This window comes from Nonomuraea harbinensis, assembly GCF_019396385.1.
Taxonomy (GTDB): domain Bacteria; phylum Actinomycetota; class Actinomycetes; order Streptosporangiales; family Streptosporangiaceae; genus Nonomuraea; species Nonomuraea ferruginea.
This window is the reverse complement of the sequence record NZ_JAHKRN010000030.1, coordinates 9735-107659: the sequence shown is the minus strand read 5'-3', so window position 1 is coordinate 107659 and position 97925 is coordinate 9735. Positions and strand designations below refer to the sequence as shown.

The 97925-nt window shown below is 71.0% G+C and carries 104 protein-coding genes, 2 tRNA genes, 1 rRNA gene and 1 riboswitch; of the genes, 54 read left to right on the top strand and 53 right to left on the bottom strand.

All coding sequences use genetic code 11. The features are described 5' to 3' along the window. From KME79_RS27920 to KME79_RS27890, 7 genes are all read right to left on the bottom strand, one after another. A 16S ribosomal RNA gene (locus KME79_RS27920) occupies positions 1-90 on the bottom strand; the annotation flags it as partial. Between the two features lie 431 nt (positions 91-521). Beyond that, positions 522-3095 carry a valine--tRNA ligase gene (locus KME79_RS27915; RefSeq protein ID WP_219547115.1) on the bottom strand — a complete coding sequence of 858 codons (2574 nt, stop codon included), beginning with the start codon at positions 3093-3095 and terminating at the stop codon, positions 522-524. A gap of 70 nt (positions 3096-3165) precedes the next feature. After that, positions 3166-4449 (bottom strand): ATP-dependent Clp protease ATP-binding subunit ClpX, encoded by a 1284-nt coding sequence (gene clpX, locus KME79_RS27910; protein ID WP_148029965.1) that lies wholly within the window; start codon positions 4447-4449, stop codon positions 3166-3168. 176 nt (positions 4450-4625) lie between these two features. Then, complete coding sequence (locus KME79_RS27905; protein ID WP_148029964.1) at positions 4626-5249, bottom strand: ATP-dependent Clp protease proteolytic subunit; 624 nt, start codon at positions 5247-5249, stop codon at positions 4626-4628. Positions 5250-5258: 9 nt separating this feature from the next. Further along, positions 5259-5891 carry a ClpP family protease gene (locus KME79_RS27900; RefSeq protein WP_148029963.1) on the bottom strand — a complete coding sequence of 211 codons (633 nt, stop codon included), beginning with the start codon at positions 5889-5891 and terminating at the stop codon, positions 5259-5261. 183 nt (positions 5892-6074) lie between these two features. Continuing rightward, positions 6075-7457, bottom strand: a complete 1383-nt coding sequence (tig, locus tag KME79_RS27895; protein WP_219547110.1) for a trigger factor — start codon at positions 7455-7457, stop codon at positions 6075-6077. Positions 7458-7606: 149 nt separating this feature from the next. Then, positions 7607-8473, bottom strand: a complete 867-nt coding sequence (locus KME79_RS27890; protein WP_148029961.1) for a Sco1979 family transcriptional regulator — start codon at positions 8471-8473, stop codon at positions 7607-7609. A 233-nt stretch (positions 8474-8706) separates the two neighbouring features. Here KME79_RS27890 and KME79_RS27885 point away from each other — a divergent pair, with 233 nt between their 5' ends. Further along, a complete protein-coding gene (locus tag KME79_RS27885) occupies positions 8707-9183 on the top strand; it encodes an ATP-binding protein (protein ID WP_219547103.1) in 477 nt (158 codons plus the stop codon). 10 nt (positions 9184-9193) lie between these two features. Here KME79_RS27885 and KME79_RS27880 read toward each other — a convergent pair whose 3' ends face one another. The 3 genes from KME79_RS27880 to KME79_RS27870 form a co-directional block, all read right to left on the bottom strand. Then, a complete protein-coding gene (locus tag KME79_RS27880; RefSeq protein ID WP_187281012.1) occupies positions 9194-9346 on the bottom strand; it encodes a hypothetical protein in 153 nt (50 codons plus the stop codon). A gap of 1482 nt (positions 9347-10828) precedes the next feature. Further along, the gene (locus KME79_RS27875; RefSeq protein ID WP_219547101.1) at positions 10829-11497 is read right to left on the bottom strand and encodes an HAD family hydrolase; all 669 of its coding nucleotides are present in this window, start codon (positions 11495-11497) and stop codon (positions 10829-10831) included. After that, complete coding sequence (locus KME79_RS27870) at positions 11494-12336, bottom strand: GntR family transcriptional regulator (protein ID WP_219547136.1); 843 nt, start codon at positions 12334-12336, stop codon at positions 11494-11496. The genes KME79_RS27875 and KME79_RS27870 overlap by 4 nt, the downstream gene beginning before the upstream one ends. Before the next feature lie 138 nt (positions 12337-12474). On the opposite strand from KME79_RS27870, the gene KME79_RS27865 reads away from it, so the two are divergent. The 8 genes from KME79_RS27865 to KME79_RS27830 all read left to right on the top strand — a co-directional run bounded on the left by KME79_RS27865 (position 12475) and on the right by KME79_RS27830 (position 18732). Next, on the top strand, positions 12475-12804 hold the full coding sequence (locus KME79_RS27865; protein WP_219547099.1) for an SCO3933 family regulatory protein: 330 nt from the start codon (positions 12475-12477) through the stop codon (positions 12802-12804). A gap of 93 nt (positions 12805-12897) precedes the next feature. Continuing rightward, a complete protein-coding gene (locus KME79_RS27860; RefSeq protein ID WP_219547097.1) occupies positions 12898-14268 on the top strand; it encodes an FtsK/SpoIIIE domain-containing protein in 1371 nt (456 codons plus the stop codon). Between the two features lie 83 nt (positions 14269-14351). Continuing rightward, on the top strand, positions 14352-15014 hold the full coding sequence (locus KME79_RS27855; RefSeq protein WP_219547095.1) for a DUF2637 domain-containing protein: 663 nt from the start codon (positions 14352-14354) through the stop codon (positions 15012-15014). Continuing rightward, a complete protein-coding gene (locus KME79_RS27850; RefSeq protein WP_219547094.1) occupies positions 15011-15427 on the top strand; it encodes a hypothetical protein in 417 nt (138 codons plus the stop codon). Before KME79_RS27855 ends, KME79_RS27850 begins: the two co-directional genes overlap by 4 nt. Then, positions 15424-15588: a hypothetical protein gene (locus KME79_RS27845; protein WP_219547092.1), complete on the top strand. Its 165-nt coding sequence runs from the start codon at positions 15424-15426 to the stop codon at positions 15586-15588. Before KME79_RS27850 ends, KME79_RS27845 begins: the two co-directional genes overlap by 4 nt. 450 nt (positions 15589-16038) lie before the next feature. Continuing rightward, positions 16039-17403 carry a replication initiator gene (locus tag KME79_RS27840; protein WP_308249074.1) on the top strand — a complete coding sequence of 455 codons (1365 nt, stop codon included), beginning with the start codon at positions 16039-16041 and terminating at the stop codon, positions 17401-17403. Beyond that, a complete protein-coding gene (locus KME79_RS27835; RefSeq protein WP_219547091.1) occupies positions 17393-17578 on the top strand; it encodes a helix-turn-helix domain-containing protein in 186 nt (61 codons plus the stop codon). Before KME79_RS27840 ends, KME79_RS27835 begins: the two co-directional genes overlap by 11 nt. Continuing rightward, positions 17575-18732, top strand: a complete 1158-nt coding sequence (locus KME79_RS27830; protein ID WP_219547089.1) for a tyrosine-type recombinase/integrase — start codon at positions 17575-17577, stop codon at positions 18730-18732. Before KME79_RS27835 ends, KME79_RS27830 begins: the two co-directional genes overlap by 4 nt. A 67-nt stretch (positions 18733-18799) precedes the next feature. Here KME79_RS27830 and KME79_RS27825 read toward each other — a convergent pair. Further along, positions 18800-18873 (bottom strand) — tRNA-Pro (locus KME79_RS27825). Between the two features lie 90 nt (positions 18874-18963). Between KME79_RS27825 and KME79_RS27820 the strand changes: the two genes are divergently transcribed. From KME79_RS27820 to KME79_RS27800, 5 genes are all read left to right on the top strand, one after another. Beyond that, positions 18964-19037, top strand: a tRNA-Gly gene (locus KME79_RS27820). A gap of 103 nt (positions 19038-19140) precedes the next feature. After that, entirely contained in the window at positions 19141-19296 is a 156-nt protein-coding gene (locus tag KME79_RS27815) for a hypothetical protein (RefSeq protein ID WP_219547087.1), read from the top strand. A 76-nt stretch (positions 19297-19372) separates the two neighbouring features. Next, positions 19373-20005 carry a nucleoside/nucleotide kinase family protein gene (locus KME79_RS27810; RefSeq protein ID WP_148029957.1) on the top strand — a complete coding sequence of 211 codons (633 nt, stop codon included), beginning with the start codon at positions 19373-19375 and terminating at the stop codon, positions 20003-20005. Positions 20006-20014: 9 nt separating this feature from the next. Continuing rightward, positions 20015-20905 (top strand): LLM class flavin-dependent oxidoreductase, encoded by an 891-nt coding sequence (locus KME79_RS27805; RefSeq protein ID WP_219547085.1) that lies wholly within the window; start codon positions 20015-20017, stop codon positions 20903-20905. Between the two features lie 41 nt (positions 20906-20946). Beyond that, on the top strand, positions 20947-22257 hold the full coding sequence (locus KME79_RS27800) for a TrpB-like pyridoxal phosphate-dependent enzyme (protein ID WP_219547083.1): 1311 nt from the start codon (positions 20947-20949) through the stop codon (positions 22255-22257). A 39-nt stretch (positions 22258-22296) separates the two neighbouring features. On the opposite strand, the gene KME79_RS47505 is transcribed toward KME79_RS27800, so the two are convergent. Beyond that, a complete protein-coding gene (locus KME79_RS47505; RefSeq protein WP_371252575.1) occupies positions 22297-22374 on the bottom strand; it encodes a 50S ribosomal protein bL37 in 78 nt (25 codons plus the stop codon). Positions 22375-22516: 142 nt separating this feature from the next. Here KME79_RS47505 and KME79_RS27795 point away from each other — a divergent pair, with 142 nt between their 5' ends. The 3 genes from KME79_RS27795 to KME79_RS27785 all read left to right on the top strand — a co-directional run bounded on the left by KME79_RS27795 (position 22517) and on the right by KME79_RS27785 (position 25553). After that, positions 22517-23296: a DeoR/GlpR family DNA-binding transcription regulator gene (locus tag KME79_RS27795; RefSeq protein ID WP_148029954.1), complete on the top strand. Its 780-nt coding sequence runs from the start codon at positions 22517-22519 to the stop codon at positions 23294-23296. Further along, complete coding sequence (gene galT, locus KME79_RS27790) at positions 23293-24375, top strand: galactose-1-phosphate uridylyltransferase (protein ID WP_219547081.1); 1083 nt, start codon at positions 23293-23295, stop codon at positions 24373-24375. Before KME79_RS27795 ends, galT begins: the two co-directional genes overlap by 4 nt. Positions 24376-24445: 70 nt before the next feature. Then, a riboswitch (cyclic di-AMP (ydaO/yuaA leader) is annotated at positions 24446-24585 on the top strand. A gap of 5 nt (positions 24586-24590) precedes the next feature. After that, positions 24591-25553 carry a coiled-coil domain-containing protein gene (locus KME79_RS27785; protein ID WP_219547079.1) on the top strand — a complete coding sequence of 321 codons (963 nt, stop codon included), beginning with the start codon at positions 24591-24593 and terminating at the stop codon, positions 25551-25553. 17 nt (positions 25554-25570) lie between these two features. Here KME79_RS27785 and KME79_RS27780 read toward each other — a convergent pair whose 3' ends face one another. The 5 genes from KME79_RS27780 to KME79_RS27760 all read right to left on the bottom strand — a co-directional run bounded on the left by KME79_RS27780 (position 25571) and on the right by KME79_RS27760 (position 29691). Then, complete coding sequence (locus KME79_RS27780) at positions 25571-26215, bottom strand: response regulator transcription factor (RefSeq protein ID WP_219547077.1); 645 nt, start codon at positions 26213-26215, stop codon at positions 25571-25573. After that, a complete protein-coding gene (locus KME79_RS27775; protein ID WP_219547075.1) occupies positions 26212-27468 on the bottom strand; it encodes a sensor histidine kinase in 1257 nt (418 codons plus the stop codon). Before KME79_RS27775 ends, KME79_RS27780 begins: the two co-directional genes overlap by 4 nt. Before the next feature lie 36 nt (positions 27469-27504). Continuing rightward, positions 27505-28278 carry an ABC transporter permease gene (locus tag KME79_RS27770; protein ID WP_219547073.1) on the bottom strand — a complete coding sequence of 258 codons (774 nt, stop codon included), beginning with the start codon at positions 28276-28278 and terminating at the stop codon, positions 27505-27507. Positions 28279-28298: 20 nt separating this feature from the next. Continuing rightward, complete coding sequence (locus tag KME79_RS27765; RefSeq protein ID WP_219547071.1) at positions 28299-29213, bottom strand: ABC transporter ATP-binding protein; 915 nt, start codon at positions 29211-29213, stop codon at positions 28299-28301. Between the two features lie 154 nt (positions 29214-29367). Next, positions 29368-29691 carry a hypothetical protein gene (locus tag KME79_RS27760; RefSeq protein WP_219547069.1) on the bottom strand — a complete coding sequence of 108 codons (324 nt, stop codon included), beginning with the start codon at positions 29689-29691 and terminating at the stop codon, positions 29368-29370. A gap of 115 nt (positions 29692-29806) precedes the next feature. On the opposite strand from KME79_RS27760, the gene KME79_RS27755 reads away from it, so the two are divergent. Together KME79_RS27755 and KME79_RS27750 are read left to right on the top strand one after the other, a co-directional pair. Then, a complete protein-coding gene (locus KME79_RS27755) occupies positions 29807-30460 on the top strand; it encodes a response regulator transcription factor (RefSeq protein WP_148029947.1) in 654 nt (217 codons plus the stop codon). Further along, the gene (locus tag KME79_RS27750; protein ID WP_219547067.1) at positions 30457-31554 is read left to right on the top strand and encodes a sensor histidine kinase; all 1098 of its coding nucleotides are present in this window, start codon (positions 30457-30459) and stop codon (positions 31552-31554) included. The genes KME79_RS27755 and KME79_RS27750 overlap by 4 nt, the downstream gene beginning before the upstream one ends. Before the next feature lie 9 nt (positions 31555-31563). Here the strand turns inward: KME79_RS27750 and KME79_RS27745 are convergent, their stop codons facing one another. The 3 genes from KME79_RS27745 to KME79_RS27735 form a co-directional block, all read right to left on the bottom strand. Then, positions 31564-31917 carry an MmcQ/YjbR family DNA-binding protein gene (locus KME79_RS27745; RefSeq protein ID WP_219547065.1) on the bottom strand — a complete coding sequence of 118 codons (354 nt, stop codon included), beginning with the start codon at positions 31915-31917 and terminating at the stop codon, positions 31564-31566. 5 nt (positions 31918-31922) lie between these two features. Further along, on the bottom strand, positions 31923-33227 hold the full coding sequence (locus KME79_RS27740) for a M50 family metallopeptidase (protein ID WP_219547063.1): 1305 nt from the start codon (positions 33225-33227) through the stop codon (positions 31923-31925). A gap of 97 nt (positions 33228-33324) precedes the next feature. Further along, positions 33325-34437 carry a PP2C family protein-serine/threonine phosphatase gene (locus tag KME79_RS27735; protein WP_148029943.1) on the bottom strand — a complete coding sequence of 371 codons (1113 nt, stop codon included), beginning with the start codon at positions 34435-34437 and terminating at the stop codon, positions 33325-33327. A 117-nt stretch (positions 34438-34554) separates the two neighbouring features. Between KME79_RS27735 and KME79_RS27730 the strand changes: the two genes are divergently transcribed. Together KME79_RS27730 and KME79_RS27725 are read left to right on the top strand one after the other, a co-directional pair. Beyond that, complete coding sequence (locus KME79_RS27730; protein WP_219547061.1) at positions 34555-35784, top strand: GNAT family N-acetyltransferase; 1230 nt, start codon at positions 34555-34557, stop codon at positions 35782-35784. A gap of 14 nt (positions 35785-35798) precedes the next feature. Then, on the top strand, positions 35799-35945 hold the full coding sequence (locus KME79_RS27725) for a hypothetical protein (RefSeq protein WP_187281010.1): 147 nt from the start codon (positions 35799-35801) through the stop codon (positions 35943-35945). On the opposite strand, the gene KME79_RS27720 is transcribed toward KME79_RS27725, so the two are convergent. After that, entirely contained in the window at positions 35942-36412 is a 471-nt protein-coding gene (locus tag KME79_RS27720; RefSeq protein WP_148029941.1) for a ribose-5-phosphate isomerase, read from the bottom strand. The genes KME79_RS27725 and KME79_RS27720 overlap by 4 nt on opposite strands. Positions 36413-36517: 105 nt before the next feature. Here KME79_RS27720 and def point away from each other — a divergent pair, with 105 nt between their 5' ends. Further along, on the top strand, positions 36518-37003 hold the full coding sequence (def, locus tag KME79_RS27715; protein WP_219547059.1) for a peptide deformylase: 486 nt from the start codon (positions 36518-36520) through the stop codon (positions 37001-37003). A gap of 9 nt (positions 37004-37012) precedes the next feature. Beyond that, positions 37013-37741, top strand: coding sequence for an SDR family oxidoreductase (locus KME79_RS27710; protein ID WP_246640528.1), 729 nt, complete (start codon positions 37013-37015; stop codon positions 37739-37741). Between the two features lie 3 nt (positions 37742-37744). Here KME79_RS27710 and KME79_RS27705 read toward each other — a convergent pair whose 3' ends face one another. Beyond that, complete coding sequence (locus KME79_RS27705) at positions 37745-39148, bottom strand: aldehyde dehydrogenase family protein (protein WP_219547056.1); 1404 nt, start codon at positions 39146-39148, stop codon at positions 37745-37747. A 107-nt stretch (positions 39149-39255) separates the two neighbouring features. Beyond that, positions 39256-39876, bottom strand: coding sequence for a mycothiol-dependent nitroreductase Rv2466c family protein (locus KME79_RS27700; protein WP_219547055.1), 621 nt, complete (start codon positions 39874-39876; stop codon positions 39256-39258). Positions 39877-39957: 81 nt separating this feature from the next. On the opposite strand from KME79_RS27700, the gene pepN reads away from it, so the two are divergent. The 5 genes from pepN (at position 39958) to KME79_RS27675 (ending at position 47613) form a co-directional block, all read left to right on the top strand. Then, positions 39958-42486, top strand: coding sequence for an aminopeptidase N (gene pepN / locus KME79_RS27695; protein ID WP_219547053.1), 2529 nt, complete (start codon positions 39958-39960; stop codon positions 42484-42486). A gap of 251 nt (positions 42487-42737) precedes the next feature. Then, positions 42738-43961, top strand: a complete 1224-nt coding sequence (locus KME79_RS27690; protein ID WP_219547051.1) for an ROK family transcriptional regulator — start codon at positions 42738-42740, stop codon at positions 43959-43961. A 213-nt stretch (positions 43962-44174) separates the two neighbouring features. Continuing rightward, positions 44175-45329, top strand: coding sequence for a TIM-barrel domain-containing protein (locus KME79_RS27685; RefSeq protein WP_219547049.1), 1155 nt, complete (start codon positions 44175-44177; stop codon positions 45327-45329). 54 nt (positions 45330-45383) lie between these two features. Then, a complete protein-coding gene (locus tag KME79_RS27680) occupies positions 45384-46676 on the top strand; it encodes a serine/threonine-protein kinase (RefSeq protein WP_219547047.1) in 1293 nt (430 codons plus the stop codon). Positions 46677-46749: 73 nt separating this feature from the next. Then, positions 46750-47613: a hypothetical protein gene (locus KME79_RS27675; protein ID WP_148029929.1), complete on the top strand. Its 864-nt coding sequence runs from the start codon at positions 46750-46752 to the stop codon at positions 47611-47613. Here the strand turns inward: KME79_RS27675 and rarD are convergent. Further along, positions 47507-48469 carry an EamA family transporter RarD gene (gene rarD / locus KME79_RS27670; RefSeq protein WP_219547044.1) on the bottom strand — a complete coding sequence of 321 codons (963 nt, stop codon included), beginning with the start codon at positions 48467-48469 and terminating at the stop codon, positions 47507-47509. The two genes, KME79_RS27675 and rarD, sit on opposite strands and share 107 nt — an antisense overlap. Before the next feature lie 69 nt (positions 48470-48538). On the opposite strand from rarD, the gene KME79_RS27665 reads away from it, so the two are divergent. After that, the gene (locus tag KME79_RS27665; RefSeq protein WP_219547042.1) at positions 48539-49486 is read left to right on the top strand and encodes a hypothetical protein; all 948 of its coding nucleotides are present in this window, start codon (positions 48539-48541) and stop codon (positions 49484-49486) included. Here the strand turns inward: KME79_RS27665 and KME79_RS27660 are convergent. Both KME79_RS27660 and KME79_RS27655 read right to left on the bottom strand, forming a co-directional pair. Continuing rightward, the gene (locus tag KME79_RS27660; protein WP_187281009.1) at positions 49483-49845 is read right to left on the bottom strand and encodes a DUF5130 family protein; all 363 of its coding nucleotides are present in this window, start codon (positions 49843-49845) and stop codon (positions 49483-49485) included. The genes KME79_RS27665 and KME79_RS27660 overlap by 4 nt on opposite strands. 5 nt (positions 49846-49850) lie before the next feature. Continuing rightward, a complete protein-coding gene (locus KME79_RS27655) occupies positions 49851-50141 on the bottom strand; it encodes a hypothetical protein (protein ID WP_219547040.1) in 291 nt (96 codons plus the stop codon). Between the two features lie 257 nt (positions 50142-50398). Between KME79_RS27655 and KME79_RS27650 the strand changes: the two genes are divergently transcribed. The 5 genes from KME79_RS27650 to KME79_RS45355 all read left to right on the top strand — a co-directional run bounded on the left by KME79_RS27650 (position 50399) and on the right by KME79_RS45355 (position 53800). Next, entirely contained in the window at positions 50399-51220 is an 822-nt protein-coding gene (locus KME79_RS27650; RefSeq protein ID WP_148029924.1) for a nuclease-related domain-containing protein, read from the top strand. 187 nt (positions 51221-51407) lie between these two features. After that, complete coding sequence (locus KME79_RS27645; protein WP_219547038.1) at positions 51408-52376, top strand: TIGR03885 family FMN-dependent LLM class oxidoreductase; 969 nt, start codon at positions 51408-51410, stop codon at positions 52374-52376. Continuing rightward, positions 52373-53533 (top strand): glycoside hydrolase family 15 protein, encoded by a 1161-nt coding sequence (locus KME79_RS45365; protein WP_308249073.1) that lies wholly within the window; start codon positions 52373-52375, stop codon positions 53531-53533. The genes KME79_RS27645 and KME79_RS45365 overlap by 4 nt, the downstream gene beginning before the upstream one ends. Then, a complete protein-coding gene (locus KME79_RS45360) occupies positions 53442-53708 on the top strand; it encodes a hypothetical protein (protein WP_308249076.1) in 267 nt (88 codons plus the stop codon). The genes KME79_RS45365 and KME79_RS45360 overlap by 92 nt, the downstream gene beginning before the upstream one ends. After that, positions 53648-53800: a hypothetical protein gene (locus KME79_RS45355; RefSeq protein WP_246640527.1), complete on the top strand. Its 153-nt coding sequence runs from the start codon at positions 53648-53650 to the stop codon at positions 53798-53800. Before KME79_RS45360 ends, KME79_RS45355 begins: the two co-directional genes overlap by 61 nt. Here the strand turns inward: KME79_RS45355 and KME79_RS27635 are convergent. Next, positions 53779-54468: a TetR/AcrR family transcriptional regulator gene (locus KME79_RS27635; protein ID WP_148029921.1), complete on the bottom strand. Its 690-nt coding sequence runs from the start codon at positions 54466-54468 to the stop codon at positions 53779-53781. The genes KME79_RS45355 and KME79_RS27635 overlap by 22 nt on opposite strands. A 61-nt stretch (positions 54469-54529) precedes the next feature. On the opposite strand from KME79_RS27635, the gene KME79_RS27630 reads away from it, so the two are divergent. From KME79_RS27630 to KME79_RS27610, 5 genes are all read left to right on the top strand, one after another. Further along, positions 54530-55339 carry a thioesterase family protein gene (locus tag KME79_RS27630; protein WP_219547036.1) on the top strand — a complete coding sequence of 270 codons (810 nt, stop codon included), beginning with the start codon at positions 54530-54532 and terminating at the stop codon, positions 55337-55339. A gap of 85 nt (positions 55340-55424) precedes the next feature. Next, positions 55425-57263 carry a dihydroxy-acid dehydratase gene (gene ilvD / locus KME79_RS27625; protein ID WP_219547034.1) on the top strand — a complete coding sequence of 613 codons (1839 nt, stop codon included), beginning with the start codon at positions 55425-55427 and terminating at the stop codon, positions 57261-57263. Between the two features lie 79 nt (positions 57264-57342). Further along, positions 57343-57837: a helix-turn-helix transcriptional regulator gene (locus tag KME79_RS27620; RefSeq protein WP_148029918.1), complete on the top strand. Its 495-nt coding sequence runs from the start codon at positions 57343-57345 to the stop codon at positions 57835-57837. Between the two features lie 260 nt (positions 57838-58097). Beyond that, entirely contained in the window at positions 58098-58676 is a 579-nt protein-coding gene (locus KME79_RS27615) for a glycosyltransferase family 2 protein (protein WP_219547032.1), read from the top strand. Positions 58677-58815: 139 nt separating this feature from the next. Beyond that, entirely contained in the window at positions 58816-60078 is a 1263-nt protein-coding gene (locus KME79_RS27610; protein WP_308249072.1) for a polysaccharide deacetylase family protein, read from the top strand. On the opposite strand, the gene KME79_RS27605 is transcribed toward KME79_RS27610, so the two are convergent. Together KME79_RS27605 and KME79_RS27600 are read right to left on the bottom strand one after the other, a co-directional pair. Then, complete coding sequence (locus KME79_RS27605; protein WP_148029916.1) at positions 60075-60281, bottom strand: FmdB family zinc ribbon protein; 207 nt, start codon at positions 60279-60281, stop codon at positions 60075-60077. The genes KME79_RS27610 and KME79_RS27605 overlap by 4 nt on opposite strands. A 143-nt stretch (positions 60282-60424) precedes the next feature. Next, positions 60425-60931: an HNH endonuclease gene (locus KME79_RS27600; protein WP_148034362.1), complete on the bottom strand. Its 507-nt coding sequence runs from the start codon at positions 60929-60931 to the stop codon at positions 60425-60427. A 294-nt stretch (positions 60932-61225) separates the two neighbouring features. Between KME79_RS27600 and KME79_RS27595 the strand changes: the two genes are divergently transcribed. Genes KME79_RS27595 through KME79_RS27580 form a run of 4 tightly spaced genes read left to right on the top strand, consistent with a single transcriptional unit; the run spans position 61226 to position 64626 of the window. Then, on the top strand, positions 61226-63289 hold the full coding sequence (locus KME79_RS27595) for a prolyl oligopeptidase family serine peptidase (RefSeq protein WP_219547028.1): 2064 nt from the start codon (positions 61226-61228) through the stop codon (positions 63287-63289). Between the two features lie 8 nt (positions 63290-63297). After that, positions 63298-64098, top strand: a complete 801-nt coding sequence (locus KME79_RS27590; RefSeq protein WP_219547026.1) for a helix-turn-helix domain-containing protein — start codon at positions 63298-63300, stop codon at positions 64096-64098. Continuing rightward, positions 64095-64439: a VOC family protein gene (locus tag KME79_RS27585; protein ID WP_219547024.1), complete on the top strand. Its 345-nt coding sequence runs from the start codon at positions 64095-64097 to the stop codon at positions 64437-64439. The genes KME79_RS27590 and KME79_RS27585 overlap by 4 nt, the downstream gene beginning before the upstream one ends. A gap of 25 nt (positions 64440-64464) precedes the next feature. Beyond that, positions 64465-64626 (top strand): hypothetical protein, encoded by a 162-nt coding sequence (locus KME79_RS27580; protein WP_219547022.1) that lies wholly within the window; start codon positions 64465-64467, stop codon positions 64624-64626. A gap of 478 nt (positions 64627-65104) precedes the next feature. Here KME79_RS27580 and KME79_RS27575 read toward each other — a convergent pair whose 3' ends face one another. From KME79_RS27575 to purU, 9 genes are all read right to left on the bottom strand, one after another. Beyond that, on the bottom strand, positions 65105-65905 hold the full coding sequence (locus KME79_RS27575) for a polyphosphate polymerase domain-containing protein (protein WP_219547020.1): 801 nt from the start codon (positions 65903-65905) through the stop codon (positions 65105-65107). Next, complete coding sequence (locus tag KME79_RS27570; protein WP_219547127.1) at positions 65902-66447, bottom strand: DUF4956 domain-containing protein; 546 nt, start codon at positions 66445-66447, stop codon at positions 65902-65904. The genes KME79_RS27575 and KME79_RS27570 overlap by 4 nt, the downstream gene beginning before the upstream one ends. A gap of 154 nt (positions 66448-66601) precedes the next feature. After that, on the bottom strand, positions 66602-67183 hold the full coding sequence (locus KME79_RS27565; protein ID WP_308249071.1) for a class F sortase: 582 nt from the start codon (positions 67181-67183) through the stop codon (positions 66602-66604). A 2-nt stretch (positions 67184-67185) separates the two neighbouring features. Next, a complete protein-coding gene (locus KME79_RS27560; protein ID WP_219547016.1) occupies positions 67186-67713 on the bottom strand; it encodes a hypothetical protein in 528 nt (175 codons plus the stop codon). Between the two features lie 95 nt (positions 67714-67808). Further along, positions 67809-68483, bottom strand: a complete 675-nt coding sequence (locus KME79_RS27555) for a response regulator transcription factor (protein WP_219547014.1) — start codon at positions 68481-68483, stop codon at positions 67809-67811. Continuing rightward, a complete protein-coding gene (locus KME79_RS27550; protein ID WP_219547011.1) occupies positions 68480-69862 on the bottom strand; it encodes a sensor histidine kinase in 1383 nt (460 codons plus the stop codon). The genes KME79_RS27555 and KME79_RS27550 overlap by 4 nt, the downstream gene beginning before the upstream one ends. A 12-nt stretch (positions 69863-69874) precedes the next feature. Then, positions 69875-70246, bottom strand: coding sequence for a hypothetical protein (locus tag KME79_RS27545; RefSeq protein WP_219547009.1), 372 nt, complete (start codon positions 70244-70246; stop codon positions 69875-69877). A 70-nt stretch (positions 70247-70316) separates the two neighbouring features. Further along, on the bottom strand, positions 70317-71180 hold the full coding sequence (locus KME79_RS27540) for an SDR family oxidoreductase (protein ID WP_219547007.1): 864 nt from the start codon (positions 71178-71180) through the stop codon (positions 70317-70319). A 41-nt stretch (positions 71181-71221) separates the two neighbouring features. After that, positions 71222-72073, bottom strand: a complete 852-nt coding sequence (gene purU / locus KME79_RS27535) for a formyltetrahydrofolate deformylase (RefSeq protein WP_148029906.1) — start codon at positions 72071-72073, stop codon at positions 71222-71224. A 133-nt stretch (positions 72074-72206) separates the two neighbouring features. Between purU and KME79_RS27530 the strand changes: the two genes are divergently transcribed. Continuing rightward, on the top strand, positions 72207-73151 hold the full coding sequence (locus tag KME79_RS27530) for an inorganic phosphate transporter (RefSeq protein WP_219547005.1): 945 nt from the start codon (positions 72207-72209) through the stop codon (positions 73149-73151). Continuing rightward, the gene (locus KME79_RS27525) at positions 73148-73798 is read left to right on the top strand and encodes a DUF47 domain-containing protein (protein WP_261808368.1); all 651 of its coding nucleotides are present in this window, start codon (positions 73148-73150) and stop codon (positions 73796-73798) included. Before KME79_RS27530 ends, KME79_RS27525 begins: the two co-directional genes overlap by 4 nt. Before the next feature lie 61 nt (positions 73799-73859). Here the strand turns inward: KME79_RS27525 and KME79_RS27520 are convergent, their stop codons facing one another. Next, positions 73860-74744 carry a TIGR03620 family F420-dependent LLM class oxidoreductase gene (locus KME79_RS27520; protein WP_148029904.1) on the bottom strand — a complete coding sequence of 295 codons (885 nt, stop codon included), beginning with the start codon at positions 74742-74744 and terminating at the stop codon, positions 73860-73862. Positions 74745-74778: 34 nt separating this feature from the next. On the opposite strand from KME79_RS27520, the gene KME79_RS27515 reads away from it, so the two are divergent. Continuing rightward, positions 74779-75132, top strand: coding sequence for an ArsR/SmtB family transcription factor (locus tag KME79_RS27515; protein ID WP_148029903.1), 354 nt, complete (start codon positions 74779-74781; stop codon positions 75130-75132). Further along, positions 75129-75593: an NUDIX hydrolase gene (locus KME79_RS27510; RefSeq protein WP_219547003.1), complete on the top strand. Its 465-nt coding sequence runs from the start codon at positions 75129-75131 to the stop codon at positions 75591-75593. The genes KME79_RS27515 and KME79_RS27510 overlap by 4 nt, the downstream gene beginning before the upstream one ends. Here KME79_RS27510 and KME79_RS27505 read toward each other — a convergent pair. Then, a complete protein-coding gene (locus KME79_RS27505; RefSeq protein WP_148029901.1) occupies positions 75581-76357 on the bottom strand; it encodes a hypothetical protein in 777 nt (258 codons plus the stop codon). The genes KME79_RS27510 and KME79_RS27505 overlap by 13 nt on opposite strands. 49 nt (positions 76358-76406) lie before the next feature. Continuing rightward, positions 76407-77036, bottom strand: coding sequence for a TetR/AcrR family transcriptional regulator (locus KME79_RS27500; RefSeq protein ID WP_246640526.1), 630 nt, complete (start codon positions 77034-77036; stop codon positions 76407-76409). A gap of 89 nt (positions 77037-77125) precedes the next feature. On the opposite strand from KME79_RS27500, the gene KME79_RS27495 reads away from it, so the two are divergent. After that, entirely contained in the window at positions 77126-78058 is a 933-nt protein-coding gene (locus tag KME79_RS27495; protein WP_219547001.1) for a zinc-binding dehydrogenase, read from the top strand. A gap of 68 nt (positions 78059-78126) precedes the next feature. Here KME79_RS27495 and KME79_RS27490 read toward each other — a convergent pair whose 3' ends face one another. The 4 genes from KME79_RS27490 to KME79_RS27475 form a co-directional block, all read right to left on the bottom strand. Further along, on the bottom strand, positions 78127-79833 hold the full coding sequence (locus tag KME79_RS27490) for a tetratricopeptide repeat protein (protein ID WP_308249070.1): 1707 nt from the start codon (positions 79831-79833) through the stop codon (positions 78127-78129). Positions 79834-80026: 193 nt separating this feature from the next. Continuing rightward, positions 80027-81250 (bottom strand): DMT family transporter, encoded by a 1224-nt coding sequence (locus KME79_RS27485; protein ID WP_219546999.1) that lies wholly within the window; start codon positions 81248-81250, stop codon positions 80027-80029. 233 nt (positions 81251-81483) lie between these two features. Further along, positions 81484-82008 carry a GNAT family N-acetyltransferase gene (locus KME79_RS27480; protein ID WP_219546997.1) on the bottom strand — a complete coding sequence of 175 codons (525 nt, stop codon included), beginning with the start codon at positions 82006-82008 and terminating at the stop codon, positions 81484-81486. Then, complete coding sequence (locus KME79_RS27475) at positions 82005-83549, bottom strand: NsdA family TPR-like regulatory protein (protein WP_246640525.1); 1545 nt, start codon at positions 83547-83549, stop codon at positions 82005-82007. The genes KME79_RS27480 and KME79_RS27475 overlap by 4 nt, the downstream gene beginning before the upstream one ends. A 306-nt stretch (positions 83550-83855) precedes the next feature. Between KME79_RS27475 and KME79_RS27470 the strand changes: the two genes are divergently transcribed. From KME79_RS27470 to KME79_RS27455, 4 genes are all read left to right on the top strand, one after another. Then, positions 83856-84134, top strand: coding sequence for a hypothetical protein (locus KME79_RS27470; protein ID WP_148029896.1), 279 nt, complete (start codon positions 83856-83858; stop codon positions 84132-84134). A 406-nt stretch (positions 84135-84540) separates the two neighbouring features. Further along, positions 84541-85518, top strand: a complete 978-nt coding sequence (locus KME79_RS27465) for a mechanosensitive ion channel family protein (protein WP_219546993.1) — start codon at positions 84541-84543, stop codon at positions 85516-85518. A 15-nt stretch (positions 85519-85533) separates the two neighbouring features. Then, positions 85534-85914 carry a globin gene (locus KME79_RS27460; RefSeq protein WP_148029894.1) on the top strand — a complete coding sequence of 127 codons (381 nt, stop codon included), beginning with the start codon at positions 85534-85536 and terminating at the stop codon, positions 85912-85914. 5 nt (positions 85915-85919) lie between these two features. Further along, a complete protein-coding gene (locus KME79_RS27455; protein ID WP_246640524.1) occupies positions 85920-87440 on the top strand; it encodes a glycoside hydrolase family 13 protein in 1521 nt (506 codons plus the stop codon). On the opposite strand, the gene KME79_RS27450 is transcribed toward KME79_RS27455, so the two are convergent. Further along, positions 87433-88614, bottom strand: coding sequence for an MFS transporter (locus KME79_RS27450; RefSeq protein WP_219546991.1), 1182 nt, complete (start codon positions 88612-88614; stop codon positions 87433-87435). The two genes, KME79_RS27455 and KME79_RS27450, sit on opposite strands and share 8 nt — an antisense overlap. Further along, positions 88611-89027 carry an acyl-CoA thioesterase gene (locus tag KME79_RS27445; protein WP_261808363.1) on the bottom strand — a complete coding sequence of 139 codons (417 nt, stop codon included), beginning with the start codon at positions 89025-89027 and terminating at the stop codon, positions 88611-88613. The genes KME79_RS27450 and KME79_RS27445 overlap by 4 nt, the downstream gene beginning before the upstream one ends. Positions 89028-89136: 109 nt before the next feature. Between KME79_RS27445 and KME79_RS27440 the strand changes: the two genes are divergently transcribed. Next, positions 89137-90042, top strand: coding sequence for an SDR family oxidoreductase (locus tag KME79_RS27440; protein WP_148029891.1), 906 nt, complete (start codon positions 89137-89139; stop codon positions 90040-90042). On the opposite strand, the gene KME79_RS27435 is transcribed toward KME79_RS27440, so the two are convergent. Then, positions 90029-90631 (bottom strand): TetR/AcrR family transcriptional regulator, encoded by a 603-nt coding sequence (locus KME79_RS27435; RefSeq protein ID WP_148029890.1) that lies wholly within the window; start codon positions 90629-90631, stop codon positions 90029-90031. The two genes, KME79_RS27440 and KME79_RS27435, sit on opposite strands and share 14 nt — an antisense overlap. Before the next feature lie 104 nt (positions 90632-90735). Between KME79_RS27435 and KME79_RS27430 the strand changes: the two genes are divergently transcribed. Further along, the gene (locus KME79_RS27430) at positions 90736-91890 is read left to right on the top strand and encodes an acyl-CoA dehydrogenase family protein (protein WP_219546989.1); all 1155 of its coding nucleotides are present in this window, start codon (positions 90736-90738) and stop codon (positions 91888-91890) included. 42 nt (positions 91891-91932) lie between these two features. Here the strand turns inward: KME79_RS27430 and KME79_RS27425 are convergent, their stop codons facing one another. From KME79_RS27425 to KME79_RS27405, 5 genes are all read right to left on the bottom strand, one after another. After that, a complete protein-coding gene (locus KME79_RS27425) occupies positions 91933-93063 on the bottom strand; it encodes a thiolase C-terminal domain-containing protein (protein ID WP_219546982.1) in 1131 nt (376 codons plus the stop codon). Further along, positions 93060-93461: a Zn-ribbon domain-containing OB-fold protein gene (locus tag KME79_RS27420; protein ID WP_219546981.1), complete on the bottom strand. Its 402-nt coding sequence runs from the start codon at positions 93459-93461 to the stop codon at positions 93060-93062. The genes KME79_RS27425 and KME79_RS27420 overlap by 4 nt, the downstream gene beginning before the upstream one ends. A gap of 56 nt (positions 93462-93517) precedes the next feature. Then, positions 93518-94027 (bottom strand): VOC family protein, encoded by a 510-nt coding sequence (locus tag KME79_RS27415; RefSeq protein ID WP_219546979.1) that lies wholly within the window; start codon positions 94025-94027, stop codon positions 93518-93520. 120 nt (positions 94028-94147) lie between these two features. Further along, positions 94148-95812, bottom strand: coding sequence for an energy-dependent translational throttle protein EttA (gene ettA, locus KME79_RS27410; protein WP_219546977.1), 1665 nt, complete (start codon positions 95810-95812; stop codon positions 94148-94150). An 86-nt stretch (positions 95813-95898) separates the two neighbouring features. Continuing rightward, positions 95899-97092, bottom strand: a complete 1194-nt coding sequence (locus tag KME79_RS27405) for a GGDEF domain-containing protein (protein ID WP_246640523.1) — start codon at positions 97090-97092, stop codon at positions 95899-95901. Positions 97093-97925 lie beyond the last annotated feature (833 nt).

Genomic DNA, 97925 nt, shown 5'->3' with positions numbered 1-97925 from the left:
CGAGTACCCCGAAGGGCCTTTCCGCTCGACTTGCATGTGTTAAGCACGCCGCCAGCGTTCGTCCTGAGCCAGGATCAAACTCTCCATAAAATGAATTTGAATCCCAACCAAAAAGGAATCCGTCACAGAAATACATGACGGGGTTGTGCATCATGCACTGGCTTTTAACACACTGTTGAGTTCTCAAGAAACGGACGCGTACACCCCGGCAAGACCCGACCAGCGGCCCCCGCCGAAGAGGCGTTCATTCGTTTCGCCTTCCGAAGTTTACCAGATCCGGACGATTTTCGCAAACCGCCTGATTCCGGGATCTTCCGGACGCCCCTTCCGAGGCAACCCTTCTAACTTACCTGAACTTTCAGCCTCTGTCCAATGACGCGCATTGAACCAGACCGGAAGCCCCGGGCCATCAGTTGGGTTGTCGGGGCGAGCTCCGCCCCACACAGAAAACTCTAGCAGCCCCTGCGGGGTCGGAAGGCCTGTTCTCGGTAACGAATAGGCCTTCCCCCCGTCCGTATGGCTCAAACCCCCAGAGCGGCGAGCTGCCCTTCGAGGCGCGCGATGTCGGCCTCGGCCTGGTCGGCACGCGCCCGGACCTTTGCCACGACCTCGTCGGGCGCCTTGGCCATGAACTGCTCGTTGCCCAGCTTGGCGGCCGCCTGAGCAGCCTCCTTGCGCGCGACCGCGAGGTCCTTCTCCAGACGCTTGCGCTCGGCCGCCACGTCGATGGCGCCGGCGGTGTCGATCTCCACGGTCACGCCGCCCACCGTCAGCCGGGCCGTCGCCGAGAACGTCTCGGCCGGCTCGGTGAGGCGGAGCAGCGAGCGGATCGCCGCCTCCTGCCGCTCCACGGCGCTGCCCGCCAGCCCCAGCCTGGCGGCCACCTTCTGGCCGGGCTTGAGACCCTGGTCGGAGCGGAACCTGCGGACCTCCGTGACGACCTCCTGGAGGGCGGCGACCTCCGCCTCCGCCCGCGGATCGGCGTAGCGGGGGTCGGCCTGGGGCCAGGGGGCGACGACGATGGACTCGGCGCCGGTCAAGGCCCGCCACAGCTCCTCGGAGACGAACGGCACCAGCGGATGGAGCAGCCGCAGCAGCGCGTCGAGCACCTGGCCCAGCACCAGCCGGGTGTGGTCGAGGCCCTCACCGAGCTGGATCTTGGCCAGCTCCAGGTACCAGTCGCAGACCTCGTCCCAGGCGAAGTGGTAGAGCAGCTCGGAGGCCTTGGCGAACTCGTAGTCCTCCAGGGCGGCGTCGGCCGCCGTGATGACGCTCTGCAGCCGGGAGAGGATCCACCGATCCGCCGCGGTGAGCTCGGCGTCGTCGAGCGGGCCCACGGCCGCGCCGTTCATCAGCGCGAAGCGGGTCGCGTTCCAGATCTTGTTGCAGAAGTTGCGCGAGCCGGCCGCCCATTCCTCGCTGATCGCCACGTCGGCGCCGGGGTTGGCGCCGCGCAGGAGCGTGAAGCGGGTGGCGTCGGCGCCGAAGCGCTCGATCCAGTCGAGCGGGTCGACGACGTTGCCGAACGACTTCGACATCTTCTTGCCGTACTGGTCGCGGACCATGCCGTGCAGGGCGACGACGCGGAACGGCGGCTCGCCGTCCATCGCGTACAGGCCGAACATCATCATCCGGGCGACCCAGAAGAACAGGATGTCGTAGCCCGTCACCAGGACGGAGGTCGGGTAGAAGCGCTCCAGCTCGGGGGTGCGCTCGGGCCAGCCCAGGGTGGAGAACGGCCACAGCCCGGAGGAGAACCAGGTGTCGAGGACGTCAGGGTCCTGGATGTAGCCCTCGGGCGGCGTCTCGTCGGGGCCGACGCAGACGACCTCGCCGTTGGGGCCGTACCAGACCGGGATGCGGTGTCCCCACCAGAGCTGGCGGGAGATGCACCAGTCGTGCATGTCGTCGACCCAGTCGAAGTAGCGCTTGGCCATCTCCGGCGGGTGGATGCTGGTGCGGCCGTCACGCACCGCGTCGCCGGCCCCCTTGGCCAGCGGGCCCACGTTGACGAACCACTGCAGCGACAGCCTCGGCTCGACCACGGTCTTGCAGCGCGAGCAGTGGCCGACCGAGTGGACGTACGGGCGCTTCTCCTCGACGATGCGGCCCTCGGCGCGCAGCGCGGCGACCACGGCCGGGCGCGCCTCGAACCGGTCGAGGCCCTCGAACGGGCCGTGGGCGGTGATGACGCCGCGCTCGTCCATGACGGTCATGGACGGCAGCGAGTGGCGGCGGCCGATCTCGAAGTCGTTGGGGTCGTGGGCGGGGGTCACCTTGACCGCGCCGGTGCCGAACTCGGGGTCGACGTGCTCGTCGGCCACGACGGGGATGCGGCGGCCGGTCAGCGGCAGCTCGACGGTCGTGCCGACGAGGTGCGCGTAGCGCTCGTCGGACGGGTGGACGGCCACGGCGGTGTCGCCGAGCATCGTCTCGGCCCGGGTGGTGGCCACCACGATCTCGTCGGAGTAGCGGATCGAGACCAGCTCGCCGTCGTCCTCGCTGTGCTCCACCTCGATGTCGGACAGCGCCGTCAGGCAGCGCGGGCACCAGTTGATGATGCGCTCGGCGCGGTAGACCAGCCCGTCGTCGTACAGCTTCTTGAACATGGTGAGGACGGCCCGCGACAGGCCCTCGTCCATGGTGAAGCGCTCGCGCGACCAGTCGACGCCGTCGCCGAGCTTGCGCATCTGGCCGAGGATCTTGCCGCCGGACTCTTCCTTCCACTCCCAGACCCGCTCGACGAACGCCTCGCGGCCCAGGTCGTGGCGCGACATGCCCTGCTTGGCGAGCTCACGCTCGACGACGTTCTGGGTGGCGATGCCGGCGTGGTCCATGCCGGGCAGCCAGAGCGTCTCGTGGCCGCGCATCCGGGCGCGGCGGGTCAGCGCGTCCTGGACCGAGTGGTCGAGTGCGTGGCCGATGTGGAGCGAGCCGGTGACATTGGGCGGCGGCAGGACGATGCTGTAAGGCGTGCGCGAGCTGCCCGGGTCGGCGTGGAAGTAGCCTTCGGTTACCCACCGCTCGTAGCTGCGGGTCTCGACGTCGGCCGGGGTGTACTGGGTGGGCAGCTCTGGCGTTGTCACGGTGACCAATTCTAGGGAGACGGGAAAGGGAAACGCCCCATGGAGGGTGTCCACGGGGCGCTGGCCTTGCCTGGGAGGCTCAGGCCGACTTCTCTCGTGGAGTGCGTTGCTGCTTGGCGGCGAGCTGGTCGCGGGGTACGAGGGTCGGGATCGCGTGTTCGAGCACGGACTCGCGGGTGATGACGACCCGGGCCACGTCCTGCCTGGAGGGCACCTCGTACATGACGGACTGGAGCACCTCCTCCAGGATCGCGCGCAGCCCGCGGGCGCCGGTGCCGCGCAGGATGGCCTGGTCGGCGATGGCCTCCAGGGCGCCGTCGGTGAACTCCAGCTCCACCCCGTCGAGTTCGAGCAGCTTGCGGTACTGCTTGACCAGCGCGTTGCGCGGCTCGGTGAGGATCTGGATGAGGGCCTCGCGGTCGAGGTTGTGGACCGAGGTGATGACCGGCAGGCGCCCGACGAACTCGGGGATCATGCCGAACTTCAGCAGGTCCTCGGGCATCACGTCGGCGAAGATGTCGGCCGTGTCGGCCTCTTCCTTCGACCGGATGATGGCGTTGAAGCCGATGCCCTTCTGGCCGACCCGCGACTCGATGATCTTTTCCAGGCCCGCGAACGCGCCACCGCAGATGAACAGCACGTTGGTGGTGTCGATCTGGATGAACTCCTGGTGCGGGTGCTTGCGGCCGCCCTGCGGCGGCACCGATGCCGTCGTGCCTTCGAGGATCTTCAGCAGCGCCTGCTGCACGCCCTCGCCGGAGACGTCACGCGTTATCGACGGGTTTTCGCTCTTGCGGGCGATCTTGTCGACCTCGTCGATGTAGATGATGCCGGTCTCGGCCTTCTTGACGTCGTAGTCGGCGGCCTGGATGAGCTTCAGAAGGATGTTCTCGACATCCTCGCCGACGTAGCCGGCCTCGGTGAGGGCCGTCGCGTCGGCGATGGCGAAGGGCACGTTGAGCATCTTCGCCAGGGTCTGCGCGAGCAGCGTCTTGCCCGAGCCTGTCGGTCCGAGCAGCAAGATGTTGCTCTTGGCCAGCTCAAGGCCGTCGTCTCTGCCCCGGTCGCCGGACTGCACCCGCTTGTAGTGGTTGTAGACCGCCACCGAGAGCGCCTTCTTCGCCTTGTCCTGACCGATGACGTAGGCGTCGAGGAACTCGTAGATCTCCCTCGGCTTGGGCAGGTTGTCCCACTTGAGCTCGGAGGACTCGGAGAGCTCCTCCTCGATGATCTCGTTGCAGAGATCGATGCACTCATCGCAGATGTAGACGCCTGGACCGGCGATGAGCTTCTTGACTTGCTTCTGGCTCTTTCCACAGAACGAGCACTTCAGCAGGTCTCCCCCGTCGCCGATGCGTGCCACCCCAGATACTCCTTTGCGTGGGACCGCCCTGCTCTCCGCGATCCGTATCCTCCGGACCCGGTCCGAACCGCTCAGGTTTCGACGTTACCGTCTTCTGGGCCCTCAGTGAGCCCCCTAGCGGCGAGTCGCACCGGAACGTGCCCTCTTGGGCAGCGCTCCGGTGCCTCACGTCTCGTCTAGGAAGCTACGGGCTGAGCTCGCTTCTTCCTTGACGGGATTATGTCATCGATCAGACCATACGCCTTCGCCTCATCGGCGTTGAGAATTTTGTCGCGTTCGATGTCCTTTCGGACCTCGGCGGCGGACCGTCCGGCATGCCGCGCCACGATCTCCTCGAGGAGCGAGCGCATGCGGAGGATCTCCCTGGCCTGGATCTCGATGTCGCTGCCCTGGCCGCCGCCCTCGGTGGACGGCTGGTGGATCAGCATCCGGGCGTTGGGCAGCGCGAACCGCTTGCCCGGCGTGCCGCCGGCCAGCAGCACAGCCGCGGCGGAGGCGGCCTGGCCGAGGCAGACGGTCTGGATTTCCGGCCGGACGAACTGCATCGTGTCGTAGATCGCCGTCATGGCGGTGAAGGACCCGCCGGGCGAGTTGATGTAGATGCTGATGTCACGGTCGGGATCGAGCGACTCCAGCGTCAGCAGCTGGGCCATGACGTCGTTGGCCGACGCGTCGTCGATCTGCACTCCGAGGAAGATGATGCGGTCCTCGAAGAGCTTGTTGTACGGGTTCATCTCCTTCACGCCGTAGGACGTGCGTTCGACGAAGGAGGGGAGAACGTAACGGCTCTGGATGTTCACTTGCTCCCCCTAGGAGACGGGGCCCTGCGAGGGCACCTGCCGAGCGCTGCGCACGACGTGGTCGATGAAGCCGTAGTCCTTGGCCTCGTCGGCCGTGAACCAGCGGTCGCGATCGGAGTCGCGCTCGATGACCTCGAGCGGCTGCCCGGTGTGGGCGGCGATCCGCTCGGCCAGCATCTTCTTCACGTAGAGCATCTGCTCGGCCTGGATGGCGATGTCGGCGGCCGTGCCGCCGATGCCGCCGGACGGCTGGTGCATCATGACCCGCGCGTGCGGCAGCGAGTAGCGCTTGCCCCTGGCGCCCGCCGACAGCAGGAACTGCCCCATCGAGGCGGCCATGCCCATGACGACCGTGGAGACGTCGTTGGGCACGTATTCCATCATGTCGTAGATCGCCATGCCGGCGCTGACCGAGCCGCCCGGCGAGTTGATGTAGAGAGTGATGTCGCGCTCCGGATCGTCAGCGGCCAGGAGCAGCAGCTCGGCGCAGATCCGGTTGGCGATCTCGTCGTTGACCTCCTGACCGAGCACGATGATGCGCTCGCGCAGCAGGCGCTGGTAAAGCTGATCCTCAAGCCGGAAGGCCGAGCCGTTTTCACGGCCTCGCGACTCAGGCTGGAAGAAGGTCGGCGGGCTGCTCACAGCTTCACCTTCCGATGCGTCGTAATCGATGGGCTTTGCTTGTGACCCTAACGCGCGCCGCCCACAGGTCATGCCCGGTCCACGGGGTGTTCGCTGACGGCGCATGCCGCCGGGAACGCACGAAGCCTCCGGCCCGCCCGCGACGTCGGGCCGGCCGGAGGCTCCGGACGGGCGTGTGCGTGGCTACGCCTCGGCCTTCTGCTCCTCGGACTCCTCAGCCGGCTCCTCGGAGGCCTCTTCGCCGTTGATCTCGGTGTAGATGGCCTTGAGGTCGACCTCGCCGCCCTCGCTGTCGACGACTTTGGCGGCATCGCCGAGCACGGCCTTGGCCTTGTCGCGGACGATCTCGACCATGGCCAGCGTCAGCTGGTCGTTGTCGGCGAGGTGCTGGGCCAGCTGGTTGGGCTGGACGCCCATCTCCATGGCGCGGCGGACCACGAAGTTGGTCAGCTCCTGCTCGGAGACGCCGAGCTCCTCCGCCTTGACGATCTTGTCGAGCACGAAGCCGACCTTGATGGCGCGGGCCGAGGCGGTCTCGAACTCGGCGAAGCGCTCCTCCTCGGTCGTCTGGTAGAGCCGGAAGTAGGCGTCGCGGCTCAGGCCGCTCTCGGCGATCTGGTGCTCGAGGTTGTGCTTGCGGGCGTCGATCTCGGCCTTGAGCGCGCTCTCGGGGATCGGGACGTCGATCTTCTCCAGGAGCGTGTCGAGCGCCTTGTCGCGGGCCTGCACCACCTGGTCGATGAGCTTGGTGCGGCGGACCTGCTCGCGGATGCTGCCCTTGAGCTCGTCGAGCGTGTCGAACTCGCTGGCGAGCTGCGCGAACTCGTCGTCGAGCTCCGGAAGCACCTTCTCCTTGACCGACTTGACGTTGATGATGACGTCGGCCTCCTGGCCGGCGTTCTCACCGCCGACGAGCTCGGTGCGGAAGCTCTTCTCCTCGTCGGCGGACATGCCCACGAGGGCGTCGTCGAGGCCCTGGAGCACGGAACCGGCGCCCACCTCGTAGGAGACCTCGCTGGCCTGCTGCTCCTCGATGTTCTCGCCGTCGATCTCGGCCCGCAGGTCCATGACGACGTAGTCGCCGACGGCGGCCGGGCGCTCGACGCCGGTCAGCGTGGCGAAACGCTGGCGGAGCGCGTCGAGCTGCTCGTCGACGTCGGAGTCGGCGACCTCGGCGGAGTCGACGGTGATCTCGACGCCCTGGTAGTCGGGGACGTCGAAGTGGGGACGGATGTCGACCTCGGCGGTGAACTCGATCTGCTCACCGTCCTCGATCTTCGTGACCTCGATGTCCGGCTGGCTGACCGGGAACACGTCGACCTCGTCGACGGCCTGGCCGTAGAGCTTGGGCACCGCTTCGTTGAGGGTCTCCTCCAGGACGACCGCCCGGCCGAAGCGCTGCTCGATGATGCGCGCCGGGACCTTGCCAGGGCGGAACCCGGGGACCCGCACCTGCTGCGCGACCTTCTTGTACGCCGCATCCATGCTCGGGCGCAGCTCGTCGAACGGCACCTCGACAGTGAGCTTCACCCGGGTCGGGCTGAGCTCCTCGACAGCGGTCTTCACGGGGTGGTCTCCTTGATCAAGCTTCGAGTGTTCGCAGGCGCGTCCATTCGGTACGGCTCGCGCGCCGCGCCCACGTAATCGGTGCTGGGCATGCTCCGCAACGGCGGCATCCAAGCGCCACGGTCAGTCTAGGGCAGACCCAGCAGCTCTCAGAACTCATCCGCGATGGCGCGCAGCAGCTCCACAGTCTCGTCAGGCGTGGTGCTGACGGCGCACAACCGTTCCATGACCTCGGTGTAACGATCGACGTCCTCACGCTTGTCCAGGTAGAGGGCGCCGGCGAGCTGCTCGACGTAGATGACGTCGGGCAGGTCGTTGTCCGGGAAGCGCAAGATGGCGAACGCGCCGCCCTCCGCGCTGTGACCGCCGAAGCTGAACGGCATGACCTGAATCGTGATGCTCGGCTGGCGCATCAGATCGATCAGATGCTCGATCTGGGCGCGCATGACCTCGGCGCCGCCGATGGGCCGGCGCAGCGCCGCCTCGTCGATGACCGCCCAGAACACCGGGCCGTCGGGCTTGTCGAACAGCCGCTGACGTTCCAGCCGGAGGTCGACGCGCCGGGAGATCTCGTCGGGGCTGAGCCCGGCGGAACCGGCGGTGACGACCGCGCGCGCGTACTCCTTGGTCTGGAGCAGGCCGGGGACGAACTGGACCTCGTACGTCCTGATCCGGGCGGCCGCCTCTTCGAGGCCGACGTACGCCTGGAACCAGGTGGGGAGGATGTCGTTGAAGCGGTGCCACCAGCCCGGCTCGTTGGCCGTGGCCACCAGGTCGAGCACGGCGCCGCGCGCCTGGTCGTCGGTCACCCCGTACAGCGTCAGCAGGTCGGCGACGTCGCGCTCCTTGAAGCCGACCCGGCCGAGCTCCATGCGGCTGATCTTGGATTCGGAGCCTCTGATGAGGTGCCCCGCCTCCTCGCGGGTGACGCCCTTGCTCTCCCTGAGCTTGCGGAGTTGGGAGCCCAGAAGGATGCGCAGCGCCGTAGGGCCGGAACCCGGCTGGTTCTGCGTCACTTTGCCTCCTATCAAGGTCCGCACCACACAGTGACACCACATCGCCGGGTATGACAAGGTCTCAGCTCGGTGTCCGATTCGGATATGTTCCGGTGCATCGACCATGCTGCTGCACCTTGCGAATGCACGTGCATTCGGGTCTTGCAGCGACGCCCGGTCGTGACCCATGATGGCTTAGTGCATTTTGGGCCAAACATGCACTAAGCCGATGGCAACTGGGAGGTAACGGCGGGATGGTGGAGGATCCTCTGGCCACTGCCGACTGCCTCCAGATCACCCGTGAGGTGGGGTTCGACCAGTTGCTCACGTCGGCCAAGCCGTACACCACCGCGTGCCCCCTCCCGTTCCAGGCCGACTCGGTCAAGACGGCCAGAGACGTCACCCGCTCCACCCTCGCCCGCTGGGGCCTGTCCGAGCTGGGCGACGACGCCGCCCTCGTGGTCTCCGAGCTTGTCACGAACGCCGTCAGGTACGGCATGTACGCGCACGGCAGCCACGAGATCACCCTGCTGCTGATGAGGGTGGCGCCGCACGTGCTGCTGGCGGTCGCCGACCCCAGCGACGACGTGCCGCGGCGCAAGGAGCCCGACTTCATCTCGGAGAACGGCCGCGGGCTCTACATCGTGGAGACGTACAGCCAGTGCTGGGGCTGGGACCCGCTGAGCCGCGGCGGCAAGGCCGTCTGGGCGCTCTTCCACGCCGGCCCCTGACAGACCGGCCCTAGGAGCCACGGCGGTCCAGGAAGAACCACGCGCCCAGGCAGAGCAGCGCCATCACGCAGAGGAACGCCACCAGCCCTCGCCCTTCCACGACGAAGGCGGTCACCACGAACACCGCGGCCGCGCCGGCGGCCAAGGAGGAAGTGCGTATCACAGGGGCATTGTGCCGCACCGGGCGAACCACGCGACTCCGGACCGGCCTCTCAGGCCACGGCGGACGAGCCCACCGCCCGATCTCCTACGACCCGGGCCAGGCGTCCTGGCACGGGGTCGTCCGAGAACCTGTGACGGCCGGCTCCCCGGTCGCTCCCGGTCTCGGGAAGCGCCTTTTCACGCTGGTCGGGGCGACAGGATTTGAACCTGCGACTTCTTGCTCCCAAAGCCACTTGATCGCGGCCTGGAAAGGGTCTACAACGAGGTTCGACCTGCGGAAACAGTCAGACAAGGTCCGTGAACGTCCGCGCTCGTACGCCTCGATCGTCACCCAGTTGGTCACCCACACCTCAGCGCTTGAGCGGGTCGGCTCATCCCTACCCGCAGCCTGCCGACCAGGTCTCGACGCTCCCGGCCTCGATGACACGTTGAGCAGCCCTCTCATCCGGTGGCAAGGACCGACGAAGTCGGTCCGCGGCAGCCGATCGCCCCAGCCGACTACGGCGAGTGCCGAAGTGAGCGATCGTCACGGCCCTACCTACTTGCCCACCTCGACAAGACACTTTCGGTAGTTGCAGGTATCTCACCGAGTTGATCCCCACCGCCCGGATACCTACCACTGAGGCTTACCTTCTGGCCATATTGATATATCTGCGATCTCGCGAAACTGCGCCGCCGTCCCGCTATTTCACCTAGTCAAGATAAGGACTAGTTGGGCTTCTGACCTGTGTGACTAAGTACCTGCAAAAGCTAAGTGCCTGTACAAAGGAGGCTTAGTACATGTACACTAGGCGATTTTTGTGATGGGCGCGATCGCCCCTGAATGAGTTCGGCGTGCTTTAAGGTCGGGGTGTCCGCCCGCCCAGGGAAGCCGGCTCTTCCACTGTCAGCATCCCCTGGGGCGGGCGGCATGCAACCACAGCTGAGAACAGGAGGCTGCTTTGCCCACACTACCTGCCCCTAGTAGTCCTGCATGGATCGTGGCGATACTTGCCGCGCTAGCGTTCGCGCTGACGCTCGCTGGAGCTACCGCGTCGGACGTAACTCAGATCGTCACGGCAATTGTCGCAGTTTGTATCGCGCGCTCCACACCTGGGCAGCCCGGGATCACTTAGCGGCGCAGCATGGTTGTGTGCCCTGTCCTAGCTTGATTGACTTCGGGCAGGGCGCACGACATGTGAGGGACGCGCTAAGCACCGTTAGCCGCGTTACCCTGACCCGCCCTGGAGCAGAGGTATGCGTAGCAGGCATCACCTCAGTGCATGTTCACAGCTCTCGTCGCCATCCCAGCAGCGTTGCGGTTCAGCCTCGCACTGCATAACTACGTCCGTTGTGGCGGCGGGGTGGCCCGGGCGGGACCGGCCCGGAGAGGCCGCACGCCCGCCCGGACCGCCCGGCCGCCCGCCGCCCATCGGGCGGCGGCTTGATGAGGTAGGGAAGGTATGAATCATGGACCACCCTGTCATCTACCGATAGGGCCTCGTTAGCGCTGGTCGGCCAGTTCGGCCATGTTGTCGGTCACTGCGTCGGCTCCGGCCTGCGTGAGGCTCTCGGCCTTTCCTGGGTCGTTGGCGTAGGCGATGCTGCGGGTTCCTGCGTTGTGTGCGGCGTGCATGTCGAAGCCGGAGTCTCCGATCAGTACGGCTTGCGCGGGCTCGACTCCCAGTGCCTTGCATGCCCGCAGCGTCGATTGCGGATGCGGTTTCATCTGTTCCGGTTCTCCGATGGGGCGCCCGGAAACCGCGGTGACCCACTCCCCCAAGTCCGCCAGGGCAAGGAACGTCTCGATCGCGGGCTCGGAGTTGTTACTCACGATGGCGACCGGCTTGCCGGCCACTGCGCATGCTGCGAGGAACTCGCGAACGCCCGGCGTGATCTCAGCACAGGTCGCGGCCTCTACCTCGTTGGCCATGAGCGCGGTCTCCACCTTGTCGACCAGTTCGGGGGCGATGTCGGCGGTGCGGCGCAGTACCTTGAGCGGGTCGTCCAGCGCTTCGACGTCCTTCGGCAGTCGTACCCCCTCCCTGATGAGCAGTTCCTTGAGCCGGGAGGCGACCACGGACGCGGGTAGCCCGGCGAAGATGCTGCACACGGGGCCGTCGAAGTCGAGCAGCACGGCATCAGCTTCGCGCAGGACTTGGGCGGGGGTCATAGGTCGACCTCGCGGCTGATGGTGGTCCACATGCTGTCGAACCAGCGGCGGGTCTCGGTGACGTACTGCGAGGCCATCGATGCGGGGTCTTCGGTGATCTCGTAGTGGAAGAGCAGGGCGTCCTTGCCCATCACGTCGTACAGCTCGTGGGGTTCGCCCTTGATGCGGACGGTGTGCTTGACGACGGGGTAGAAGCCGAAGAACACGCGCTCGCGGTTGATCACGTAGAACTTGAACGCGGGCGCGGTCTGGTGGGCGCGTACGTGGACGGTGGCGGTTTTGACGAGGCCGAGGTCGGCGAGTTCGTGGACGGCGTCGGCGATGGCCTGGGTGCTGCGCTGCTGGATGCGCAGGGCGCGGGTGCGGATCACCGGATCGTCGCTGAGGTCTTCGGCCCGGCAGGGCAGGGACATGGGGTGTTCCATGTCGGGGACCAGGATGCGGATGCTGATGGTCTCGGGTGTGAGCCGTCCTAGGCGGATCTTGTCGAGCGGTTCTTGAAGCATCCCGTTGAGGGTTTCGCCGGAGAAGCCGGCGAAGTCGATGGAGACGTTCGGCTCCTCGAAGGCTCGTTCGATGTGCGGGCGGAGTTCGACGGGCCGTTCGGTGCGTTCGCGTACGAACACGCCGCTGCCTTGGCGGGAAACGACCAGGCCCTCGTCGCGGAGCAGGCGGATGGCCTGCTGGATGGTCATGCGCGCCACGCCGTACGTCTTGGCCAGGTCGTGGCCTGAGGGGAGCTTCTCCCCCGGCTCGAACTTCTTGGTCAGGATCGCGGCGCGCAAGGCGTTGGCGACCTGCTGGTACGGCGGGCGGGGGTCGTCGGGATCGAGACTCATCACGCAAATCAGCCTAGTTCTTCTAGGTTGCCTAGTCCAGTTCCTCGCACATGCTTGACATGGCTAGCCATGCTGGGCAACATGAACTCGTCAGCAGAGATGCCTAGCCAAGTTAGGCAACTTTCAGAGGAGTTCACCATGCGCAACATCCCCGTCGACATCACCAGCCTGGCCTTCATCGTCGCCGGTGAGCCCGAGCCCAAGATCGTGGATCGCGCCACCGGCGAGGTGAAGCGCGACGCCGAAGGGCGGGAGCTGTACACGATCCCGCTGCTGCCCAAGCCGAACGACGACCGGCGCAACCCGGTGATCGTGGTGACGTTCCCGAGCGTGACGTTCCCGCAGATCCCCGAGGGCGTACAGGTTCGGCCGGTCGGCCTGGCGGCGTTCTTCTGGTCGATGAACGGCCGGTCCGGTCTCGGCTTTCGCGCCGAGACCATCACGGTGGCCACACCGAAAGCGGCTTAGCCGCACCTGCGCCCCTGGAGCGGGCGCATCGCCTGGCAGCTAACCGCCCGCTCCAGGGCCTTCCTCTCACAGTATGAAAGGAACGTTCCAAGTATGTCCGACTGGCTGATCCCGCTGGCCATCACGGTGGCCTCGGTCTGCACGGTCCTGCTGGTGTGGCGCAGGCTGCACCCCGCCTCGTTCTGGCTCGTCGTCGGCTACCCGCTCAAGACCCTGCACGTCTACGTCACCTGGGGCAACGTCGCCCTCGGCTGCGCGCTCACCCGCAAGCGGCGCCGCTGGCGCTACACCCTGGACGGCCTGCCGGTCGTCGGCCACGCCACCATCTCACTCGCTCAACGGCGGAAGGTCCGCCGCGTGCAGATCGACAAGCCGCCCCGGCTGGGTATCGTCCGCCCGTGCCGTCTCGGCTTCCGCGTCAACGTCAAGCTCATGGACGGCCAGACCCCAGACGACTACAGCGCCCGGCTGTCCAACCTCGCGCACGCCTGGCGCGTGCACTCCGTCCGGCTCATCTCCTCCCGGCCCGGCCGCGTCACGCTGCTGGCCACCCGAGGCGATCCCCTGTCCGAGGTCCGTATCCCGGTCCTGTCCGAAGGATTGCTGCGGGTGCGGGTCGGCCTGCTGGAGACCGGCGCGCCGTGGGTGGTCGACTTCCGTACGGTGCCGCACTGGCTCAACACCGGAGCCACCCAATCGGGCAAGTCCACCCTGCTCAACGCCCTGATCACCGGCCTGTCCGCGCAGCCCGTCGCGCTGGTCGGCTTCGACCTCAAGGGCGGGGTCGAGCTGACCGCCTACGGGCCGCGCCTGTCGGCCATCGCCACCGAACGCACCGAATGCGTCGGCCTGCTCAACGACCTGATCTGCCTGGTCAAAACCCGCATGGCCCTATGCCGGGCGAACAGGACCCGCAACATCTGGAAACTGCCCGAGGACCTGCGCCCGACCCCGGTCGTGGTCCTGGTCGACGAGGTGGCCGAACTGTTCCTGATGGCCCACAAGGGCGAGAAGGACGAGATCACCTCCACCGCCACCGCGCTCCTGCGGCTGGCCCAGCTCGGCCGCGCGTTCGGCCTCTACCTGTTCGTCTGCGGTCAGCGGGTCGGCTCCGACCTCGGCCCCGGCGTCACCGCCCTGCGTTCCCAACTGTCCGGACGCGTCTGCCACCGCGTCAACGACCCCGAAACCGCCACCATGACCCTGGGCGACACCGACCCGGCCGCCCTCGACGCGGCCCGGCAGATCCCGGCGAACATGCCCGGCACCGCCGTCGTCGTCGCCGATGACGGCCGCTGGTACCGCGCCCGCTCGGTCTACGTCAGCGAAGAAGTCGCCGAGGCCGCCGCCCACGCCCACGCCGAACTCACGCCCGCCTGGGCCGACCTGCTCACCGGCACCGACACCGTGACCGTCACGGACGCCGACCTCGAAGCCCTGGCCCGCGAAGGCGAACCCACCTAACCCGTCCGCCACGGCCCCGGCCTGAGCCCATCACGCCAAGTCCCTACCCCACCCATGCCCGAAACCGAAGGGAGGTGCCTGCCATGAGCCGCATCCGCTCACGCCTGCTCGACACCGGCCCCGTGATCGTCCTGGCGGTGATCGCCGCTGTCGGCTCCTTCACCCACATCAGCGACCTGGCCGCCCGGCACGGGCAACGCGGCTGGCAGTCCTGGGCGGTCGCCGTGTGCATCGACCTGATGTGCGTGATGGCCGCCCGCGAACTCCAACGCGACAAGCGCACCGGCCGCCACCGAGGCCGCCTCATCTCGTGGCCCGCGCTCGTGCTGACCGGCGGCATTGTGCTCACCCTGGCCGCCAACCTGGCCACCGCACACCCGAGCGTGTGGGGCTGGATCACCGCCGCCACCCCAGCCGTGGCCTTCCTCGTCGCGGTCTCCATGCTGGAGCGCCGCGCCGCCCACCGGCCACCTGAGCCCGATGAGCCGGTGACCGAGGACAACGCCAGTACGGCCGAAATGGTCGAGCTGGTCGCCTCCGACGTGCCCGCGCTGGACGCCGCCCCTCACCCGGCCGAGCACGGGCCGTCGCCGGCACTTCTGACCTACGCCCGCCGCCTGGCCAACGACCACCAGGCCACCCACCACCGCCCCATCACCGGCGAACACCTCGCCGCCCGCATGCACGTCTCCGCCGACCTGGCCACAGACCTGCTCACCCAGATCAGAAGGGAACCCATCACATGACCAACCCCACCCCGAACGAGCTGACCGAAGCCGCCCGCGCCTGGGCCCGAGGCTCCTACGCCCTGGAAGCCGCCGTCGAGCTGCTCATCCGCCACGGCGTCTGGCTGACCCACAGGGAGTTCCGCCGCTACGCCATCGACTACGTCACCGCCACCTACACCCGTGTCCCCTACGCGGTCATCGACTGGCAGGCCGCGCACATCGCGCTCAACCGAGGCTGCATGCCCTGCTCCGGCTCCGAGGCCGCCATCCTGCGCATCGCCCTCTCGCTGGCCGACGGCCTGCCGGTCGAGCTCGGCCCCGCCATCACCGGCCTGGACACCACCAACCTCGCCCACGTCCTGGCCGCCATCGCCCACGCCAGCGGCAACCGGGTCGCCTGGATCACCAAGGAAGGAGAAGGCCCCCGATGACGACCAAACGCACCCCCCGCAGCCGCGCCAAGAAGCCCGTCTGCCCAACCTGCCAAGACCAGGGCCAGGTGGAGACCTTCCAGATCATCGGACGCGGCAAGAACACCACCCGCATCGACACCTGGGCCCTGTGCCTGGACTGCTGCGGCGCCCACTCGTGACCCGCTTGCCGTGCCCGTTCTGCACCTGCTGCGCGCGCTACGGCTGCGACTTCGACGGCGACCCGCCCGACTGCGACACCACCACACCGGACGAGCCCTGCCCCTGCACACCGCAAGGAGGTGAACCCGAATGATCCACTACTACGCCTGCGCCACCTGCAACGGCACCGGCCTGTACGACGACGACACCTGCCCCGGCTGCTCCGGCACCGGCATCGACCTCGACAACCGGGACTGACCCCGGCGACGCCACCACGGGACGGCTCAAGCCTGGCAGCCCGCCGTCCCCTGGGGCGTCACCCTCCGCACTCAACGAAGGAACTCCAGTATGCGCCACCGGCCCTGCCCGGAATGTGACGGATACGGCTCCGTCCACGTCCGCTCAACCCGCACCCACCACCTGATCACCATCTACCGCCCGTGCTGCGAAGGCAGCGGAGAGGAGGCTCAGTGACCGAAACACCCGCCCAGCCCGGCGACCTCATCGGCCCCGTCATCCGGGACCTGGCCCGCCGCTCCAACCACGACGTGACCCGCTGGCTTCACCAGGTCGACCGGCTCCGCGGCTGCACCGACCCGATCCGCCTGACCGGCGAGTCCACCACCCTGCACGGCACCACCGGCGAACTCCTGCACACCTACACCACCCACGACGAACCACATGGCCAACTCTTGATCCGCTGCGGCAACCGCCGCGCCTCGCGCTGCCCGGCCTGCGCCGAGACCTACCGCCAAGACACCTTCCACCTCATCCGCGCGGGCCTGCTCGGCGGAACCAAAGGAGTCCCGGAGATCGTCCGCACCCACCCGAAAGTGCTCGCCACCCTGACCGCCCCGTCCTTCGGCCCCGTCCACCGAGGCCCCGACAAGGACGGCACGCTCAACCTCTGTCACCCGCGCCGGACCGGCCCGTCCTGCTTCACCCGCCACCAGAAGGGAGACCCGACCATCGGCCAACCGCTCGATCCCGACACCTACGACCACACCGGCCACGTCCTGTGGAACGCCCACGCCGCCGCCCTGTGGCACCGCTTCACCATCTACCTCCGCCAGCACCTGGCCGCCGCCACCGGCCTGACCCGCAAGGAGTTCGCCCGCATCACCCGCCTGTCCTTCGCCAAGGTCGCCGAATACCAGGCCCGGGGCATCGTCCACTTCCACGCCGTCATCCGCCTCGACGGCCGCAACGACGACGCCCTCACCGCACCGCCCGCCTGGGCCACCCTCGACCTGCTCACCACCGCCATCACCTCCGCCGCCAAGGCCGTCCGCCTGCCCGCCCCGGAGACCGGGCGACCGCTCACCTGGGGCGCCATCGATGTCCGCCCGATCCAATCCGCCGGCCTCGACGCCGATGCCCTGTCCGAGGTCGCCGTCGCGGGCTACATCGCCAAGTACGCCACCAAGGCCGCCGAGACCTCCGGCACCCTGGACCGTCGCGTCACCCGGCAAGACCTCGCCCGCCTGCACACCCACGGCGTCACCGACCACGCCGCCCGCCTGATCCGCACCGCCTGGGACCTCGGCAACACCGACACTCACCCGGACCTGGCCCCGCTCCGGCTGCGCCAGTGGGCTCACATGCTCGGCTTCCGAGGCCACTTCTCCACCAAGAGCCGCGCCTACTCCACCACCCTGACCGCCCTACGCCGCGTCCGCCTGGAATACCGCCAGGCCCAAGAACTGCAACGCCTGCCCTACGACCCGACCAGCACCCTCGTCCTCGCCCACTGGAAGTACGCCGGACAAGGCTTCACACCCGGCGAATCCGCCCTGGCCGCCAGGATCAACGAAGGAGGCAAGCATGGCCGATGACGTCCAGCTCTACCGCGTTCCTGACGCCATGCTGAAGCTCCGCATGAGCCGCAGCGTGATCTACGAACAGTTGCGCTCCGGCCGCCTCCGCTCGGTCAAGCAGGGCCGCTGCCGCCTGATCCCGGAGAGCGCCCTCCGCGAGTACATCACCCTGTTGCAGCAGGAGGCGTCATGACCAAACGCCGTAGCCGTGGGGACGGCGGCCTGCACTGGGACGAGTCCCGCCAGCGCTGGATCGCCTCGGTCACGGTCGGCTACACCCCGGCCGGAAAGCGCATCGTCAAGAAGGCCAGCGGCAAGACCAAGACCGCCGCCAAGGACAAGCTCAAAGAGATCGTCCGGGACTACGAGGATGGGCTCGCCATCGCTCCCGGGGACTACACCGTCGAACGGGCCGTGAACGACTGGCTGGCCTACGGCCTGAACGGTCGCGATCCGCGAACGGTGGAGTCCTACACGATTCTGTGCCGGAAGCACGTCATCCCCGCCCTGGGCAAGCGCAAGCTGCGCGACCTCAGCGCCGAGGACGTGGACAGGTGGCTGGCGGACAAAGCGAAGACGCTCAGCACCCGTACCTTGCAGATCATCCGGTCATGCCTGAATCGCTCCCTCAAACGGGCGATGGCCCGCGACAAGGTCAAACGGAACGTGGTGGAGCTGTGTTCAGTGCCCGTTGGAAAGGCGGGTCGCCCTTCCAAAGCGCTGACGTTCGCCCAGGCGGACGCCGTACTCAAAGCTGCGGACGGAACAAGGCTGTACGCCTACGTAGTGGTGTCCCTGCTCACTGGAGCGCGTACGGAGGAACTCAGGGCCCTGACGTGGGATCACGTCGATCTGCAAGGAGATCCGAAGGCCGTCCCGCCCGTGCCGCCGCATGTGGCGGTGTGGCGGTCGGTCCGTGCGGGCGGCGACACGAAGACACAGAAGTCCCGGCGCACGCTCGCCCTGCCTCGACGCTGCGTGGAGGTGCTCCGGCTGCATCGGGAGGAGCAGCGCCGCGAGCAGGGAGACTCCTGGACCATCGGAGGACTGGTGTTCGCCTCGTCGGCCGGTACGGAGCTGGACGCCTCGAACGTCCGGCGTGCCTTCCGCGTCGTCATCAGGGATGCCAAGGGCTTGAACCCCGCCGAGTGGACGCCCCGCGAACTGCGCCACAGCTTCGTCTCGCTGCTCTCGGACAACGGCATCCCGCTGGAAGAGATCTCCCGGCTCGTCGGCCACAGCAGCACGGCCGTGACCGAGGCCGTCTACCGCAAGCAGATCCGGCCCGTCCTTCAAGCCGGTGCTATGGCCATGGACCGCATCTTCGAGAGCCGCGCGGAGCTGTAGTCACTCACTTAGTCACTCAGAAGGCCACTCCCGAATCCGGGGGTGGCCTTCGTGCTGGTCAGGCAAGTCGGGGCGACAGGATTTGAACCTGCGACTTCTTGCTCCCAAAGCAAGCGCGCTGCCAAGCTGCGCCACGCCCCGTGGCGCCGGGGTACGCACGCGCTCCGGGACTCCGGTACGCTTACGCCCTGACGACCGGATGCAGTCTAGACCAGACTTCGACCGGTTCGCGCGGACGTAGCTCAATGGTAGAGCCCTAGTCTTCCAAACTAGCTACGCGGGTTCGATTCCCGTCGTCCGCTCCACAAGCGAAGGCCCAGGTCAGGGAGACGATCCCGCCGCCTGGGCCTTGCTGTTGTCTGATGGAACCTCGGGTCGCCTATGATCAGCACGACGGCAGGAGGCCCCGTGATCTTCCATCCGTACGCGCTCTGCGCCCTCGTCATCATGCTCGGCGGAGTCGCCCTGTTCGTCGTGATGAGCATCCATCTCTGGAAGCTGTTCTGCGGAAGCGCCCCCGGCGGGGACACTCGGCTCTCGGACGATCGCGAAGACTCCAGGTAGTCAGTGGCCGGGGTGAAGCCAGTGCGATCTCGGTGAGGCCCGCCGTCCTGGAGCGGGCGGCTCGTAGGCTCGGGTGATGGGTGTACGACCGATCTCGGCCGAGGGGCTGGCCGAGGAGCTCGCCGACAGGGTCGCGGGGTGGCCGCGCGAGGCGTGGGTGCGGGTGGTGGTCGACGGGGCGCCGGCGGCCGGGCCGGGTGAGCTGGCCGATCGGCTCGCGGGGCCGTTGCGGGTGCGCGGGCGGGAGGTGCTGCGGGTGTCCGCGGACGACTTCCTGCGGCCCGCGTCGCTGCGGCTGGAGTTCGGGCGTACGGATCCGGACGTGTTCTACGACGAGTGGCTCGACACCGGGGCGCTGCTGCGCGAGGTGCTGGAGCCGCTGGGGCCGGGGCGCTCGGGGAGGGTGCTGCCCGCCCTGTGGGACAGCGGGGCCGACCGCGCCTACCGCGTGCCGTACCGGACGCTGCCGCCCGGCGGGGTGCTGCTGCTCGACGGCACGCTGCTGCTGGGCCGGGGGCTGCCGGTCGAGCTGGCCGTGCACGTGTGGCTGTCCAGGGGCGCGCTGGAACGCCGCACGCCCGCGGAGGAGCGGTGGCGGTTGCCGGCGTACGAGCGGTACGAGCGCGAGGTGCGGCCGCAGGAGGCCGCGGATGTGGTGGTACGCGCGGACCATCCGGATCGGCTGGCGATCCGGGCCGTGAACGGGTAGGTGACGGTTATGGCTGATTATGGACGTCCGCTGGAGTTCGGCTACTTCCTGGTGCCCTATGCCGATGATCCGCTGGTCGAGTACGCGCGGCTGGCCGACGAACTGGGGCTGGACCTGATCGGTGTGCAGGATCACCCGTACCAGCGGCGCTACGTGGAGACCTGGACGCTGCTGAGCGTGATCGCCACGGCCACCGAGCGGGTGCGGGTGTTCCCTGACGTGGCCAGCCTGCCGATGCGGCAGCCGGCCGTGCTCGCCAAGGCGGCGGCCAGCCTCGACCTGCTCAGCGGCGGCCGGGTCGAGCTGGGGCTGGGCGCCGGGGCGTTCTGGGACGCGATCGAGGCGTACGGAGGAGCGCGGCGCACGCCCGGGCAGGCGATCGGCGCGCTGGAGGAGGCCGTCGCGGTCGTCAGGGCGATCTGGAGCGGCGAGCGCAACCGGCGGTTCGACGGCGAGCACTACCGGCTCAGCGGCGCCCAGGCGGGGCCTGAGCCCGCGCACCCGATGGAGATCTGGCTCGGCGTCGGCGGGCCGCGGGCGCTCGCGCTCACCGGCAGGGCCGCCGACGGGTGGCTGCCGTCCTCGTCGTGGGCGCCGCCGGAGCGGTTGCCCGAGCTGCAGGCGCGCATCGACGAGGCCGCGGAGAAGGCGGATCGCCGGCCGCGGGACGTGCGCAGGCTCTACAACGTCAACGGCACCATCACCGGAGGCCCGAGCGAGGGCTTCCTCAAGGGCCCGGCCGGGCAGTGGGTGGACGAGCTGACCGACCTGGCGGTGGCCTACGGGATGGACACGTTCATCCTGTGGCCGGAGGGCGACCAGCGGGAGCAGCTGACCAGGTTCGCCGAGGAGGTCGTGCCGGAGGTGCGCCGCCAGGTCGACGCGGAGCGACGCGCCTGACGGGACTGGATCGTGACCGGCGGCGGGAGCAGACTGGGACGATGATCCCCAGCAACTGGTACAACATCGTTCCCGATCTGCCCGTCCCGCCTCCCCCGCCGCTGCACCCGGCGACCAGGCAGCCGATCGGTCCCGATGACCTGGCGCCGCTGTTCCCGATGGAGCTCATCCGTCAGGAGGTCGGCCAGGAGCGGTACGTGCCCATTCCCCAGGAAGTGCTCGACGTCTACCGGCTGTGGCGGCCGACCCCGCTCATGCGGGCCCGCAACCTGGAGAAGTCGCTGGGCACGCCGGCGCGCATCTACTACAAGTACGAGGGCGTCTCCCCGGCCGGCTCGCACAAGCCGAACACGGCCGTCCCGCAGGCGTTCTACAACGCCCAGGAGGGCGTGCGCAGGCTCACCACCGAGACGGGCGCCGGGCAGTGGGGCAGCTCGCTGGCCTTCGCCTGCGCCCAGTTCGGCCTCGACTGCGAGATCTGGATGGTGCGCGCCTCCTACGACCAGAAGCCGTACCGTTCGGCGCTGATGCGCGTGTACGGGGCGAGCGTGCACGCGAGCCCGTCGCCCGTGACGCAGGCCGGCAGCAAGGTGCTGGCCGAGTACCCCGGCTCCCCCGGCAGCCTGGGCATCGCGATCAGCGAGGCGGTCGAGGTCGCCGCGTCGGCCGACGACACCCGGTACGCGCTCGGGTCGGTGCTCAACCACGTGCTCATGCACCAGACGGTGATCGGCGAGGAGGCGCTGGGGCAGCTGGAGGAGATGCCGGACGTCATCGTCGGCTGCACCGGCGGCGGGTCGAACTTCGGCGGCCTGGTCTTCCCGTTCCTGCGCGAGAAGCTGGCCGGGAAGATCGACCCGGTCATCCGGGCCGTCGAGCCGGAGGCGTGCCCGTCGTTCACGCGCGGCCGCTACGCCTACGACTTCGGCGACACGGCGGGCCTCACCCCGCTCATGAAGATGCACACGCTGGGCCACGACTTCGTGCCCGACCCCATCCACGCGGGCGGGCTGCGCTACCACGGCATGTCGCCGCTGCTGTCGCACATGTACGAGCTGGGGATGTTCGAGGCGGTCACCCGCTCGCAGAGGGAGTGTTTCGAGGCGGGGGTGCGCTTCGCCAGGACGGAGGGCATCCTGCCCGCGCCGGAGCCGACACATGCGCTGGCCGAGACCATCGCGGAGGCGCTGCGCTGCAAGGAGAGCGGGGAGGAGAAGGTGATCCTGACCGCGCTGTGCGGGCACGGCCACTTCGACCTGGCCGCCTACGAGCGCTACCTGTCGGGCGAGATGGAGGACTTCGCGCTGCCGCAGGAGCGCATCGACGAGGCGCTGAGCGGGCTGCCGGCGTGAACGAGGACCCGCCGCCCGCCGGGCGGGCGGCGGGGTCCGTCAGCGCGCGGTGGGGCGCTTGCCGTGGTTGGCCTTCTTCTTCTTGCGTGCTTTGCCTTTGCGTGCGCGCCTGGCCATACGGTCACCTCCCGGTGGTCGGGGTACGGGATCCGACCCAACGTCCCTCTTCACCGGCTTCCCGGCAAGGCCTGGGGTTACCTAACATTCCCCAACATATTCGTGTCATAATTTGGTGGAATCTGTTGGAAGGAGCGGGGGCGTGCTCGCACAGCAGCGCCAGCAGGCGATCCTCGAACGCGTGCGCAGCAAGGGCGGTGTCCGGGTGGCCGACCTCGTGCGCGAGCTCGGCGTCTCCGACATGACCATCCGACGCGACCTGGAGGTGCTCGCCGACCGGGGGCTGCTGGAGAAGGTCCACGGCGGCGCCACCGCGGTCGGCCCCGGCTCCACCGAGGAGCCCGGCTTCACCGCCAAGTCGGCCAGGCAGCAGCAGGAGAAGGAGGCCATCGCGCGCCGCGCGGCCCAGCTCGTGCGCCCCGGCACCGCGGTCGCCCTGTCCGCCGGCACCACCACCTGGGCGCTGGCCCACCATCTGATCGGCGTGCCCGAGCTCACCGTGATCACCAACTCGATCCCGGTGGCCGACGTCTTCCACCGCAACGCCCGCGCCGACCGCACGGTCGTGCTCACCGGCGGCGTGCGCACCCCCTCCGACGCGCTCGTCGGCCCGGTCGCGGTGGCCGCGATCCGCCGCCTGCACGTCGACACGCTCTTCCTCGGGGTGCACGGGATGAGCCTGCGCGCCGGGTTCACCACTCCCAACCTGCTGGAGTCCGAGACCGACCGTGAGCTGGTCAGCGCCGCGCACCGGCTCGTGGTGCCGGCCGACCACACCAAGTGGAACACGGTCGGCATCAGCACCATCGCCGAGCTGACGGAGGCCGACGTGGTCATCAGCGACGCGGGGCTGCCCGAGGAGGCACGCAGGGAGCTGGCCGACAGGGCCGGAGAGTTGATCATCGCAGAGGGGGCGGCGTGAAGCGCACCATCACCGAGCTGGCCGACGGCCGGGAGCTCATCTACTTCGACCGGAGCGACGGCGCCGACCGCAGCGCGATCGACCGGCGGCCGCTGGACCCGCGGCCGGTGGCGTCGGAGCTGCGCTACGACCCGCTGACCGAGGAGTGGATCGCGATGGCGGGCCACCGGCAGACCCGGACGTTCCTGCCGCCGCCCGACGAGTGCCCGCTGTGCCCGTCGTCCGACACGCGTGCGTCGGAGATCCCGGCGTACGACTACGACGTGGTCGTGTTCGAGAACCGCTTCCCCTCCTTCTCCGGCAATCTCGGGACTTATCAGGATGTCGGAGGGCTGAGCGAGGTCCGGCCGGGCATGGGGCGGTGCGAGGTGATGTGCTTCACCTCGACGCACGACTCGTCCTTCTCCCAGCTCTCCGACGACCGGGTGGAGCTGGTCATGGAGGCCTGGGCCGACCGTACGGCCGAGCTGTCCGCGCTGGAGGGCGTCGAGCAGGTCTTCTGCTTCGAGAACCGGGGCGAGGAGATCGGCATCACGCTCTTCCACCCGCACGGGCAGATCTACGCGTACCCGTACGTGACGCCGCGCACCAAGCTGCAGCTCGGGGCGGCCCGGCGGTACGCGGAGCGGCGACAGGGCCGCAATCTGTACGCGGACGTGCTGGCCGCCGAGCGGGAGGCCGGGGTCCGGGTGGTGGCGGCCAACGAGCTGTGGACGGCGTTCGTGCCGGCGGCCGCGCGCTGGCCGTTCGAGGTGCACCTCTACCCGCACCGGCAGGTGCCCGACCTGGCGGCGCTGTCGGAGGCCGAGCGGTCCGCGTTCGCCCCGCTCTACACCTCGGTGCTACGCGCCCTGGACGGGCTGTTCGGGGTGCCGATGCCGTACATCTCGGCCTGGCACCAGGCGCCGGTCCGGCAGGACCGCGAGCTGGGCTACCTGCACCTGGAGCTGTTCTCCATCAGGCGGGCCCCGGGCAAGCTGAAGTATCTGGCAGGATCCGAGTCGGCCATGGGCGCGTTCGTCAACGACGTGCTCCCCGAAGAAGCCGCACGCACGCTTCGATCACAGGTAGATCACTAAGAGATTTCCGTTTGACTCGCATTACTTGTGATCTACCACTACTATCCCTTCCAGCACGACCGTAAAGCGCCGTGTGAACATGCCTAATCCTGGGCGAGTTGCCCAGGAGCCGGGGACCCAATCGCACTTGGGGTGAATCCACTTCGGTGGTAGGGAGCGCTCCCGTACCCGAACCCGTCAGCTAACCCGGCCGGCAGAGGGAGAGGACCCATCACGTGGCGGCAGCGTCCCCCGCGCATCTTGCCATCGGTTTCGTCACCGCCGCGGCGGTGCTTTTCACCCCGGCCCTGACCACGTCCGCGGCGGCGGATCCCAAGCCCGGCGAGCAGCAGCTCCGCAGGGAGCTGAAGCAGCTCAACGCCAAGGTCGACAAGCTGATCGAGCGCTACAACCTCAAGCGCGTCGAGCTGGCCGAGGCCCGCAAGGCGGCGGAGGAGGCCGACAAACGGCTGGCCACCGCCGAGCAGACCCTGAGCTCCGCCGAGGACCGGGTCGCCGAGCTGGCCCTGCTGCAGTACCAGAGCGGTGGCATGCAGCTGCCGAGCCTGATCCAGTTGCCCGACGGCCGCAACGCCGCCCTGCTGGCGCAGCTCACGGCCGAGCAGCAGGCGCTGGTCGACAAGGTGGCCGAGGCCCGCGACGAGACGAAGAAGGCGGCCGACGAGGCCACGGCGCTGACCAAGGAGATCGAGTCCGACGCCGCCGAGGTGGCCGGCCAGCGCGAGGAGGCCGAGGGCGTCATCAAGGACATCGAGAAGAAGCTGGAAGATCTGGTGCCGATCGCCACCGGGCTCCGTTCCGACGGCACCTGGGCGCCGCAGCTCCCGTCGGGCGCCGACAACATCACGCCCCGCACCCGGCTGATGAAGACCGAGATCGCGAAGAACTTCGCCCTGCCGTTCAGCGTGGGCTGCTTCCGCTCCGGGTCGAGCGGCGAGCATCCGCTGGGCCGGGCCTGCGACTTCATGATGAGCACCGGCGGCTCGATGCCGTCAGGGACCAACACGGCCCTCGGCGACCGCATCGCCGAATGGGCCGTGCAGAACCGCGGCAAGCTGGGCGTGAAGTACGTGATCTGGAAGCAGCGGATCAACCACGGCTCGGGCTGGAGCGGCATGTCCGACCGGGGCAGCATCACCGAGAACCACTTCGACCACGTGCACATCTCGATGCACTGAGAAGGGGGTCTCCAGCGTCATCGCGGGACGAGCAGCCCTCGGTTGAACGCCTCGGTGACGGCGGCGGCGCGGTCCCCCACGCCCAGCTTGGCGTAGATGTTCAGAAGGTGAGTCTTGACCGTGGCCTCGGTGATGAACAGCCGGGCGGCCGCCTCACGGTTGGTGTTCCCGGCCGCCACGAGTTCGAGGACCTCGAGCTCACGCCGGCTGAGCAGTTGCGGCGCGGGGGTCCTGACCCGGTTCATCAGCCGGGCCGCCACCGAGGGGGACAGCACGCTCTCGCCCTTGGCGGCGGCCCGCGCGCCTCGCAGCAACTCCTCCCGGGGGGAGTCCTTGAGCAGGTAGCCGGTCGCACCCGCCTCGATCGCCGGGAGGACGTGGGTGTCGGTGTCGTAGGTCGTCAGGACCAGCACGCGCGCGGTGACGCCCAGCCTGGTCAGCTCGTTGATCGCGGTCAACCCGTCCATGCCCGGCATGCGCAGGTCCATCAGGATCACGTCGGGCCGGAGCTCCTGGGCGAGCCGTACGGCCGCGGCGCCGTCCGCCGCCTCGCCCAGCACCTCGAATCCCGGCGCGGAGGCGAACATGCTGCTCAGCCCGTCCCTGACGACGGGATGGTCGTCCGCGATCAACAACCGGATCGTGGCCGTGTGATCGGTCATGCGTGGCTCCCGGCCGGCAGGGTGGGGACGCAGGCCGAGATCCCGGTGCCGGCGCCGGGCTCGGACTCGATCCGCAGCGTGCCGGACAGTCCTTCGACGCGCTGACGCATGATGGTCAGGCCGAATCCGCCGCCGCGGGGCGGCGGTGACCCGCCGTCGGTGTCGAGACCCGCGGGGTCGAAGCCCTGGCCGTCGTCACGTACGTCCAGCGCGACCTCGTGGTCCAGGTAGGACAGGGTCACGCCGACCCTGGTCGCGTGCGCGTGCTTGGCCACGTTGGCCAGTGCCTCCTGGGCCGTGCGCAGCAGCGCGAACTCGGCCTCCGGTGTCATCGGCAGCGCCGTGCCGGTCGTCGTGACGTGAACGGCGAGCCCGTGCAACCTCGACCACCGGCCGGCGACGTCGGCGAGGGCGTCGCTCAGGCGCGCGGTCCGCAGCGGCTCGGGCCGGAGCGCGTCGACCGAGCGCCGCGCCTCGGCCAGGCTCTCCCTCGCCAGGTTCTTGACGGCGTCGAAGGGCCGGCGCCACGGCGCCGGGACCTCGTGCATCTGCTCGGCCGCCTGGAGCTGCGCGATGATGCCGGTGAGCCCCTGCGCCAGGGTGTCATGGATCTCGCGGGCCATCCGCCGGCGCTCGTCGAGCACGCCCGCCTCCCTGGCCTGGGCGAGCAGCTGGGCGTGCAGGCCGGCGTTCTCGGCGAGCGACGCCTCCAGCAGCCGGTTCGTCCGGCTCAGCTCTCCGAGGGTCTGCTCGCGCCGCTCCTCCTCCTTCTCGGCGAGCCACAGGCCCCAGGCGCAGGCGCACATCATGGCGATGTTGAAGGCGATGACGATCACGGCCAGCGTCAGGCCGAGCGCGTCGGTCGTGGGGATGCTGGACGCCTGCGCCGTACCGGCCAGGACCGCCGTGGCGGCCACCCCCAGCAGCCGCCACGGCCAGCGCAGGACCGTGAAGGAGTAGATGTAGGCGGCGGGAGTGAAGAGCCCGAAGAGGGGGTGACGGATCACCAGGACCGCGGTGATCACGAGCAGCCCCGCGACGAACACCCCCATGGTCCGTGGCCGGCCCCACCAGCCGGGACGCAGGGTGAACATGCCGAGCATCCACGCGGCCGCCAGGGCGCACAGGCCGAGGTCGACGAGCAAGGAGCCCGTCCAGTCCTCCACGACCAGCAGGATCGCGACGAGGAGCGCCAGCAGCGCGTAGGGCACCACGTTGACCAGAAGGAACGGCGGCTGTGGCGAAGTCTTCAAGGCTCCCTCTCCCTTGCCGGATTCTATTCCGGGCGGCTATTCCCAGCGGAACCAGCGGATGGCGACGGACGCGCACACCACCGCGTAGGCCGCCAGGGTCAGCAGCGGCACGACCGACGGGAAGTGACCCTGGTACGCGTCCTGGAACGCCCCCATGCCCGCGCCGAGCGGGGTGTAGTGGGCGATGTCCCGCAGCAGCGGCGGCATCTGCGAGATCGGCACCCACAGTCCGGCGAAGAACATCATCGGGAAGAACAGCACCGTGCCGATCGCCGTGGCCGGGCCGCGCCCGGGCGCGAGCGCGGTGATCAGCAGGCCGATCGCGAGCAGCGCGGCCGCCGCGAGCAGCCAGGCGAGGGCGAAACCGGGAAGGTGCTCCGGCAGGCCGACGCCGAAGCCGAACCCGGCCACCCCGAGGAACAGGACCATCGCGACGACCGCGATGGCGAAGTTGGCCACGAGCTGGGCGGCGAGCACGCGAGCGGGGCCGACCGGTGTGGTGCGCATGCGCCGCAGCACGCCGTTCTCCCGGTATCCCGCGAGCGTGGTCGGCAGGGAGGCCGTGGCCAGGATGGCCAGGTTGAACAGAACCAGAACAGGGACGTAGAGGTCGAAGTACGTCAGGCCGCCGCCGCCCTCCACAGGCGTCCGCAGATCGGAGACGCTGCCGAGGATGACCAGCAGGATCAGCGGGAAGCCGATGCCCCACAGGGGGCCGACCTTGTCCCGGACGCACAACGTGCTCTCGGCCTTGATGAGCCGCCAGGTCGCGGAACCCCGCTCGGCGGTCTTCGATGCTGACATGGGCATGGGGGCCTCTCTCTGATGTGTCACCGGGGGTCGGGACGCTTGCCGGTCAGCCGGACGAACGCGTCCTCCAGGCTCGCCTGCTCGACGCGCAGTTGATGGGCCACGATCTGGTTGCGGGCCAGCACGGTGGTGACGGCGTTGAGCGCGTTGTCGTTGCCGTTGACGATGACCAGCTCTCCCCTACGGGTGACGCCGGAGACGTCGGGCAGGCTCGTCAGCAGGCGGTCGTCCATCGGCCTGGACGGGCGGAACTGGATCCGCTGCCCGGCGCACGCCCGCTCGGTGAGACCGGCCGGGGTGTCCACCATGACGACGCGGCCGGCGTCGATCAGCGCGAGCCGGTCGCACAGCCGCTCGGCCTCCTCCATGAAGTGGGTGACCAGCACGATCGTCACCCCGCGAGAGCGCACGCCCTCGATCAGGTCCCAGGTGTCGCGCCGGGCCTGCGGGTCGAGGCCGGTGGTGAGCTCGTCGAGGATCGCCACCCTGGGGCTGCCGACGAGCGCCAGCGCGATCGAGAGCCGTTGTTTCTGGCCGCCGGACAGCTTGGCGTACCTGGTCTTCGCCTTGTCCGCCAGGCCGAGGCCGTCCAGCAGTCCGCGCCAGTCGGCGGGCTCGGGATAGAAGGAGCTGTAGAGCTCCAGGGCCTCGGCGACCTGGAGCCGCTCGGGGAGGTGGCCGGCCTGCAACTGGACGCCGAGCCGCCGGGTCAGCTCGGCGCGGTCACGGAGAGGGTCCAGCCCGAGCACCTTGATCTCACCGCGATCCGGGGTGCGGAGGCCCTCGACGCACTCCACGGTCGTCGTCTTGCCGGCGCCGTTCGGGCCGAGGATCCCGAAGATCTCACCCTCCTGGACGGTGAGCGAGACGTCGTCGACCGCGATCTTGTCGTCATAGCGTTTGTGGAGGTCGCGTACCTCGATCACTGGTGGCATGCGCGCGTCCCTTCGGTGGTTGGCGCATTCAGCCTGCTACGACCGGCACTTCCGCCGACACCGACCAGGAGACGGGACCTGGCCGCCGGACGGCGGAGGCGGCGATCCACCGATCGGTGGATCGCCGCCCGGACGTAGCCCAGTGCCCTGCGGGTCAGGACGGGAACGGCGGCGCTGTCGGCGCTGCCGGCGCGCCCGGCAACCGGGAACCCGCGGGCAGCAGTGAATCGCACGCTTCGACCGCCGCCCCGTACTTCCCCGACAGGACGTCGACGCGCTCACCCTTGATGTCGAGATTGACCAGCCCGTCCGAGGAGAGCGCGATCTCGGGGAAACCGGGCAGCCCGTGAGCGCGCATGCAGGCGGTGAACTGCTCGCCGTCCCTGACGGGCTCCTCTTCCGAGCCGGCCATCCAGCCCACGCCGGCGGCCAGGACGACGGCGGCCAGGACGAACCTGCTGATCTTCGAGCCGAACATGATGTCTCCGTTTCGGTCGGCCGTGTGTGCCTCCAGGAAAGCCGGGGGCCGGTTACAGGGTCGGAACGGTGACGGTTACCCCGCTGTAACCGGCGATGGGGGCATTCTGGGGATCATGAGGGTGTTGGTGGTCGAAGACCATGAGGAGCTGGCCCTGACGGTCGCGGCGGGGCTGCGCCGCGAGGGCATGGCCGTCGACGTGGTCCTGGACGGCCGGAGCGCGCTCGACCGCACCTCGGTGACCCGTTACGACGTGATCGTGCTCGACCGGGACCTGCCCGGCCTGCACGGTGACGAGGTGTGCGGGTCGCTGGCCGGCGCCGGCTATCCGGCGCGGGTGCTGATGCTCACCGCCGCCGGGACGATCGACGACAGGGTGACGGGGCTCGGCGCGGGCGCCGACGACTACCTGCCCAAGCCGTTCGCCTTCGCCGAGCTGGTCGCCCGGATCCGAGCGCTGGCCAGGCGGTCGCACCGCGCTCTCCCACCGGTGCTCGTCCACGGCGACCTGCGGCTCGACCCGTCCACCCGGATCGCCGTCCGCGACGGGCGCCGGCTGCCGCTGAGTCCCAAGGAGTTCGCCGTCCTGGAACTGCTGCTGACCGCCGGAGGCGCGGTGGTCTCCGCCGAGGAGTTGCTGGAGCGCGGGTGGGACGAGTTCGCCGACCCGTTCACCCACACCGTGAAGGTCACGATCAGCCGGCTGCGCCGCAAGCTCGGCGATCCGCCGCTGATCGAGACGGTCCCGCAGGCGGGATACCGCATATGAGGCGGACCGTACGGCTTCGCCTGACCCTGCTCTACGGTGGCCTGTTCGCGCTGGCCGGGGTCGTGCTGGTCGCGCTCATCTACCTGCTGGTCCAGTACTCGCCCTTCCCTGCACCGCCCGCCGCGCCGGCGCCGCCCGGCGGGTTCGACGTGTCCGTCCGGACGCCCACGGTGGAGCGGGCGGCGGACCCGCTCCGGCTGCTGGTCAACTCCCTGATCGCGCTGGCCTTCATGACGTGCGCGGCGATGGTGCTCGGCTGGCTCATGGCCGGGCGGGTGCTGCGGCCGCTGGGCGAGATGACGGACACCGTCCGGCGCATCACGGCCGACCGGCTCGACCGGCGGCTGGCCGCCTCCGGACCCGACGACGAGCTGAAAAGGCTGGCCGACACCTTCGACGCGCTGCTGGACCGGCTGGAGGCGGCCTTCACCGCGCAGCGCCGGTTCGTCGCCAACGCCTCCCACGAGCTGCGCACGCCGCTGACGCTGCAGCGGGCCATGGCCGAGGTCGCGCTCGCCGACCCCGAGGCCGACGCCCGGGCTCTGCGGGCCGTGCTGGAACGCGTCGTCGCCGCGGGGAAGCATCAGGAACGGCTCATCGAGGCCCTGCTCGTGCTGGCCCGCAGCCAGCAGGGGCTGGACCACCGCCGCCCCCTCGACCTGGCCGCGATCACCGGACAGGCACTCGGCCGCTACGAGGACGCGGAGATCCGCGTCGACTCCTCCCTCCGCCCGGCGCCCGCCTCCGGTGACCCCGCCCTGATCGAGCGCCTGGTCACGAACCTGCTGGACAACGCCGTACGCTACAACGTGCCCGATGGGTGGATCACGGTGGAGACGGCCGGGCGTTCCGGCCGCTCCACCCTCCGGATCTCCAACAGCGGCCCGCTGATCCCGCCCGAACGGGCGCACCTGCTCACGCGGCCCTTCCAGCGCCTGGAGACCGGCAGGAAGGCCGGCGGCGACGGGTCGGGGCTCGGGCTGTCGATCGTGGCCGCCGTCGTCGAGGCCCACCACGGCACGCTGGAGGTCCGGCCGCTGCCGGACGGCGGGCTCGACGTGACCGTCACCTTGGTGCCACCCGGCCGAGCATGAGGGCCGCCGTCAGGGCAGGCGGGCGAGGAGCGACTTGGGCGCCGTCTGCCGGTAGGCGTCGGTGACGAGTTCGGCGATCTCGTCCCAGTCGACGCCCTCGACGTCCAGGTAGACGCCCAGCCAGCCGCGGTGTCCCACGTACGGAGGGCGGAAGAAGCGGGCCGGGTCGTGCCCCACCAGCTCCTCCTGGGCGCCGGGCGGGGCCGCGCACCAGAAGGCCAGCCGGTCGTCGTGGTGGTGGTCGGCGTACATGACGAAAGTCTTCTTGCCGCGCACGAACCAGGTGGGCTCGCCGTGGCTGAGCCGCTCGGTGACCTCGGGCAGGGCCAGGCAGACCGCGCGCAGCCGCTCCAGGGGGTCCATGCGGGTCAGCCGGTGAGGCGCAGCGGGTTGATCAGGTCGGCGTAGACGAGCAGCCCGGCCATGACGATCATGACGATGGCCAGCGCGTACGTCAGCGGCAGCACCTTGGCGATGTCGACGTAGGACGGCTCGGGGCGGCGCAGGATGCGCGCCCAGGCGCGCTTGAGGCCCTCCCACAGCCCGCCGGCGATGTGGCCGCCGTCGAGCGGCAGCAGCGGGATCAGGTTGAACATGCCGATCGCCAGGTTGATGCCGGCCAGCAGGTTGACGAAGACGAACAGCTTCTGCACGCCGGTCAGGTCGGAGGCGAGGATCTCGCCGCCCATGCGGCCCGCGCCGACGACGCCCACCGGGCCCTCGGGATCGCGTTCGGCCCCGGAGAACGCGGCGTCCCAGACGCCGACCATCTTCTCCGGCAGGTTGACCAGCGAGACCGCGACGCGGCCGGTCAGTTCGGCCATGTAGGGGAAGACCGCGCCGAAGCTCTGCTGCTGCATGACCTCGGTCGGCAGCACGCCGAGGAAGCCGACGTTCTTCTCGATCACGTCGGGCTCGCCGGGCTTGGGCCGGTCCTGGGCGATGAGCGTGGTCTGCAGCGTCATGGGCCGGCCGTCGCGGATGATGGCCAGCTCGGCGGGGCCGGCGCCGTGGGAGCGGATGACCCGGGTGGCGTCCTCCCACGTCTCGATCTTGTGGCCGTCGAGGGCGACGAGCTTGTCACCGGCCTTGAGCCCGGCCTGCGAGGCGGGCGTGGGCTGGTCGCCGGGACGGCACTCGGTGCGGTGCTCGCTGATCGGGATGACGCAGGTGTTGGTGTCGGGCGAGACCACCGGCGCGTAGGTGGGCACGCCGATGCCGACCAGCAGGAGGGCGTAGAGGATGAAGGCCAGCACGAAGTTCATCGCGGGGCCGCCGGACATGACGATGACCTTCTGCCACCACTTCTTGCGGTAGAAGACGCGGTTCTCGTCGCCGGGCCTGACCTCCTCCAGGGCCACCTCCCTGGCCTGCTCGATCAGGGCCTGGAACGGCCCGGTGGAGCCGCCGCGCAGCTTGCCGGGATCCTCGCCCGGCTTGGGCGGCAGCATGCCGATCATCCGGATGTAGCCGCCGAGCGGGATCCACTTGACGCCGTACTCGGTCTCGCCCTTGCGGCGGGACCACATCGTGGGCCCGAAGCCGACCATGTACTGGGTCACCTTGATGCCGAAGAGCTTGGCGGGCACCAGGTGGCCGATCTCGTGCAACCCGATGGACGCCATCAGCCCGATGAAGAAGATGGCGATCCCCAGGAGGAAGAGCCAGTCCATATACGCGCGCTCCAGACCGGACGATTCGACGTCCCAAGCGTAGTCGAACTCGACGGGCCCGGACGCTTACGTGACATACGGGGTATGCGAAGGACGGCTACGGGCGCCAGATCAGCACCAGCGCGCAGTCGTCGCTGTGGCCCGAGGCCATGGCGTTGACCAGGGCGCGCGCCCCGTCGCGGAACCCGGAGGGCAGCAGCCGCTCGGCCTCGCCGAGCAGCCGGTCGAGCCCGGCGTCGATGTCGCGCCCCGGCTGCTCGATCAGGCCGTCGGTGTAGAGCAGCAGCGCGTCGCCCTTGTGGAGGGTGCCGGTCTCGGGCTCGCAGTGGAGGTCGGGCACCACGCCGAGGACCACGCCCTTGGCGGAGGCGACCTCCCAGTTGCCGGTGCCGGCGTCGAACTTCACGACCGGCGGGTGGCCGGCGGAGGTGATGGTGTAGTCGCCGGTGGCCAGGTCGAGCCGGACGTGCACGGCGGTGACGAACCCCTCGTCGCCGCGCTGGCGGTGGAGGTAGGCGTTGCAGGCGGGCAGGAAGTCGTCGACGGAGCCGAGCAGCCCGCCGAACGTGCCCGACAGCAGCAGCGCTCTGGTGCCGGCGTCGACGCCCTTGCCCGAGACGTCCACCAGCGCGATGTCGACCCGGTCGCCGTCGCGCATGGACACCAGGAAGTCGCCGCCGAAGGAGGAGCCGCCGGCCTGCTTGAGCACGACCTTGCCGCCCCAGTCCTTGGGCAGCGGGGGCAGCTCGCCCTGGCTCTTGAGCCGGTCGCGCAGCTCCAGCAGCATGGCGTCGCCGCGCAGCCCCTGGACGCCGAGCTTGCCGCGGGTGCGGGCCATGAGCAGCGCCAGCACGGCGGTGAACCCGATCGTCACGGCGAGGCCGACGCCGACCCTGCCCGCGCCGAGCGTGACGGCGATGTAACCCAGCGAGACGGCCACCGCGACCAGCAGCGTGACCAGGCTGCGCACCCGCAGCTGCAGGCCGCCGACCAGGGTGACGAGGATGAGCAGCGAGGGCGAGAACCACTCGGTGGAGACCTGGGCCGCGAGCAGCCCGACGACGAGCGTGACCACGGTCAGCGCGACCAGCAGGTTGCGGTCCCTGGCCGCCCCGCGCCTGAGGAACCGGACGAGCTGCACCAGGAACGGCACCCGCACCAGGATCGCGCGGAGCCGTGGCGGGATCAGCGGCGCCGGTCGGGTACTCATGATGCGCTCGACTGTATCGGTCTGGCTCGCGTTTGGGCAGCCGACTTGACCAGAGCCTTGATCGTTTACCAGGGATATTCGGTGGCCCCGGCGAGGGCTCGCTCGTACCGTGGACGGATGACGTATCCGATCCGTCCGATCGCCGAGAGCGAATGGCCGGCGTTCGCCGGCGTGCTCTCCGAGGGCTTCAACTGGACACCGCATCCGCGGCAGACCGAGCGGTGGAAGGCGCAGACGGAGTTCGACCGCACGCTCGCCGTCTTCGACGGTGACACGATGGTGGCCTCCACGTCGGTGCACAGCTTCACCATGACGGTGCCGGGCGGGCGGCTGCCCGTCGCGGGCGTGACGGCCGTCGCCGTGCTCTCCTCGCATCGCCGCCGCGGCATCCTGTCGTCGCTGATGCGCAGGCAGCTCGCCGACGTGCGCGAGCGCGGGGAGCCGGTGGCGGCGCTGTACGCGTCCGAGGCGCCGATCTACGGGCGGTTCGGTTACGGGCGCGCGGCGGGGCAGATGTCGTTCACGATCGCCAGGCACGGCGCGGCGTTCGTCCCCGGCGCCCCGGTGGACGCGTCGCTGCGGCTGCGGGTGGTCAGGCCGGCCGAGGTCCGCGGCGAGTACGAGCGGCTGTTCGGCTCCGTCGCCGGCTCGCGGCCCGGCCTGTACGACCGGAACGCGGCGTTCTGGGACGCCGTCCTGGCCGACGAGGAGTTCGACCAGAACGGCGCGGGCCCGCTGCGGTCGCTGCTGGCCGAGGACGACGACGGGGTGCGCGGTTACGCGCTGTTCCGGATCAAGAGCGGCTGGGACGGCGACGGCATGCCCGACGGCGAGGTGCGGCTGCAGGAGCTGTTCGCCGCCGATCCGGCCGCGTACGCGCTGCTGTGGCGCGGGGTGCTCGACCGTGACCTGGTGACGCGGATCGTGGCCCACGCCAGGCCGGTGGACGACCCGCTGTTCGCGCTGATGGCCAACCCCCGCCAGCTCCGCCCCAGCTGGTCGGACGAGCTGTGGGTACGCCTCGTGGAGGTCGACAGGGCGCTGGAGTCGCGCGCCTACGCGGCGCCGGTGGACCTGGTGCTGGAGGTCGCCGACGAGGTGTGCCCGTGGAACGCGGGCCGCCGGCGCCTGCGCGCCGACACCACGGGGGCGGAGTGCAAGCGGGTGGACGAGGAGCCGGACGTCACGCTGGACGTGGCGGCGCTGGGCTCGGCCTACCTCGGCGACGGCGATCTGGGCGCGCTGCACGCGGCCGGGATGCTGGGCGAGCGGACGCCCGGCGCGGTGCGGGCGCTGGCCACGGCCATGGCCTGGCAGCCGAAGCCGTTCGCCGGTCTCGTCTTCTGACGTACAGTCGCCGTATGGCCCTGCAGAGCTTGCAGATCACCGCGATCACGGCGATGCGCGCGCGTGACGTGTCGCGCCCGTCGAAGGAACAGCAGGAGACCGCCGACCGGCGGCCCCTGCGTGACGAGACGCCCAGGCGCGAGGGCAAACGGCGGGGTTAGCCCGGGAGCGAGGGCAGCTGCCCTATGGTCTCGTAGGCCTCGACCTGGGCGATGCGGCGGCTGTGGCGCTCGCTGCCGGAGAACGCGGTGGTGAGGAAGACCTCGACGAACCTCGTCGCGTCCTCGGTGGAGTGCATGCGCGCGCCGATGGAGACGACGTTGGCGTTGTTGTGCTCGCGGGCCAGGGAGGCGGTCTCCTCGCTCCAGGCCAGCGCGGCCCGGATGCCGCGCACCTTGTTGGCGGCCATCTGCTCGCCGTTGCCGGAGCCGCCGATGACCACGCCGAGGCTGCCGGGGTCACCCGCGACGCCCTCGGCGGCGCGCAGGCAGAAGACGGGATAGTCGTCCTCGGCGTCGTAGACGAAGGGACCGCAGTCGGTCACCTCGTGACCGTGGTCCTTCAGCCACGACGCCAGGTGGTTCTTCAGCTCATAGCCGGCATGGTCGGCACCGATGTAGACACGCACCTCACCAGTCTTCCACAGCGGGGCAGAGGCGGCTCCGACCGCGGCCCCGATCGCTAGAGTAAGGAACTCCTTTGGCCACTGGTCCTTACTGAGAGGGGAGCCCCCATGCGCGAGATCCGCGTGCTCGGCGATCCGGTCCTGCGCACGCCCGCCGAGCCCGTCGGGAGCTTCGACCGCGAGCTGCGCCGGCTGGTCGACGAGATGTTCGAGGCGATGTACGCGGTCGGCGGGGTGGGCCTGGCGGGCCCGCAGATCGGGGTCGCGCGGCGGCTGTTCGTCTACGACATCAGCGGGCGCAAGGGCCACGTGGTCAACCCGGTGCTGACCGTCGACGACCCCGCGGAGGTCGTCGACGAGGAGGGCTGCCTGTCGGTGCCCGACCGGCGGACGAAGCTGCCGGCCTACGCGCCGGTGGCCCGCGCCGCGGGGGTGACGGTCGCGGGCGTCGACCGGCTGGAGCGGCCCGTACGGATCAGCGCGCGCGGCTCGCTGGCCCGCTGCTTCCAGCACGAGACCGACCACCTCGACGGCCGGCTGTTCGTGGACCGGCTGCCGAAGAACGACGCGCGCGAGATCATGCTCCGAACCTAGGGTGGGCGCATGACTGTGCTTTCCGGAAAGGGCGCTCTGGTGACCGGGGGCTCGCGCGGCATCGGCAGAGCCGTGGTGGAGCGGCTGACGTCCGACGGGGCCGAGGTGGTCTTCAGCTACCGGCAGGACGCGGCGGCCGCCGAGCGGGTCGCCAAGGAGACGGGCGCCCTCGCCGTGCGCTGCGACCAGGGCAGCGAGGACGACCTCGCCCGGCTGCTCGCCACGGCCGAGGACCGGCTGCCGGGCGTCGACATCCTGGTCAACAACGCCGCCGAGACCGGGCCGGCGCTGATCGCCGACGTGACGCCGGAGCTGTACGAGCGGATGTTCGCGGTCAACACCCGGGCCGTCTTCCTGGCCGTCCAGTGGGCGGGCAGGGTGATGCGCGACGGCGGCCGGATCATCAACGTCTCGACGCTCAACACCGAGGTCCCCGCGCCCGCCATCGCGCTCTACGCCGCCACCAAGGCCGCCGTGGAGCAGTTCGCCAAGGTGGCGGCGCGGGAGCTGGGCGGGCGCGGCATCACGGCCAACAACGTGCTACCGGGCGCGACCGACACCGACATGCTGCGCGCCGCCAACCCGCCGGAGGCGCTGGAGCAGGCACCGCAGTTCACCGCGCTGCGTCGGCTGGGCACGCCCGGCGACGTGGCGGCCGTGGTGGCGTTCCTGGCCGGCCCCGACGGGCGATGGATCACCGGGCAGAGCATCCGGGCCACCGGCGGGATGATGCTGTAGCGGCTAGAGCTGCAGCGCCTTGATCTCGAAGAACTCCTCCAGCCCGTACTCCCCCAGCTCGCGGCCGATGCCGGAGCGCTTGTAGCCGCCGAAGGGCGCCATCGGGTTGAAGTTGCCGCCGTTGACGGCGACCTGCCCGGTGCGCAGCCTGCGCGCCACCGCGACGGCGCGCTCCTCGGTGGCCGCCCACACCGCGCCCGCGAGCCCGTACGGGGTGCCGTTGGCGATCTCGACGGCCTGGTCCTCGGTGGTGTAGGGGATGATCGACAGCACCGGGCCGAAGATCTCCTCCTGCTCGATCACCATGCCGGGCTCGACCCCGGCGAACACGGTCGGCTCGACGTAGTAGCCGCGCGGCAGCGGCCGGTCGGTGCCGCCGGCCACGAGCCTGGCGCCCTCCTCCTGGCCGCGGTTGATGTAGCGGACCACCCGGTCGCGCTGCGCCGCCGACACCAGCGGGCCCACTCTGGTCGTCTCGTCGAACGGGTCACCGACGGTGTACTTGGCGGTCGCCTCGACGGCCAGGCGGACGGCCTCGTCGTAGCGGTCGCGGTGCACGATCATGCGGGTCAGCGCCGAGCAGGTCTGGCCGGCGTTGATGAAGCAGTTGGCGACGCCCACCTTGACGGCCGCGCCGAGGTCGGCGTCGGGCAGGATGACGTTCGCGGACTTGCCGCCGAGCTCCAGCGCGACCCGCTTGACGCCGTCGGAGGCCAGGGCGGCGACCCGCCGCCCGGCGACGGTGGAGCCGGTGAAGGAGACCAGGTCGACGTCGGGGTGGCCGGCCATGGCCTCGCCGACGACCGGGCCGCGCCCGCTGACCAGGTTGAACACCCCGGCGGGCAGGCCCACCTCGTGGAAGATCTCGGCCAGCGCGTACGCGGCCAGCGGCGCCACCTCGCTGGGCTTGAGCACGACCGTGCAGCCGGCGGCGAGCGCGGGGGCCACCTTGGCGACGATCTGGTGCAGCGGGTAGTTCCACGGCGTGATCGCGGCCACCACGCCCACCGGCTCCTTGACCACCAGCGAGTTGCCCACGCGGGTCTCGAGCGGATGGCTGTCGGCCAGCTGGGCGTAGGAGGCCAGCACCCCGGCGGGCATGAGCGTCTGCACCTTCAGCGCGAACCCGAGCGGCGAGCCCATGTCGGTGGCGATCGTCCTGGCCACCTCGTCGGCCCGCTGCTTCAGCAGCTCGGCGGCGGCGGCCAGCAGCTTGCCCCGCTCGGCGGGCGGCGTGGCCGACCAGCCGGGGAAGGCACGCCGCGCGGCCGCCACCGCGGCCTGGACGTCGGCCGGCGCACCCGCCGGCACCCGGTCGATGATCTCCTCGGTGGCCGGATTGACGACATCGATGGCCTCTCCCGAGGCGGAGGCGGCCCACGAACCGCCGATGTATAGCTGACGCATGACTTCATCCTGGCGTGCCGCGGGTCACATTGCGAGACCGCGGCTCACCACGGAGTGAGCTGTATCAACCTGCTTGTCACGTTCTCCTACCGAGTGGAGTCGAAAAATCAGTCGAAGCGGGGCTCGCTCGTACGGGAGCGCTTGAGCTCGAAGAACTCGTCGAAGCCGGTGACGAGCAGGACGCCGTCCCACATGCGTCCGGCGTCCTCGCCGCGCGGGATGGAGGTGATGACGGGGCCGAAGAACGCGTTGTCGCCGACGCGGATGACGGGCGTACCGACCTCCTGGCCGACGAGGCCGATGCCCTCGTCGTGGGAGCGGCGCACGGCCTCGTCGTGTTCGGTGGAGTCCATGGCGTCGGCGAGGGCGGTGTCGAGGCCGGCGGCGGCGAGAGCGTCCTGGACCGTGTCGCGCAGGTCGCCGAGGCGCCTGATCGCGCGCTGGTTGTGGAAGCGGGTGCCGAGCTCGGTGTAGAGGGGGCCGACGACGTGGTCGCCGTACTTGGCGGCGGCCGCGGCCACCACCCGGACCGGGCCGATGGCGCGGACGATCTGCTCGCGGTAGGCCTCGGGGACGTCCTTGCCCTCGTTGAGCACGTTGAGGCTCATGATGTGCCAGCGCGGCTCGATGGGGCGAACCGTCTCCACTTCGAGAAGCCATCGTGACGTCACCCAGGCGAACGGGCAGAAAGGATCGAACCACAAATCCACAGGAGTCTTCTCGCTCATGTGGGCCATAACCTGGGGAGGCTCGAATCCTATTCCAGGGATCCGGCTGACCCCGACGAAGTGGTTGAAAAGGAGCGCAACTTGGCAGGCAACCTGACCCGGGACGAGGCACGCGAGCGGGCCCGCCTGTTGAAGGTCGAATCTTACGCGGTGGCGCTCGACCTGACAGCGGGCGAGGAGCGCTTCGACAGCGTGACCACGGTGCGTTTCGCCTGTACCAGGCCGGGCGCCGACACGTTCATCGACCTGCACGGCGCGCGCGTGCGCAAGGTGACGCTCAACGGCGCGGACCTCGACGTGTCCGCCTACGACGCCGACCAGGGCCGCTTCCCGCTGCCCTCGCTGGCCGAGTCCAACGAGCTGGTCGTCGACGCCGACTGCGTCTACATGCGCACCGGCGAGGGCCTGCACCGTTTCGTCGACCCGGTCGACCAGAAGGTCTACCTGCACAGCCAGTTCGAGACGGCCGACGCCCACCGCATGTACGCCTGCTTCGACCAGCCGGACCTCAAGGCGGCCTTCCAGCTGACGGTGCTCGCGCCGGGCGACTGGGAGGTGGTCTCCAACGCGGCGGCCTCCGCCGTGGACGAGCAGGGCGCTGCCAAGCGGTGGACGTTCCCGCCCACAGCGGTGATGTCCACCTACATCACCGCCCTGGTGGCCGGGCCGTACCACAAGGTGACGTCCGAGCACGACGGCATCCCGCTGGGCGTCTACTGCCGGGCCTCCCTGGCCGAGCACCTCGACGCGGACAACATCCTGGAGGTCACCCGCCAGGGGTTCGACTTCTTCCACAAGGTGTTCGGGGTCCGCTACCCGTTCGGCAAGTACGACCAGCTGTTCGTGCCGGAGTTCAACGCGGGCGCGATGGAGAACGCGGGCTGCGTGACGTTCCTGGAGGACTACGTCTTCCGCTCCCGGGTCACCGACGCGGTGGTGGAGCGGCGCGCCGAGACGATCCTGCACGAGATGGCCCACATGTGGTTCGGCGACCTGGTCACCATGCGCTGGTGGGACGACCTGTGGCTGAACGAGTCGTTCGCCACCTACATGTCCGTGCTCGCCCAGGCCGAGGCCACCCGGTGGGGCAAGGGCGCGTGGACCACGTTCGCGAACGTCGAGAAGGCCTGGGCCTACCGGCAGGACCAGCTCCCGTCCACCCACCCGATCGCCGCCGACATCCCCGACATGCAGGCGGTCGAGGTCAACTTCGACGGCATCACGTACGCCAAGGGCGCCTCGGTGCTCAAGCAGCTCGTCGCCTACGTCGGGCTGGACAACTTCCTGGCGGGCGTGCGCGACTACTTCAACGAGCACGCCTGGGGCAACACCGAGCTGAAGGACCTGCTCACCGCCCTGGAGCGGACCTCTGGGCGTGACCTGTCCGCGTGGTCGAAGGAGTGGCTGGAGACCGCCTGGGTCAACACGCTGCGGCCGTCGTTCGAGGTGGCCGACGGCAGGTTCACCCGGTTCGAGGTGCTCCAGGAGGCGCCGGCCGACTACCCGACGCTGCGCTCCCACCGGGTCGCGATCGGCCTCTATTCGCTGGCCGGCGGCGAGCTGACCCGGACCAAGCGGGTCGAGCTGGACGTGGTGGGCCCCCGCACCGTCGTGGCCGAGCTGGCCGGCGAGGAGCAGCCCGACCTCGTGCTGATCAACGACGACGATCTCACGTACGCGAAGATCCGGCTGGACGAGCGGTCGCTGCGCACGCTCGTCGACGGCGGCATCGCGACGTTCACCGAGTCGCTGCCGCGGGCGCTGTGCTGGTCGGCGGCGTGGGACATGACGCGCGACGGCGAGATGTCCACCCGCGACTACGTCAAGCTGGTGGCCTCCGGCGTGGGCACGGTCAAGGACCTGACCGTGCTCCAGACCGTGCTGCGGCAGGCGCGGCAGGCCGTCCAGCAGTACGCCGACCCGGCGTGGCGGCCCGAGGGGATGGCGCTGCTGGCCCGCGAGCTGCGCGCGCTGCTGGCGGCGGCCGAGCCCGGCTCCGACCACCAGCTCGCCTACCTGCAGGCGTTCGCGCCCGTCGCGACCTCGGCCGAGGACCTGGCCGTGCTGCGGGCCATCCTCGACGGCACCGACGTGCCCGACGGGCTGAGCGTCGACGCCGACCTGCGCTGGACCCTCACCTCCGCGCTGGTCAGCGGCGGCGAGCTGGGCCCGGACGACATCGAGGCCGAGCTGCGGCGCGACCCGACGGCCACCGGCGAGCGGTCGGCGGCGCTGTGCCGGGCCGTCGTCCCCACGGCCGAGGCCAAGGCCGCGGCGTGGGAGCGGATCGTCGGCGGCGAGCTGCCCAACCACATCGCCCGCACCACGATCACCGGGTTCCAGGACCCGCACCACCCCGAGCTCCTGGCGCCCTACCGGGAGAAGTACTTCGCCGAGGTGGGGCGGATCTACCGGGAGTGGACGTTCGACCAGGCCTCCACGTTCGCGGTCGGGTGCTTCCCGTCGCTGCTGATCGAGGAGGAGACGGTCCGGGCGGCGCAGGCGTACCTGGACGCGGAGCGGCCGCCGCAGGCGCTGCGCCGGCTCATCCTGGAGGGCGCCGACGGCGTGAGCCGCGCGCTGCGCAACCGCGCGCGCGACGCGGCCTAGCGACCCTCCGTAACGGCCCTCTCCCCCACCGGGAGGGGCCGTTACACGTGCGCCCAGCCCCTCCCGGGGAGGGGCTGGGGCTCACATGCCCCGCCCCTTTCCTCCTGGAAGAAGGGCTGGGCGACCGCCCCTCACACATCCCGCCCCTCTCCCTGATGGAGAGGGGCTTTTCGTGTTTCCGGGGGTTGACAGGGGTGTTGCGTGGGGCTCATATTTTCAGGACTAACTTTATTGCTGAAGAAAGTGCGCTCATGGCCGGTAGCGACCGCGGAGATCTCACCCGTACGGCGATCCTCTCCCTGCTCGGCACGGTGGGGCCGCTCAGCCGCAGCGAGATCGCCCGCGAGCTGGACGTCAGCCCGGCGACCGTCACGCAGCTGACCCGCGAGCTGATGGGGCACGGCATGGTCGAGGAGCTCGACCTCAAGCCGTCGCGCGGCGGACGGCCCGCCCAGCGGCTGGGGCTCGTCGGCGGCGCCTGGCACGCGCTGGGCGTGAAGGTGACCGCCGACCACCTCGTGCTGGTGGACGTGCGGCTGGACGGCGAGGTGCTCGGGTCGTGGGTGCGGCCGTTCGACCCGGGCGCGGCCGACGCGCCCGGCGACCTGGCGGACGCCATCGAGTCGGTGCTGTCGGCGATCATCGACGGGCCGCCGCTGCTCGGGGTGGGCGTCGGGGTGCCCGGCGGGGTGGACGACCAGGGCGTGGGCACGGTCAACGCGCCCACGCTGGGATGGCAGGCCATGCCCGTCGGTGAGCGGCTGCGGCGGCGGCTCAACCTGCCGGTGCTGGTGGAGAACGACGTGAACGCGCTGGCGGCGGCCCAGCGGCTGTACGGCAGGGGGCGTACGCACCGGGACTTCCTCGTCCTGACCATCGGGCGCGGGGTCGGCGCGGCGATCGTGGCCGACGGGCGGGTGTACCGGGGGGCGCGCGGCGGCGCGGGCGAGTTCGGCCACCTGTGCGTGGACCCGCGGGGGCCGGCGTGCGGGTGCGGGGCCCGCGGGTGCCTGGAGGCGTTCGTGGGGTCCGCGGGGCTGCTGGCGGCGGCCCGCGCCCGGTCGGGTGACGCGCCGGCCCCGGACGGCGTGGCGGATCCGCTGGGGGCCGTGGCCGCGCTGGGGCGGGCGGCCGTGGGCGGTGACCCGGTGGCGTGCGAGGTGTTCGCCGAGGCCGGGGAGATCCTGGGACGGGCCACCGCCGGGCTGGTCAACGTGGTGGATCCGGAGGTCGTGGTGGTGCTCGGCGAGGGCACCGCCGACTGGCCGTTCTGGCAGGTGGGGTTCGACCGGGCGCTGCGGGCCCAGCTCTACCCGGGGCGGCGCGACATCTCGGTCGAGGTCGAGAGCTGGGACGAGACGAGCTGGGCGCAGGGGGCGGCGGCGCTGGTGCTGGCCACCCCGTTCGACGCGGCGGGGGCGGCCGGTGAGCAGGGCCGCCTGGTCCGCGCCCGCCTGATCGGGACGACACCGTGACCGCAAGGTCCCCCGCCACGGGCGTGACGCTGACGGCGAGCCCGCCGGAGGTGGAGACACGGCGGGAGCTCGGCGCGGTGGTGATCGAGGCGTGGAGCGACGAGACCACGTTCACCGCCTTCCGAGGGGCGGAGTACGAACCGTCCGAGGAGCCGCACCGGCTGGCCGACTACACCTTCCCGGCGGACGGCCCGTGGCCGGACCCCAAGGGGCATGGTGGACGAGCTGCACCAGCGCGGGATCAAGGTGCTGCTCTGGCAGATCCCGCTGCAGAAGACGCGCCCGCACCCGGGGCACCAGGCCGCCGTGGACGCCCGTCAGCTCGTGGAGCGCGGCTACGGGGTCAAGGAGGCCGACGGCCGGCCGTACCGGAACCGGGGCTGGTGGTTCCCGCTGGCGCTGATGCCGGACCTGTCGTCGCGTGAGGTGCGCGACTGGTGGACGGCCAAGCGCGCCTACCTGGTGGCGGAGGTCGGCGTCGACGGGTTCAAGACCGACGGCGGCGAGCACGCGTGGGGCCACGACCTGCGCTACGCCGACGGCCGCGGGGGCGCGGACGGCAACAACCTGTTCCCCGTCCACTACGCGCGCGCGTTCGGTGACCTGCTGCGGCGGCGCGGGAAGGCGCCGGTGACGTTCAGCCTGGCCGGGTTCGCGGGTTCGCAGCCGCACGGCGCCTGCTGGGCGGGGGACGAGGACTCGACCTGGGAGGCGTTCCGGGCCTCGATCAGGGCCGGGATCACCGCCTCGGCCTGCGGGGTCGTGTACTGGGGGTGGGATCTGGCGGGGTTCTCCGGTGACGTGCCGGGCGCGGAGCTGTATCTGCGGGCGGCGGGCGCGGCCGCGTTCATGCCGATCATGCAGTACCACTCCGAGTTCAACCACCACCGCGAGCCGCTCCGGGACCGCACGCCGTGGAACGTCGCGGAGCGGACCGGCGACGAGCGGGTGGTCCCGGTCTTCAGGCGGCTCGCCGAGCTGCGCGAACGGCTGGTGCCCTACCTGGCGGAGCAGGCCGGGCGGGCGCTGGACGGGCCGCCGCTGATGCGCGGGCTGTTCTTCGACCACCCGGACGACCCGGCCGTCTGGCGGTATCCGCTGCAGTTCAAGCTGGGCGACGCGCTGCTGGTCGCCCCGGTGACCGATCCCGATGTCCCGGAGATGCCGGTCTACCTGCCCGGGGGCGACTGGGTGGACGTCTGGACCGGCCGCCCGCTGCGCGGCGGCCGCGAGGTCGTGCTGCCCGCCCCGCTCGACCGCCCCCCGGTGGTCTGCGGCGGCGCACTGGCCCGGTCTGTCCCCCGTTTTCACGACCTGAGCCGACGACCCGTGGCAGGACCGCTCCTGCCTCGGGAAACGGTGGTGTGACGACCGGATCGTTCCGAGCGCGGGCACCTCTGAGCCGGTGTTAGCGTGGATGGCGTGCTGGGTGCCGGAACCACGCTGAACGACCGCTACCTGCTGACCGAGCGGGTCGGCGGTGGCGGCATGGGCGAGGTGTGGCGTGCCACCGACACGGTGCTCGGCCGCACGGTCGCCGTCAAGGTGCTCATGCCCGCGCTGAGCGAGGACGCCGCCTTCCTCCAGCGGTTCCAGAACGAAGCCAGGGCCATGGCCACGCTGCGCCATCCGGGCGTGGTCGACGTCTACGACTACGGGAGCTGCGAGATCGGCGGCCGCCAGGTGACGTTCCTGGTGATGGAGTTCGTCGAGGGCGAGTCGCTCGACAAGCACCTGCGCCGGGCCGCGCTCGACCCGGTGGCCACCATGCGGCTGGTCGCCGAGGTGGCCGACGCGCTGGCCGCGGCCCACGCGCAGGGCATCGTGCACCGCGACGTCAAGCCCGCCAACCTCGTCGTGCGGGCCGGCGGCTCGGTGGCGCTGACCGACTTCGGCATCGCCCACTCGGCGTCGGCCGCCCAGCTCACCGCCACCGGGTCGATGCTCTGCTCGGCCGGCTACTGCGCGCCCGAGATGGCGACCTCCAGCGAGATCACCCCGGCGGTCGACGTCTACGCGCTCGGCGTGGTGGCCTACGAGTGCCTGACGGGCCGGCTGCCCTACGAGGGCGACACCCCGGTCCAGATCATCTACAAACACCTGCACGCGCCCGTCCCGCCGCTGCCGCCCGAGGTGCCGCGCGGGCCGCGCGAGGTGGTGGCCAGGGCGCTGGAGAAGGCGCCCGACCGGCGCTACGCCTCCGCCGAGGACATGGCGCGGGCCGCCCGCACGGCCATGACCTCCCCGGGCGCCGCGCCCGCGCCCCGGCGCAGGCGCGCGGTGTCCGCCATGCTCGCGACGGTGCTCGCGATGCTGGTCACCGCGGGCGTCGCGGCCATGGTGTGGATGCGCCCGGCCGAGACCGCCCAGCAGAACCCCGTCCTCCCGCCCGCGAGCTCGTCCGAGCCGCACACCTCGGCGACGGCGACCGGGCGGCCGACCGAGGCGGGCAATCAGGCGTCCGACGGCAGGCCGACGCGGGTCCCGCCGCCGGCCGTCACCGGCAGGCCCAGCCCGACCGGCACCCCCACGGTGTCCCCCTCCCCGACGGACCCGCCGACGACCCCCTCCCCCGACCCGACCACCGAGCCGGAGCCCGACCCCACCGGCGAGCCGACCGACGAGCCGTCCGAGCCCGACCCGCACGAGCCGACCCAGGAGCCCACGGCCAAGCCGACCGGCGACATCCAGTGCGTCACGACACCCTGTCCTTGACGGTCCGGGTGACAGCGGTCAAGATCGGCTATCGTCGCGTCTGACCACCGTCGCTCACCCCCTGGAGCCCTTGGTGAAGAGGCCCGCCAAGCAGAAGTCGGTCATCGTCGATCCGGTCCTGATCATCGGCACGGTCCTCTCGGTCCTGCTGGCCGTGATCTTCTACGTGCGTGAGGACACCGCGCAGGCCCTCGGCACCGTGGCCGGCCTCCTCGGCGGCGTCATCACCCTCCAGGTCCAGACGCTGCTGCGGGAGCGGCGCCGGGTCGACCACGAGACCCGGGTCGGCGCCCTGGTGTCCACGATCGAGAAGATCCCCTGGCTGCCCGACCTCATGGAGCCGATGCTGCGCGCCGCCAAGCACGTCGAGCTCCAGTACAAGGGCACGCCCGCCGACGACGCCTGCCGCGACGCCTTCGAGGAGTGCCTGCGCACGCTCGCCGACCTGGAGCGCGGCCACTTCCGCGCCCCTTATGGCGACAACGGGGTGTTCCTGCGGCTGATCCGGCAGGCGAAGCGGCAGATCTGCGTCACCAGCGTGCCCTCCGTCGACCTGGAGTGGTGGCTGGAGCCGGTCGGCCGCGAATACTGGCGGGCGCAGGCCGACGCGCTGGCCAGGGGCGTGGTGATCAGGCGGGTGTTCATCTACCGCGAGTGGAGCGACGCCCTCGACGCGCTGGCCCGCGAGCAGGCCGAGGCGGGCGTGAAGGTGCGGCGCATCCACGCCGACCGGCTGTCGCCGGCGTTGCGGGTGATCAGCGGCCTGTGGGACGACGCCTGCGGCCACGAGCTGAGCTACACGGCCGGGGGCGAGGCGGTGTACGACACGTTCACCGTGTCTCCTCCTGATCTCGAACGGCTGATGCGGCAGTTCGAGATGATCGAGCGGATCGCGGTGGAACTCGACGATCCGCGCTCTCCCGAGCCCGTCGCCTGAGGCCGTCGGCCGCCAGCAGCGCGAGCGCCGCCCACAGCACCGCGAACGCGAGCCACCGGGTGGCCGGCATCGGCTCGCGGAAGACCAGCAGCCCGACGAGGAACTGCACGATCGGCTCGATGTACTGCAGCATGCCGGTCACGCTCAGCGGGATCTTGGTGGCCGCGGCGCTGAACAACAGCATCGGCACGATCATCACGAACCCCGACCCGACGCCCAGCAGCGTGTTGGCGGCCGACACGTGCCCGAACGTCGCCTGCCCGCTCGCCTGCAGCACCACCGTGTACGCCAGCGCGAACGGGAACAGCACGGCGGTCTCCACCATCAGCCCCTCCACGGCGCCGACGGCCACCCTCTTCTTGATCAGCCCGTAGGTGCCGAACGTCACGGCCAGGCCCAGCGCGATCCACGGCGGCCCCCCGTACTCGATCGTGAGCACCACCACGGTGACGGCCGCGAGGCCGATCGCCGCCCACTGGGCGGGACGCAGCCGCTCCCTGAACAGCGCCACCCCGAAGGCGATGCTGACCAGAGGGGTGATGAAGTAGCCGAGCGAGGCGTCGACGACGTGGCCGTTCATGGTCGCCCAGATGAACAGCGCCCAGTTGACCGAGGTCAGCACGCTGGCGACGCTGAGCAGGGCCACGTCGCGGGGCCGGCGCAGGATCGCCGCCACCTTGCGGCGCCTGCCGAGGGCCAGCACCAGCAGGCCGATCGCGACCGGCGACCACAGCACCCGCAGCGCCAGGATCTCCACCGGCCCGGTGGGCTCCACCAGCGGCCAGTAGAGGGCGGACAGCCCCCACAGCACGTACGCCGCCGCGCCCAGCAGGACCCCGCGCCGCGCGACAGACATCGCCCCACCCTAACCCGGGGATTCCTCGCCGAGGGACCCGCCGGTGTCCGGTCTGAGTAGGGTGATCCGGTGGAGACGACTCGTGATCTTTTCGTGGCGCTGGCGCGCCGCTACGCGTTCGCCGACCTCGGGGCGCTGTCGCCCGACCCTCGGATCGCGGAGGCCTGCGAGTTCGGGCAGCGGTTGCTGTCGCTCGACGCCGAGGACTTCGCCGTCGACACCAAGGCGGTGCCCTCGTCGCTCAGGCGGCAGGCCCGGGCGTGCCACATGCCGCAGACCCCGCGCGAGCAGCCGCGCGGCGCGCTGGAGTCGCTGCGCCCCGCCTACGGCCTGCTGCTGGAGGTCATCGCGATCCGCTGGCACCGCCGCGAGCTGAGCCCGATGATCGCCGCGGTGCACATCGCCGCCGAATACCTGCCGCTGCTGGCGTTCGAGCCGCACCTGGGCCACGCGGGCGACCCCGCCCGCTGGCCGGAGGGCCTGAGCGCGACCGGCAGCCGGTTCGGCGTGATCGGCGATCGCGAGTGCGACCACACCAAGGCGGAGCAGTCGGCCACCAACCGGACGCTGCGGGTGGCGGGAGAGCCGTCCGAGGGCTGGCGCGCGTACTTCGACCGGCAGCACAGCCAGGTGGCGGGCGCGCTCGCGGTGTGCGTGGCCACCTGCCGCAACCCCTGCACGGCGATGGATTGGATCGCTCCCGAGCCGCGCGCCGGCCTCCAGGAGCGCGCCCGCGTCGCGCTCGCGTTCGCGGAGACCCCGCTGGTACGCCTGCGCCACGCGGCGCCGGTGGGCCACGGCTTCGGCGTGCCGTCGCCGGAGGAGGTGCTCGACGCGTGGGAGCGCAGCCGGAGCACGCTCGGCAAGAGCCCGGTGGGCGCGGCCGCGGCCCGCGACGACGGTTTCCCGCTGCCGGGCCTGCCGTCGTTCTTCGCCGCCGTCGCCGCGGCGCCGATCGAGCCGTCCACGCTGCTCAGGGGCGTGAGCGAGCACATCGCCGCGCTGATCGACGGCTAGCGGCGGGCGCCGGCCTGCTCGGCCAGGGCGCCGATCCCGTACAGCAGGCCGCCCACCAGGTCGCCCGCGCTGAACGCGGTGGCCATGGACATCGCCGTCAGCCGGCACGACGCGTCGGAGAGCCGGCGCCTGGCGTTCTCGCCGGTGACGATCTCCAGGGCGCGGCCCCGTACGTCGACCATGATCACGACGGCGTCGTCCGCCTCCTCGTCGAGCGCGGCGTGCAGCCGCTCGGCGAAGTGGCGCCGGCCGCCGACGGGCGAGCCGAGGAAGAGCGCGAAGCGCAGGGCGCAGCGCCGCTCCGCGGCCCGCAGGGCCTGCCGGACGTCGTCGGCCTGGGCCGCGGAGAGAGTTCGCATCCCGATCACCATCCCGCCGACGCGCCACCGACCCGCATGCCGGGCTCGGCGGTCTCCGCCGCCGCGACCCAGTCGGCCTCTCCCGGCGGCGCCCACTGCGGCGGCCGGTCGACCAGCACGAGCCCCGACGTGCTCACGCCGCGGTCGCCGCGGCCGGGTCCGCCGATCCACACCGGCCCGGCCTCCGCCTTGCGCGCGGCACCGCGCCCCGGTATCAGCACGAGCAGGCTGATCAGCACGAACAGTCCCAGCGACACCCCGATGAGGAAGAGCAGGATCTCCAGCGCGCTGTTCACATCACGAACGTAATCCCGGTCCGCCGGTCCGGCCAGACCCAGGTACGAGAGTCTCGACAGGAGATGCCAAAGACCCGGTCAACATGATCGCCACACCCTCCGGCAGGGCTAGGATCGCCTCGGGCTCTCCCTACCTCTCTAGAGAGGAACGTAATAAGTACCCGGAAACCGGGCGTAGGACACGGTGAGCCGGGCCATAAAACTATGGACAAGGCAGCACTAGGAATGCATCAGAACCCCGGGCTACGGTGAATCACGTGGACTCCGACCCTCAGCGTGAAGACGGTCACAACACGTCCCCGATCTGGGTGAGCGACAGACCGGAAAACGAGCAGACCGCCAAACCTGCGGCGCCCACCACCACCTATGCGCCGGTCGAGCGGGCCTCCATGCGCGAGCTGCTCCAGCAGCCTCGCTTCCGCCGCATGCGCAACCGCGCGCTGCTGGCCCTCGCCGTCGGCGTCGCCGTGGGTCTCCTGGTCATGGACTGGCGGGTGGGCGTGACCGCGGGCGTGCTCGCCGCCATCGGCGAGGCGATCTACCGCGCGCGTTCCAACTCGACGGTGCCGGCCTGGCGGCGCTCCTCGGTGGCCGAGCGCCGCACCGAGGCGCAGCTGCGCCAGCTTGAGCGCCGCGGCTACCGCACCCTCCACGCCCGCGCCATCCCCGGCACCGAAGCGCAGATCGACCACCTGGTCGTCGGGCCGACGGGCGTGTACGCGGTCGACTCGGAGAAGTGGGACAAGCGGCTTCCCGTACGGGTGCAGATGGGCAAGAAGCTCTTCCACGGCCCCTTCGACAAGAAGGACCGCCTCGTCGAGGCCAGGGGCGAGGCGACCCGGGCCGCCGAGCTGATCAGCAAGGCCTACGGCCACCAGGTGTCGGTGGTGCCGTCGCTGGCGATCTACGGCCCGCCGGTGCCCTGGAAGATCATGACGATCAAGGGCGTGGACGTCTACGAGGGCGTCCGGGCCCGCCGGTGGATCACCAAGCGGGAGCGCGCGCTCACCGACACGGAGATCGACAAGATCTACGAGATCGCGGCCCAGGTGCTGCCCCCGCGCTACGGCGAGGGCTGACGGGCAGGCGGAGAGGCCTCACGGGCATACCCGCGCCTCTCCGCGGCGGCCTTCCTTCTCGCGGATACGTCTCCGTACGCGTCGCGCCCACATAAGCGGGCCCCGGCGGGGAAGCGGAAACCGGAACACCGGGGCGGCGCGTGCCGCCCCTGATGACCGTCCGGACCCGCAGAAGGAGTTTCTCCCCATGGCCAGACTCGGTTTCCACGCCTCGCACGAACAGCTCGCGCCGAGCGCCCTGCTGGAGGCAGTGCGCCGGGCCGAGGAGGCGGGTTTCACCACCGCGATGTGCTCCGACCACTTCGCGCCCTGGAGCCACGCCCAGGGCCACTCCGGCTACGCCTGGTCCTGGCTGGGAGCCGCGCTGGCCGGCACCGGCCTGCCGTTCGGCGTCGTCACCGCGCCCGGTCAGCGTTACCACCCCGCGGTGGCCGCGCAGAAGGCCGCCACGCTCTGCGAGATGTTCCCCGGCCGGTTCTGGATGGCGCTGGGCAGCGGCCAGGCGCTCAACGAGCACATCACCGGCGACAGGTGGCCGGCCAAGCCGGAGCGCAAGGCGCGGCTGCGGGAGTGCGTCGACGTCATGCGGGCGCTGTTCGCCGGGGAGTGCGTGTCGCACCGCGGGCTCGTCACGGTGGACCGCGCCCAGCTCTACACCCTGCCCCAGACCCCGCCCCCGCTGATCGGCGCCGCCGTCAGCGCCGAGACCGCCCGATGGGCCGGCTCGTGGGCCGACGGGCTCATCACCGTCAACCAGGACGTGCCGCAGCTGCGCCGGGTCGTCGAGGCGTTCCGCGAGGGAGGCGGCGCGGGCAAGCCGGTCTACCTGCAGGTCCACCTGTCGTGGGCCGAGGACGAGCAGACCGCGCTGCGGATCGCGCACGAGCAGTGGCGTACGGGCGTGCTCGGCGGCGACGTGCCCTGGAACCTGTCGACACCGGAGGAGTACGAGCAGGCCTCCGCCACCGTCAGGCCCGACGACGTGCGGCGGGCCGTGCTGGTCTCCGCCGACCTCGAACGCCATGCCGGCTGGCTCGCCGAGTACGCCGACCTCGGCTTCGACACGCTCTTCCTGCACCACGTGGGCCAGGAGCAGCGCGGTTTCATCGACGCCTTCGGCCAGAAGGTGCTGCCGCAGCTGCGGGAACCGGCTTGAGCGCACGCTTCCCGCCGATCGACGGATACGCGTTCCTGTCGGACACCCACACCGCCGCGCTGGTCGCCCCGGACGGGGCGGTCGAGTGGTTCCGCGTGCCGGCCTTCGCCGGCGAGAGCGTGTTCGCGCGCCTGCTCGACCGCGACCGCGGCGGCGCCCTCGGCATCGAGGTGGCGGGCGCGGGAGCGCCGGAGCGCCGCTATCTCGGCGACACCCTGGTGCTGGAGAGCGTCCACCGCACCGGCGACGCGGCCGTGACGGTGACGGACTTCCTGGCCGTCGCCGGCGACGGCGACCCGGCCGGCCCGCTCGCCGCCCGGCACCTGCTCGTCCGCGTGGTGCGGGCGGCCGGCGGGACCGCCGACGTCCGGATCGGGATCGAGCCCGGCCCGGCTACGCGCGGGAGACGGCCCGGTGGCGGCCGGACGGCGACGGGACGTGGGTGCACGAGGAGCCCCGGCTGTGGGCCGCCGCCGACCGGCCGCTGCTCCGCTCCGGCTCCGTCCTCGGGATCGAGACGTCGCTGGGACCCGGTGAGGGGTTCGCCGTCGTGCTGGGGTACGCGGACGCGCCACGGCGTGCCGTCGGCGTCCGCAGGGCCGACGCACTGCTGCGCGCGACCCGTACCGCGTGGGTCGAGCCGGGGCGACGACATCGGGACCGGGCGGGCGCACGTCCGGCGCAGCGCGCTGGTGCTGCGCGGGCTGATGTACGAGGAGTCGGGGGCGCTGGTGGCGGCGCCCACCACCTCGCCGCCGGAGACCATCGGCGGCGAGCGCAACTGGGACTACCGCTACACCTGGCACCGCGACGCGGCGCTGACGGTACTCGCCCTGTTCCGGCTCGGCCACGCCGACGAGGGCGTGCGCTACATGCGCTTCCTGCTGCACGAATGCGTGAGCGGCTCGGGCCGGCTGCGTCCATGGCCGGCATCAGGGGCGAGCAGGAGGGGGCGGAGGTCGTCCTCGACCATCTGGAGGGGTACGCGGGCTCGCGGCCCTGCTGCGCCGGTACGTCGACCCGGTGAGCACGCTCTGGCGGGAGCCGGATCACGGTGTCTGGGAGATCCGCGGCCCGCTCCGCCACTACGTCGGCTCCACGGTGATGACGTGGGTGTACCTGGACCGGGGCGTGCGGCTGGCCGGGCTGCTCGGTGACGAGAGCGCGCCGGCGCACCGCTGGCGGCGGGCCGCCGACGAGGTGCGCGCGCAGGTGCTCGACCGCGTGATCGAGGAGCTCTGCGGGGGCCGCTCGGCCTGTTCTCGGAGGAGATGGCGCCCGACGGCACGGCGCTGGGCAACTACCCGCAGGCCTTCACCCATCTGGGGCTGATCGAGGCGGCGGCCAACCTGGACATGGCCGGCTCCAGGGAGGCCCTGCACCGGTGGGCGACCGGCAGGAGTCAGGGCCGCTCAGGGAGCTGACCACCGAGGCGGGCCTCGAAGGCGTCCAGCGCGGCGGCGAGCTCCCGGCTGGGCGGCAGGGCGCCCGCCATGCGCGGGCCGAGCGCGGCGCCGAACCCGCTGATCCGGACGATCAGGTCGATCATCGCGTCCCGGTCCGGCCAGGGGAACGACGGCTGCGCGATGAGCAGCGCGGCGCAGCCGTGCGCCGCCGACCACAGGGCCAGGGCGAGCCGCTCGGGCTCGCCGCGCATCACCCCCGCCTCGACGCACGCGCGCACGGCGTCCACCATGTAGCCGAAGCACGCCTGCGCGGCGGGCGGCACCCCCTCGCCCGCCGAGGGGGTCATCATCAGCACCCGGTACTGCACCGGGTGGTCCAGCGCGAAACGGATGTAGGCCCGGCCGCACCGGCCCAGCCGCAGGAACGGGTCGGGGTCCCGGCACTCGGCCACGAGCCTGCCGAGCTCGTCCCACACCCGCAGGCACACCGCCTCCAGCAGCTCCTCCTTGTCGGCGAAGTGCAGGTAGACCGAGGGCGTGGAGACTCCCGCGCGGGCGGCGACCGCGCGGACGGTGAGCGCCTCCTCGGTGCCGGTCTCGTCCAGCAGCTCCTCGGCCGCGCGCAGGAGCTCCTCGCGCAGCAGCGCGCCGTCGCCGCGCCGGGCGCGGACCCGTTTCTCCGTCACCTCCCTAGGTTGACGCCGTTAGGTTAACGATGTCAATCTGATCCTCTGCGAAGGGGAGCACATGACGCGATTCGACGAGGCGACGGCGGTCAAGACCACCGGCCAGGGCACGTACGAGGCCAGGCTGGACGCGACGTGGAGCGTCGGCGACAAGCTGCACGGCGGCTACCTGATGGCGGTGCTGGCCAGGGCGGCGCTCGAAAGCGCGGCGGGCCCCGGGCACCCGCACGTGACCGCCGTGAGCGCGTCGTTCGCCGAGCCGCCGGAGCCCGGGCCGGCCGAGGTCCTGGTCGAGGTGCTGCGCGCCGGGAGGACCGTGACCCAGGTCAGGGCGGAGCTCGCGCAGCAGGGCAGGCCGCGGGTGGCCGCGCTGGTGACGCTCGGCCTGCTGGACGACGCCGATCCGCGCTGGACGTCGGCGCCGGCGGTCGAGATGCCCCCGGAGGAGTCCTGCTTCCTGGCGCCGAGAGAGGTGCCGGGCAACGCCTTCCCGGTGCCGCTCATGGACGTGCTGGAGCTGCGGCTCCACCCCGAGCAGGTGGGTTTCGTGTTCGGCGAGCCGTCCCTGCGCGGGCGGCTCGACACCTGGCAGCGGCTCAAGGACGGCGCCGCGTGGGACCCGCTCAGCCTGCTGCTGGCCCTCGACCCGGTGCCCCCGGCCTCCTACGACCTGGGCCTGCCGGGCTGGGCGCCGACGATCCAGCTCACCGCGCACGTGCTGCGCCTGCCGGCCCCCGGCCCGGTCAAGGTGCGCCTGTCGGTCACCGAGGTGGGCGGCGGGAGGATGGACGAGACGGCCATGGTGTGGGACTCGCGGGACCGCCTGGTGGCGCAGGCGACCCAGCTCGCCGCGATCCGCGTCCCCGCCTGACGCCGTATCGGGTCGTGGACATCCGTCTCAGTTACCGGGCGGCTGGCCGTACCATGGATGGACGCTCGACGATGGGAGAAGCTCCATGCCCGCCCTCAGGTCTCGTACCGTCACCCACGGCAGGAACATGGTCGGTGCCCGGGCCCTGCTCCGGGCGACCGGCGTAGCCGGGAGCGACTTCGGCAAGCCGATCATCGCGGTGGCCAACAGCTTCACCCAGTTCGTGCCCGGCCACGTCCACCTGCGCGACGTCGGCGACGTGGTGTCCGGGGCGATCCGCGAGGCGGGTGCCATCCCCCGCGAGTTCAACACGATCGCGGTCGACGACGGCATCGCCATGGGCCACGGCGGCATGCTCTACTCGCTGCCGTCGCGCGAGCTCATCGCCGACGCCGTCGAGTACATGGTCAACGCCCACTGCGCCGACGCGATGATCTGCGTCTCCAACTGCGACAAGATCACGCCGGGCATGCTGCTGGCCGCGTTCCGGCTCAACATCCCGACGGTCTTCGTCTCCGGCGGTCCGATGGAGGCCGGCAAGACGCCCGGCCGCAAGCTCGACCTCATCGACCCGATGATCGCCTCCGCCGACGACTCCGTCACCGACGCCGAGCTGCTGGAGATGGAGGAGAGCGCCTGCCCGACCTGCGGCTCGTGCTCCGGCATGTTCACCGCCAACTCCATGAACTGCCTGGCCGAGGCCATCGGCCTGGCGCTGCCCGGCAACGGCACGATCCTGGCCACCCACAAGGCGCGCAAGGACCTCTTCGAGGAGGCCGGCCGCACGCTCGTCGAGATCACCCGGCGCTACTACGAGGAGGGCGACGAGTCGGTGCTGCCGCGCTCGATCGCCACCCGCGAGGCGTTCGAGAACGCGATGACGCTCGACGTCGCCATGGGCGGATCCACCAACACGATCCTCCACATCCTGGCCGCGGCCCGCGAGGCCGAGGTCGACTTCGGGCTCAAGGAGATCAACGAGATCTCCCTGCGGGTGCCGTGCCTGTGCAAGGTCGCCCCGGCGACCAGCAAGTACCACGTCGAGGACGTCCACCGGGCCGGCGGCATCCCCGCCATCCTGGGCGAGCTCGACCGGGCCGGGCTGCTCCACCGCGACGTCCCGACGGTCAACGGCGGCACGCTCGGCGACCTGCTCGCCGCCTGGGACCCGATGTCGCCCTCGGTCAAGCCCGAGGCGACGGAGCTGTGGCACGCCGCGCCCGGCAACGTCCGCACCGTCAAGCCCTATTCGCAGGACAACCGGTGGGACTCCCTCGACCTCGACCGCGCCGACGGGTGCGTGCGCGACCTCGAACACGCCTACACCGCCGACGGCGGCCTCGCCGTGCTCTACGGCAACATCTCCCGCGACGGCGCCGTGGTGAAGACCGCCGGCGTCGACGAGTCGATCTGGAAGTTCACCGGGCCGGCCGTCGTGTTCGAGTCGCAGGAGCAGGCGGTCGAGGGCATCCTCAACGACCGGGTCAAGGAGGGCGACGTGGTGATCGTCCGCTACGAAGGCCCCAAGGGCGGCCCCGGCATGCAGGAGATGCTCTACCCGACCTCGTTCCTCAAGGGCAAGGGCCTGGGCAAGGCGTGCGCGCTGATCACCGACGGCCGCTTCTCCGGCGGCACGTCCGGGCTGTCGATCGGCCACGCCTCCCCCGAGGCGGCCGAGGGCGGCACGATCGCGCTCGTCGAGGACGGCGACCTCGTCGAGATCGACATCCCCGCCCGCAAGCTGGAGCTGCACGTCCCCGAGGCCGAGCTGGCGGCCCGCCGCGAGCGGCTGCTGGCCGAGCTGGGCGGGTTCCGGCCGCGCGACCGCGACCGGCCGGTGAGCGCGGCGCTGCAGGCGTACGCGGCCATGACGACCTCGGCCTCCACCGGCGCCTCGCGCGACCTGTCGCAGCTGTCCAAGTGACCCTGTACGGCAGGCGACACTCCTGTCGCCTGCCGTACACACTTTCGAAAATGTCAGTGACTTTACCTATGCTTGGGGTATGGCTGAAGTCGTGAAGCCCCAGACGCAACCGCTGACGACCGCCGAGATCGCCGCCCTCGCTCTGTCCCTGGCTCACCTGGGGTCGGGCCCGCAAGCCGTCACCGCCCGGCGCGGCCTGCAGCACGCCCTCGATCATCTCGACCTCGACGACGACGTCATCGCCGCCACCCTCGACACCCTCGTCGAGCCGCTGCCCGCCGAGGTGGCCGCGCGGGCCCGGCTCATCGCCGACGCCATCACCGGCCGCATGATGGTCCGCCTCCACTACCGCGACGCCGCCGGCACCGTCACCAGCCGCGAGGTCGAGCCGGTGACCTGCCTGGTCCACCGCGACTTCTGGTATCTCGTGGGAGTGTGCCGGATGCGCCGCGCGATCCGCGCCTTCCGCTTCGACCGCATCCTCGCCGTCGAGCCCACCCTCACCCCGTCCCGCCCCCACCTGGCCGACCGCTTCCTGCCGTTCCAGCGCCGCAAGCGCACCAGGGCCGCCTGACCTCCCCCCGGGCGGCGTGCCCATCCCACCAGGCACGCCGCCCACCCTTGGGGATGTTCGCGGGGCCCGGTCTTCTACAGAATCACGGTGTCGATCCCCCTCCGGCCTCGGCGAAGCTGGTTAGGGTGCTTCTCGATCAAGTGGCGATGCTTGTTCACGCTCAGCACCGGGATATCGTGCGCTCTCCATCAGTTGTCTCGCCTGCTGTCACCGCTTCCGACACACCCTGCCCTCGAAGATCCCAGACCGGCCCGCCGCGTATGGAAGGGGTCCGTGAGCGGCTGCGCAGCCTGGACCCCGGCATCCAGCACGGCATCCGGCGGGTGGCGACGCTGGTGCTGCTGTTCCCGCTGCTCCTGCTTCTCGGCCGCGCCATCCCGTCACTGCGCCGCGGTCGCGACACAGACCTGTTCGTCCCGCTGCCGGCTCAGCCCACCGTCAGTTTCCTGGTCGCGGTGCGCAACGAGGAGTCGGGCATCGAGGCGTGCGTGCAATCCATGGTGGCGGGAGACGCCGAGGGTGTGCAGGTCATCGTGGTGGACGACGCCTCCAACGACGGCACGCCGGACGTCCTGCGGGATCTCGCCCGCCGGTTGCCTATCGAGGTCCTCTTCCTGGAGGAGGACGTAGGCAAGAAACGGGCGCTCGTCCGCGGCATGGAACGTGCCACCGGCGACGTGGTCGCCTTCACCGACTCCGACTGCGTGCTGGCCGCGGACGCCCTGTCCCGCTGCGTCCCGGCGCTCGTCCGGCACCCTGAACTGGGCGCGGTCAGTGGGCACACGCGCGCGCTCAACGCCGATCAGAGCATGCTCTCGCGTGCGCAGGACGTGTGGTAAGAGGGCCAGTGCCGGGTGATCAAGGCGGCCGAGTCGGTCTTCGGCGCGGTCGTCTGCGTCTCCGGGCCGCTGGCGGTCTTCCGCCGGGACGCGATCTACAACTACCTTCCCGCCTGGGCCGAGGACCGTTTCCTCGGCGGTGCGTCGACGTTCGGTCGTGATCACGTTCGACGACGGGGCACGCGGCCTGTGGATCCACGGCGACGCGATCCTGGCCCGTCACGGCATGCGGGCCTCGGCGTTCCTCATCACCGGCCTGGTAGGCCGCAGTCCGTACTACCTGTCCTGGGAGGAGGTCTCCCGGATGGCGGCATCGGGACGGTGGGACTTCCAGAGTCACACCCACGACCTGCACGCCCGGGTTGTGACCGGGCCCGGCGGGCGGACCGGATCGCCGCTGACCAACCGGGTCTACTCCGCCGCGGCCGGCGAGTGGGAGAGCCTCGCCCGCTATCAAGCGCGCATCCGAGCCGATTTCGCGGCGATGTTCCGCGCGTTCCACCAGCATGGGCTGCCCCGGCCGGTCCTGTTCTCCCACCCCTTCTCCGACTCCGGCGACGCGGCCATGGGAGCCCATGGCATGGGGCCGCGCGCGGCTCGGTTCTCGGTCAGCTCCGGGGCGAGGGTCTCCACCGAAACGCCCACGCCAGAAGCGGAACGGCACGCGTCCGCCTTCGCCGACCGTGTGATCAAAGACTCGTTCGCGCTGGCGATGAGCAACCACGCCTCGCGTCCGATGCCGCCCAGCCGCAGATCTTCGGTGGCGCAGGAGTACGAGCGGCTGGAGGTCCGGGCGGACACGACGGCCGACGTCCTGATGCGCGAGGTGGTGCGGCGCACCGAGATCCCGCCCCGCGGGACGCCGCTGGAAGACCACGAGCGGTGGACGTCCGTCAGTGGAGAACCCGTGGGGCCGGGCGACTTCCCGTTGACCGGCAGGCGCTCGCAGGCGGGCCGCGACACCTTCAGATACGCCGCCTACGCCCCCTACGGCTCGGCGGACTGGGACCACTACGCCGTGGACGTGCGGGTGTCCCGGCTTGCCGCGAACACGAACACCGCCGGCCTCTACGCCCGCGTCGGCGGGCGGGCGCCGGTGGCGATCCGGCTGTCCGCCCACACGGCCCAGCTCATCCGCGGCCGGAGCGGGGGGCGCGTCCTCGACGAGCAGCCGCTCGCACCCGGTGCCGCCCACCACGTGCTGCTCACGGTGCGAGGAAGCAGGATCGTCGCGCTGGTCGACGGAACGGTCCGGCTCAGCGCGCCGAGCCGCCACGGCGCCGGCGACACCGGCGGCATCGCGCTGTCGATCGTTCGCGACCGCGCCGACCGGCGCTGGCCGGTCTTCACCGGCCTGCGCGTGACTCCGAGGGGAAACCTGGCGGCATCCGCCGAGAGCTAGCCGCAGCAACCGCCGCCGCAGCAGCCACCGCCCGAGGCAGGGGGCGGGGTGGCGGCGGAGCCGGTCATGGCGACGGTGGAAAGCAGTTTGACCGTGTCGTCGTGGCCCTCCGGGCAGGCGGCCGGGTCGCTGGACGCCGACATCGGCCGGGACACCTCGAACGTGGAGCCGCAGGCGCGGCAGCGGTAGTCGTAACGCGGCATGCCATCAGAGTAGCCCGGAACGCCCTCAGGGCTGGAAAGTCACCCGGGCGTAGCCTGCCGGTTCGGTGAAGAGCACGAGCCGGCCCGGCACCTGGGAGTAGCCCGAAGGGCACGCGGGCCCGGCACGAGGTGCCGGGCCCGGGTCAGGCAGCCGCTTCAAGGTAGGGCGCCCATTGGGGGTCGCCGACGAGCGAGGCGCCGATCAACCGCCAGTGAGCGCCCCGTGGCACGGACGGGGCGACACTCAGGGTCCACCCCAGCTCCTCCAGGTACTTGTCGGCCTTCCTGTGGTTGCACGGCGAGCACGAGGCGACGCAGTTCTCCCACGTGTGGGCGCCGCCCCTGGAGCGGGGGACGACGTGGTCGATGGTCTCGGCCCGCTGCCCGCAGTAGGCGCACCGGTAGTCGTCGCGCCGCATGAGGGCGGCTCTGGTCAGGGGGATACGGGATCGGTACGGGATGCGGACGTATCTCCTGAGCCGGATGACCGACGGCACGTCGAGCGTCCGGCTGGTGGAGCGCAGCACGGCTCCGCGGCCGTCACGGTGGATGATGTCGGCCTTCTCCCGCAGCACGAGCACGATGGCACGGTGCAGGGAAAGCGTGGTCAAGGGCTCGTAGGTGGCGTTGAGCAGCAGGACTTGGCGCATCATCGGGCCTCTCCCCGCCGCACCCAATTCGAAGGAGACATGCCGTGGCATGTCCCGGCTATTCGCCCCTCCTGGGGCTTCGGCACAACCATCACGTGGACCTCCGCCGGACGGCCCAGCGGATGGACACCACGGCACCGTCCTGTCAGCAAGTCTGGCGTTCACCGCAGCGTCCCCGCCACCCCTTAACGTCCGGCCCGGAATGACCAGAGGGACGCACGTTACGGTTTATTCCCGTATCACCAGGCCTTTACGCCAACCTCCGGGCCTCGTGCTTTGCCGTAGGGTTCGAGCATGACGCGAGAGTCCTATCCGGCGGCGCCACGCGAGGAAACCGCCGACGTCCTGCACGGCATCCCCGTTCCCGACCCGTACCGCTGGCTGGAGGATCCCGAGAGCCCGGAGACGGAGCGGTGGCTGGTCGCGCAGGCCGAGCTGTTCAAGCGGGAGAGCGAGCCGCAGCGGTTCAAGTCGCGGATCGCCGAGCTGCTGAAGTCGGGGTCGGTGGGCGCGCCCGCGTGGCGCGGCGACCGCTACTTCTTCAGCCGCCGCACGCCGGAGCAGGAGCACGCGGTCTACTACGTGGTGGAGCCCGACGGGGCCGGCGGCACCGAGCGGGCGCTGGTCGACCCGATGGCGCTCGACCCGTCGGGGCTGACGACGCTGGACGCGGTGCAGCCCGACAAGGAAGGGCGGCTGCTGGCCTACCAGATCTCGGTGGGCGGCGACGAGGAGTCGGTGCTCTACGTGATCGACGTGGCGACGGGCACGCGGATCGAGGGGCCGATCGACCGCTGCCGCTACTCGCCGATCGCGTGGCTGCCGGGCGGCGAGGCTTTCTACTACGTACGCAGGCTGCCGAGCACGGAAGTGCCCGAGGACGAGCGTCAGTTCCACCGCCGCGTCTATCTGCACCGGGTCGGCACGTCCACCGAGGACGACGTGATGATCTTCGGTGATGGCATGAAGATGACCAACTACTACGGCGTGTCGGTGTCGCGCGACGGCCGCTGGCTGCAGATCTCGGCCAGCGAGGGCACCGCCCCGCGCAACGACCTGTGGGTCGCCGACCTGACCGCCTCCCCCGCCGACCGGCCGGAGCTGCGGGTGGTGCAGGAGGGCGTCGACGCGCAGACCGGGCTGGTGTTCGGCCGCGACGGCAGGCTGTACGTCCACACCGACCGTGACGCGCCCCGGGCCCGGGTGTGCGTCACCGACCCGTCCCGGCCGGAGTTCGAGGCATGGCGCGACCTGATCCCGCAGGACCCGGAGGCGGTGCTGTCCGACTTCGCGATCCTCGACGACCTCGACAGCCCGGTGATGCTGGTGGGCTGGACCCGCCACGCGATCAGCGAGATCACCGTGCACGACCTGGCGACGGGCGAGCGGATCGGCCAGGTGCCGACGCCCGGCCTGGGCAGCATCGGCAGCATCTCGGAGCGGCCGGAGGGCGGCCACGAGGCGTGGTTCGGCTACACCGACAACACCACTCCGCCGACCATCCAGCGCTATGACGCGCGCACGGGCGAGACCACGCTCTGGGCGGCCTCGCCGGGCGCGGTGGACGTGCCGGAGGTGCGCACCGAGCAGGTGGTCTACCGCTCCGGCGACGGCACCGACGTGCGCATGCTCATCATCTCGCCGGCCTCCGGCGAGGGCCCGCGCCCGGCGATCCTCTACGGGTACGGCGGGTTCGGCATCTCGATGACCCCCGGCTACTCGGCGTCGATCCTGAGCTGGGTCGAGGCGGGCGGCGTGTACGCGATCGCCAACCTGCGCGGCGGCGGCGAGGAGGGCGAGGACTGGCACCGGGCGGGCATGCTCGCCCACAAGCAGAACGTGTTCGACGACTTCCACGCGGCGGCCGAGCACCTCATCGAGACCGGGGTGACCACGGCCGGGCAGCTCGGCATCTCGGGCGGCTCCAACGGCGGCCTGCTGGTGGGCGCGGCGCTCACCCAGCGCCCCGACCTCTACCGGGCCGTGGTGTGCTCGGCGCCGCTGCTCGACATGATCCGTTACGAGAAGTTCGGGCTGGGCGCGACCTGGAACGTCGAGTACGGTTCGGCCGACGATCCCGAGCAGTTCGGCTGGCTGCGCTCCTATTCGCCCTACCACCACGTCGAGGAGGGGGTGCGTTACCCCGCGACGCTGTTCACGGTGTTCCAGTCCGACACGCGGGTGCATCCGCTGCACGCGTGGAAGATGTGCGCCGCGCTGCAGCACGCCACCGCCGGCGACGGGCCGATCCTGCTGCGCAACGAGACCGAGGTGGGCCACGGCGCCCGCTCGATCAGCCGGACCGTCGACCTGTCGGCGGACACGCTCACGTTCATGGCCAGGCAGCTCGGCCTATAGTCGAAAGCATGAGCGAGCGGGGGCTGACCATGACCGGGTCGGCCCCCGCTCCTGCCCTGCGGCCGTACGTCCACCGCCTGGCCGCCTACCGCGAAGACCACGGCGAGCCGTTGACCCGGGCCGAGGCGGCGGTCACCGGCGGAGTGCTGATCCTGGGGTTCGCCGCGCCGATGGAGGTGGACGGCAAGCGGCTGACCTCGTTCGGGGCGGGGCCGTCCGACCGGTTCACGCTCACCCGGATGACCAGGCCGACCGAGGGGGTCGAGGTCGCTCTGACCCCGTTCGGGGCCAGGCGGCTGTTCGGGATGCCGCTGCGGCTCCTGGTCAACCTGGCGGTGCCGGCGGAGGAGCTGCTCGGCCCGTGGGCGGCGGAGGCGGCCGGTCGGCTGGCCGCGGCGCCGTCCGCGCCTGAACGGCTGGCGCTGGCCGAGCGGCTGCTCACCGAGCGGTTCGCCGCCGGGCCCGAGCCCGATCCCGAGGTGCGGTGGGCGTGGGCGCGGCTGCTGGAGTCGGGCGGCGCGGTCCCGGTCGCGTCGCTGGCCGTGTCGCTGGAGCGCAGCCACCGCCACCTGGTGTCCCGCTTCCGCGACCAGGTCGGGCTGACGCCGAAGGCGGCGGCGCGGGTGATCCGCTTCCACCGGGCGGCGGCGCTGCTGCGCTCGGGCAGCGCGATCGCCGAGGCGGCGGCCGCGTGCGGCTTCTACGACCAGGCCCACATGAACCGCGAGTTCCGCACGCTCGCGGCGGTCACGCCCGGTCAGATTTCTCCAAGACCCCAGGCCGGCGGCCGTCCGACACTGGGCCCATGAAGGTTTACGCACTCGCCCGCTACCACGACTGCGCGGCCGCGGTCGACTTCCTCACCGGCGCCTTCGGCTTCGAGGTGCGCGAGCTGTCCAAGAACGACGAAGGCGTGGTCAGCCATGCCGAACTCCTGGTCGGCGACGACGTCATCATGCTCGGCCTGGGCAGCCCGGGCGGCCCGGGCGTCTACGTCGCGGTCGACGACGCCGACGCCCACCACGACCGCGCCAGGAAGGCCGGCGCCCGGATCACCATGGAGCTGGTGGACCAGCCGTACGGCTCCCGCGAGTACGCCGCCGCGGACCCGGAGGGCAACCTCTGGTTCTTCGGCACCTATCGCCCGTGATCCGGCCCGGAGGCAGTGATCACGCATGCGCGTGCTCACCATGAACCCCCGGGCCCGCCACGTCGACTGGCCCGCCCGCCGGGAGGCGCTGGCGGCCGGGCTGCGCGAGCTGCGGCCGACGGCACCCGCGCGTCGATCGCGAGCCGGTGGCCGCCGGGCGAGGTGCGCCAGGCCAGGATGCCCGTGACGGGGCGGGTCGACCTGGCGGAGTTCGCCGCGTGGGTGGGCGTCGCGGAGATCCGCGGACCCGTACCGATGATCTTCGTCAACCACAAGCCGTCGTTCCGGCTCGGCCATGAGCGGGAACGACGGCTGCAGGCGGTGGCCGCCGCCGGCTCGCCGAGCGGGTGCTCTCGGGGCGGGACCTGCCGGTCGTGGTGGCGGGGGACTTCGACGCCACGCCCGAGTCGGCGAGACTGCGCCTCTGGCGGGGGCTGCAGTCGCTGCGGGACGTGAGCGTCTGTTACCGGGACGCCTGGGAGTGGGCGCGCCCGGGCGACGAAGGGCACACGTTCAGCCCGGTGAACCCGCTGGTGACCGGGGGGGCGGATCGACTATGTGCTGGTGCGCTGCTGGAGGCGTGCTTCCGGGAGTTCGACCGGTGTGGGCGAGCGATCACTTCGGGGTGGTGGCCGACTTCGGGAGGATGCCGTGGACCCGTGAGATCAGGTGGCCGGCGTTGCGTACCGTCCTCTGAAGTAGTGGCGCAGCACCCGGTGCCAGGGGTTGGCGCGGACGTCCAGCAGGGCGGCGACGCCGAGGCAGTACTTGCTGACGCTCACCGGGCGGACGCCCAGGCGGCGCAGCACGCGGTCGGCGGCGGCGTCGCCGTCGGCGGACTTCGACTCCAGCAGGACCCGGTCGCGCCGGGCCGGGAGCGCGCGCCGGCCGTCGTGGCAGACGAGGCCGCTGTCGCAGGTCAGCCGCGCGACCCCGGACCGGTCGACCAGCGTGACCCGGCGGTAGTCGGTGGACAGCACCGGGCCGAGCGACGCCGGGCGGGGCAGCCGCAGGCCGGTGGCCAGGGTGGTCGACAGGTAGTCGAGCGCCTCGGGGGTGAGCGCGTGCGCGGGCGCGCCGTCGTACGGGACGCGGTGCTTGTCGGTGCCGCCTCCCGCGCCCTTCAGCTTCACCTCCAGCCAGCGCCCGCCGCCGTCCAGGTACGTCCGCGTACGGATCTTGAAGCGGCGGCGGCGCTGCTGACGGTGCTGACGGAACGTGAGCAGGTCCGGCGTGTCGAAGTAGGTGGAGGTGTAGCGGAACTGTCGCCGCCCGCCGATCTCCAGCACCCCGAACCGGTCGCCCAGCTCTCCGGCCAGGCGGGTCATGACCGAGGCGGGCACCAGATACTTGTGGTCCACCCGGGTCATCAGCTTGGCGCGGGCGCTGACCTCCTCCAGGGTGACCGGGTCGAGGCCGGCCGCCACCCCGGCGAGCAGGACTCCCGCATCGGGCCACTCGGTCATCGCCACGCCTCCGCCCGCCGCTCCGCCGGGACCTCGTAGCGGACGTCCACCACGGTGACGTCCCGTACGTAGTCGACCTGGCTCACCACGCACTGCAGCACCCGCCCGCCGAGCCGGCTCTCCAGGTCGGCGCGGAGCAGCGCGGGGTCGGTGTGCACCACGTCCAGCGTTACCAGCTGCTGATGGGTACGGCCCAGCAGCCGGGGGTGGTCGGCCACGTACATCACCGCCAGCAGCACCACGTCGAGGAAGAGCGCGGTCAGCGGCCAGCTCGCGGCGATGCCGTTGACCAGGCCGAGCGCGATGGCGACGAAGTAGTACGCGATCTCCTGCTGGGTGATCTCCGAGGAGCGGAGCCGGATGATGGCCAGCACGCCGAACAGGCCGAAGCCGACCGCCAGGTCCACCCGCTGGACCAGCATGAGCGAGACCACGGCGAAGATGCCGGTGTTCAGCGCCACGTAGGCGAAGAGCAGGTCGCGCCGGTGGTGGCGGCGGTAGTACAGGCCGTACGCGAGCGTGATGATCGCGGCCAGGTCCATCGCGAGGGCGAGGAGCGTGGTCGGTCTCAAGAGGTCCTCCCGGGTCTTTCGCTGTCATGAACAGCGTCTCGCCCGGCGGTGAAGCGCCTGTGAGCCGACCGTGAGGACGTTCTCATGGAAGAAGTGCCGCCGGGGCCCGGCGGCACTTCTGTTGTCAGCGGGCGAACACCACGACGTTGTCGCGGTAGCTGCGGCGGGCGCGGTCGAACGTGCCGCCGCAGGTGATGAGGCGGAGCTGGGCGCCCTCGCCCGAGTTGTACACCTCGTCGGGCACGCGGTCCTTGGGGTAGCGGGCCAGGCGTGACACGGTGAAGGTGACGGTGCTGCCGTCCGCCCTGTCCACGTGGACGCGGGCGCCCTTGCGCAGGTCGCGCAGGCGGAAGAACACGGCGGGGCCCGTCCTGGAGTCGACGTGGCCGGCGATGACGGCCACGCCCCGCTCCCCGGGCTCGGGGCCGCCCTCGTGCCATCCCACCCGGTCGAACGGCTCGGGTGCGATCAGGCGGCCCGCCTTGTCGAGCTTGAGCGGGATCACCTTGGTCGAGACGCCGATGGACGGGATCCGCAACCGCACGGGGTTCGCCGCCTCGACGGTGACACTCGCCGCCTGCGGGACGACCGCACCGTCAAGGGCACCCGCCACCTGTGGGGCAGCCGCCGCTCGCGGGGCGGCGGGGGCGCACGCGACCGTCGCCACGAGAGCGCCCGCCACCAGGGCGAGACTCCGGCGCCGCACGCTCACCGCCTGACCAGCCTGCGGCCGGCCCACGCCCCACCGGCGATCAGCACCGCTCCCGCGCCCGAAGCGAGCGCGAGCGGCAACGCCGCCCCACCCTCCCCACCCATCACCAGCGCCGCCCCACCGGCCCCGGTCTCGACCCCACCGGTCGGCCGATCGTCATCATCGTCGGCCGCCCCTCCGGCGCCGGTGTCCACTCCGCCCTGCGGACGATCGTCATCGTCGTCGGCCACGCCACCGACCCCGGTCTCCACTCCGCCCCTCGGACGATCGTCATCGTCATCGTCGTCGGCCGCCCCACCGGCGCCGGTGTCCACCCCGCCCCTCGGACGATCGTCATCGTCGTCGGCCACGCCACCGACCCCGGTCTCCACCCCACCCCTCGGACGGTCGTCGTCGTCGGCGGCGGTCGTTGTGACGGTTGACGGGGTGGTGGCGGTCGCCGGGGTGGCGAGGGCGGTGGCGGTGACGCCCATGCCCAGCACGATCCCGATGGCCGCGAGCGCGCGCCGCAGTTCCTGGCTCATCTCGTCCTCCTGGATTCCTCCGCACTCCCCGTGCGGACGACTCCAAGCCTGGGATCCACCGGTTGGCTCCCCGTGAGCACGTGATGAGAGTCCCTTCACCTAGGGGCGCCCTCGGCCTTCAGCCGGTAGCCGGTCCCCCGTACCGTCTCGATGCGGTCGGCGCCGAGCTTGCGGCGCAGGTAGCGCACGTACACGTCCACCACGTTCGAGCCCGGGTCGAAGTCGAACCCCCACACGTGGCTGAGCAGCTGCTCCCGCGTCAGCACCTGGTCGGGATGGCGGCAGAACACCTCCGCGAGCGCGAACTCCCGCGTCGACAGATCCACCGACCGCTCCCCCACGTACGCGCGCCGGGTCCGCAGGTCGAGCGCGAGGCCGGCGACCCGCAGCACGGTCACCTCGGGGCTGCGGTCGGCGCGCAGCCGCAGCCGCACCCGCGCCAGCAGCTCCTCGAACGCGAACGGCTTGGCGATGTAGTCGTCGGCCCCGCCCTCCAGCCCCGCCACCTTGTCGGTGACGCTGTCACGGGCCGTCAGGATGATCACGGGGATGCCGACCTTGGACTCCCTGAGCCGCCGCAGCACCGTGAACCCGTCGCTCAGCGGCAGCCCGATGTCCAGGATGAGCAGGTCGAACGCGCCGCTTCCCGCCATGTCGTAGGCGGCCAGGCCGTCGCTGACCACGGCGGTGACGAAGCCGTTGCCGCGCAGCCCTTTCTCCACGAAGGAGGCGATCCGCGCCTCGTCCTCGGCGATCAGAATCCGGTTCACCGCAACTCCCGCATCGGAATGGTCATCACGAAGCACGCCCCGCCTCCGGGGGCGTCCTCCACCTGGACGGTGCCGCCGTGGGCCTCGGCGATGGACCTGACGATGGCCAGGCCGAGCCCGGCGCCCTCATGCGTACCGGAACGCTCGCCGGCGCGCATGAACCGCCGGAAAATCCGCTCCCGGTCGGCCGGCGGCACTCCCGGCCCGTCGTCGCGCACCCACAGCCGTACGAAGCCGTCCTGAACGGCGGAGCCGACGGCGATCTGGCCGTCGTCGGCGGTGTGGCGCACGGCGTTGGCCGCGAGCTGCATGAGCGCCTGTGTGAGCCGCTGCCGGTCGGCGGGGATGCGCGCCTCGGCGACCTCGTCGACCCGCCAGCGCCGTTCGCCGAGCGCCCGCGCCTTGGCGACGACGCTGACGGTCAGGTCGGCCAGCTCGACCTCGTCGATGTCGAGGAAGCCGGGCTGTTCGGCCTTGGCGAGCGTGAGCAGGTCGTCGACCATGCGGTTCATCCGGTCCAGCTCGTCGGTGACCAGGGCGAGGGTCTCGGCCCTGTCGTCGGGGTCGTCGCCCATCAGCTCCAGGTGGCCGCGGATCACCGTGATGGGGGTGCGCAGCTCGTGGCCGGCGTCGTCGACGAAGTCCCGCTGCACGGCGAAGGCGTGCTCCAGCCGGTCGAGCATCCGGTTGAAGGTGCCGGCCAGCTCGGACACGTCATCGTCGCCCGGCACGTCGAGCCGTCTGGTGAGGTCGGAGGAGCCGCTGATCCGTTCGGCGGTCTGCCCCACCAGCCGGATCGGCGCCAGCACCCGCCCCGCCACGAACCAGCCGGCCGCGCCGGCCAGCGCGAGCGCGGCCAGCGAGGCGAGGGCGAGCACGCGGATGGCGTTCAGCACCTCCTCGCGGTAGTGGTCGTAGAAGACGGCGATGACCAGCTGGCCCCGGCGGGCGTCGCCGTTCACCTGGACAGGGATGACGGCGTAGCGGACGGTGCCGGCGGCGCTCTCGGTCTCGCCGCTCGCCGGCTCGGTGACCTGCCCCAGACGCGCCACCAGCGCGTCGTCGGTGTCGAGCCGGGCCAGCGGCGGAATCCCGGTGATCTTGTGCGGCCGGTCGTCGAGGATCGTGAAGAACGTCTCCCATTCGTCGGGCGGGTTGTAGGAGAGGTATCCGCTGAGCAGGGTGTCCACGTCCCGGACGTCGACGGCGGTCGCGGCGTAGCGGCGCAGCTTCTCCGCCTCGTTGCCGAACTCGGCGTCGATCCGGTCGTCGATCAGGCGGTCGAGGATCGCCCAGGTCGCGAAGATCGCGATGAACAGGGCGAGGGAGACGACCGCGAGCATCCAGCCGACGATCCGGCCGCGCGCGGTCACCCGCATGCCGGCGAGCCGTCAGTCGTCGTCATCGTCGTCATCGTCGTCGTCATCGTCATCATCGTCATCGTCGTCATCGTCGTCGCCGCCCGGCCTGGGCGACGGGGGCCTGACCGGCTCGGCTTTCGTCTCGCGCGGCGACGGAGACGCTGACGGCGTCTTCTCGGCGGTGGCGGGCGTGGCCGTCTCAGCGGCGGCGGACGTCTCGGTCCCGGCGTCCGGCGTCGCGGCGCCGTCCCCGGTCTCCGTGGCCCCCGGCGGCTCGTTCGAGACCACGACGGGCCCGCCGAGCTCGGGGCCGCCGGCCGCGACCCGCATGAACCCGATCGTCACGGCCACGGCCACGAGCAGCCCGGCCAGGATGGCGAGGAGAGGTGCTCGGCTCTTCATACGCTCCAGCATGCCGGGACATGAGGAGAGAAACCTGAGTCTGAGATGAGAGAACTCTCATCTGACGTGGTCAGCCGGGCAGCGTCTCCCCGCCGATCGGGGCCAGCACCTCGCCGGTGTAGTACGACGACATCAGGTCCGAGGCGAAGAACACGTACGAGGGAGCGATCTCGTCGGGGTCGGCCGCCCGCTTCATCGGCACCTGCTTGCCGAACTGCTCGACCTTCTCCTCGGGGAAGGTGGCGGGGATGAGCGGTGTCCAGACCGGCCCAGGCGCCACCGCGTTGACCCTGATGCCCCGGTCGACCAGGTTCTGCGCCATCGCGTAGGTGAAGGCGTTGATCGCGCCCTTCGTCGCGGAGTAGTCGAGGAGTGTCTTGTTGCCGCGCAGGCCGTTGATCGAGGAGGTGTTGACGATGGCCGAGCCCTCTCTGAGGTGGGGCAGCGCGGCCTTGGTGACGCGGTAGTAGCTGTGGATGTTGACCGCGAACGTGTGCTCCCACTGCTCGTCGGTCAGCTCCTCCAGCGAGTCGACCGGCTGCTGGTAGGCGACGTTGTTCACGACGACGTCCAGGCCGCCCAGCTCGGAGACGGTGCGCTCGACGACCTGCACGCAGTGGTCGCGGTCCGCCAGGTCGCCGGGGAGCAGCACGCAGCGCCGCCCTTCGGCCTCCACCAGCTTCCTGGTGTGGTCGGCGTCGTCGTGCTCGCTCAGGTAGGCGATCGCGACGTCGGCGCCCTCCTTGGCGAAGGCGACGGAGACGGCGCGGCCGATGCCGGAGTCGCCGCCGGTGACGAGCGCCCGTTTGCCGGACAGCAGGCCCCGGCCCTCGTAGCGGCGCATCTCGTCGCGTGGTTCCGGAGCCATCTCGCCGGTGCCGCCCGGGTACTGCTGGGTCTGCGGCGGTGGTGTGGAGTTCGGTTCTTCAGGCATGTCCAGCGCGTGCCCCGGCTGGGGCACGGCTAACACCGGGGTCAGCGGGGGAACACGATGGTCTTGTGGCCGTCGAGCAGGACCCGCTGCTCGGTGTGCCATTTGACCGCCCTGGCCAGGGTCAGGCTCTCGACGTCGCGCCCGATGGCGGCCAGGTCTTCGGGTGAGTGGCTGTGGTTGACCCGGGCGACCTCCTGCTCGATGATCGGCCCCTCGTCGAGGTGGGACGTCACGTAGTGGGCGGTCGCGCCGATCAGCTTGACGCCGCGGTCGTGGGCCTGGTGGTAGGGCTTGGCGCCCTTGAAGGACGGCAGGAACGAGTGGTGGATGTTGATCGCCCGCCCGCTCAGCTTCGCGCACAGCTCCTCGGACAGCACCTGCATGTAGCGGGCCAGCACGACCAGGTCGACCTGGTAGCGCTCGACCAGCGCCAGCACCTCGGCCTCCTGCTTCGGCTTGGTCTCGGGCGTGACCGGCAGGTGGTGGTAGTCGATGCCGTGGGACTGGGTGAGCGGGCGCAGGTCGGGATGGTTGGAGACGACCGCGACGACCTCGAGGTCGAGCGCGCCGCTGCGGACGCGGTAGAGCAGGTCGTTGAGGCAGTGGTCGAACCGGCTCACCATGATGAGCACCTTGGGCTTCCTCGCCAGGTCGCGGAGCTGGAACTCCATGCGGAGGTCGGAAGCCAGGGCGGCGAAGGCGGCCCGCACCTCGTCCTCGCCGACCGGCGAGGTGAACTGCACCCGCATGAAGAACCGCTCGCTCTCGCGGTCACCGAACTGCTGGCTCTCGGTGATGTTGCAGCCGTGCCTGGACAGCAGGCTCGACACGGCGGCCACGACTCCGGGCCGGTCGGGACAGGACAACGTGAGGACGTACTCGGCAACGCTCATGGATCGCTCTCGGTGAGGTCTGCGCGACTGAATCCATCGAGGTTACCGCCCCCGGGAAGCGCGGTCTCCCCTGCCTTATGCGCCCGATCTTGGGTAGATATCCGCTATACACAGCTTTTGCAGGAGGTTGCCCATGCCCGCGGACGTCGTCGTGCTCGTCGCGGTCGCAGGGCTGTTCGCGATCGTGTCCGGCATGAACGACGGCGGGGCGCTCCTGGCGACCGGGCTCAAGCTGCCGGCGATGCGACCGGCAACCGGGATCCTCGCCATGGTCGTGGTGATCGCGCTGGTTCCGCTGGCCACCCACCAGGTGGCGCTGACGTTCGTGAACCGGCTGGCCTCCTTCGACGGGCCCGGCGGGCGGGCGGCGACCTCGATCGCCGTGCTGAGCGCGATGGCCGTGGTCACCTTCCTGACCATGAAGGGCCGCCCGACCAGCCTCACGCTGGCCCTCGTCGGCGGGCTCACCGGGGCGGGCCTGGGCTGGGGCCTGCCCGTCTCGGGGCCGTACGTGGCGCTGGTGCTGGCCTTCGGCCTGGCCGCGCCGATCGTGGGCGGCCTGGTGGCATGGGCGGTGACGACGCTGGTGGTGCGGTTCGCCAGCGCCGACCGGCTGAGCGGCCTGCACCGCGCCGGGTTCGTGGTGCAGATCGTCGCGTACGCTGCCAACGACGGACAGAAGATGCTCGCCATCTTCATGATCGCGCTGAGCTTCTCCGACGCGCCGCTGCCGTACACGACCCTGACGGCCGTGCTGTTCGGGCTCGGAGCGATGTACGGGCTCCCGAAGGCGGGCCGCACGCTCAGCCGCGAGATCATCGCCTTCCGCCCGCTGCACGGCGTGGCGGCGGAGCTGTCGGCCGGGTCGGCCGTGCTCGGCTGCTCCGCCGTGGGCATGCCGGTCAGCATGACGCAGGCGATCGCCGGCGGGCTGATCGGCGCGGGGGTGGTGCGCGGCAGCGGCCGGGTCCGCTGGTACGCGGCCGTGAAGATCGTGGTCGCCTGGCTGCTGACGCTGCCGGCCAGCGGCGTGCTGGGCGCGGTGGCGGCCTACGCCGGAAAGGGAGTGATGATGTGAAGGGCGGCAGGCTGGTGAGGCGGCTGCGCAGGATCCGTGACCTGCTGACGGGGCACATGGACACCGCGCTGTCGGACGCGCTGCTCGGGCAGTTGAAGGCCACCAAGGAGGGCGCGTGGCTGGCCATGGCGATGATCGGCGGCGAGGTGGGCAGGACGGGCGCGCACGAGCAGATGCGCACCATCGAGCACCTCGGCGACGAGGAGCGCCGCCAGCTCGTCGAGGAGCTGGAGTCGGCCCTGATCACGCCCATCGACCGGGAGGACCTGTTCAGGCTCTCGCGCTCGATCGACGACGTGCTGGACTCGCTGCGCGACTTCGTCCGCGAGTCGCACCTCTATCGCGTGCCCGACCAGATCCGCTTCACCCCGCTGCTCGACCAGGTGATCGTCGGCATCGACGCGCTGGAGACCGCCGTCCGCGACCTCGTCTCCAGCCCGTCGGCCGTGCCGCACGACGCGCTGGAGGCCAAGAAGGCCGGCAGCGCGATCCGGCGGATGTACCAGTATGAGATCTCGCGCATCTTCTCCGGCGAGCTCACGAACGACCGCATGAAGGAGCGCGAGCTCGTGCGCCGTCTGGAGATCGTGGGCATCGCCATCGGCGAGGCGGCCGACGCGATCGCCGACGGCGCGATGAAACGCTGAGTCATGCCGGGCCGCCCGGCGCCCACGCTCCCCGGACCGTCTTCAGGACGTCACAGGTCCCTCACCGCAGGCCGAGCGCGGGGGCGAGGAGCTCCAGCTGGCGCAGGGCGTCGTCGAGGTCGGGGCCGCCGGGCGACAGCGGCTGGATCGCCACGTGGTCGGCGCCCGCGCCGAGGTGCGCCCGCACCCGCTCGGCCACCGCGTCCGGGCTCCCCCAGCCCACGATCGCGTCCACCAGCCGGTCGCTGCCGCCGCCGGCGAAGTCGTCGTCGGTGTAGCCAAGATCGCGCAGGTTGTTGAGGTAGTTGGGCAGGGAGAGGTAGACGGACATGTGGTCGCGGGCGATCTCGCGGGCCCGCGTCGGATCGGTCTCGACGAGCACCGCCTGCTCGGGCATGAGCAGCTTGCCCGGCCCCAGGATCTCCCTGGCCCGCTCGCTGTGCTCGGGCGGCACGAAGTAGGGGTGGGCGCCGTCGGCGCGGTCTCTGGCCAGCTCCAGCATGCCGGGGCGGAGCGCGGCGAGCAGCCGGGGCGCGTCGACCTCCCGGTGGTGCTTCGCCGTCTCGTCCATGCCGTCCAGATAGCGGCGCATCGCGGTGAGCGGCTTGGCGTAGTCGTGGCCGCGCGCGTTGACCAGCGGCGCGTGGCTGACGCCGAGCCCGGCGATGAAGCGGCCGGGGAAGGCTTCGCCCAGCGCGAACCTGCTGCCCGCCATGGCCGCCGCGTCGCGTGACCAGATGCTGGCGATGCCGGTGCCGACGGCGATCCGGCGGGTGGCCGCCAGGAGGATCGCCGCGGACACGAGCGGGTCCTTGCTGCCTGGGCCCTCGCCCACCCAGACGGACCCGTACCCGAGCTCCTCGGCCCGGGCGGCCGCCCGGCCGCCGGTCTCGCCCGGCGCGTTGCCGAAGAGGGGATGCCAGACCCCGACATGTCCGATGTTCACCGCGCGCTCCTCGCGACTAAGATGTTCGATCGAGATGGAACACTACACCGACGTTCGATCCCCATCGAACACGACACGCGGCCCCGTCCACGTCTCCCCCGCCGAGGCGACGCTCCAGGCCGCCCTCGACGCGCTCGGCGACCCCGTCCGCCGTCGCATCGTCCGCGAGCTGGCCGGGGTGCCCGACTGGAGCCGCGCCTGCGCCGCCTTCCACCACCTGCCGGTCGCCAAGTCCACGCTCAGCCACCACTTCGCGGTGCTGCGCGGCGTGGGGCTGCTGGAGCAGCGCGAACAGGGCGCGCGCCGGCTCAACCGGCTGCGCCGGCCCGAGTTCGACGCCCGCTTCCCCGGCCTCCTGGCCCTGGTCCTCGACGAGGACGAGACGTGACGGCCGTCAGCGCCCGCCCGGCCGCCAGGGTCGTCTGCCTCGACCGCGACGGCAGGGTGCTGCTGCTCCACTGGCACGACAAGGTCAGCGGCGCCGACTTGTGGGAGCCGCCGGGCGGCGGCCTCGACCCCGGTGAGACGCCCCTGCAGGCCGCCCGGCGCGAGCTGACCGAGGAGACGGGCCTGCCGGGCTCCGCCGTCGAGGACCGCTGGGTCGCCGTCGAGCGCGACTTCCCGTGGCTGGGCGTACGTTACGTCAAGAGCGAGCGGTTCTACCTCGCCCGCTTCCCCGAGGCCCGCCCGCCGGTGGACCCCGGCGAGCTCACGGAGGAGGAGCGCGAGGCCTATCTGGGCTGCGTCTGGGCGGAAGACCTGCCGGACAGCGTGCAACCGCCGAACCTGGTCGAGGTGATCGGGGAGCTCACCGGGCGGTGCGACCGTCCGGACGGTCACGCCTGGTAGCCCAGTTCGGTCAGCGACATGGTCAGGAGCGAGCGCAGCAGCGGCCCCGCCACCCGCTCGTGCTCGGCCTCGACGGACAACCCGGCCAGCACGTCGGCGCGGTAGGCGTCACGTTCGCCCGCGTCCGCGTAGGGCTGCGCGGTCAGCGCGACCACCACCGTCGCGCGGGTGTCCTCCGACGGCAGCACCGCCACGGCGTGGGTGCGCAGGCAGGTCTCGTCGGGCTCGCCGAACCAGCCGCACTTCACCCCCGACCCGGGCGCGGCCAGCGCCTCCCGGACGCCGAACGCCTGCTGACCCTCCACCTGCCGCATCCACTCCAGCACGTCGCCGGCCACCGGGTCGCCGGCCAGCGCCGCCTGGGCGAGCGCCGCGTACGCCGTCGCCACCTCGTCGGCGGCCACCTCGATGGACCCGAACCTGGAGGGGTCGCCGTTGTGCATCGGCCAGGAGACCCCGGTGCGCTGGTAGATGTCGTCCAGGATGACCAGCGGCCCGACGGCCAGCCACAGGCTGCGGGTGTCGGCGTTGGACGAGATGACCACGGCCGGCTCGGCGTGGCGTCGCCACCGCTCGGCGTCGGGGATGCGACCCGCGGTGACCCACGCGTAGAGCGGCTTGAGCAGGGAGGCGCAGCGCAGCCGGTGCGGGCCGGAGCGGACGGCGAGGGTCCGGGCGGGCGGGCCGCCGTGCCCTCGGCTGATGCCCGCCGTCTGCGCGCTCGCGCCCGGCTGGAGATCGCGTAGCAGCTCGTTGAAGCCCACGCACCCACGGTAGTCCCCAAGGCCCGTCCGGGCAGGGCATTCCGATGCCTCACGAAGTGTCGGGGGTCCAGCGGCCTTCGTACCAGTCGAGTGACGGCGGGTCGCCGGGCAGGGGCGTGGCGCCGGGGGCGCGCAGGCCGTCGAGCGCGACGGCCAGGAGCCGCTGCTTGAACCGGTCCTGCAGCTCGTCCGGCGGCCCGGGAGCCGGCCTGCTGAACTGCTCGATCAGCAGCGACACGTCCAGTTCCGTCACGTCAGCCCGCAGCGCCCCGGCCTCGCGGGCCCGCGCGACGAGCCGGCCGGCCAGCTCCGTGGCCTGCCTCGCGGTGCGCGACATCTCGCCGGTGACCTCGATGGTGCCCGCCACCGGCGCCAGCGCCCCGGACCCGAAACCGACGCAGGCCCGCACGTACCCGGCGAACCCCTCCCACGGGTCGTCCTCCGCGAGCCCGGCCGAGGCCGCCTCCACCACCCGCTCCATGGCGATCAGGCACAGCCGCTGCAGCAGCTCCTCCTTGGTGCGGTAGCGGCGGTAGAGGCTGCCCATGCCCAGCCCGGCGCGCTTGGCGATGGCCGACACGGGGGCGTCGAAGCCCTGGGTGGTGAACACCTCGTGCGCGGCCCGCAGCAGCCGCAGGTCGTTGCGCGCCGCCTCGGCCTGCCTGCCGCGCCTGCTCATGCCGTACAGGATAGCCGCCTTGCGGAGCGCAGCGCTCCGATATACCGTCGCGATCGGAGCGGAGCGCTCCGGTTGAGGAGAGGTGTGTCATGCGTGCGGTGATGTTGAGGAAGTTCGGCGGCCCGGAGGCGCTGGTCGCCGAGGAGGTGCCCGATCCGGTGCCCGGGCCCGGGCAGGCGCTGATCGAGGTGGCGGTCGCCGGTGTGACGTTCGTGGAGACGCAGGTACGGGCCGGCCGGGGGCCGCGCACCGCCGAGCTGCCCGCGATCCTCGGCAACGGCGTGGCGGGCACCGTGCGGGCGGTGGGCGAAGGCGTGGCGGGGTCGCTGGTGGGCGCCCGGGTGGTGAGCACGCTGGGCGGCTACGGCGGTTACGCGGAGCTGGCCGTGGCGGGCGCCGGCGACCTGATCCCGATCCCCGGCGGCGTCTCGCCGGAGCACGCGGTGGCGTTGCTGGCCGACGGCCGCACCGCCATCGGCCTGGCCCGCGCCGCCGGGCCGAAGCCGGGCGAGTGGGTGCTGGTGGAGGCGGCGGGCGGCGGCGTCGGCAGCCTCCTGGTCCAGCTCGCGGTGGCCGCCGGCGCCCGGGTGATCGGTGCGGCGAGCAGCGCGGCCAAGCGCGGGCTCGCCGCCGAGCTGACCGTGGACTACACCGAGCCGGGCTGGGCCGGCCGGGTCCGCGACGCGGCCGGTGCGCTGGACGTGGTCTTCGACGGGGTGGGCGGCGAGATCGGCGCCACCGCCGAGACGCTGCTGCGCGACGGCGGCCGGATGAGCGTCTACGGCATGGCGGGCGGCCCGATGACCACTCCGGGCCCGCGCGTGACGGCGGTCCCCTGGCCCGCCACCGACCTGCGCGAGCTGTCCAGGGCCGCGCTGGAGGAGGCCGCGGCGGGACGGCTCCGCCCCACGATCGGCCTGGTGCTCCCGCTGGAGTCGGCCGCCGAAGCACACACCGCCATCGAGGCCCGCCAGGTAACCGGCAAAACCCTCCTCACTACCGCACCCTCCGCCGACGCCTGACCACGCGGCGGGCAACCGGGGGACGCTTTCCCTCAGCGAGGGGACGTGGCGGTGGAGCCGGGGTCGGGTCAGTGGTGGGTCGCGCGGGCTTCGTCGGCTTCGGCCTCTTCGGTGCGGCCGAGTGCGCGCAGGGCGACCGCGCGGTTGGCGTACAGGTCGGGCTGGGGGCCCAGCTCGATCGCCCGGGTCAGGTCGGCGACCGCCCCGGCCGGATCGCCGGCTTCGTACCGGAGGACTCCCCGGTTGCCCCAGGCGGCCACCAGCGAGGGCGCCCGGTCGATCGCCAGGTCCAGCGCCCGGCGCGCCTCCCGCAGCCGTCCTGCCGCGGTCTCCAGCTGGCCGAGCACCGTGAGCAGGTGCGGGTTCCCGGGCGCGCAGGCGAGACCGGCCTCGACGTCCGCCCGCGCCTCCGCGTCCCGCTCCAGCGCGGCGAGCAGCCCGGCCCGGTTGATGTACGCGTCCACGTAGGCGGGATCGAGCTCGATCACCCTGGCCAGGTCGGCCAGCGCGCCCGTCACGTCGTCCTGGGCGATGCGGAGCTCCGCCCGGTTGTAGTGCGCCTCGGGCAGCGGCGGCCCGGCCGCCAGCGCCGACTCGTAGTCCGCCAGCGCCTCGGCGTGCCGGCCCAGCTTGAACAGCAGGTTGCCGCGGTCCACGTAGTAGTCGGGGAACATCGGGTCGACGGCGATGGCGGCGGAGAAGTCCTCCAGCGCCTCCTTGGTCCGCCCCAGCCCGGCCAGCAGCTGGGCCCGGTTGGCCAGCAGCACCATCCGGTGCACCGGGTGCCGCTCCCCCAGCTCCCCGGCCAGCTCGATGGCCGACTCGACCAGCGCCAGCGCCTCGGACAGGCGGCCCTCGCGCAGCTCGACGAGCGCCAGCCCGTTGCGGTCGAAGCCGAGCTTGAACGCCCGCTGCCCGGGGTCGGGCAGCAGCGTCGAGATGGCGATCGCCTGGTTGATCCACCCGCGCGCCCTGCCCAGGTCGCGCCGCGCCCGGTCGGGGTCGCGGGCGTCCAGCATGGCCAGCCCGTACGCGGTCGCGGCGTGCACGGCCGGGTCCTGGCTGGACCGGCGCGCCCCCTCCCACACGACGCGCGCCTCGGCCCGCCGGTCGAGGCCGCCGAGCGCGGTCGCGGTGCGCTGGGCGAGGCGCCACCACGGCTCGCCGCCGGGCCCGGCCAGCGTCAGCGCGCGCTGCCCCAGCTCGGCCACCGCGTGCAGGAAACCCTCCCGTACGCACCGGTCCACGAGCGTCCACAGCTCGGCGGCGTCCCGCGTGTCCGGCGGCGGCTCCGGGCCGTCCGCGTACACGGTGATCGCCAGGACGGCCGGCGGGATCCTGCGCATGAGCACGTCGAGCAGCTCGGTGTCGGTGGGGTCGGCGTGGTCCCCGTTGCAGACGGCCAGGGCGAGGCCGGGCTGCACGACCTGCCGGACGAACTCGGCGACCCCGTTGGCCAGCCGGAGCGTGCGGCGGGGCGCGGGGACGAGGATGCGCTCCTCGTCGGACAGCCGCGCGTCGAGGGTCACCCGCCTGGCGGGTACGAGATCCGCGAGCGCGGGCGCGACGGCCCTGATCTCGATGTCATGCTCGGCCACCAGCTCGGGGCGCCGGTCGAGGGCCTCCGGCACCAGTCCCCCCAGGAGCGCCGCGCCGACGGTGTAGGGGCCGAGCGGCTGCCGATGACCGTCGATCACGGGCATCAGCAGCCGCGCGTTCCCGAACCGTACGGGCGGACCGCCCGGAGCTCTGAGGTGGGACCGTTCCTCTGTCACCCCTTGTGAATGACGCTGGAGGTCCCACCGAGCCGCGCGGTTCCGGGCTTGCGGACGACGATGCGCTTCATCATGCACCTCTTCACTGGAGTGATATTCATTATTCGGACACTCCAGCGAATATCAAGATATATACCCAATAAGTCAGAGTATAATTACTGAGAAGCGTTCATTATTTCTCCCGCCTATACCCCTATTGTGACCGAAACCGGCAGGGGTACGTCGCCCCCGATCTTTTGCCGCCGGGTTCGTTCATGAGCTCACACAGGCAACGGCCCAGCCGCGGCACCGAATCGCAGCACCCCTCCGCGTTCTCGTTCCTGGCCCGGACGATGCGGCTGGCCCGCTCGATGAGCCGCTCCAGGCTCGGCTCCCCCGTCCCCTTGGCCGCACGGCCCGGCCACAGGCACGAGTCGGCGCCCCCGCACGGACCGGGCGGGAGCGCCGGCGGCACCTTGCCGTTCAGCATCAGCGGGTCCCCGCGCTTGACCTTCAGCTCGCCCAGCACCCGGGACGCCCGCCGCGAGACCATGAGCAGGTCACGGCGGCGCGACTGGGGCTCGTCCAGCGCGGCCCCGGGCGACGGCACCGCCAGGAGCATCGCCGCCGCCATCAGCCCGCCCCCGAGCAGCATGCTCCAGCCCAGTTGCTCGCCGAACCAGATCACCGCGATGGCCGCCACCCAGAAGGGCTGCGACGACATCAGCACGGCGCTGGGCACCGCGGACACGTACGCCTGCCCGTACGAGCGAGCCAGGAAGCCGAGCGCGCACGACACGACGGACAGGTGGCCGAGCACCACCCAGTCGGACGTCTCGCCAGGCAGCGTGATCCCGTCGCGCACGGCCAGCCCGCCGGTCAGCAGGCCGATGACCCCGAGCTGGATGACCGTCAGCGCGTACGCGTCGAACTGCTCGCCCTTCCTGGACAGGCGGCCCAGCAGCAGCGTGTGACCCGAGTACAGCGCCGCGGCGCAGAGCGTCACCCCGAGGGCCGGCAGCGAGAAGCCGCCGTCCTCGATGCCGCGCAGCAGCGTGAACACGGTCATGCCGGCCATCGCCAGCACCACCCCGATCCACACCCGGTACGGCACCTTGGCCTTGAACAGCGCCAGCGCCATGACCGGTGTGATCACGACGCTGCACCCGACGGCGAACCCCGAGACCGCCGCGGGCAGGCTGTAGAGGGCCACGGCCTGCGCGCTCTGCCCCACCCCGAACATGACCCCCAGGATGACCCCGTTGATCCACGTCCGCCGCGACAGCCCCCACAGGCACCTGGGACGGATGAGGAGCAGCGTCAGAGCCGCCAGCGTGTAGCGCTCGGCGAGCAGATCCTCGACTGGTAAGCGGTGGATGAGATCCTGCATCAGCGGGAAGGCCGACCCCCATGCGGCGCTGACGAACAACAGAAGCACGGCTCCCATGAGGGGTCGGGGAGCGGGCACGACTGCCATGTTCGGAAGCATCTCACTACGGATCACGGCGGCCGGATCGCCGATGGTCTGCGGTGATGTTCCTCTACCACCGGGAGTGAAGAGCCTCACTCGAAGGACCGGACATCCTTATCCTCTAAATCCGGAGATCCGGCAATTCCCCACATACCACCGCCCCCTCTTCGGCCGTATCTGCCAACCGCCCAGCGCGTACATCAAAAGGAGAAAGCGCCCGAAACGGGCGCTTTCTCCGACATATCCTTAATTTCAGCAGGTGCGGGTGCCAGTCGCTTCTCCCCGTAGACGACCGTGAGCTCGCCCACCTGCTCCCGCGCGACCTCCCGCCACCCGTGCCGCTCGTACAGCACCAGCGCGGCCCCCTGGTTGAGCGTGGTGTCGCCGCTCAGCCGGCGGAAACCCAGCTCGGCCGCGCGGTGTTCGAGCGCGGAGAGCATGGCGGAGCCGAGACCGCGCCCCTGGAACGCCGGGTGCACGCGCAGCCGGCACACCTCGGCGGTCGCGCTGTCGACCGGTTTCAGCCCGCCCATGGCGACGACCCTCCCGTCGGCCTCGCCGACCAGGAAGTCGCCCCCGCACGCCAGGTAGATCTCCTGGATGCGGGGGAAGTCGTCGTCGTAGTAGACCCCGTCGCCCGGCACCAGCCCCACCTCGGCGAGGCAGATCTGATGGAGGGCGAGGATGGTGTCGAGGTCAGACCACCGGTAGCGGCGGATCCTCATGCACCGCCGGTCCCTTCTCCCCCGACGGGCTGCGGGGACCGCACCTGCTCCTCGTAGGCGGCCAGGCCCGGGTGGCCGGGCTCACGGGCCCGGATCGCCTGCAGCAGCGCGAGGGCCGGACGCATGATGAAGTCGGTGCGGTATTCGGGCCCGAGCAGGCGCAGCGCCTCGATGCCGATCCGCAGCGCCTCGCCCGTCTCGCCCTCGATCAGCCGGCACTGCGCCTGGTCCAGCCTGATCAGCGTCTGGTCCAGGATGTGGTCCTTGTACTGGTGCAGCGCCTGGTCGAGCACGACCTCCGCCTCCAGCGTCTGGCCCAGCTTGGTGAGCACGTCGCCCTGGTAGAAGTAGAGCTGCTTCTCGGTGTAGCCGAACGCGACGTCCTCGCGCGCGTCCCCCTTGATGTGGGAGAAGGCGTTGCGCGCCCGCGCGAGCGCGCGCTTGGCCTGGTCGACGACCTCCTTGCGGCTGTCGGTGCCCGAGAGCATGGCCAGCGCCCTGGCCTCCACGACCGGGGCCATGGCCTGCGCCGCGCACGGCGTCTGGCCTGCCAGGTCGCGGCTCTTCTTGGCGAGGTTGAGCGCCTCGCGGGCGTCGCCGTAGTAGAGCGGGACGAGCGCCTCGCGCGCGGTCACCCACGCGCGCAGGGCCCGGTCGCCGGTCTCGTCGGCGGCGGTGCGGCCGGTACGGAAGAACGACCGGGCGAGCCGGTGGTCGCCCAGGTTGATCATGATCATGCCGCTCAGCCCGGAGAGCTGGGCGGCCATCCGGCACAGCCGCTCCTGCAGGTCGATGGGCTGGCGCCGGGTCATCGCGTTGCGTACCGCGCTCAGCTCCAGCAGCACGTCGCAGAGCAGCCGGAGCGGCGCCGTGGTCGTGTACTGCCGGCCGAACGCGAGCGTGGCCTCCTCCCACTGGTCGAGCATGGCGGGAGAGACGGTGGACGACACGAGCGTGTAGTCCATCCGCCGGCGGATGCCCTCGCAGGCGCCCAGCACCGGGCCGGTGAGCTTGGTCGCCCCGGCGTCGCTGTTGGTCAGCAGGTTGAGGAGCGCGCGCCGGAGGATGTTCTCGTCCTCCTCGCTGTCGACGTTCTTGTCGGGGTGCAGCGACGGGGTGCGCAGCTCGGTCGGCTCGGGCAGCGCCGCGCCGTGACGGCCGTTCACGTCGGCGCCGCCCGCGAGGACGCCGGGCATCCGGTGGCCGTGGCCGCAGATGCACGGCCCGTCGTAGCCGAGCGAGGGTGGCTCGACGCGGTAGACGGTGCACAGGTAGTGGAGGTATTCGGGGCCGGGGCGTTTCAGCCCGCTCTCGTACGCCGACAGCAGGGTCTCCCCGATGCCCGGGGCCGGCTTCTCGTCGCGTTCGAACAGCGCTCTGACCTGTTCGATGACGTCGGCGAGCGCGATGCCGTGGGCCAGGCGGTGACCCTTGATCTTGGTTGTGCCGAACTGCGCGCCACAGGCCTCGTGGATCTCTTCAGCGATCTGGGCAGCGGTGCGGCCGACGGCAAGGCCCTTGGCCCTGATCCGACGAGCCATTTCCGTTTCCCTGTGCTGTCTGCCGGACATCCCGGCCCCTCTCACGCATGTGTCCCGACCGGCTCATCACCCTAGTCACTGAGAGTAGCGTCCAGGTTGCGGTCCGCCTAGCCTCGACTATGGCCCAATGATGGCGTGTTGGAAACGCCTCCTTGAAGGCTAGGGATAAGGATCGTCCTCCGGCGGACTGTTTCTTACATTCCGGGAGTGACAAGGCGACTCCCTGTGAGCATGTATGTCGCGTTGCGCAACCAGCCGACATGAGTCATCTTTGGCCCACCGCAACGATTCGAGGGAGGACGAAAGGTGGGGGACGACAACTTCGGGCATCTTGAGCGCCTGGTGTCGGAGCTCGACGCCCGCGGGTTGCTCGCGCGAGTGGTCCGGACCCAGAGTGGCAGGGTCTTCGTCAGGGTCATCAATCCGAAGGCGACGAGCCTGTCCGAGAACGTCACCTGTCGCGTCGCGACCGACATTCCCGACTGGTGGTACTGCTGGTCCTGGGGGGAACGGCTGCACACCGTCGACGACCCGGCCGGTGCGGCGACCAAGGTCGCCCGCGTGCTCGCCGCGGTGGGAGAGTGACCGGGCGGTGAACCGGGTGGAGCGCAGCCACCGCGGCTCACCGTCATCACCGCGGCTCCACGGAGCCGGCGGGACGGCCGGTGCGGAGAGCCGCGCACCAGCGCGGACTCTGGCTGTCCCGCCGACTCCGGTTACTCTGCGTAACTATCGAGACCCGCTTTTCGGCCTGGCCGGAAAGCGCTCGGGGCCCCCTCCCCGGAGACGGCACGGGACACGCTTCCGGGTGCGTGACCCGTCCGAGCCGACCGTCATCGGAGCGTCAGGTTCCTCCCTCCGCGGCCCAGGGCCTGATGACCCCGTCTTCCCCGGCGTGATGTGACGGCGGCCGGTTCGACCGGCGGTAAATTTGGGGCGTATCCGGCCCCGTACCGCCGGTCGAATCGTTTTCCCGGAGGAGGACCCTTCAGTGTTCCTGCTGTCGCCGCCGTCGCCCGAACCGACCACCTCCATGGTCCCGGACCTCGACAAGGTGGGCACCAAGATGGCGGAGATCTGCCAGGGGGACACACTCCTCTGCTCAGTGCTGGCCGGCTGGATGGACAACGCGAGCTGGGCGCCGCTGGTGGCCAGCGCGATCACGATCGTGCTGATCCTGATCATCGGCTTCCTGGTGCGCAACATCGTCAACCGCGTCATCACGCGGGTCATCAACCGGGCCGCCAACCGCCCGGTGGGCCGCTTCCGCAAGGGCACGGTCACGGCGGGCGTGGACGCCCTGCTGCACGAGCGCCGCAAGCAGCGGGCCGAGACCATGGGCTCGGTGCTCCGGCACATCGCCACCATCGTCATCATCGGCACGACCCTGCTGACCGTGCTGGACCGGCTGACGATCCCCATCGCGCCGCTGCTCACCAGCGTCGGCATCCTCGGCGTGGCCATCGGCTTCGGCGCCCAGGAACTGGTCAAGGACTTCATCGCGGGCATGTTCATGCTGCTGGAGGACCAGTACGGGGTGGGTGACGTGATCGACGCGGGCGCCGCCATCGGCACCGTCGAGGCGGTCACCCTGCGCGTCACCCGGCTGCGCGACGAGGACGGCCGGGTGTGGTACGTGCGCAACGGCACCATCACCCGCGTCGGCAACGAGTCGCAGGGCTGGTCGCGCGCCTACGTGGACGTGCCGGTCCCCTACGACAGCGACATCACCACCGTGCGGGTGGTGCTGGAGAACGTCGCCGAGGAGATGTGGGCCGACGCCGAGCTGCGCGAGGCGGCCGTCGTGGAGCCCCCGCAGGTGTTCGGCGTGGAGCAGCTCTCCGACAGCAGCATGGTCTTCCGCCTGTCGGCCAAGACGCTGCCGGCCAGGCAGGAAGAGGTGGCGCGGGAGCTGCGGCTGCGGGTCAAGGCGGCGCTCGACGCGGCGGACATTGCGATGGTCGGCTGAGCATAGGCTGGGGTCGTGACTGAAACCTCCTTCTACGAGGCCGTCGGGGGCGAGGAGACGTTCCGGCGGCTCGTGCGCCGTTTCTACGAAGGGGTGGCGGAAGATCCCCTGCTGCGCCCGATGTATCCCGAGGCCGACCTCGCCGGCGCGGAGGAGCGGCTGCGCATGTTCCTCGTCCAATACTGGGGCGGCCCCGGCACCTACAGCCAGCAGCGCGGGCACCCGCGGCTGCGGATGCGCCACGTGCCGTTCGTGATCGGCCAGCAGGAGCGCGACGCCTGGCTCAAGCACATGCGTGACGCCGTCGACGACCTCGGCCTGACCGAGGAGCAGGAGAGCCGGCTCTGGACCTATCTGGTCAACGCCGCCCACAGCCTGGTGAACTCTCCGACGTAGCGGGCATGACACGCCACATGGACATCCCCTGGTGGCGTGATGCCGTCGTCTATGAGATCTACGTCCGCAGCTTCGCCGACGCCTCCGGAGACGGCGTCGGCGATCTCGCGGGGATACGTGAACGCCTGCCCTACCTGAGAGACCTGGGGGTCGACGCCGTCTGGCTGACCCCCTTCTACCCCTCCCCCATGGCCGACGGCGGCTACGACGTGGCCGACTACCGCGGTGTCGACCCGCTGTTCGGCACGCTGGCCGACTTCGACGCGCTGGTGGCCGACGCGCACGCGCTCGGCCTGCGGGTGCTGGTGGACGTCGTGCCCAACCACAGCTCCTCCGAGCATCCCTGGTTCCAGGCCGCGCTGCGGGGCGAGGGCCGCGACCGTTACATCTTCCGCGACCGGCCCAACAACTGGCAGTCCACCTTCAGCGGCCCTGCCTGGACCCAGGTGGACGACGGGTCGTGGTACCTCCACCTGTTCGCGCCCGAGCAGCCGGACTTCAACTGGCGCAACCCCGAGGTCCGGGAGGAGTTCCTGGACATCCTGCGGTTCTGGCTGGACAAGGGCGTCGACGGGTTCCGCATCGACGTGGCGATGGGGCTGTTCAAGGCGGAGGACCTGCCGGACGTGCGCGACCAGTCGTTCATGTCCAGGTCCCCGGTCTGGGGTCAGCCGGAGGTCCACGACGTCTACCGCGACTGGCGGGCGCTGCTCGACACCTACCCGGACGAGCGGATGGCGGTGGGCGAGGTGTGGACCGACACGCTGGAGGACCTGGCGCTGTACGTGCGCCCGGACGAGCTCCACCAGAGCTTCAACTTCGCCTGGCTGCAGGCGCCCTGGTCGGCGACCGCGTTCAGGAAGGTGATCGACGACACGGTGGCGACGGTCCCGTTCGCCACCTGGGTGCTGTCCAACCACGACGTGGTACGCCACCGCACCCGTTACGGCACGGCCGACCCCGGCACCGGCATGGCGCGGGCGCGGGCCGCTCTCCTGGCGACACTTGCCCTCCCCGGGTCGGCATATCTCTACCAAGGGGAGGAACTCGGACTCCCTGAGGTAGAGAATCTTCCTCCGGAGGCGCGGCAGGACCCGGTCTTCAAGCGCTCGAAGGGCGAGCTGCCGGGCCGCGACGGCTGCCGCGTGCCGATCCCGTGGTCCGCTCGGGGCGACTCGTACGGGTTCTCGCCCGAGGGGGTGAAGCCGTGGCTGCCGCAGCCCGACGAGTTCGCCGAGCTGAGCGTGGCCCGGCAGACCGGCGATCCCGATTCGATGCTGGAGTTCTACCGGCGCGCCCTGGCCTGCCGGCGGGAGCTGGCCCGGACCGTACCGTACGGGCTGGAATGGCTGGAGTCGTCCGAGGACGTGCTCGTGTTCGCGCGCGGGCCGCTGGTGTGCGCGATCAACTGCGGCACCGAGCCGGCGCCGCTGCCGCCGCACGAGAGCGTGCTGCTGTCCAGCGGCCCGGTCGGCGGCAGCCTGCCGCCCGACACGGCCGTCTGGCTCCGGCGCGCCGTCAGCTAGCCCGGGTGGCGCGCTCGTCGCGGACCGGGATGACCGGTAGCGAGACCAGCGCGCACGCCAGACCCGCGGCGAAGGCCGCCCAGTAGCCCGACTGGGTGATCAGCAGTCCGGCGAGGGGGGTGACTGCCAGCGCCACCGTGTTCTGCACCGTGTTGTGGACGCCGAGCACCCGGCCGGCCGCCGCGGGCCCGGCCAGCTCGCCGGCGGCGAGGTAGGCCAGCCCGTTCCCGGCCACGGTGATCACCGCGGCCAGCGCCAGCATGGCCACGCCCAGCCGAGATCCCGCGTACGTGCCGAGCACCAGCAGGGCGAGGGCGGCGAGCGCGGTGAGGGTGAGCAGGCGCAGCGGCGCCATCCGCAGCCCGGTCACGTCGGACCAGCGGCCCGCCGCGACCCGCGTGGCGGCCCCGGCGACGGCCGCCCCCGCGAACAGCTGCCCGGCCGCCACGCCGTCCCACCCGTACACCTCGACCAGGCAGGCGACCCCATACGTGCCGACGACGACCTGCGGCACCACGTGCAGCCCGCTCGTGGCGTGCACGCGCCAGAGCGCGGGCTGCCGGTACGGGGACCCGGCGGGCTTCCTGGCGGCCCCGGCGACGGCGTGCGGCGGTTCGGCCAGGAACACGCCCGCCAGCACGGCGGCCAGCAGGCTCACGCCCGCGCAGACCAGCATGACGCCGGAGATGCCGTACGCCCGCGCCACGGGCGGCAGCGTGAACCCGGCCACGGCCATGCCGAGCGTGTACGAGACCTGCCGCACTCCCATGGCCACGCCGCGCTCGGGCGGCTCGAACCAGCGCAGCACGATGCGTCCGCCGCCCACCATCGCGGCGCAGCCCGCCGCCCCGGCCCCGGCGAGCAGCGCGACCACCGCCCAGGCGTTCCCCGCGAAGGAGGCTGCGGCCAAGAGGAGGGCGGCACCGCCGACGCCCAGGCCGAGGATCAGCCGCTCGCCGTACCGGTCGGCCAGCGCGCCCCAGGCGACCAGGGCGAGCAGGATGCCGATGCCGGGCGCGTTGGCGATGATCCCGGCCACCGGCAGGGAGACGCCGAAGTGACGCTGGATGTCGGGGATGACCAGGGGCAGTCCGGCCAGGCCGAGGGTGACGCCGGCGTGCGCGTTGACCCCGAGGGCCAGCATGAGCCAGCGCCGTCGGTGCGGGGCGCTCACGCGAAGCGTTTGAGGTACGCCATCTCGTCCTCGGTGAGCCGGCGCGGTGCCGCCCGTTCGGCGTCGTAGGCCACCAGTTTGGAGGTGGCCGTGACGTACAGCTCGTCGTCGTCGAGGATCTCGTACTTCAGCGTGAAGCGCACCGGGCTGATCTCGGTCACCCACGACTCGACCCGGACCGGCTCCGCGCGGAGGCCGAGGGGCCGCAGGTAGTCGATCTCGTGGCGGGTCACGACCAGGCCCTTGAAGGGGGGTTCGCCCGCCTTGTACGGGTCGACGTGGAGCATTCCCCAGCGGGCGTCCTCAAGGTAGTCGAAGAAGCGGACGTTGTTCACATGTCCTTGCGAGTCGATGTCCGCGAATCGCACCATTCGGAGGAAGACGTGCCGTTGCGCCAGGGAGTGTTCAACCACGAGGCAACGGTACCGGTTCGCCGTCAAGACCCCGACAGGGCCTACCATTTCTAGATTTGCTTACTAGAATTTTGTTCGCATCAGTCAGCCGAGGGATCGAGGTGTCGAGATGAGCGGGATCGCCGAGGGCCGCGTGGTGATCGTCACGGGCGCGGCCAGGGGCATCGGCCGGGGGCACGCGCTGGAGTTCGCCCGGCAGGGCGCCAAGGTGGTGGTGAACGACCTGGGCGCCGAGGTGGACGGCACCGGCTCGTCCGGGGCGGCGGCGGAGGTCGTCGCGGAGATCGAGGCCATGGGCGGGGAGGCGATCGTCAACGGCGAGGACGTCGCCGACTTCGACGGCGCCAGGCGGCTGGTCGAGGCCGCCGTCGAGCGCTTCGGCGACCTGCACGTGCTGGTCAACAACGCCGGGATCCTGCGCGACCGGATGCTGTTCAACATGAGCGCCGAGGAGTGGGACGCGGTGGTCCGGGTGCACCTGGGCGGCACGTTCGCCCCGCTGCGCCACGCCGCCGCCTACTGGCGCGAGCAGGCCAAGGCCGGTCGGCCCGTCGACGCCCGGATCATCAACACCACCTCGTCCTCCGGCATCTACGGCAACCCCGGCCAGGGCAACTACGGCGCGGCCAAGGCGGGCATCGCGGGCCTGACCGTGATCGCCGCCAGGGAGCTGGAGCGCTACGGCGTCACGGTCAACGCCATCGCGCCGACCGCGCTGACCCGGATGACCGACGGGATCATCCCGGGCGACGCCGACGCGGACCCCGACGACGTGGCGCCGCTCGTGGTCTGGCTGGGCAGCGCCGAGTCGCGCGGCGTCACCGGCCGGGTGTTCAACGTGCGGGCCGGGCGGATCAGCGTGGCCGAGGGCTGGCACGCGGGCCCGGAGGTGGACAAGGGCTCCCGCTGGGACCCGGCGGAGCTGGGCGCGGTGATCCCGGCGCTGGTGGACAAGGCCGCGCCGAACGCGCTGACCAACGGGAAGATCCCCGGCCGGGAGGCTAGCGGATCCTGAGCGGGTCGAGGCGGCGGATCAGCGTCATCGCCGCCTCGGCCACCTCGCGCGCGTCCTCCTCGGAGTCGCTGGTGGCCACCTCCCGGGCGGCCTCGCCGATGATGCTGGTCAGCACCGTCACGGTGAACCGGTCGAGCGGGTCGCCGCCGGAGCCGAGCAGCACGGCGTTCTGCCGTACCCACTCGCGGTTGCGCGTGCGGCGGATCAGCTCGAAGCCGGGCGGCCCGTCGCCGTCGATGAACAGCCGGACCAGGTCGCGCCGCTCCCACGCGCCGTCGAGGTAGGCGCGGGCGCCGGCGATGAGCAGCTCGACCGGGTCGGTGACGCCCTCCTGCTTGGCCCGCGCCACGCTGGCGCCCGCGGCCTGCTCGTGGGCCGCCTGATGGTCCTCGTAGAGGGCGAGGAACAACTCGGTCTTGCCGCCGAAGTGGTGGTAGAGGCTGCCGACGCTGGAGCCGGCGCGGGCGACGACCTCGGAGACTCCGGCCTCGGCGAAGCCGTGCTCGCCGAACACCTCCCGCGCCGCCTGGAGCATGCTCTTGCGGGTCTGCGCCGTACGGCTCCATTCCCACGAGGTCTTGCGTGCCATGCGAACATCTTAGAGGCGAGAAATTCTAGAATCATATTCTTGACAGCCTGCCGCACGAGAGCCGAACCTTTTCCTAGAGGTTTGTTCCAGAAAGTGAGGCGGCCGTGGACTTCTCGCTCAGCACCGAGGAACGGCAGATCAGGGACACCGTCCGGGCCTTCGTGGAGAAGGAGATCATGCCGCTGGAGCCGGACGTGCTGCGCAACGAGCGCGCCGGCCGCCCCGCGCTCGACCCCGGCGTCAACCAGGAGCTGCGGGACAAGGCGCGCAAGACCGGCCTGTGGGGCATCAACACCCCCGAGGAGTACGGCGGCGCCGCGCTCGGCCCCATCATGTCGGCGATCATCGCCATGGAGGTGGGCCGCACGTTCGTGCCGTTCACCTTCGGCGGCAGCGCCGACAACATCCTGTACGCCGGCACCGACGAGCAGAAGCGCCGCTACCTGATCCCCACCATCGAGGGCGAGCGCCGCTCCTGCTTCGCCATCACCGAGCCGGGCGCGGGCTCCGACGCCCGCAACATCAGCGCCAGGGCCGTACGCGACGGCGCCGAGTGGGTCATCAACGGCGAGAAGACGTTCATCACCGGCGGCAGCGAGGCCGACTTCGTCATGGTGTTCGCCGTCGCCGAGCCGTACGGGGTCACCTGCTTCCTCGTCGACCGCGACATGGGCTGGACGTCCGAGCCGATCCCCACGATGGGCGAGTGGGGGCCCGCGTCGCTGGTGTTCCAGGACGTCCGGGTGCCGGAGGAGAACATCCTGGGCGAGCTGGGCAAGGGCTTCGAGCTGGCCATGCAGTGGATCGGCCAGGGCCGTTACATGATCCCGGCCAGGGCCATCGGCTCGGCCGAGCGGATGCTGGGCATGGCCGTCGAGTACGCGAAGATCCGCAAGTCCATGGGCCAGGCGATCGCCGGATACCAGGCGATCCAGTGGATGATCGCCGACTCGCAGGTGGAGATCGAGGCGGCCAAGTGGCTGACGCTCTACGCGGCCTGGCGCGTCCAGCAGGGCATGGACGCCCGGCACGCCTCCTCGATCGCCAAGCTCAACGGCGCGGTCATGGCGAACCAGGTGGTCGACCGGGTGCTGCAGATCCACGGCGGCATGGGCTACACCAAGGAGCTGCCGATCGAGCGGTGGTACCGCGAGCTGCGGCTGCTGCGGATCTTCGAGGGCACCGACGAGATCCAGCGCCGCACGATCGCGCGCAACCTGATCAAGGGCCACGCCCGGCTCGGCACGATCGGGGAATGACCCCGGCTCAGGAAGCGGCGGCGGACCACCGCTTCCTGAGCCTCACGGCAGCCGGTTCGACAGCACCAGCGTGGCGGCCGAGGCGAACATGCCGCCGTTCCCCAGGACGACGCTCACCTCCACCCCCGGCACCTGCGCGGCCGCCTCACCGCGCAGCTGCCGCACCGCCTCCTGGATGGCGAACATCCCGTACATCCCGGTATGCGTGTACGACAGGCCGCCGCCGTTCGTGTTCAGGGGCAGCCGGCCGCCGGGTGAGGTGTGGCCCTCGGCGATGAACGCGCCGGCCTCGCCCCGCTTGACGAACCCCAGGTCCTCCAGCCCGTAGATCGGCACGTGCGCGAAGGCGTCGTACACCATCAGGTGGTCCACGTCGTCGTGCGAGATGCCCGCCTCGGCGAACGCGGCCTCCCCCGACAGGCGGAACCCCTTGGCCGTGGTGAAGTCCTCCATCTGCGAGATCATCGGCGAGTCCATCGCCTCGCCCGAGCCCAGCAGGTAGACCGGGTCGTCCCGCCGGGCCAGGTCCTCGCTGGTGACGACCAGCGCGCCGCCGCCGTCGGTCACCAGGCAGCACTCCAGCAGGTGGAACGGGTAGGCGACGATGCGCGAGGCCAGCACGTCGTCCACCGTGATCAGGTCGCGGTGCATCGCCCGCGGGTTCAGGTGCGCCCAGCGCCGCTGCGCCACCGCGACCTCGGCGAGCTGCTCGTGGGTGAGGCCGAACTCCTTCATGTAGCGCAGCGCCGTCAGGGTGAACGTGGTCGTCGGGCCCATCACCCCGTACGGCATCTCGAACTGGCCCATCAGCGAGTCGGGCGCCGTCGAGAACCGCGGCGCCCCGATCCGGGACCGGCCCGACTCGCCATGCGTGATCAGCACCGTACGGCAGAGCCCCGCCCGGATGGCGGCGGCCGCGTGGCGCACGTGGAACAGGAACGACGAACCGCCGACCCCGGTGCCGTCGAGCCAGGACGGGGTGATGCCCAGCGCGTGGGCGACCTGGATGGGGCCGGGGGTGCCGACGGTGGCGATGCCGTCGATGTCGTCCTTGGTCATGCCCGCGTCGGCCAGCGCGTTGCGCGCGGCCTCCAGGTGGAGCTCCATCGTCGAGTGGCCGGGCAGCCTGCCGACCTCGTCGGTCTCGGCGGCGCCCGCGATCACCGGGTTCACCGGCCACCGCCCGCGGGCTTGAAGAGGGGCACGTGCACCTCGCCACGTTCCTCGAACGTCACCCGCAGCGGCATGTCGAGCTCCAGGTTCTCGGGCGCGGGCTCGACGCCGACCAGGTTCGTCATCATCCGCACCCCCTCCTCCAGCTCCACCACCGCGATCGCGTACGGCCCCTCGAACCCGGGCGCCGGCCGGTGGTTGATCACGTACGAGTAGAGCGTGGCCCTGCCGCTGGCCCGCACCCACTCGACGGAGCCGGAGCCGCAGCGGGGGCAGCTCGGCCGGGGATAGAAGTAGTGACGCTCGCAGGCCAGGCAGCGCTGGATCCTGAGCTCTCCGGCCGCCGTCCCGTCCCAGAAGGGCTGGGTGTCGGGAGTGGGGCGTGGTACGGGCTTCATGGGGCTCCCGCCTCTCGGTTTTAGAACCCCACTCTAGATTTTTCTTCTGCGTTTGCTCAAGGGCTCGGGATCCCGTTCCCGTTCCTGCCCTCGCCCGCCAGCACCTCCTCCAGCGTCGCCCTCGGCCCGTCCGGGCGCGGACCCACCTGGGCGAGCTGGATCAGCACCCCGTGCGCCTCCTTCGGGTGCAGGAACACCTCCCGCCAGCGGGGATCCGACAGGTTCAGCCCGTGCAGGCGGTAGCCCTTCCCCCTCAGCTCGGCCACGGCCGCGTCGATGTCGCTCACGTGGAAGTTGAGATGGTGCACGCCGCCCCTGCCCCGGGTCAGCTCGAAGAAGCTGTCGAAGAACGTCGAACCGGGCAGCGGCTCCATCAGTTCGACCTTGCTCCCGTTGGTGTAGGTGAGCTGCAGGGTCCGGTATCCGGCCTGCCGGTTGTCGCCCCCGCCCCCGAGGTGCCGCCCACCGAGCAGGTCGCGGTAGATCGGCAGCAGGTCCCTGATGCGCGGCGCGGCCACGGCCGTGTGGTCGAAGGCCACCTCGACGCCGTCCAGTTCGAGCTCCACCCGGACTCCTTCCCCTCAGCGAATCTAGAATCTGATTCTAGACATCCCTCGTACACCCCGGAAACGCGAGATCCCGCACGGAGACGGTCTCCGTGCGGGATCCGGGGTGGAACCACGCGATCAGTCGCGGTGCAGCTTGCGGTAGGTCACCCGGTGCGGGCGGGCCGCGTCGGCGCCCAGCCGATCGATCTTGTTCTTCTCGTAGTCGGCGAAGTTGCCCTCGAACCAGAACCAGTTGGACCCTTCCTCCCACGCCAGGATGTGCGTGGCGATCCGGTCGAGGAACCACCGGTCGTGGGAGGTGATGACGGCGCAGCCCGGGAATTCCAGCAGCGCGTTCTCCAGCGAGGACAGCGTCTCGGTGTCGAGGTCGTTGGTGGGCTCGTCGAGCAGCAGCACGTTGCCGCCCTGCTTGAGGGTCAGCGCCAGGTTGAGCCGGTTGCGCTCGCCGCCGGACAGCACACCCGCCTTCTTCTGCTGGTCGGGCCCCCTGAACCCGAACGCGGCGATGTAGGCGCGCGACGGCATCTCGACGTTGCCGACCTTGATGTGGTCGAGCCCGTCGGAGACGACCTCCCACACGTTCTTGTTGGGGTCGATGCCTCCCCGGCTCTGGTCGGCGTACGAGATCTTGACGGTGTCGCCGACGGTGATGGCGCCGCCGTCGGGCTGCTCGTCACCCGTGATCATGCGGAAGAGCGTGGTCTTGCCGACGCCGTTGGGGCCGATGATGCCGACGATGCCGTTACGCGGCAGGTCGAAGGTGAGCTTCTCCATCAGCAGGCGGTCGTCGAAGCCCTTGGTGAGATCCTCCGCCCTGATGACCGTGGTGCCGAGGCGCGGGCCCGGCGGGATCTGGATCTCGTCGAAGTCGAGCTTGCGGTGCTTGTCGGCCTCGGCCGCCATCTCCTCGTAGCGCTGCAGCCGGGCCTTGCTCTTGGTCTGGCGGGCCTTCGGGTTGGACCGGACCCACTCCAGCTCGTCTTCGAGGCGCTTCTTGCGCTTGACGTCCTTCTGGCCCTCGACCCTGAGCCGGGCCGCCTTGGCCTCGAGGTAGGTCGAGTAGTTGCCCTCGTAGGCGTAGGCACGGCCGCGGTCGAGCTCGAGGATCCAGGTCGCGACGTTGTCGAGGAAGTAGCGGTCGTGGGTGACGGCCAGGACGGTGCCGGCGTACTTCTCCAGGTGCTGCTCCAGCCACTGGACGCTCTCGGCGTCGAGGTGGTTGGTCGGCTCGTCGAGCAGCAGCAGGTCGGGCGCCTCCAGCAGCAGCTTGCAGAGGGCCACGCGGCGGCGCTCGCCACCGGACAGCGTCGTCACGTCGGCGTCGGGCGGCGGGCAGCGCAGAGCGTCCATCGCCTGCTCCAGCTGGCTGTCGAGATCCCAGGCGTTGCGATGCTCAAGCTGCTCCTGCAGCTTGCCCATCTCGTCGAGCAGCTCGTCGCTGTAGTCGGTGGCCATCTGCTCGGCGATCTCGTTGTAGCGCTCGAGCATCCGCATCGTCTCGGCGACGCCCTCCTGGACGTTGCCGAGCACGGTCTTCTCCTCGTTGAGAGGCGGCTCCTGCTGGAGCATGCCCACGGTGAAGCCCGGCATCAGCCGCGCCTCGCCGTTGGACGGCTGCTCCAGACCGGCCATCATCCGGAGCAGCGTCGACTTGCCCGTGCCGTTGGGCCCCAGGACACCGATCTTGGCCCCTGGCAGGAACGACAGGGTGACGTCGTCAAGGACAACCTTGTCGCCATGCGCCTTGCGCACGCGCTGAAGCGTATAGATGTACTCCGGCATGGTATCTAGCTTAGGGGCTCCCGCCCGAGCTTCCGAACGCGACGGCGAAGGGCCTTCCTGGCCGGGCCTGCCGGGGGGCCGCGAGGTCAGCCGGCCGGGTCGCCCTGGAGACGGGGCGGGACGGCGGGGACGCAGACGCGGTTTCTGCCCAGCTCCTTGGCCCGGTAGAGGGCCAGGTCGGCGGCCGCCAGGAGCTCGATGAGGTCGTCGCCGTGCTCGGACATCAGGGCGACGCCCGCCGAGACCGTGACCGAGATGACCGCCTCGTCGGCGGGGACGGACATGCGGCCGATCCGGGCACGCAGGCGCTCGGCGACCCGGCGGGCCTCGTGCAGGTCGGCCCCCGGCAGCAGCACGACGAACTCCTCGCCGCCGAAGCGCCCCACCAGGTCGTAGTCGCGCAACTGGCCCCGGAGCACGTCCGCCACGTTGACCAGCACCAGGTCTCCGGCCAGATGCCCGTGGGCGTCGTTGACCCGTTTGAAGTGGTCGATGTCGATGATCAGGAGCGCGAGCGTCTCTCCCGTACGGCGCGCGCGGACGATCTCGGTGTCGGCCTCCCGCTGCCAGGCGGCGGCGTTGAGCAGGCCGGTCTTCGCGTCGGTGCGGGCCGCCGCCTGCAGCTGGGCGTGCAGGAGGCTGCGCTGGAGCAGCACGACCGGGGGGAGGGCGAGCAGCAGCAGGATGGGGTGCAGGCCGCACCCGACGGTCACCGTGACGCCGAGGCACAGCTCCACCACGTCCAGCGTGAAGCTCTCCCGGTCCCAGAGCACCGCACGCCAGCCGAGGTCGGGGTTGGCGGTGTGGGCGGCGATCGCGATCAGGGCGGTGTTGATGAGCGCGAACACCACGGCGGCCAGGATCGCCAGCATGATGGTGGCGCTGTCGCTCCCCGAGAGCGGCCAGGCTTCCGGGGCCAGCCCGTGGAACAGCAGGGACGCCGCGCACCCGGCCAGGCCGATCGCGGCCGCGCTGAACACCCGCCGGTGCAGCACCGCCGCCCGGACCCGCAACTGCAGCAGCGTCTGCAGCACGATCGGCGCGAGCAGCGCGTACACCGGCGGCAGCAGCAGCGCGACGGGCAGCCACCAGGCCGACAGCAGGTCACGCGACACCCCTGCCGGCATGCCGAGCCGTCTGGTGGCCTCGATGCAGACCGCGCCACAGCCCATCAGCGCCGCGAAGACCATCAGGCTGCGCCAGTGGAAGGGGGTGGTGAGAGCCGTGGCGGCGATCGCGGCCAGGTCGGCGACGACGATCACGCTGATGTAGGCGACCAAGGCTCGGCGTTGGCCGAGAAATGGCCATCGGGAGACCAATGCGGACAGACCGTCACGTCGCTTTATCGAGGTGTGACTGGCCGCCGCCATGCGGTCTCCCCTCCCACTAACGATGTGTAACACAATAGTTGCGGAGTGTGCGGTGCGCGATGGGAAACGATAGCTTTGCCAGAGAAACCGCAGAGGTTATGTGGTTGGCTAGATGTGGACACGGTTCGCTTCCGCGAACAAGCCACTGCGAAGGGAGCACATCATGATGCGGGGCGTCATCTGGACTTGACGACCGCCCTTGCCCTCCACGCGGGCGACCCATCGGCCCCGGCGCTCACCACTCAGCGCGCCACCGATGCCCCCTCCCCCCCACCTTCCCGGGGCCCGGTTCGTCTTCCCGCATCCCTCGTGTTCCAGCATCACCCGCGCGACCTCTCGCCAACGCCGAGGTCATCTCATCGACCTCTTCGGGAAACCCCGGGGCTGAACGCCGTGAGGCGTGCCTGCGGCCCGCTCATCCCGCCGTCACCCCGGAGAGCCTGCGGAGAACCGGGGAGATCCCGGCCGGACGCCCGCCACCGGCTACGCGACATCGGCGCGCCGTTTCCGGCGCGGGCCCTCCTGGCGGGACGCCGGGGCCGGCGCGCCACTTCCAGCGCCGGATCACCCGACCGGACACCAGGATCGGCGCGCCACCGCCAGCACCGGACCACCCGACCGGACACCAGGATCGGCGCGCCACCGCCAGCACCGGACCACCCGACCGGACACCAGGATCGGCGCGCCACCGCCAGCACCGGACCACCCGACCGGACACCAGGATCGGCGCGCCACCGCCAGCA

What these genes read in the sequence shown, in the direction of transcription:
- KME79_RS27545 (WP_219547009.1), bottom strand. Translation starts at nt 70,246, where the DNA reads ATGAAGAGCCGAGCACCTCTCCTCGCCATCCTGGCCGGGCTGCTCGTG.
- KME79_RS27540 (WP_219547007.1), bottom strand. Translation starts at nt 71,180, where the DNA reads ATGCCTGAAGAACCGAACTCCACACCACCGCCGCAGACCCAGCAGTAC.
- KME79_RS27740 (WP_219547063.1), bottom strand. Translation starts at nt 33,227, where the DNA reads ATGGACTGGCTCTTCCTCCTGGGGATCGCCATCTTCTTCATCGGGCTG.
- KME79_RS27755 (WP_148029947.1), top strand. Translation starts at nt 29,807, where the DNA reads ATGAGGGTGTTGGTGGTCGAAGACCATGAGGAGCTGGCCCTGACGGTC.
- KME79_RS27575 (WP_219547020.1), bottom strand. Translation starts at nt 65,905, where the DNA reads ATGACCGAGTGGCCCGATGCGGGAGTCCTGCTCGCCGGGGTGGCGGCC.
- KME79_RS27750 (WP_219547067.1), top strand. Translation starts at nt 30,457, where the DNA reads ATGAGGCGGACCGTACGGCTTCGCCTGACCCTGCTCTACGGTGGCCTG.
- KME79_RS27440 (WP_148029891.1), top strand. Translation starts at nt 89,137, where the DNA reads ATGAGCGGGATCGCCGAGGGCCGCGTGGTGATCGTCACGGGCGCGGCC.
- KME79_RS27435 (WP_148029890.1), bottom strand. Translation starts at nt 90,631, where the DNA reads ATGGCACGCAAGACCTCGTGGGAATGGAGCCGTACGGCGCAGACCCGC.
- KME79_RS27495 (WP_219547001.1), top strand. Translation starts at nt 77,126, where the DNA reads ATGCGTGCGGTGATGTTGAGGAAGTTCGGCGGCCCGGAGGCGCTGGTC.
- KME79_RS27760 (WP_219547069.1), bottom strand. Translation starts at nt 29,691, where the DNA reads ATGTTCGGCTCGAAGATCAGCAGGTTCGTCCTGGCCGCCGTCGTCCTG.
- KME79_RS27870 (WP_219547136.1), bottom strand. Translation starts at nt 12,336, where the DNA reads ATGAGTCTCGATCCCGACGACCCCCGCCCGCCGTACCAGCAGGTCGCC.
- KME79_RS27810 (WP_148029957.1), top strand. Translation starts at nt 19,373, where the DNA reads ATGGGTGTACGACCGATCTCGGCCGAGGGGCTGGCCGAGGAGCTCGCC.
- KME79_RS27585 (WP_219547024.1), top strand. Translation starts at nt 64,095, where the DNA reads ATGAAGGTTTACGCACTCGCCCGCTACCACGACTGCGCGGCCGCGGTC.
- KME79_RS27685 (WP_219547049.1), top strand. Translation starts at nt 44,175, where the DNA reads ATGGTGGACGAGCTGCACCAGCGCGGGATCAAGGTGCTGCTCTGGCAG.
- KME79_RS27615 (WP_219547032.1), top strand. Translation starts at nt 58,098, where the DNA reads ATGGAAGGGGTCCGTGAGCGGCTGCGCAGCCTGGACCCCGGCATCCAG.
- KME79_RS27590 (WP_219547026.1), top strand. Translation starts at nt 63,298, where the DNA reads ATGAGCGAGCGGGGGCTGACCATGACCGGGTCGGCCCCCGCTCCTGCC.
- KME79_RS27480 (WP_219546997.1), bottom strand. Translation starts at nt 82,008, where the DNA reads ATGAGGATCCGCCGCTACCGGTGGTCTGACCTCGACACCATCCTCGCC.
- KME79_RS27800 (WP_219547083.1), top strand. Translation starts at nt 20,947, where the DNA reads ATGATCCCCAGCAACTGGTACAACATCGTTCCCGATCTGCCCGTCCCG.
- KME79_RS27780 (WP_219547077.1), bottom strand. Translation starts at nt 26,215, where the DNA reads ATGACCGATCACACGGCCACGATCCGGTTGTTGATCGCGGACGACCAT.
- KME79_RS27860 (WP_219547097.1), top strand. Translation starts at nt 12,898, where the DNA reads ATGTCCGACTGGCTGATCCCGCTGGCCATCACGGTGGCCTCGGTCTGC.
- KME79_RS27875 (WP_219547101.1), bottom strand. Translation starts at nt 11,497, where the DNA reads ATGACCCCCGCCCAAGTCCTGCGCGAAGCTGATGCCGTGCTGCTCGAC.
- KME79_RS27765 (WP_219547071.1), bottom strand. Translation starts at nt 29,213, where the DNA reads ATGCCACCAGTGATCGAGGTACGCGACCTCCACAAACGCTATGACGAC.
- KME79_RS27725 (WP_187281010.1), top strand. Translation starts at nt 35,799, where the DNA reads ATGGCCCTGCAGAGCTTGCAGATCACCGCGATCACGGCGATGCGCGCG.
- KME79_RS27735 (WP_148029943.1), bottom strand. Translation starts at nt 34,437, where the DNA reads ATGAGTACCCGACCGGCGCCGCTGATCCCGCCACGGCTCCGCGCGATC.
- ettA (WP_219546977.1), bottom strand. Translation starts at nt 95,812, where the DNA reads ATGCCGGAGTACATCTATACGCTTCAGCGCGTGCGCAAGGCGCATGGC.
- KME79_RS27885 (WP_219547103.1), top strand. Translation starts at nt 8,707, where the DNA reads ATGGTGGAGGATCCTCTGGCCACTGCCGACTGCCTCCAGATCACCCGT.
- KME79_RS27530 (WP_219547005.1), top strand. Translation starts at nt 72,207, where the DNA reads ATGCCCGCGGACGTCGTCGTGCTCGTCGCGGTCGCAGGGCTGTTCGCG.
- KME79_RS27770 (WP_219547073.1), bottom strand. Translation starts at nt 28,278, where the DNA reads ATGCCCATGTCAGCATCGAAGACCGCCGAGCGGGGTTCCGCGACCTGG.
- KME79_RS45355 (WP_246640527.1), top strand. Translation starts at nt 53,648, where the DNA reads ATGGCGCCCGACGGCACGGCGCTGGGCAACTACCCGCAGGCCTTCACC.
- KME79_RS27560 (WP_219547016.1), bottom strand. Translation starts at nt 67,713, where the DNA reads ATGAGCCAGGAACTGCGGCGCGCGCTCGCGGCCATCGGGATCGTGCTG.
- def (WP_219547059.1), top strand. Translation starts at nt 36,518, where the DNA reads ATGCGCGAGATCCGCGTGCTCGGCGATCCGGTCCTGCGCACGCCCGCC.
- rarD (WP_219547044.1), bottom strand. Translation starts at nt 48,469, where the DNA reads ATGTCTGTCGCGCGGCGCGGGGTCCTGCTGGGCGCGGCGGCGTACGTG.
- KME79_RS27570 (WP_219547127.1), bottom strand. Translation starts at nt 66,447, where the DNA reads ATGGACCTGGCCGCGATCATCACGCTCGCGTACGGCCTGTACTACCGC.
- KME79_RS27475 (WP_246640525.1), bottom strand. Translation starts at nt 83,549, where the DNA reads ATGGCTCGTCGGATCAGGGCCAAGGGCCTTGCCGTCGGCCGCACCGCT.
- KME79_RS27865 (WP_219547099.1), top strand. Translation starts at nt 12,475, where the DNA reads ATGCGCAACATCCCCGTCGACATCACCAGCCTGGCCTTCATCGTCGCC.
- KME79_RS27850 (WP_219547094.1), top strand. Translation starts at nt 15,011, where the DNA reads ATGACCAACCCCACCCCGAACGAGCTGACCGAAGCCGCCCGCGCCTGG.
- KME79_RS27805 (WP_219547085.1), top strand. Translation starts at nt 20,015, where the DNA reads ATGGCTGATTATGGACGTCCGCTGGAGTTCGGCTACTTCCTGGTGCCC.
- KME79_RS27595 (WP_219547028.1), top strand. Translation starts at nt 61,226, where the DNA reads ATGACGCGAGAGTCCTATCCGGCGGCGCCACGCGAGGAAACCGCCGAC.
- KME79_RS27605 (WP_148029916.1), bottom strand. Translation starts at nt 60,281, where the DNA reads ATGCCGCGTTACGACTACCGCTGCCGCGCCTGCGGCTCCACGTTCGAG.
- KME79_RS27745 (WP_219547065.1), bottom strand. Translation starts at nt 31,917, where the DNA reads ATGGACCCCCTGGAGCGGCTGCGCGCGGTCTGCCTGGCCCTGCCCGAG.
- KME79_RS27515 (WP_148029903.1), top strand. Translation starts at nt 74,779, where the DNA reads ATGGAACACTACACCGACGTTCGATCCCCATCGAACACGACACGCGGC.
- KME79_RS27705 (WP_219547056.1), bottom strand. Translation starts at nt 39,148, where the DNA reads ATGCGTCAGCTATACATCGGCGGTTCGTGGGCCGCCTCCGCCTCGGGA.
- KME79_RS27420 (WP_219546981.1), bottom strand. Translation starts at nt 93,461, where the DNA reads ATGAAGCCCGTACCACGCCCCACTCCCGACACCCAGCCCTTCTGGGAC.
- KME79_RS27710 (WP_246640528.1), top strand. Translation starts at nt 37,013, where the DNA reads ATGACTGTGCTTTCCGGAAAGGGCGCTCTGGTGACCGGGGGCTCGCGC.
- ilvD (WP_219547034.1), top strand. Translation starts at nt 55,425, where the DNA reads ATGCCCGCCCTCAGGTCTCGTACCGTCACCCACGGCAGGAACATGGTC.
- KME79_RS27690 (WP_219547051.1), top strand. Translation starts at nt 42,738, where the DNA reads ATGGCCGGTAGCGACCGCGGAGATCTCACCCGTACGGCGATCCTCTCC.
- KME79_RS27455 (WP_246640524.1), top strand. Translation starts at nt 85,920, where the DNA reads ATGACACGCCACATGGACATCCCCTGGTGGCGTGATGCCGTCGTCTAT.
- KME79_RS27630 (WP_219547036.1), top strand. Translation starts at nt 54,530, where the DNA reads ATGACGCGATTCGACGAGGCGACGGCGGTCAAGACCACCGGCCAGGGC.
- KME79_RS27730 (WP_219547061.1), top strand. Translation starts at nt 34,555, where the DNA reads ATGACGTATCCGATCCGTCCGATCGCCGAGAGCGAATGGCCGGCGTTC.
- KME79_RS27580 (WP_219547022.1), top strand. Translation starts at nt 64,465, where the DNA reads ATGCGCGTGCTCACCATGAACCCCCGGGCCCGCCACGTCGACTGGCCC.
- KME79_RS27855 (WP_219547095.1), top strand. Translation starts at nt 14,352, where the DNA reads ATGAGCCGCATCCGCTCACGCCTGCTCGACACCGGCCCCGTGATCGTC.
- KME79_RS27500 (WP_246640526.1), bottom strand. Translation starts at nt 77,036, where the DNA reads ATGAGCAGGCGCGGCAGGCAGGCCGAGGCGGCGCGCAACGACCTGCGG.
- KME79_RS27700 (WP_219547055.1), bottom strand. Translation starts at nt 39,876, where the DNA reads ATGAGCGAGAAGACTCCTGTGGATTTGTGGTTCGATCCTTTCTGCCCG.
- KME79_RS27620 (WP_148029918.1), top strand. Translation starts at nt 57,343, where the DNA reads ATGGCTGAAGTCGTGAAGCCCCAGACGCAACCGCTGACGACCGCCGAG.
- KME79_RS27845 (WP_219547092.1), top strand. Translation starts at nt 15,424, where the DNA reads ATGACGACCAAACGCACCCCCCGCAGCCGCGCCAAGAAGCCCGTCTGC.
- KME79_RS27600 (WP_148034362.1), bottom strand. Translation starts at nt 60,931, where the DNA reads ATGCGCCAAGTCCTGCTGCTCAACGCCACCTACGAGCCCTTGACCACG.
- KME79_RS27835 (WP_219547091.1), top strand. Translation starts at nt 17,393, where the DNA reads ATGGCCGATGACGTCCAGCTCTACCGCGTTCCTGACGCCATGCTGAAG.
- KME79_RS27830 (WP_219547089.1), top strand. Translation starts at nt 17,575, where the DNA reads ATGACCAAACGCCGTAGCCGTGGGGACGGCGGCCTGCACTGGGACGAG.
- purU (WP_148029906.1), bottom strand. Translation starts at nt 72,073, where the DNA reads ATGAGCGTTGCCGAGTACGTCCTCACGTTGTCCTGTCCCGACCGGCCC.
- KME79_RS27660 (WP_187281009.1), bottom strand. Translation starts at nt 49,845, where the DNA reads ATGCGAACTCTCTCCGCGGCCCAGGCCGACGACGTCCGGCAGGCCCTG.
- KME79_RS27550 (WP_219547011.1), bottom strand. Translation starts at nt 69,862, where the DNA reads ATGCGGGTGACCGCGCGCGGCCGGATCGTCGGCTGGATGCTCGCGGTC.
- KME79_RS27645 (WP_219547038.1), top strand. Translation starts at nt 51,408, where the DNA reads ATGGCCAGACTCGGTTTCCACGCCTCGCACGAACAGCTCGCGCCGAGC.
- KME79_RS47505 (WP_371252575.1), bottom strand. Translation starts at nt 22,374, where the DNA reads ATGGCCAGGCGCGCACGCAAAGGCAAAGCACGCAAGAAGAAGAAGGCC.